At 30.3% G+C, this 85,202-nt stretch carries 79 protein-coding genes and 2 riboswitches (1 of these 81 only partly in view); of the genes, 23 read left to right on the top strand and 56 right to left on the bottom strand.

Going from position 1 to position 85,202, the window contains the following annotated elements; translation table 11 throughout:
• From ABNK64_RS00525 to obgE, 4 genes are all read right to left on the bottom strand, one after another.
• Positions 1–209, bottom strand: partial view of an ATP-binding protein gene (locus tag ABNK64_RS00525; protein WP_291256407.1) — the 5' portion only. Its footprint begins 184 nt before the window's first position; only the first 209 of its 393 coding nucleotides appear in the window; it begins with the start codon at positions 207–209; the stop codon falls past the left edge of the window.
• 2 nt (positions 210–211) lie between these two features.
• The gene (locus ABNK64_RS00530; protein ID WP_349763131.1) at positions 212–598 is read right to left on the bottom strand and encodes a hypothetical protein; all 387 of its coding nucleotides are present in this window, start codon (positions 596–598) and stop codon (positions 212–214) included.
• 63 nt (positions 599–661) lie between these two features.
• Positions 662–1,576 (bottom strand): tRNA (adenosine(37)-N6)-dimethylallyltransferase MiaA, encoded by a 915-nt coding sequence (gene miaA, locus ABNK64_RS00535; protein WP_349763132.1) that lies wholly within the window; start codon positions 1,574–1,576, stop codon positions 662–664.
• 122 nt (positions 1,577–1,698) lie between these two features.
• The gene (gene obgE / locus ABNK64_RS00540) at positions 1,699–2,985 is read right to left on the bottom strand and encodes a GTPase ObgE (RefSeq protein ID WP_349763133.1); all 1,287 of its coding nucleotides are present in this window, start codon (positions 2,983–2,985) and stop codon (positions 1,699–1,701) included.
• 188 nt (positions 2,986–3,173) lie between these two features.
• Between obgE and ABNK64_RS00545 the strand changes: the two genes are divergently transcribed.
• Positions 3,174–3,626 (top strand): TSCPD domain-containing protein, encoded by a 453-nt coding sequence (locus ABNK64_RS00545; protein ID WP_291256411.1) that lies wholly within the window; start codon positions 3,174–3,176, stop codon positions 3,624–3,626.
• A 23-nt stretch (positions 3,627–3,649) separates the two neighbouring features.
• Positions 3,650–3,952 (top strand): FMN-binding protein, encoded by a 303-nt coding sequence (locus ABNK64_RS00550; protein WP_300340637.1) that lies wholly within the window; start codon positions 3,650–3,652, stop codon positions 3,950–3,952.
• A gap of 76 nt (positions 3,953–4,028) precedes the next feature.
• Here the strand turns inward: ABNK64_RS00550 and adhE are convergent, their stop codons facing one another.
• Positions 4,029–6,683, bottom strand: a complete 2,655-nt coding sequence (gene adhE / locus ABNK64_RS00555; protein WP_300340640.1) for a bifunctional acetaldehyde-CoA/alcohol dehydrogenase — start codon at positions 6,681–6,683, stop codon at positions 4,029–4,031.
• Between the two features lie 343 nt (positions 6,684–7,026).
• Here adhE and thyA point away from each other — a divergent pair, with 343 nt between their 5' ends.
• Positions 7,027–7,851, top strand: coding sequence for a thymidylate synthase (gene thyA / locus ABNK64_RS00560; protein ID WP_349763135.1), 825 nt, complete (start codon positions 7,027–7,029; stop codon positions 7,849–7,851).
• Entirely contained in the window at positions 7,851–8,330 is a 480-nt protein-coding gene (locus ABNK64_RS00565) for a dihydrofolate reductase (protein ID WP_349763136.1), read from the top strand. Before thyA ends, ABNK64_RS00565 begins: the two co-directional genes overlap by 1 nt.
• Positions 8,331–8,399: 69 nt before the next feature.
• On the opposite strand, the gene ABNK64_RS00570 is transcribed toward ABNK64_RS00565, so the two are convergent.
• Both ABNK64_RS00570 and ABNK64_RS00575 read right to left on the bottom strand, forming a co-directional pair.
• Positions 8,400–8,939 carry a helix-turn-helix domain-containing protein gene (locus ABNK64_RS00570; RefSeq protein WP_291256416.1) on the bottom strand — a complete coding sequence of 180 codons (540 nt, stop codon included), beginning with the start codon at positions 8,937–8,939 and terminating at the stop codon, positions 8,400–8,402.
• Positions 8,940–9,025: 86 nt separating this feature from the next.
• Positions 9,026–11,140, bottom strand: coding sequence for a glutamine synthetase III family protein (locus tag ABNK64_RS00575; protein WP_300389243.1), 2,115 nt, complete (start codon positions 11,138–11,140; stop codon positions 9,026–9,028).
• Between the two features lie 244 nt (positions 11,141–11,384).
• On the opposite strand from ABNK64_RS00575, the gene ptsP reads away from it, so the two are divergent.
• From ptsP to ABNK64_RS00595, 4 genes are read left to right on the top strand one after another with little or no spacing between them, the layout of a single operon-like run.
• On the top strand, positions 11,385–13,118 hold the full coding sequence (gene ptsP / locus ABNK64_RS00580) for a phosphoenolpyruvate--protein phosphotransferase (protein WP_349763137.1): 1,734 nt from the start codon (positions 11,385–11,387) through the stop codon (positions 13,116–13,118).
• Between the two features lie 20 nt (positions 13,119–13,138).
• Positions 13,139–13,408, top strand: coding sequence for an HPr family phosphocarrier protein (locus ABNK64_RS00585; RefSeq protein WP_300340649.1), 270 nt, complete (start codon positions 13,139–13,141; stop codon positions 13,406–13,408).
• Between the two features lie 4 nt (positions 13,409–13,412).
• Entirely contained in the window at positions 13,413–14,282 is an 870-nt protein-coding gene (gene ispH / locus ABNK64_RS00590) for a 4-hydroxy-3-methylbut-2-enyl diphosphate reductase (protein WP_349763138.1), read from the top strand.
• Positions 14,282–15,907, top strand: coding sequence for a 30S ribosomal protein S1 (locus ABNK64_RS00595; protein WP_300389239.1), 1,626 nt, complete (start codon positions 14,282–14,284; stop codon positions 15,905–15,907). The genes ispH and ABNK64_RS00595 overlap by 1 nt, the downstream gene beginning before the upstream one ends.
• A 223-nt stretch (positions 15,908–16,130) precedes the next feature.
• Here ABNK64_RS00595 and yqeC read toward each other — a convergent pair whose 3' ends face one another.
• Positions 16,131–17,399, bottom strand: a complete 1,269-nt coding sequence (gene yqeC, locus ABNK64_RS00600) for a selenium cofactor biosynthesis protein YqeC (RefSeq protein WP_349763139.1) — start codon at positions 17,397–17,399, stop codon at positions 16,131–16,133.
• A 115-nt stretch (positions 17,400–17,514) separates the two neighbouring features.
• A riboswitch (SAM riboswitch) is annotated at positions 17,515–17,601 on the top strand.
• Between the two features lie 75 nt (positions 17,602–17,676).
• Between yqeC and ABNK64_RS00605 the strand changes: the two genes are divergently transcribed.
• Genes ABNK64_RS00605 through ABNK64_RS00615 form a run of 3 tightly spaced genes read left to right on the top strand, consistent with a single transcriptional unit; the run spans position 17,677 to position 20,132 of the window.
• Positions 17,677–18,687, top strand: a complete 1,011-nt coding sequence (locus tag ABNK64_RS00605) for a methionine ABC transporter ATP-binding protein (protein WP_300340660.1) — start codon at positions 17,677–17,679, stop codon at positions 18,685–18,687.
• Positions 18,677–19,324: a methionine ABC transporter permease gene (locus ABNK64_RS00610; protein ID WP_349763140.1), complete on the top strand. Its 648-nt coding sequence runs from the start codon at positions 18,677–18,679 to the stop codon at positions 19,322–19,324. The genes ABNK64_RS00605 and ABNK64_RS00610 overlap by 11 nt, the downstream gene beginning before the upstream one ends.
• Positions 19,325–19,349: 25 nt before the next feature.
• The gene (locus tag ABNK64_RS00615; RefSeq protein ID WP_349763141.1) at positions 19,350–20,132 is read left to right on the top strand and encodes a MetQ/NlpA family ABC transporter substrate-binding protein; all 783 of its coding nucleotides are present in this window, start codon (positions 19,350–19,352) and stop codon (positions 20,130–20,132) included.
• A 107-nt stretch (positions 20,133–20,239) separates the two neighbouring features.
• Here ABNK64_RS00615 and ABNK64_RS00620 read toward each other — a convergent pair whose 3' ends face one another.
• The 6 genes from ABNK64_RS00620 to ABNK64_RS00645 form a co-directional block, all read right to left on the bottom strand.
• Positions 20,240–20,551 carry a hypothetical protein gene (locus tag ABNK64_RS00620; protein WP_349763142.1) on the bottom strand — a complete coding sequence of 104 codons (312 nt, stop codon included), beginning with the start codon at positions 20,549–20,551 and terminating at the stop codon, positions 20,240–20,242.
• A gap of 92 nt (positions 20,552–20,643) precedes the next feature.
• Positions 20,644–21,687, bottom strand: a complete 1,044-nt coding sequence (locus ABNK64_RS00625; RefSeq protein WP_300340672.1) for a YeiH family protein — start codon at positions 21,685–21,687, stop codon at positions 20,644–20,646.
• A gap of 112 nt (positions 21,688–21,799) precedes the next feature.
• A complete protein-coding gene (locus tag ABNK64_RS00630; protein WP_291256300.1) occupies positions 21,800–22,744 on the bottom strand; it encodes a ferredoxin-like domain-containing protein in 945 nt (314 codons plus the stop codon).
• 68 nt (positions 22,745–22,812) lie between these two features.
• Positions 22,813–24,441, bottom strand: a complete 1,629-nt coding sequence (locus ABNK64_RS00635) for an FAD-dependent oxidoreductase (protein ID WP_349763143.1) — start codon at positions 24,439–24,441, stop codon at positions 22,813–22,815.
• Between the two features lie 438 nt (positions 24,442–24,879).
• Positions 24,880–25,764: a LysR family transcriptional regulator gene (locus ABNK64_RS00640; protein WP_300340677.1), complete on the bottom strand. Its 885-nt coding sequence runs from the start codon at positions 25,762–25,764 to the stop codon at positions 24,880–24,882.
• 32 nt (positions 25,765–25,796) lie between these two features.
• Positions 25,797–28,907 (bottom strand): DUF4132 domain-containing protein, encoded by a 3,111-nt coding sequence (locus tag ABNK64_RS00645; protein WP_349763144.1) that lies wholly within the window; start codon positions 28,905–28,907, stop codon positions 25,797–25,799.
• Positions 28,908–29,029: 122 nt separating this feature from the next.
• Here ABNK64_RS00645 and ABNK64_RS00650 point away from each other — a divergent pair, with 122 nt between their 5' ends.
• Both ABNK64_RS00650 and hydG read left to right on the top strand, forming a co-directional pair.
• Positions 29,030–30,541, top strand: coding sequence for a YifB family Mg chelatase-like AAA ATPase (locus ABNK64_RS00650; protein WP_349763145.1), 1,512 nt, complete (start codon positions 29,030–29,032; stop codon positions 30,539–30,541).
• Between the two features lie 63 nt (positions 30,542–30,604).
• Positions 30,605–32,008 (top strand): [FeFe] hydrogenase H-cluster radical SAM maturase HydG, encoded by a 1,404-nt coding sequence (hydG, locus tag ABNK64_RS00655; RefSeq protein ID WP_291259951.1) that lies wholly within the window; start codon positions 30,605–30,607, stop codon positions 32,006–32,008.
• A 78-nt stretch (positions 32,009–32,086) separates the two neighbouring features.
• Here hydG and ABNK64_RS00660 read toward each other — a convergent pair whose 3' ends face one another.
• Positions 32,087–32,827 (bottom strand): toxin-antitoxin system YwqK family antitoxin, encoded by a 741-nt coding sequence (locus ABNK64_RS00660; protein WP_349763146.1) that lies wholly within the window; start codon positions 32,825–32,827, stop codon positions 32,087–32,089.
• Positions 32,828–32,942: 115 nt separating this feature from the next.
• Positions 32,943–33,120, bottom strand: a riboswitch (cobalamin riboswitch).
• Between the two features lie 126 nt (positions 33,121–33,246).
• Here ABNK64_RS00660 and ABNK64_RS00665 point away from each other — a divergent pair.
• On the top strand, positions 33,247–34,677 hold the full coding sequence (locus ABNK64_RS00665; protein ID WP_349763147.1) for an amino acid permease: 1,431 nt from the start codon (positions 33,247–33,249) through the stop codon (positions 34,675–34,677).
• A gap of 46 nt (positions 34,678–34,723) precedes the next feature.
• Here the strand turns inward: ABNK64_RS00665 and ABNK64_RS00670 are convergent, their stop codons facing one another.
• The 8 genes from ABNK64_RS00670 to ABNK64_RS00705 all read right to left on the bottom strand — a co-directional run bounded on the left by ABNK64_RS00670 (position 34,724) and on the right by ABNK64_RS00705 (position 41,522).
• Positions 34,724–35,443, bottom strand: coding sequence for a DNA alkylation repair protein (locus ABNK64_RS00670; protein WP_349763148.1), 720 nt, complete (start codon positions 35,441–35,443; stop codon positions 34,724–34,726).
• A gap of 96 nt (positions 35,444–35,539) precedes the next feature.
• Complete coding sequence (locus tag ABNK64_RS00675; RefSeq protein ID WP_300342434.1) at positions 35,540–36,412, bottom strand: DMT family transporter; 873 nt, start codon at positions 36,410–36,412, stop codon at positions 35,540–35,542.
• Positions 36,413–36,501: 89 nt separating this feature from the next.
• Positions 36,502–37,110 (bottom strand): copper homeostasis protein CutC, encoded by a 609-nt coding sequence (locus ABNK64_RS00680; RefSeq protein WP_349763149.1) that lies wholly within the window; start codon positions 37,108–37,110, stop codon positions 36,502–36,504.
• Between the two features lie 8 nt (positions 37,111–37,118).
• Entirely contained in the window at positions 37,119–38,513 is a 1,395-nt protein-coding gene (gene pepV / locus ABNK64_RS00685; protein WP_349763150.1) for a dipeptidase PepV, read from the bottom strand.
• 55 nt (positions 38,514–38,568) lie between these two features.
• Positions 38,569–38,874 (bottom strand): PTS sugar transporter subunit IIB, encoded by a 306-nt coding sequence (locus tag ABNK64_RS00690; protein ID WP_291256285.1) that lies wholly within the window; start codon positions 38,872–38,874, stop codon positions 38,569–38,571.
• A gap of 30 nt (positions 38,875–38,904) precedes the next feature.
• Positions 38,905–40,188 carry a PTS sugar transporter subunit IIC gene (locus ABNK64_RS00695; protein WP_291256284.1) on the bottom strand — a complete coding sequence of 428 codons (1,284 nt, stop codon included), beginning with the start codon at positions 40,186–40,188 and terminating at the stop codon, positions 38,905–38,907.
• A gap of 24 nt (positions 40,189–40,212) precedes the next feature.
• Positions 40,213–41,175 carry a glycosylasparaginase gene (locus ABNK64_RS00700; RefSeq protein ID WP_300342438.1) on the bottom strand — a complete coding sequence of 321 codons (963 nt, stop codon included), beginning with the start codon at positions 41,173–41,175 and terminating at the stop codon, positions 40,213–40,215.
• A 32-nt stretch (positions 41,176–41,207) separates the two neighbouring features.
• On the bottom strand, positions 41,208–41,522 hold the full coding sequence (locus tag ABNK64_RS00705) for a PTS lactose/cellobiose transporter subunit IIA (protein WP_291256282.1): 315 nt from the start codon (positions 41,520–41,522) through the stop codon (positions 41,208–41,210).
• A 247-nt stretch (positions 41,523–41,769) separates the two neighbouring features.
• Between ABNK64_RS00705 and ABNK64_RS00710 the strand changes: the two genes are divergently transcribed.
• Both ABNK64_RS00710 and ABNK64_RS00715 read left to right on the top strand, forming a co-directional pair.
• Positions 41,770–42,888: a replication initiation protein gene (locus tag ABNK64_RS00710; protein ID WP_291256281.1), complete on the top strand. Its 1,119-nt coding sequence runs from the start codon at positions 41,770–41,772 to the stop codon at positions 42,886–42,888.
• A 17-nt stretch (positions 42,889–42,905) separates the two neighbouring features.
• On the top strand, positions 42,906–44,210 hold the full coding sequence (locus ABNK64_RS00715) for a Na+/H+ antiporter NhaC family protein (RefSeq protein ID WP_349763151.1): 1,305 nt from the start codon (positions 42,906–42,908) through the stop codon (positions 44,208–44,210).
• A 78-nt stretch (positions 44,211–44,288) separates the two neighbouring features.
• Here the strand turns inward: ABNK64_RS00715 and disA are convergent, their stop codons facing one another.
• From disA to ABNK64_RS00835, 24 genes are all read right to left on the bottom strand, one after another.
• The gene (disA, locus tag ABNK64_RS00720) at positions 44,289–45,341 is read right to left on the bottom strand and encodes a DNA integrity scanning diadenylate cyclase DisA (RefSeq protein WP_291256279.1); all 1,053 of its coding nucleotides are present in this window, start codon (positions 45,339–45,341) and stop codon (positions 44,289–44,291) included.
• Entirely contained in the window at positions 45,331–46,719 is a 1,389-nt protein-coding gene (gene radA / locus ABNK64_RS00725; RefSeq protein WP_300342442.1) for a DNA repair protein RadA, read from the bottom strand. The genes disA and radA overlap by 11 nt, the downstream gene beginning before the upstream one ends.
• Positions 46,720–46,726: 7 nt before the next feature.
• A complete protein-coding gene (gene coaD, locus ABNK64_RS00730; RefSeq protein WP_291256277.1) occupies positions 46,727–47,221 on the bottom strand; it encodes a pantetheine-phosphate adenylyltransferase in 495 nt (164 codons plus the stop codon).
• A 10-nt stretch (positions 47,222–47,231) separates the two neighbouring features.
• Positions 47,232–48,701 (bottom strand): Rne/Rng family ribonuclease, encoded by a 1,470-nt coding sequence (locus ABNK64_RS00735; RefSeq protein ID WP_349763152.1) that lies wholly within the window; start codon positions 48,699–48,701, stop codon positions 47,232–47,234.
• Positions 48,673–49,728 (bottom strand): elongator complex protein 3, encoded by a 1,056-nt coding sequence (locus ABNK64_RS00740; RefSeq protein WP_349763153.1) that lies wholly within the window; start codon positions 49,726–49,728, stop codon positions 48,673–48,675. The genes ABNK64_RS00735 and ABNK64_RS00740 overlap by 29 nt, the downstream gene beginning before the upstream one ends.
• Positions 49,715–50,437 carry a ribonuclease III gene (rnc, locus tag ABNK64_RS00745; protein ID WP_300342448.1) on the bottom strand — a complete coding sequence of 241 codons (723 nt, stop codon included), beginning with the start codon at positions 50,435–50,437 and terminating at the stop codon, positions 49,715–49,717. Before rnc ends, ABNK64_RS00740 begins: the two co-directional genes overlap by 14 nt.
• A gap of 23 nt (positions 50,438–50,460) precedes the next feature.
• Entirely contained in the window at positions 50,461–51,699 is a 1,239-nt protein-coding gene (fabF, locus tag ABNK64_RS00750; RefSeq protein ID WP_349763154.1) for a beta-ketoacyl-ACP synthase II, read from the bottom strand.
• 80 nt (positions 51,700–51,779) lie between these two features.
• Positions 51,780–52,001 carry an acyl carrier protein gene (gene acpP, locus ABNK64_RS00755; protein WP_005883395.1) on the bottom strand — a complete coding sequence of 74 codons (222 nt, stop codon included), beginning with the start codon at positions 51,999–52,001 and terminating at the stop codon, positions 51,780–51,782.
• A gap of 62 nt (positions 52,002–52,063) precedes the next feature.
• The gene (fabD, locus tag ABNK64_RS00760; RefSeq protein WP_300389406.1) at positions 52,064–52,975 is read right to left on the bottom strand and encodes an ACP S-malonyltransferase; all 912 of its coding nucleotides are present in this window, start codon (positions 52,973–52,975) and stop codon (positions 52,064–52,066) included.
• A gap of 68 nt (positions 52,976–53,043) precedes the next feature.
• The gene (locus ABNK64_RS00765) at positions 53,044–54,036 is read right to left on the bottom strand and encodes a beta-ketoacyl-ACP synthase III (RefSeq protein WP_349763155.1); all 993 of its coding nucleotides are present in this window, start codon (positions 54,034–54,036) and stop codon (positions 53,044–53,046) included.
• Positions 54,037–54,054: 18 nt separating this feature from the next.
• Entirely contained in the window at positions 54,055–55,062 is a 1,008-nt protein-coding gene (plsX, locus tag ABNK64_RS00770; protein WP_291256270.1) for a phosphate acyltransferase PlsX, read from the bottom strand.
• 133 nt (positions 55,063–55,195) lie between these two features.
• A complete protein-coding gene (gene rpmF, locus ABNK64_RS00775; RefSeq protein ID WP_291256269.1) occupies positions 55,196–55,378 on the bottom strand; it encodes a 50S ribosomal protein L32 in 183 nt (60 codons plus the stop codon).
• Positions 55,379–55,414: 36 nt separating this feature from the next.
• Positions 55,415–55,897, bottom strand: coding sequence for a YceD family protein (locus ABNK64_RS00780; protein WP_349763156.1), 483 nt, complete (start codon positions 55,895–55,897; stop codon positions 55,415–55,417).
• An 89-nt stretch (positions 55,898–55,986) separates the two neighbouring features.
• Entirely contained in the window at positions 55,987–57,084 is a 1,098-nt protein-coding gene (ychF, locus tag ABNK64_RS00785; protein WP_291258913.1) for a redox-regulated ATPase YchF, read from the bottom strand.
• A gap of 108 nt (positions 57,085–57,192) precedes the next feature.
• Positions 57,193–57,762 (bottom strand): hypothetical protein, encoded by a 570-nt coding sequence (locus ABNK64_RS00790; RefSeq protein ID WP_349763157.1) that lies wholly within the window; start codon positions 57,760–57,762, stop codon positions 57,193–57,195.
• 89 nt (positions 57,763–57,851) lie between these two features.
• Entirely contained in the window at positions 57,852–59,699 is a 1,848-nt protein-coding gene (locus tag ABNK64_RS00795; RefSeq protein WP_349763158.1) for a YeeR family protein, read from the bottom strand.
• A 330-nt stretch (positions 59,700–60,029) separates the two neighbouring features.
• Entirely contained in the window at positions 60,030–60,311 is a 282-nt protein-coding gene (locus ABNK64_RS00800) for a hypothetical protein (protein ID WP_349763159.1), read from the bottom strand.
• 62 nt (positions 60,312–60,373) lie between these two features.
• Positions 60,374–62,005 (bottom strand): AAA family ATPase, encoded by a 1,632-nt coding sequence (locus tag ABNK64_RS00805; RefSeq protein ID WP_349763161.1) that lies wholly within the window; start codon positions 62,003–62,005, stop codon positions 60,374–60,376.
• Between the two features lie 291 nt (positions 62,006–62,296).
• The gene (gene rpsI / locus ABNK64_RS00810; protein ID WP_300342942.1) at positions 62,297–62,695 is read right to left on the bottom strand and encodes a 30S ribosomal protein S9; all 399 of its coding nucleotides are present in this window, start codon (positions 62,693–62,695) and stop codon (positions 62,297–62,299) included.
• Between the two features lie 16 nt (positions 62,696–62,711).
• The gene (gene rplM, locus ABNK64_RS00815; protein WP_291255686.1) at positions 62,712–63,146 is read right to left on the bottom strand and encodes a 50S ribosomal protein L13; all 435 of its coding nucleotides are present in this window, start codon (positions 63,144–63,146) and stop codon (positions 62,712–62,714) included.
• A gap of 118 nt (positions 63,147–63,264) precedes the next feature.
• A complete protein-coding gene (locus ABNK64_RS00820) occupies positions 63,265–63,975 on the bottom strand; it encodes a hypothetical protein (protein ID WP_291255685.1) in 711 nt (236 codons plus the stop codon).
• A 68-nt stretch (positions 63,976–64,043) separates the two neighbouring features.
• Complete coding sequence (locus tag ABNK64_RS00825) at positions 64,044–65,708, bottom strand: sensor histidine kinase (protein ID WP_349763162.1); 1,665 nt, start codon at positions 65,706–65,708, stop codon at positions 64,044–64,046.
• Between the two features lie 11 nt (positions 65,709–65,719).
• A complete protein-coding gene (locus ABNK64_RS00830) occupies positions 65,720–66,403 on the bottom strand; it encodes a response regulator transcription factor (protein ID WP_349763164.1) in 684 nt (227 codons plus the stop codon).
• 107 nt (positions 66,404–66,510) lie between these two features.
• Positions 66,511–67,356 (bottom strand): phosphate ABC transporter substrate-binding protein, encoded by an 846-nt coding sequence (locus ABNK64_RS00835; RefSeq protein ID WP_502878724.1) that lies wholly within the window; start codon positions 67,354–67,356, stop codon positions 66,511–66,513.
• A 192-nt stretch (positions 67,357–67,548) separates the two neighbouring features.
• Between ABNK64_RS00835 and pstC the strand changes: the two genes are divergently transcribed.
• The 6 genes from pstC (at position 67,549) to ABNK64_RS00865 (ending at position 72,999) form a co-directional block, all read left to right on the top strand.
• Positions 67,549–68,421: a phosphate ABC transporter permease subunit PstC gene (gene pstC, locus ABNK64_RS00840; protein WP_349763165.1), complete on the top strand. Its 873-nt coding sequence runs from the start codon at positions 67,549–67,551 to the stop codon at positions 68,419–68,421.
• Positions 68,422–68,432: 11 nt separating this feature from the next.
• A complete protein-coding gene (gene pstA, locus ABNK64_RS00845; protein ID WP_300342952.1) occupies positions 68,433–69,278 on the top strand; it encodes a phosphate ABC transporter permease PstA in 846 nt (281 codons plus the stop codon).
• Positions 69,279–69,311: 33 nt separating this feature from the next.
• Entirely contained in the window at positions 69,312–70,076 is a 765-nt protein-coding gene (gene pstB / locus ABNK64_RS00850) for a phosphate ABC transporter ATP-binding protein PstB (protein WP_291255679.1), read from the top strand.
• 12 nt (positions 70,077–70,088) lie between these two features.
• Positions 70,089–70,775: a phosphate signaling complex PhoU family protein gene (locus ABNK64_RS00855; RefSeq protein ID WP_349763166.1), complete on the top strand. Its 687-nt coding sequence runs from the start codon at positions 70,089–70,091 to the stop codon at positions 70,773–70,775.
• 265 nt (positions 70,776–71,040) lie between these two features.
• Entirely contained in the window at positions 71,041–72,216 is a 1,176-nt protein-coding gene (locus ABNK64_RS00860; RefSeq protein WP_349763167.1) for a M20 family metallopeptidase, read from the top strand.
• Positions 72,217–72,243: 27 nt separating this feature from the next.
• Positions 72,244–72,999 (top strand): transporter substrate-binding domain-containing protein, encoded by a 756-nt coding sequence (locus tag ABNK64_RS00865; protein ID WP_300389426.1) that lies wholly within the window; start codon positions 72,244–72,246, stop codon positions 72,997–72,999.
• A gap of 78 nt (positions 73,000–73,077) precedes the next feature.
• Here the strand turns inward: ABNK64_RS00865 and ABNK64_RS00870 are convergent, their stop codons facing one another.
• Complete coding sequence (locus tag ABNK64_RS00870) at positions 73,078–73,569, bottom strand: deoxycytidylate deaminase (RefSeq protein WP_291256190.1); 492 nt, start codon at positions 73,567–73,569, stop codon at positions 73,078–73,080.
• Positions 73,570–73,682: 113 nt separating this feature from the next.
• Here ABNK64_RS00870 and ABNK64_RS00875 point away from each other — a divergent pair, with 113 nt between their 5' ends.
• The gene (locus ABNK64_RS00875) at positions 73,683–74,186 is read left to right on the top strand and encodes a hypothetical protein (RefSeq protein WP_349763168.1); all 504 of its coding nucleotides are present in this window, start codon (positions 73,683–73,685) and stop codon (positions 74,184–74,186) included.
• 72 nt (positions 74,187–74,258) lie between these two features.
• Here ABNK64_RS00875 and ABNK64_RS00880 read toward each other — a convergent pair whose 3' ends face one another.
• The 8 genes from ABNK64_RS00880 to ABNK64_RS00915 form a co-directional block, all read right to left on the bottom strand.
• Positions 74,259–77,357 carry a type I restriction endonuclease subunit R gene (locus ABNK64_RS00880; RefSeq protein ID WP_349763169.1) on the bottom strand — a complete coding sequence of 1,033 codons (3,099 nt, stop codon included), beginning with the start codon at positions 77,355–77,357 and terminating at the stop codon, positions 74,259–74,261.
• A 19-nt stretch (positions 77,358–77,376) separates the two neighbouring features.
• Positions 77,377–79,140 (bottom strand): DUF262 domain-containing protein, encoded by a 1,764-nt coding sequence (locus tag ABNK64_RS00885; protein ID WP_349763170.1) that lies wholly within the window; start codon positions 79,138–79,140, stop codon positions 77,377–77,379.
• Positions 79,141–79,150: 10 nt separating this feature from the next.
• Positions 79,151–80,338, bottom strand: a complete 1,188-nt coding sequence (locus ABNK64_RS00890) for a restriction endonuclease subunit S (protein ID WP_349763171.1) — start codon at positions 80,336–80,338, stop codon at positions 79,151–79,153.
• Between the two features lie 49 nt (positions 80,339–80,387).
• Positions 80,388–81,209 (bottom strand): DNA damage-inducible protein D, encoded by an 822-nt coding sequence (gene dinD, locus ABNK64_RS00895; RefSeq protein ID WP_349763173.1) that lies wholly within the window; start codon positions 81,207–81,209, stop codon positions 80,388–80,390.
• Between the two features lie 142 nt (positions 81,210–81,351).
• Complete coding sequence (locus ABNK64_RS00900; protein WP_349763175.1) at positions 81,352–82,905, bottom strand: type I restriction-modification system subunit M; 1,554 nt, start codon at positions 82,903–82,905, stop codon at positions 81,352–81,354.
• 126 nt (positions 82,906–83,031) lie between these two features.
• A complete protein-coding gene (locus ABNK64_RS00905) occupies positions 83,032–83,589 on the bottom strand; it encodes a ferritin family protein (protein ID WP_291256192.1) in 558 nt (185 codons plus the stop codon).
• 130 nt (positions 83,590–83,719) lie between these two features.
• Positions 83,720–84,412: an SDR family NAD(P)-dependent oxidoreductase gene (locus ABNK64_RS00910; RefSeq protein WP_349763177.1), complete on the bottom strand. Its 693-nt coding sequence runs from the start codon at positions 84,410–84,412 to the stop codon at positions 83,720–83,722.
• Between the two features lie 14 nt (positions 84,413–84,426).
• A partial coding sequence (locus ABNK64_RS00915) for an SPL family radical SAM protein (RefSeq protein WP_349763179.1) occupies positions 84,427–85,202 on the bottom strand: 776 nt, incomplete at its 5' end.

The following is an 85,202-nucleotide window of genomic DNA, read 5'->3' on the forward strand; positions in this document are numbered from 1 at the left end:
TTTTGAATTTCTAAAATGATATCTCCAGGCTTATACTCATATCCGTGTTCAACTACATTTGTTGAAAGTTCATCTACCACTGATAAAAGTTGAAACACATCTTTTTGGCTCACTTGATGTAGTTCTAGATATGTTTTTACCATAGCTCTTATTAAAGATAAATTTTCTAAAGAAGAAGGAACTGTGATCTTCACTTCATTTGGTTTCATTCCTATTCCCTTCTTTCTTTAATTTTACTTATTTTCCACCCATCACTTTTTAAAGAGTAATCCACACTATAGTATAGAGTATTATTCTGAAAAATAATCCCTATTATATTTTGTGCCTTATCTCCTAAAAAAACAGGCTTTGAACTCAATATATTAATCTTTGAAAAGTCAATACTCTCTATCTCATCTTTTACAAAATTATTTCTAATACTAGGGACAAGCGTCTCTTCTAGAAGTTTTGTTTCGCCCATTTTTAGTTCATCTCTTATCTGTTCAACTAAGACTACAAGCTCTCTTTTTTCTTCCATTGTAAATTCTTTTTTGCTTACTATATTAGAACATCCTGTAAAAAAAACAACAGAAATAATAAAAATAAAAATTCTTCTCATTATAATATACACCATTCCTTATCACTATAAATAATACCATATCCATATATTTTTATCAAGAATTTAATTGTCCATTTTACTATTTAATTTTTTTAGTACATCCTCTATAATCTCATCTTCTGATAACTCTTCTAAATTATACCAAATATATGTGTGATCATTTTTAAACCAAGTAAACTGTCTTTTTGCATATCTTCTAGAGTTTTGCTTTATCATATTTACAGCTTCTTCATAGGTTAACCTTCCATTGAAGTAATCTATAAACTCTGAGTAACCTATTATATTGATCTTTCTCAAAACATCTCCATAGATGTCATATAGTCTCTTAACTTCCTGCTCCAATCCAGCCTCTACCATCATATCTACTCTCAAGTTTATTCTTTCATAGAGGTTCTCTCTCCCTCTTTCTAAAGCAATTTTTAAAAAACTATAATTATTATTTTTTATATTTTTTTTAGATAGTTTAGAAAATTTTTCTCCAGTTAATCTATATACTTCTAAAGCTCTTTCAACTCTTTTCTTATTATTCGGGTGTATCTCCTCTGCTCCCTCTGGATCTACAAGTTTCAACTCTTCATATAGCTCTTCAGAAGAAATCTTCATAAACTCCTCTCTCATCTTCATATCCGAAGCCGGTAGTTCTGATAACCCTTCAGTTATAGAGTTGATATATAAGCCAGTACCTCCTGTTAATATTACAACTTTATCCTCTATCTCTTTCTGTTTTAGTATCTTATCCACATCTTTTTGAAAGTCTCCAACACTATATTTTTTTACAGGCTCCAGTATATCCAACAAATAGTGCTTTACACCTTCCATCTCTTCAGTTGTTATTTTAGCTGTTCCAATATCCATTCCTTTATATACTTGAGCTGAATCAGCTGAAATAATATCTGCATTTAAAATTTTAGCCAACTTTATAGATAGTGCAGTTTTACCTACTCCTGTAGGACCTGCTATCACTACTCCCTTTTTCATTTTTCCTCCCAGTAATCTTAGTAAAAAAGAGGAAAAATTATCAAATATGAACATATACAGTTCAATCTCTAAGATAATATCTTCCTCTTAAAAACTTTCTCTCTTATTTATTATTAAGAATATTACTCTACGTACTCAAACTCTACATCTGCTATTCTTACAGTATCTCCATCTTGAATTCCAGCTTCTCTCATTGCTTCTTCCATTCCTAAAGATCTCATCATATGTAAGAAGTTTACTATTGACTCATCATCCATAGTGATAACATATTTAGCTAGAACTCCATCTAATACTCTTCCTTCTACTACATATGTTCCCTCTTCATCTTGAGTGATAATGAAAGCTTCCTTATCTCCCTTGATCTCTCTTAAAACTTCATCTATATCAGCTTCATCTTCCAATGGCTCTCTGTCTATCTCTTCTAACATATTCCAGCTCTTATACAATACCTCTTTTATCCCTTCATTTAAAATTACAGATACAGGATAAACTTCATTCCCTTGAGCTTCAACATATGCTTTAAATTTATCATATTTTTCCATATCCCATAAAAGATCCATCTTATTAGCTAAAACTATCTGCTTTTTGTTAGCTAATTTTTCACTGAACTTTCTAAGCTCAGTATTGATCTTTTCATAGTCTTCTATGGCATCTCTTCCCTCTATCTCAGCCACATCTACTAAATGATAGATCATTTTACATCTCTCAATATGTCTTAAGAATTTATCTCCTAGACCTACCCCTTCATGTGCTCCTTCAATAAGTCCTGGTATATCAGCTATTACGAAAGATTTTCCCTCTTCCAATCTTACAACTCCCAATTTTGGCTCTAATGTTGTAAAGTGGTAACTTCCTACCTTTGAGTTTGCTGCAGAAACTTTATTTATAAAACTTGATTTTCCAACTGATGGATAACCTACCAGTGCTACATCAGCTATAAGTTTTAACTCTAATTTTACTTTTATCTCTGCTCCTTCTCTACCTTTTCCTGCTATTTTAGGAGTTTTTCTAACTGAAGATTTAAAGTGAACATTTCCTAATCCACCCTTTCCACCTCTAAGTAGTATTCTCTTCTCTCCCACTACATTTAAATCAAGTAAAAGTTTTCCAGTTTCAACATCTCTTACCTGTGTTCCAACAGGGACTTTAATTACTAAATCCGCTCCTGTTTTTCCATACATCTGTTTTTTCTGCCCATTTTCTCCATTTTGAGCTTTAAATAATTTTTTAAATTTAAAATCTATAAGTGTATTTATATTAGGATCAGCTACAAAGATTACACTTCCTCCATTTCCTCCATCTCCACCATCTGGACCACCGAACTGAACAAATTTCTCTCTTCTAAACGCAGCTGAACCATCTCCACCATTTCCTGCCTTGACAGTTATCACAACTTCATCTATAAACATTCAATACTCTCCTATACTATTTAATATTATCAATATATTTTACCTTATAATCTAATTTTTTTCAACATTTATTAAAATATTATTATTCATTTTAATAAAAATATTGAATTTCTATTAAAAAATGTATATAATATGTTATATATTGTTGTTATAAATACATAAAATACTGTTTTAGGAAGGTGAATTTTATGAAAAAAACTGTTGTTATCCTTGCTTCTATTTTATTAGCACAAAATGCTATGGCTTCTAAGGTAATTAACAAAGATGTTACTTTTACCGAAAAAACTTATGGTGTCTGCTCTACTGAGATGACCGTATCTGTAAAAGATGGTAAGATCGAGTCTTTCTCTGCAGTAAAAGGGTGTCCAGGTAACCTTGCTGCCATTGGAAAACTTTTACCAGGAATGGAAGTTACAAAAGTTATAGAATTACTAGATGACAACTATTGTTCAGGAGCTCCACTTGCAGGTTATACTTCTTGTATGGATAACCTTGTTGAAATGCTAAAAAAACATGTTACTGGAGAGGGAGAGGGACCTATGATTGAGATTAGAAAAGCTCAAAGGGCAGCTAAACTCAAAGTTGCATTCTCTGGACATGTTTGTAGTGGTTGTGGACTTTGTCAAGCTTCATTTTCTTAATACACTTTAATCTAGGAGGATTCATGAAAAAACTATTACTAAGCCTTATGGCTATATTTACAATAACTGCTGTTGCAGCTACTAAAGAGGGAACTGGTTTAGGATACAAAGATGATATCACTGTTTCTGTTGAAACAGAAGGAGATAAAATCGTTGCTATAAAAGTTATTAAAATGGAGGAAACTAAGAGAATTGCTGAACCTGCTATTGAAAAACTTACTGCAGAGATCATAGCTAAACAATCTGTAGAAGTTGATAATGTAGCTGGTGCTACTTATACTTCTGAAGGGTTCAAAGAAGCTGTAGCTGATGCTCTAAAAAAATAGTAATCACTTGAAACCCATATAATTTAAGAGAGGCTGTCAGAAAATACAGCCTCTCTTCTTATTTTATAAAATTCTATTATTTATCAAATTTGCTCTCATAATCCCAAATAGTTCTCAATATCTCTTCCATATCGTGTACCATTGGCATTCTAGGGTTAGCAGGTGTACATTGATCCTCATAAGCATTCATAGCCATTCTGTGGATTGCCTCATCCCAAGCCTCTTTTGATATTCCTTGAGATTTGATATTACTTACTACTCCTACTTTTTTACATAACTCTTCACAAGCATCAGCAAACATCTGTACCCCTTCAGCTGGAGTTCTAGGATTTAATCCTATTAATTGAGCTAATTCCATATATTTTACATCTGCTTTATAGTTCTCAATTTTAGGCCAGATATTTAATTTTGTAGGTATAGTACCATTGTATCTGATTACATGTGGTAATAAGATTCCATTTGTACGTCCATGAGGTATATGGAACTCTCCACCTATTTTATGAGCAAGTGAGTGGTTCATTCCTAAGAACGCATTAGCAAAAGCCATTCCTGCTATTGTAGAAGCATTATGCATCTTCTCTCTAGCACATGGATGTTTTGCTCCCTCTTTTACTGATGCCTCTAAGTAATCAAATACCAATTTAACTGCTTGTTTTGCCCATCCATCTGTAAAATCAGATGCTAATATAGAAACATATGCTTCAACTGCGTGAGTTAATACGTCTATTCCTGTATCTGCTGCTATACTAGCTGGTAAACTCATTACTAACTCTGGATCTACTATAGCAACTGTTGGTGTTAATGAATAATCTGTTAATGGATATTTTTTATTCTCTTTAGTATCTGTTATTACAGCAAATGGAGTTACTTCTGATCCAGTTCCTGAAGTTGTAGGAATACAAACTAACTTAGCTTTTTTTCCTAATTCTGGGAATCTGAATGCACGTTTTCTTATATCCATAAATTTTTGTTTTATATCATCAAAGTTTACTTCTGGATTTTCATATAGTAACCACATTACTTTAGCAGCATCCATTGGTGATCCTCCACCTAAAGCAATAATTGTATCTGGTTTAAAGTTATTCATTAATTCCAATCCTTTTTCTACTATATCAAAGCTTGGATCTGACTCAACATCAAAGAATAGCTCTATATCTACATTATCTCTTCTTCCTACTAATACATCTTCAATCTTTTTAACGTATCCTAAATTATACATTCCTCTATCAGTTATTATCATAACTTTTTTCATATCCTTCATATCTTGAAGATATTTTATTGAGTTTTTCTCAAAGTAAATTTTTGGTGGAAGTTTAACCCATTGCATATTATTATTACGTCTCCCTATTCTTTTGATATTTAATAAGTTTAATGCACTTACGTTATTAGAAACTGAGTTACGTCCATAAGATCCGCAACCTAATGTTAATGATGGAATAAATGCGTTGTATACAGATCCTACTCCTCCAAATGTTGATGGTGCATTCTCTATTATTCTTATAGCTTTACATTTAAATCCAAATCTTTTAGAGATCTCTGAATCTTGTGTGTGAATAGCTGCTGAGTGTCCTAAACCATTAAACTCTACCATTGCTGCTGCTTTATCAATTCCATCTTCAGTACTACTTGCTTTTAATACTGCTAATACTGGAGATAGTTTCTCTCTAGTTAAAGGCTCATTAACTCCTACCTCTTTACACTCTGCACAAATTATTTGAGTATCTTTTGGCACTTTAAATCCTGCTTGTTCTGCTATCCATGTAGCTGGTTTTCCTACTACCTCTGAGTTTAATTTTGCTCCACTTGCCTCTTCTGAATAAGCAGCTGCTCCAAACATAAACTTCTCTAATTTTATCTTTTCTTCAGCATTTACAAAGTATACTTTAAAACGCTTCATCTCATCTATAAACTCTTTATATATTTCATGATCAACAATAGCTGCTTGTTCTGAAGCACAAATCATACCATTGTCAAAAGATTTTGAAAGTATAATATCATTTACAGCTCTCTTTAAAACACATGATTTTTCAACATATGCTGGTACGTTTCCTGCTCCAACTCCCAATGCTGGTTTTCCACAAGAGTAAGCTGCTTTTACCATTGCATTTCCACCTGTTGCTAGTATTGTTGCAACTCCATCATGTTTCATCAAAGCTTCTGTTGCATACATAGATTTCATCTCTAGCCATTGTATACAGTTTTCTGGTGCTCCAGCTTTTACAGCTGCATCTCTTATTATTTTTGCTGCCATTGCTGAACACTCGTGTGCTGATGGGTGAAATGAAAATATTATTGGATTTCTTGTTTTTAATGATATTAATGATTTAAAAATTACAGTTGATGTTGGGTTTGTTGTTGGAACTATTCCACAAACTACTCCTACAGGCTCAGCTATCTCTGTTATTCCTGTAAGTTTATCTTCATTTATTACTCCAACTGTCTTTAAATGACGTAAGTTACTTGTTACATATTCACAAGCAAAAAGGTTTTTTACAGCCTTATCCTCAAAAACTCCTCTTCCTGTTTCTTTTACAGCTGCTTCTGCTAATATTCCATGTGCATCTAACCCAGCTACTGAACATTTTGCTACTATGTGATCTACTTGCTCTTGAGTAAATCCTTCAAACTCACTTAAAGCTTTTAATGCTTTTGTTACAAGCTCATCTACATGAATGTCTACTTGCTCATTTGTTAACTCAACTTGTGTATCAATAACTTTTTTCTCTGCCATTTATTTCCTCCATACCTATATCTTCTTGTTGTCTTCTACTTTACAATATTTAAATATAAATTACAAGAAACTTTTTTCAAAAAAATGAAATTGCACTTTTTTTATTCAAAATCAAGTTTATTTTTTAATCGTATTATTGAGTTTTTTGTTTTTTTATACCTTTAAAACCATTATTTTGATGTAGTTTTATATTTATAAAAAAAATTAAAATTTTGTCGAACAAATTTTAATCTGATAGTTTTCAAGAGAATTTTATCCCCCATTTTTTAAAAAAATTCTAGTAACTATTTGCTTATTAAGTTATAATAAATACAATATAAAAAATATCTTAAGGAGGAAGACAGTGTCAAAATTTGATAAAGTATATAGAGATATAGTTGAAACTATAGATAGAGATGGAATTTGGAGTTCTGGTAATGTGAGAACAAAATATGCTGATGGAACTCCAGCTCACTATAAAAGTTATATTGGTTATCAATTTAGATTGGATAATTCCACTGATGAAGCCCATCTTATTACAACTAGATTCGCACCTAACAAGGCTCCAATCAGAGAGTTATATTGGATTTGGATTATGCAATCAAATAGTGTTGAAGAGTTAAACAAGCTAAAATGTAAATTTTGGGATGAATGGAAAATGGAAGATGGTACAATTGGAAAAGCCTATGGTTATCAGGTTGCCAAGAAAACTTTTGGCTATAAAAGTCAGTTGGATTATATCATCAATGAGATCAAAAAAAATCCTAACAGTAGAAGAATTATGACAGAGATTTGGATCCCAGAGGAACTGGATCAAATGGCATTAACTCCTTGTGTACACCTTACTCAATGGAGTGTTATCGGAAATAAACTCTACTTAGAAGTTAGACAGAGAAGTTGTGATGTTGCTCTTGGATTAGTTGCCAATGTATTCCAATACTCTGTTTTACATAAATTAGTAGCAATGGAATGCGGACTCGAACCTGCAGATATCATCTGGAATATTCATAATGTACATATTTATGATAGACATATGCCAATGCTTTTAGATCAGATTAAGAAAGAGGAGTTTCAAGGGGCAACTCTAAAGATTGAAAACTTTACATCTATCTATGATTTTAAACCTGATGATGTTGTTATTGAAAACTATAACCATGGTGATAAAATTTCTTATGAGGTGGCTATCTAATGAAAAAAACTGAAGTTAATATGATTGTTTGTGTTGCTGAAAATAATCTAATTGGTGATAAGACTCCTGAAGGAAATGGATTACTTTGGCACTCTAAAGAGGAGCTAACTTACTACAAAGAAAAAACTATTGGAAATGTAGTAGTTTTTGGAAAAAATACAGCTAAATGTGTTCCACTTGAACTTATGAAAAAAAATAGAGAGGTTATCGTTATCTCTTCAAAGGATAATTTTGATGAAATAGTTAAAAAATACGAAGGCACAGGTAAGAGTATTTTTATCTGTGGTGGAGCTATGGTATATGAATCATATATAAAGAACTACCCATTAGATAATATCTATATTTCAAAATTAAAACCTCATATTGAGGTTAAAAAAGCTAAAACTCCACTATTTTTTCCAGATGTTGAAAAGTATGGATATAAACTTGTAAACTCTGTTGAATATAGTGATTTTACAGCTTGTACATATAAAAAATAATATTATTATTAACAATATAAAAAGGTGCGAGACAATAATTGTTTCACACCTTTTTTATTTCTATTATTTTTAAAATGATGGTGGAGTAGATACCCACAGAATTTGTGCTACTCCCTTTGCACAATTTGAAATATAATGGTTCTTTCCAGAGTTATAGTAAAAAGATTCACCTTTTTTAGCTTTAAATATTTTATCTCCAAGATGAATATTTACTTCACCTTCTAATACATAGCCAAACTCCTGTCCATCATGAGCAATCTCCTCTTTATATCTTCCACCCTCTTCCAGTGTCAATAAAATTGGTTCCATCTGATTTTTTTGAGCATTCGGAATTATCCATTCCACCTTATACTTTAATTTGGGATCACTCACTTCAAAAGCATCATCTAAATTAAAGACAATTTTTTCATCTGTATCATCACTAAAAAACTCTCTCAAATTAGTTCCCAATCCCTCTAAAATATCTGCAAGATTAGTTATAGATGGTGACGTCAAATCTCTTTCCACCTGTGATATAAAACCTTTTGATAGCTCACAACGACTTGCTAGTTCATCTTGAGTTAAATATTTTTCCTGTCTTAATCTTTTTATTTTTTTTCCTATCTCCATTTTTTATCTCCCTCAATCCTCAGTATATATAGTATATTCTATTTATCGCTAAAAATCAATTGGAACCATAAAAATGGAAAATTCTACTATAATCTAAACAATAGATCATAATATGTAGGAATAGGCCATACAGTTTTGTCTACCAATAGCTCTAATGCATCTACAACTACTCTCATCTCATTCAGTACAGGAACAAGTGTTGAATGATAATAACAAGCTCTCTCATACTCATCAGCTATGCTCATAGCTTTTTTCAATCCTTCATTTAGCTCTGTTATTGTATTTTTTAACTGATTCTTAAATCCAATTACTTTTATCAAGTGTTCCTTATCAAACTGAATAAAATCCTCCTCTTGAAGAGCCTCTCTAACACTATTAATCATCTGAGAAATATTAGTTATATACTTTATGATACAAGGGTATATCTCATTTCTTGCCATTCTTATAGCTGTTGAAATCTCTATATTTGTCTGTTTATTATATCTGTCACTGTATACTTTAAATCTTGAATACAATTCATTTCTTGAAAGTACTCCATTTCTTTCAAAAAGTTCCACAGTCTCTTCTCTAATGTATACTGGAATACCCTCTACTGTATTCTTTAAATTTGATAGTCCCAATTCTTGAGCCTTCACTATCCAAGAGTTTTCATACCCATTTCCATTGAATATTATTCTCTTATGAAGATTATATCTCTCTTTTATCAATTTTATTACATATTTATTTATATTCTTAGTTGGATCTGTCTTTTCTAAAACATCTGCATACTCTTTTAAAATATCTGCTACAATTGTATTTATCATAAATACAGGTGTTGAAGCAGAGGCACTAGATCCAGGCATTCTAAATTCAAATTTATTTCCTGTAAAAGCAAAAGGAGATGTTCTATTTCTATCTGATAAGTCTTTAGCTATTTTAGGTATTCTAACTCCCATATCAATTGTCTCTGTAGTATCTGCAGATTCCATAAAATCAGCTTTTCCTATATTTTCAAACAACTCTTGTAACTGTTCTCCTAAGAATATAGAGATTACAGCTGGAGGAGCTTCGTGTCCACCTAATCTATGATCATTTCCCGGTGTTGCTGTACATGCTCTTAAAACATCTGCATATCTATCAATACCCTCTACTACAGCCATAGTATATAAAAGGAATTGTAGATTGTCAGGAGTCAAATTATCTGGATCAAATAAGTTTATTCCTGTATCTGTTGCTAGAGACCAGTTACAGTGTTTTCCAGATCCATTTACACCTTGGAATGGTTTTTCATGTAACAATGCTGCTAATCCATGTCTATTTGCCACTTTTTTTATTGTATCCATAGCTAAATGGTTCTGATCTACAGAAACATTTGCTGTTGTAAACATAAGTGCTATCTCAAACTGGTTTGGTGCTACTTCATTGTGTTTTGTCTTTGCCATTACTCCCAATTTCCAAAGTTCAGAGTCAAGCTCTGACATAAATACTTCAACTCTCTCTTTTATTGTTCCATAGTAATGGTCATTCATCTCCTGCCCTTTTGGTGGAAGATTTCCAAATAGTGTTCTTCCTGCTAAGGCTAAATCCTGTCTTCTATCCCAAAACTCTTTCTCTACTAAAAAATACTCTTGTTCTACCCCTAAAGTTACATTTATATGTTTTGTATCATAATCTCCTAATAACTTTTGAATTCTTAAAGCTTGTGATTCAACTGATTTTATCGATCTTAAAAGAGGAACTTTTTTATCAAGGGCTTCTCCATTATATCCTACAAATGCAGTTGGAATATATAGAGATTTTGTTACCCCTTCCCCTTTTATAAACATAGGAGAACTTGTATCCCAAGCTGTATATCCACGTGCTTCAAATGTTGATCTTAATCCACCATTTGGAAACGAAGATGTATCAGCTTCACCTTTTATTAGATCTTTTCCAGAAAATTGAGACATAATTGTCCCTTCAGAAGTGACAGAAATGAAAGATTCGTGCTTTTCAGCAGTTAATTCAGTAAGTGGTTGGAACCAGTGAGTAAAATGTGTTGCTCCTTTTTCAGTTGCCCAGCTTTTCACAGCATTAGCTATGACATCTGCAACCTCCAAAGACATCTCAGCATCTCCTAATTGGACAGCTTTAAACTTCTTGAATATAGAGCTCGGCACCCTGCTCTTTAACTCAAGTTCTGAGAAATAATTAACACCAAATATTTCTAGCATTGTGTTCATTAAAAAAATCCTCCTTATTTTTATAAAATTAAATAACAATTCTTTTGCTTTTTAACTTTTTGAATAACTTTTATAACTACACTGTTTAATTTTATTAATAGAAATTTTAGCATATGTTCATAATATAATCAACATCTTTTTTCTCATAAATTTATATTTTTTATTTATCAAAAAAATTGAAAAAAAATTCAAAATAAGTTATAATTTTAATTAGTTATATAGGATTAAAAGGGGTGCTTTTTTAATGGAATTTTTATCGGGCAAATGTGCTTACGAAGGTATAGTTATTGGGGAGATTTACGTAGAGAAAGATACTTATTTAGAACCTGAAAAAGAAATTGTTTCTTTTGATGAAATTTCAACTGAATTGCAAAGATTTCAAGAATCCTTAAAAAAAGCTGAGCTATCTCTAGTAGTTCTAAAAAATGATTTAGATGGAAAAATCGATAAAAAAGAACTTTCAATGATAGATGCTCATATTCTACTGTTAAGAGATCCTTTATACATTTCTGATATAAAAAAATGTATTCAAAACAAGCAAAAAAAATCAGAATATGCTATAATTGAAACTACAGAAAAATTTATTAAACTTTTTGAGAATATAGACAGTCCTATATATAGACAGAGAGGATTGGATATTAAAGATGTTTGTAACAGACTCCTAGATACTCTTAAAAGTGAAAACGAAGGATATAAAAACTTTCATAATAAAATTTTAATAACTAAGGAGATCTACCCTACAAAGTTACTAAAATTACATAGAGATGGCATACATATCAAGGGGATTATAATGGAGTATGGTGGTGAAACTTCACACGTTGCTATTTTAGCAAAAGCTCTTAAAATTCCTACTCTTATGGGTGTTGCTGATATCTTTAGCCACAATTGGAGTGAAACAGTTATCTTAGATACTACTGAAGAAGCTGGATATGTTATTACCAACCCTAATAATGAAGATATTCTTAATTACGAGTTTAAACAAAGAGAATTCAAAGAGAGATTGAAGACAATTAAAGATAATAGTTATCTTCCTTCTGTTACAAAAGATGGTGTTCCTATAAATTTATATCTAAATCTAGGGGATAGTAACCACCATAAATTAAAAGAAGTTGATAGAAGTAAGGTGTCTGGTGTTGGACTTTTAAGAACTGAATTACTCTATATGAACAGATCTAAATTTCCTTCTGAAGATACACAATTTAAGATTTATAAAGATGTTTTAAAAGACTTTTCAAAAGAACAACCTATTATTATCAGAACTCTTGATATTGGTGCTGATAAACAACTTTCCTATTTTCAAATGCAAAATGAAACCAATCCATTTTTAGGTTTACGTGGAATTAGATTTTCATTGGAGAACAAGGAGATCTTTAAAACTCAACTTAGAGCTATTCTAAGACTATCTGCTGAAAAAAATATAAAAATAATGTACCCTATGATCACTTCTATTTTGGAAGTTAGGGAGGCTAATAGTATTTTAAATGTAGCTAAGTCTGAATTGAAAAATGAAAATATCCCATTTAATGAGAATATTGAAGTTGGTATTATGGTTGAAGTTCCATCTGTTGTCATGATGGCTGAGGCTTTTGCTAAAGAAGTAGATTTTTTTAGTGTTGGAACAAATGATCTGACACAATATATATTAGCTACTGACAGGCTATCTGAAACAGTTAACAACCTTTATAGTGGTTATAATCCTGCAGTTTTACGTGCTATTTACCATTTGAAAAAAGCAGCAGATAAATACAACAAAAAAATCTCTGTCTGTGGTGAACTAGCTAGTGAATCTAAGGCTATTGTAGCTCTTTTGAGTATGGGAATTAAAGATTTAAGTATGGTTGAAACATCTATTCTACACGCTAAATTTTTAATAAGAAATCTTAATTATAAAGAGATTCAAGATATTCGAGATTCTATTTTAGAGTGTGATTCAGCTGAAGAAGTTGAAAATATTCTAAAAAAACATATTAATTTTTAAGTACAGGAGATTTTTTTATTATGAAAAGTAAAATAGTTGAAATAAAAAACAAAGCTGGATTACATGCAAGACCCTCTTCTCTTTTTGTACAATTGGTTACAGAGTACGATTCAGATATTACAGTAAAATGTGATGATGAAGAGATTAACGGAAAGAGTATAATGGGGCTTATGCTACTAGCTGCTGAACAGGGTAGAAAACTTGAGCTTATTGCTGATGGCCCTGACGAAGATGAGATGCTAGAAGCACTAGTTGATCTTATTGAAGTAAAAAAATTTAACGAGGATTAAAATAATGGAGATAATTAGAGCTAAACACATGGGATTTTGCTTCGGTGTAAGTGGAGCTATCAATATCTGTAATAAGATTTCTGAAGATGAGAGTAATTTTGGAAAGAGAACATATATTTTAGGTATGTTAGTTCATAATGAGCATGTAGTTAAAAACTTGGAGGAGCAAGGTTTTAAAATAGTTGAAGAGAGTGCAATTTTAGAAGGAAGAGATGAACTGCAAGAGGGAGATATTGTAATTATTAGAGCTCATGGAACCTCTGAAAAAATCTTCCAGATTCTAAAAGATAAAAAGGTAGAGATACATGATGCAACTTGTGTTTTTGTAACACAAATTAGAAAAACACTTGTAGAAATGGAAAAAAAAGGGTATGATATATTATTTATAGGAGATAAAAATCATCCTGAAGTAAAGGGAATTGTCTCTTTTGGTAAAAGGGTAACTATTTGTAATGATTTAGAAGAATTACTAAGTATAACTCTTGATCCTAATAAAAAATATTGTCTTCTTACTCAAACAACATTAAATAAGAAAAAGCTTGAAAAAATTAAAAGTTACATAAAAGAAAATTATTCAAATGTAGAGATATTAGATAAAGTCTGTGGAGCTACACAGGTGAGACAAGAGGCAGTGGAAGAATTGGCTCAAATAGTTGACTTGCTAATTGTCATAGGTGGTAAAACTAGTTCTAATACTAAAAAATTGTATGATATCGCTACTAGCTACAATCCTAATACATATCTTATTCAAGATGAAACTGACTTGAAAAAAGAGTGGTTTCAAGGAAAGGAAAAGATCGGTATTACAGCTGGAGCCTCAACACCGGAAGAAATAGTAATTAAAATAGAAAACCAAATAAGGGGGATTCATTAATGTACAATAATAACGAAAATTATGATGAATTTGAAGCTCTGCTAAACGAATACTTACCAGCAGAGGAAAAAACAAGGGTAAGAGCTACTGGTATCATAGCACAAAGAGATAGAAACTTTGCTTATCTTGATGTTCAAGGACAACCTACTAGTGTTAGAGTAAAAAACGAAGAACTTTCAGCTTATAATATAGGTGACGAGGTCGAAATTCTTTTAGTTGGAGAAACAGAAGATGGTGAGTTCATCATTGGTTCTAGAAAAAGAATTGATATGGAAAATAGTCTAAAACAATTAGAAGATGCTTTTGAGAAAAAAGAGATAGTAACTGGTAAAATTGTTAGAAGAATTAAAGGTGGATATATGGTAGAAGCTTTATTCCATCAAGGATTCTTACCTAACTCTCTATCTGAAATAAATATGAAAGATGGAGATAGTTTTATAGGTAAAGAGGTACAACTTCTAATAAAAGATATACAATTAGATAAAGATAAAAAATCTAAGAAAATAACTTTCTCAAGAAAGGATATAACTCTTCAAAAAGAAGAGCAAGAGTTTTCTCAATTAAAAGTGGGAGATGTTGTTGAGGCAGTTGTAACTGATATTTTAGATTTTGGTTTATCTGTTAAGATAGGTCATTTGAGAGGTTTTGTTCATATTTCTGAAATCTCTTGGAAAAAACTAGAAAAACTTACTGATGAGTTCAAAAAAGGAGATATAATCAAAGGACAGATAATATCTCTTGAAGCTGAAAAGAAAAATATAAAACTTTCAATAAAAGCTTTAACTAGAAATCCTTGGGAAGTTACTGCTGAAACTGTTGGTATAGATTCAGTTGTAGAAGGTAAAGTTACTAAATTACTTCCTTATGGAGTTTTTGTTGAAATAGCTGATGGAGTAGAGGGACTTATCCACATGTCTGACTTTACTTGGAATAAAAAGAGAGTAAATCTTGGAGAGTTTGTACAAGTTGGAGATACTGTTAAAGTTAGAGTTCTTGAGTTTGTTCCTGAAGAGAGAAAATTAAAATTAGGAATCAAACAACTTCATGAAAATCCTTGGGATTCTGCTGAAGAGAGATTCGCTATAGGTAAAGAGTTATCTGCAAAAGTTTTAGATGTTAAACCTTTTGGATTATTTGCAGAAGTTGAGCCTGGTGTTGATGTGTTTATACACCAATCAGATTATAATTGGCAAGGAGAAGCTGCTAAAAAATTCTCAGTTGGAGATACTGTTACTTTTAAAGTAATTGAACTAAATTTAGATGATAACAAAATCAAAGGAAGTATTAAAGCTTTAACTAAGAGTCCTTGGGAATTAGCTCTTGAAAACTACAAAGTTGGACAAACTATTGAAAAAGAGATTAAAAATATAATGGACTTTGGATTATTTGTAAACTTAAGCAAGGGTGTTGATGGATTTATTCCAGCACAAATGGCTTCTAAAGATTTTATAAAAAATCTAAAAGATAGATTTAAAGTTGGAGATAAAATTAAAGCTCAAATAGTTGAAATAGATAAAGATAAACAAAGAATAAAACTTTCAGCTAAAAAAATAGAGTTAGAAGAAGAGAAGAGAGAAAATCAAGAACTTCTTTCTAAATATGGAACTTCATCTACTGAAGAATAATATTTTTAGTTAAAAATAGATAGTGTATCAGGATTTCTTATATGAACCCTGATACACTATTTTTTCATAAAACTCTTTTTCCAATACTTTTTTTTGTAACCTTTTAGACATAATTAAGTTGTATAATCAAAACATAATAAATCTTTCCCCAAGATATTTTAATATAGATTAGTAAAAATAACAGATCCAAAAGGTCTGTTATTTTTATTTTCTTCACTTTTTATCAAAAACTATTTATTTCATCATACTCCTCTGGCGTATCTATATCCATAAACTCTATCTTTCTAGAAAATTCAACATATACTACCATTGCAGATCTTTTTATAACCTCTCTTCCTCCTACATCTCCAGAAAGAGATAACAACTCGCTTTTTTTACTCTCTGGAAAAAATACTGGTGAAAAATTTTCTCCTTGAGCCTTTGGAATAGTTATATATCCATATCTTTGAAAATTATAATAAAGTTTAAGTATGCTCTCTTTTGATAGTAATGGCTGATCTCCAGTAAAAAAAACTACTCCCTCTCCTTGAGAGTTTTTTATTCCCAATTTTATACTTTCACTCTGTCCAAAACTAGCTTTTAAATTCTCTAAATACGTAAAATTATATAGTTCTGTTATCCTCTTTATCCACTCCTCTCTTCCACAGACATAGACATTATAAAATGGTAAGTTACTCAATTTATCCAATGTGTAACCTAAAATTGTAGTATCTCTATAAGGAAGTTTTAACTTATCTTGACCCATTCGTTTAGAAAAACCTGAAGCCATAACAATAGCATCTGTGGGTTTAAATTTAAATATATTTTTCTCCTTAACAGAACCTAGAATAAATTCATATGTAGCATTTAATTGATTACAAATTTTCAAAGCTAATGAAAATTTCTCAAGATATTTCTTCCCGTCAATTCCATTGAGAAATATATATTTTTTTCCTGATGAGTAATTTTTAAAAAACTCTCCCTTTTGTATATAGTCAATAATGAATTTTTCCGTTGCTCTCTCTCCTATAAAATTATAAAAATTATCTTTAAATATCTCAAATCTATGTATATTCTCCTCTTTTAACTCCAGCTCTCCTATATCTAAATTAACAACTCCTATTACTTTGGTTGTTATTGTAGGGATACAAGGTTCATAACTGTTCCAAGATTTCAATATCTTTCTCTTTGCTCCATCACCCTCAATTAGAACAAAGTCAAAATTATTTTTGATATTCATTATCTCCTCTTCAGATAACCCCTCTATCTTTCCATCTATAATTTTTTTACCATAAACATAGATATTTTTAAACTCTCCTTTTATTCTTTTTCCTTCAACGACTAACTCCTCAAAATTTTCTCTCTCTGGAACAAATATCTTGGTAGTTGTAGTCACTAGTACTCTCCCAATTTTAGCTAACTCTCTTGCTAAAAAAAACATCAAAGAACTCTTTCCTCCAGCTCCTGTAATTGTAATTATATCGTCTTTTTTTATATCTAATCCTTCTAACATCTCACATTTCCTTTGTTTTTCTTATATTGTAAAACATTAAAAAAAAATAGTCCATATTTTTTAAAAATATATTGACAATTCTGTAAAAAAGTTATATTATAACTCTAATAAGAAATAACCATCAAGAGAAACTGAGGGACTGGCCCAGAGATGTTTCAGCAACCTGCCCAATGGTGTGGTGCTAATTCCAGACAGATGGATAGAACTAGTCGTGTACAAAGTCTATTAAATCTCTAATTCCTTGATGGCATTAGAGATTTTTTTTATAGGAGGAAAAATGATAGAGATACAGAATATTAACAAAATATATCCCAATGGATATCATGCTGTAAAAAATGTTTCTTTAGAGATTAAAACAGGAGATATTTTTGGAATAATAGGTCTTAGTGGAGCTGGAAAATCATCTCTTATCAGACTTATAAATAGGTTAGAGGAGCCTACAAATGGAAAAATAATAATAGATGGTGTGGATATTACTGCTCTTTCTAAAGACAAATTGCTAGAGAGAAGAAAAAAAATAGGAATGATCTTCCAACACTTTAATCTCCTTGCCTCTAGAACAGTGGGAGAAAATATAGCTTTCTCTTTAGAGATAGCCAATTGGAAAAAATCTGACATAGATAAAAGAGTTACTGAGCTTTTAGAACTGGTAGAATTGAGTGACAAGAGAGATTACTACCCCTCTCAGCTCTCTGGTGGACAGAAACAGAGAGTTGCTATTGCTAGAGCACTAGCTAATAATCCTGATGTTCTATTATCTGACGAGGCTACTTCAGCCTTAGATCCAAAAACAACTAAATCAATACTTGAATTGATTAAAAATATTCAGAAAAAATTTAATTTAACTGTTATTATGATAACTCATCAAATGGAGGTAATTAGAGATATTTGTAATAAAGTGGCTGTAATGACTGCTGGAGAAATTGTTGAATCTGGAAGTGTCCACCACATCTTTGCTAACCCTCAAACTGAGATTACCAAAGAGTTGATCTCTTATCTTCCAGGTACAGAAGAGAAGGGAATTGACATTATGAAAACTCGTGGAAAATCTATTCTTAGACTTGAATTTTTAGGAACAATTGCTGATGAACCTATTATTTCTAAGGCAGTGAGAACATTTAATATTGATTTTAGTATCATAGGTGGTTCTATAGATCATCTTTCAACTATGAAGGTTGGTCACCTCTTTATAGAATTATCTGGAAATATGGAGCAACAAAAAGAAGCTATTCAATGGTTTAAAAATGAAGCTGGAGTATTAACTGAGGTGATATACAATGGTATTTAATATGATTTTAACTTCTACATTAGAAACTTTATATATGGTTATTCTCTCTACTTTTTTCTCTCTTTTAATTGGATTTCCAATTGGAATTCTCCTAACTATTACAAAAGAGGGAAATATACTAGAATATCCACGTTTTAATAAGATTTTAGATTTTACTATCAATACTTTTAGATCTTTTCCCTTTATTATTCTTATGATACTGCTATTTCCTTTATCTAGAGTAATTGTGGGAACTACAATAGGAAGTACTGCAGCAGTTGTTCCTCTCTCTATATCTGCAGCCCCTTTTGTTGCTAGAATGGTAGAAGGTGCATTAAATGAAGTAGATAAAGGACTTATTGAAGCTAGTTCAAGTATGGGAGCTAATAACTGGACTATAATATTCAAAGTCATGATTCCTGAAACTCTCCCTCATATTGTTCATGGTATTACTATAACAATAATAAGTCTTGTTGGTTTTTCTGCAATGGCAGGAACAATTGGAGCAGGTGGTTTAGGAGACCTAGCTATTAGATTTGGTTATCAAAGATTTAAAATGGATATTATGATATATTCAGTAATTGTTATAATCATTCTGGTTCAAATTTTACAATCTTTAGGAAATTATATTGTTAACAAGCTTAAAAAAAATAGATAATAATATAAAAAAAGGAGTGAGAAATATGAAAAAATCGTTTAAAACACTTTTATTCACAGGACTTTTAATCTTAGGTACAAACTTATCTGCTGGTGAGTTAAAAATAGGAGCTACTCCTGTTCCCCACGCTGAACTTTTAAATCTTGTTAAAGAGGATTTGAAAAATCAAGGTGTGGACTTAAAATTAATAGATTTTACTGATTATATCACACCTAATTTGGCACTTGCAGACGGAGAGATTGATGCTAATTTCTTCCAACACTACCCTTATTTAGAAAAATTCGCTACTGAAAGAGGATTAAATTTAGTTAATGCTGGTAAGATACATGTAGAGCCTATTGGAGTATTCTCTAAAAAATATTCAAAAATTGAGGAGCTTCCTTCAAAAGCTATAATTGCTATACCTAATGATCCTTCTAACGGTGGAAGAGCTTTAATCCTTCTACACAACAAAGGGATTATAAAATTAGCTGATCCTAATAATCTATATGCTACTGAATTTGATATTGTAGACAACCCTAAAAAAATAAGATTCAAACCTATTGAAGCTCCACAACTACCTAGAGTTTTACCTGATGTAGATGCTGCTATCATAAATGGTAACTATGCTCTTGAAGCTGGTTTTTCTCCAGTAAAAGACGCTTTAATTCTAGAGGGAGAGGAATCACCTTATGCTAATATCATTGCTGTAAGAGGTGGAGATGAACAGAAAGAGGACATTGTTAAATTAGTCAAAGCTCTACAAAGTGAAAAGATTAAAGAGTATATTTTAAATAATTATAATGGTGGAGTAGTTCCTGCATTTTAATTTTTTATAAATTTTTAAACTTTTTTCTAACTTATCACGTCAAAAATATATAAATTAATTCATAAAATTCTTTCCCCTAAAAAATCCTCCATTATGGAGGATTTTTTCTATATCTCATCAGTTATATCTTTAGCATAATAGTTAGGGAATCTCTCATTTAAAAATTTTTCTCCCAGTTGCTTAGTCTCTTTTATATATCTTTTTACATTTAAATAGTTTTCTGGTGCTTGTAATCCTGTCTCAACTATCTGAAGAAACTCTATATCCTCTTTCGATACTATCTCATTTTCTAGTTCAAGCTTACCACTATTTTTGTAAGGGTTATAAATTTTTTCTACAATCTCCTCTTTAGATGAAAAATTTAAAATTCCTCTTACATTCTCTTCTGTTTTTAATTTAAAAAATACACTGTAATACATAATACCCCTCCCAAATCTATGATTAATCCTATTATAACATATGTATACAAAAAAAAGCAGCTCATTTTTTAATGAACTGCTCTCTATATTAATTACCCCACATATCCAGCAAATACATGTATAAAAATAAATGTTGAAGCTGCTACTGCTGCCCAAGTACATCCACCAAGAATGATTGGTTTTAATCCTTTTGTAAATAGATCTACAAATTTAATTTTAAATCCTACTCCTGCTAGTGCAACAGTTACAAAGAATTTATATCCTGTACTCAATAATTTTCCAACTTTAAGTGACTCTGTACTGATCATGTTAAATACTCCTAAAGTATTTAATAGTGCCATTATTAAGAACCAAAGTATGAACATAGGAAATACTTTTACAATAGTTTTTACTAATGATACTTCTGAACCAGCACCATTGTTTAATGCAGATTCCTCTTTTACTCTTAAAACAGTAAATATTACTGCAAGAGCTATTAGCATAGTTGTTCTTGTTAATTTAACTGTTATAGCTAAGTTTAAATTTAATCCATGTAGTGCGTTGTAAGTTGCTTCTGCTGCTGCAACACTTGATGTATCGTTGATTGCACAACCTGCTAAGAATCCAAATTGATTAACAGTTAAGTTTAAAGCAGTTGCTAAGTAAGGATAAGATACAGCTGCTAAAATATCGAATAAAAATATTGCTGTCATAGCATATGCTATCTCTTCTTCTTTTGCTTTGATTATTCCAGCAAGAGTTGCTATAGCTGTACCCCCACAGATACAACTTCCTCCTCCTACTAGTGTACTTGTATTTTTAGTTACTCCTAATTTTTTTCCAACTAAGTAAGCTACTCCAAAAGAGAAACAGATATTTGCTATAATTAAAGGAAGTGCCTTTGCTCCATAACCGATTACTTGAGCAAAGTTAAGAGTTCCTCCAGCTAGTATGATACCAATATTTAAGAATTTTTTTCCTGCAAATGTAGTTCCAGCTTTAAAGTCCTTATCTATATTAGGTAAGAAGTTTACTAATAGAATACCAAATAGTAATCCTATCATTGGAGCTCCTACCCAGTGCTGCATTTTTGATATTTTTGTTGCTATTACTGCCAATACTATACAAGTCATAATTGCCATATTTTTCTTATTCATAATGTTTTCTCCTATACCATATATTAGTTTTTCCAATTGTAATTTTTTTATAAAAAAACTGCTGAGTGATAAATTCAGCAGTTTAGTTAGCTTAAAAAGCGTATTTATAAAACTAGCAAGTAGCCCCACCAACTAAATGTAATTTAGCATCTATTATTTCTTGTTTTCTATCTAATAAATCATTAGCTAATAATTGAGCTTCTACATTATCAAATCCTATTCTCTCTATTGTAGCTGCAAATCTTTCTCCAGTTTTTCCTTGCTCTCTGAATAAAAGTATAGCTTTTTCAATTACTGATAATGCTTCCTCTTTTGAAGTAAATACCTTTCTTAATGCAATACCGTGAGCGATCTTTTTACCCCATCTTCCTCCGATATAGATTTTGAATCCATAATCTCCATCTTCTATTGCATCAAAGTGACATTTTCCTACACAAAGACCACAGTTGTTACAAAGATCTTTGTCAATCTCTAATATTCCATCTACAACTTTTGCTGCTTTCATTGGACATACGTTTTCTACAGCACATTTTTTACATCCACTACATAGATCTTCATCAAACTTAGGCACTCTTTGACCTATAATTCCGATATCATTTAAATCAGGTTTTACACAGTTATTTGGACATCCTCCAACTGCAATTTTGAATTTATGAGGTAATTTTACATCTGCATACCCCTCAAAGAATCTTTTGTGAATCTCAGTTGCTATAGCTTGAGTATCACATAATCCATAGTTACAAGTTGTTCCTTTACAAGCTACTACTGGTCTTACTTTTGATCCAGTTCCTCCAGTTACTAAATCGTATTTTGCAAAGTACTCTCTTACTGCCTCTATATCATTGTAGTTTATTCCTGGAATCTCAACAGTTAATCTTGATGTAAAACTAACTCTTCCTGCTCCAAATTTTTCTGCTACTTCTGATATTGCTGTGTTTTGAGCTGCTGTTATAACTCCATTCTCAGTTATAACTCTTACAGAGAATTCCTCCGTCCCTTTGTTATGTAAAAACCCTAGAGCTTTTACTCTTTTGATATCTTCTGGTTTTAATGCCATCGATCTTCCTCCTCAATTCTAATATTTTAATTTACTTTTATTCTTTATCCTTCTTAATAACAACTCTATTAGTCTTCATTAATTGGAGTAAATTTCTCTCCACCTTCTAATACCTTTGTATTAGTGTATCCATAGTATTTTAAACGGTTTTGAACCATATAAGCACGTTTACCTTTATTACAAATTAATAGTAACTTCTCATCTAATTCATGGTTAGCTAATTTTCCTGTTATTGTAGGTAAATCTAAGTACTCTTTACCCTCTAATGTTGGTACTAAACAAGCATCTAATATTGTATATCCTTCTGTTTCACCATTTGTATACTCTTCTGGAGTTACTGTTTCATAAGCTCCTTTTAATTTGTTAAACATAACATTTACTGTATGAACTAATGGGTGTATTGCTGTTGAGAATGGTGGTGCATATGCTAAATCTAAATCTTCTAAATCGTGAAGAGTAGCTCCCATAGACATTGCAGTTACAACTACATCAACTACTTTATCTACTGCTCCAACTCCCATTACTTGTAATCCTAATACTTTTAATGTATCTCTATCAGCTATTAATTTTATAAAGAAGTTTGATGCTCCTGCATAGTAGTGAGCCTTATCATCAGCTACTGTAATAACTGAAACAACATTGTATCCAGCTTCTTTTGCAGCTTTTTCAGTAAGCCCTGTTCTTCCTACATTTAATTCAGGAAGTTTTGCAACTGCAGTTCCTACTACTCCTTTATAAGCTATTTTTTCACCATTTATGTTTCTAGCAACTATACGTCCTTCCATATTAGCTGTAGATCCCATAGGTGCCCATACATCTTTTCCTGTAATTATATTTTTTACAAATACACAATCTCCTGCTGCATATATATTTTCATCATTTGTTTGCATATATTCGTTAACTTTTACAGTTCCATTTGCATTTAATTCTATTCCACTATCTTTTAAGAACTCTGTATTTGGTCTTATTCCTGCAGACATAATAACTGCATCCACTTTCATAGCTCTTCTAGAAGTTTGGATTTTCTCAACTTTTCCCTCTCCTAAAATTGCTTCTAATTTAGTATTTGCAAATACCATTATTCCGTGATCTGCTAGATGATTTTCTGCAAATTCTGCAAACTCTTTATCAAAACCAGCTAAGATATTTGGTGCCATCTCAATTACAGTAGTTTTAACATCTTGTAATGCTAAGTTTTCTGCTACTTCTAATCCGATATATCCTCCACCAATTACAGCTGCTCTCTTTATTTTTCCAGCTTCAATATTAGCTCTTAAGCTTATTGCATCTTCTGGAGTTCTCATAAAGTAAACACCAGGTAGATCTATTCCCTCTAAGTTTGGAACGAATGGTCTAGCTCCTGTAGCTATAACTAATTTATCATATGTATAAACTTTCTCTTCGTTTGTTTTTAAATCAATTGCTTTAACTGTTTTCTCTGCTCTATTTACTTCGATAGCTTCTGTTTCAGTATGAACTTCTGCTCCTGTAAGTTTTGCAAATTTCTCAGGTGTATTTACTATTAACTGTGATTGATCCTTTATTATATTTCCTACATAATAAGGTAATCCACAACCTGCATAAGAGATATCTTTACTCTTAGTAATTATTGTAACTTCATGATCACGATTTTCTCTTTTTAATTTTGCTGCTACTTTAGTTCCAGCAGCTACTCCACCGATAATTAATACTCTCATGATATTCACTCCTTTAAATCTTTTTTCAAAATTGTAAAGTTATACTTAAATATTATTTTTTCAGGATGATTATAACATTTTAGATAAAAAAAATAAAATAGTTTTATCAAATATAATATATAAAAAAAACTAATATAGTCGTGATTAAAATCACTGTAAAATTAACCATTTTTTGATTATTTCTTTAACTTACCACTATTTTTTCTAAGTTTTTAGTATTTTACACATTTTTATTCTTAGTATTGTATTTTTTTATATTATTATAATATGCGTTAATTTTAATCAAACAATTTCAAAAAATATCCATATTTTTCCTCAAAAAAAATAAGAATTGTGCAAAATTCTGAAAATTTGATCAATAAAAAATTAATACATTCTCTTTTAATTACACAATTCTCTTATTTTTCTTAATTAATACAATTAAAATTATTTTAAAATCTACATATTCTCACAAAATTTTTTACTCTCTTCTAAAAAATCTTTTACTGCTGGTGATAATACCTTATTTTTATGATAAACTAAATTAAATGTTCTTTTCCATTTAAATCCTTTTAGCTCTAATTTTTTTAACTTTCCATCCTTTATCTCATTCTCTACCAAGCACTCTGATATTACAGTTATTCCATGATTATTTAAAACACCTTGAATTATCGCCCCTGGTTCACTAGCTTCCCAATCAATATTTATACTATAACCTTGTGCCTGTACAAAGTTAGTAAAGATATCTCTAGTTCCACTTCCCTCTTCTCTCATTATAAAATTTTCCTTTACTATATCTTTCATTGATACAATCTCTTTACTAGCTAATGGATGCTCAGAGCTACAAACTAAAACTAATTTATCCTCTTTTATAGGGGTTACTAATAGATGTGGGCTCTTTATTATTCCCTCTACTATACCTACATCTAACTCATTTGATAGCAATCTTTTCTCAATCTCTCTTGTGTTATTTACATATACTCTTATTTTTTCATCTTCATGTTTCTCTTTAAATTTACTTAAGATCAAGCTTATCAATCTATTACCTATTGTTACTGTAGCTCCAATTTGTAATGGTAAGTTATGATTCGGGTTTTTCATTGTTTCTTCTAGTACATTGTAATAGTTTATAACCTTTTTAGCATGATTTAATAAGATCTTTCCATCCTCTGTTATACATAGAGTTTTCGGAAATCTCTCAAACAACTTAACTTCATAATGTGCCTCTAATTCTGAAATTACTTGACTCACTGTAGGCTGAGATATAAAAAGTTTATTCGCAGCCTGACTCATTTTCCCACAATTAGCTACTTCTATAAAAATTAGAAGATGTCTTAATGTCATAATACCACTCCCTTTATAATTAAATTTTATTACTACTTTATCAAATTAAAAATATATGAAACAAAACTTCTGAATCTAAAATCTATACTTTCTAATTTTACTCTATCTCTTTTCTCTGTATAGAAATCAAATTCATTTAGGTGATACTCTGTCTTCCCTATTCTTATGATATCCATCTCTAAAAACACTCTGTTTACCTTATCTAATATGATTAATTTTTCAGATATATCCTCTTTTCCTTCAGTAACTATATAGTTAACTAACTCATTCTCCAATACATTTGCAATCTTATTTTCAGATAGCTTTATATTTTTAAACTTATTCAGATCCTCAACATTACTATCTTTTACCTTAAATTGTTTATCGAATACCATTCCATTTAATTTCTCTGCTTTTTTCTCTACTTCCTTTGCCTTTTCAATCTCTACTTCACCAGAATAGAAAACTTTTATAATCTCTGCCTCTCTGATCTCCTCTTCTGTAACTACATCTATAAATATACCTTTCTCTAAATCAAAAGTACAGAAGTGTTGTTTTCCTTTAACTTTCACACACCAAATTACAAAGTTTGAATAATATCTTAAAAGAAAATCATTCAATAGCTCCTCTTTCCACTCCTCTTCTTTCCATTCCCTATTTCCAATCATCTGATATACAAAGAAGTTTTCTGCCTCTGCTACTAGATACTCTTTTCTCTTTTTAAATCTCTTTAACTCTTTCTGGTAAAATTCCACTCTCTTCTCTTCATCTTCAAATTTGTTTGAAAATTTAGGTAAGCTCTTTAACTCTTTTTCCTCTTGATTATATATCGAAACATTTAGATCTCTATTTAATATCAACTTGATCTCTCTTTTTCCGTAATCTAATACTTTTACTCCAATTTTATCAAATCCTAAAGAAAAATCCAACCTATTTTCAAATATTGGATTAAATACCTCATCTGTTTCAATTGAAGCATTCTCTATTAAAAATCTCTCCATTTGAGGATTTTGTAATCCATTTTGTATATGTTGAAGCAGTGTGAATATATCTCTTCTACCACTATATACCATTATCAATAATATATTCAATACCTCTTTAGATTTTCCTTTTTTTATTAAATTTTCACACTGTGTTAAAAACTCATCTACCATAAAATCATCAGCAACAAAAGAAAAAACCTTTACTATACCTATATATTTTTCTGGCATCTTATTATCTATCCAAGTTTCCAATAGAGTTTTTATACATTTTCTCAAATCCCTCTCATTTAAAAACTCTCTTATCTTTTTACCAAATTTTGTCTCTCTCTCCTCATTAGATAGTGTATGTAATGAGACATACAACTTTATCACAGCTTCATCTACTAATCTATCACTATCTTTTTCTCTTACTATTTTATAGACTTCACTCTTTAGATATGGGATATCTCTCTTTTCCTGTTGTAATATCTCTTTGCAATACTCCTCTAATTCAACTATACTATTGAAATTACTTGTCCTATTCCCTTCCCAAACTCTTTTCAATTTTTCAATATTTTTCAAAATCACTTTATTTTTTGACTCTGCTAGCTCTACTATCTTTAAAGAACACTCTTTCTCTTTGGTTTTCAATATTTCAAATAATAACTCTAAAATCTCCTCATTAGTTGTTGAAAGATAAGACATTAAGCTCTCAACATTAAAGATAGTCTCTGTCCTGTATGTGTACTGCATCATCTCGCTAAAAGAGTGATAATCCTTAAATACATTTTTCTCTAAAAGTTCATAAAAAATCTCTTCATTCTTCTTTACAAACTCTGTAAATTCCTTTTCAGATTTTATCACAACATACTCTAGTGTTCCTACAATTAGAAATTTTTTATCTAAATTTGTTATTTTAGCTACAATCTCCCAAGGATTAACTCTACTCTCTTCTCCTACTACCATCTCATAATTAGATATTATATTTATAAACTCATTTAGATCTCTCTTTTTTTCTAAGTAAAATTCATACATACTCTTTATCTCAACTTCTACATCCATAAAAGTCAACATATAACCTAAAGTATTTAAGATTCTAATCTCTTTTTCCATCTCTTTTTTCCCGTCTAATTGAGATATTAAAAGATTTATCCTCTCTCTATAACTATTCAAATATCTGCTTTTATCCTCTTCAGCTAAAATATCCTCTCTCAGTAGTACAGAAAGTATTATTGACCCTAGCTCAATATTTTGTTCACACATTCTCTCCAATAGATCAATACTTTTCTCAATATCACTCTCTACAAGAGTTTTTAGCTCTCCAAAAATACTGAATTTTTCACTACTTTGATATAAATATACAAGTTTATAAATAAATGGTAAATTTGACTCATTTATATATTTAGAGTAGGCTTTTTCATTTGAGAAGTTTTTTTCTTTTAACATATCTGGAAAAGTAAGTATCTCTATAAGTTTTAATATATACTCCCTATTCTCACTCTCAACATCAGAATAGATACTCTTTATAACTTCAACTAATTCTCCAGCTTTTTCTCCATCACTATCTAAATCAAATTTTAGCTCTTTTATCCCTAGATCATAGTTTAATATATTCTCTACTCTCTCTTTTGAGTAGTTTCTACATAGAACATTTATAATCTCCTGCTCTAACTCTACAATCTTATCTTTTTTTCCATCTTGAATTTTTTGTTTAAGTGCCATCAAAACAAGAGTTGTAACTTTATCCACTCTATCTGAAGCTAGATAATTTTCCAATAGATCTGGAAATCTCTTCTCTACTTCATTAACTAGAATTTCAAAAGTTAGCATAGCCATCCCTTTATTTTTAAAGCTGTATTCTAAATCCTTTATTATAAAATCCTGTGAAAATTTTAACTCCTTGTAAAAAAGATACCTCTGATTAAAGTTAGACAACTCCTCTATCATCTTATCTTGATAACAATCATATCCCAATGTAAATAATCTTTTTAAAATATTGGTATCCTCACCTTTTTTTAATGTTTTATTTCTATTAAAGATATCTAATTCAGAAAATAGAAGATGATTATAAAATTTTATCTTAACTAGTTCATTTCTATTGAATTTTTCATCTGAACCCTCATATAAAAACTCCTCTATTTTTTTTCTATTCATCTTATTACAACTACTTAATAGATATTTCGATATTTTCTCTCTACTCATTCAGCCCTCCATAACTTATAATTCAATATATTTTAACATATAATTTAAATAACTCCTAATCTCTCTTTAAGAAAATGTGGTATAATATAATAATAGATCATATCATTCTGGAGGTTTTAGCTATGAATAAAAGGGTACTAAGTTCTAGTTATTTAGGTGTAGAATCTTTCTTAATTGAAGTTGAAGTTGATATAAGTAATGGCCTTCCAAATTTTTCTATTATTGGTTTGGGTGATACTGCTATCTCTGAGAGTAAAGATAGAATTAAAACAGCTTTAAAAAATAGTGGCTTTAAATTAGAACCTAAAAAAATCATAGTCAATCTATCTCCAGCTGGAATTAGAAAAGAGGGATCACATTTTGATCTCCCCATTGCTATAGGTATAATGTTGGTTATGGGCTTTATAAAAGATAGATACAATGCAATTGACAACTACCTCTTTTTAGGTGAGTTATCTTTAAATGGTGATGTAAAGAGAATTCGTGGGGCTCTTAACTCCGTAATTTTTGCTAAAGAAAATGGCTACAAAGGAGTGGTACTTCCTCTTGAAAATTTCCAAGAAGCTACTTTGATCAAAGGAATTAACATAGTTCCTGTAGAAAATTTAAATGATGTTGTAAATTTTATTTCAAAAAATATAGTTAAAAGTGTTCAAACTAAGATTATAGAGAAAAATGATGAGAACTTAATGGACTTTTTAGATGTAAAAGGACAGAGTATGGCAAAACGAGCCTTAGAGATTGCAGCAGCTGGAAAACATAATATCATTTTAATTGGTAGCCCAGGTTCTGGAAAATCTATGCTTTGTAAAAGAATTACCACTATACTTCCTCCACTAAATGAGAAAGAGATAATCGAAAGCACCAAAATATATAGTATTGCTGGAGAGTTGACAGAATCAAAGCCTATAATAAGCTCTCCTCCTTTCAGATCCCCTCATCACACTAGCACACCTGTATCTATAGTAGGTGGTGGAAAAAAAGTTATTCCTGGAGAGATCAGTCTCGCCTCAGGTGGAGTACTTTTTCTTGATGAGCTAGCTGAATTTCCTAGAAGCGTCCTTGAAAGTTTGAGACAACCTTTAGAAGACGGTATTGTTTCCATATCTAGAGCTCAATATAGAGTTGAATTTAAATCTAACTTTATCTTTGTAGCGGCAACCAATCCTTGTCCTTGTGGCTATGCTCTAGAACCTACAGGTAAATGTATCTGTACTCAAACTGAGATAAATAAATATATAAAAAAAATATCTGGTCCAATAATGGATAGAATTGATCTCCATGTTGAAATGAGAAGACTCAATGAAAATGAGTTACTTACATATCAAAGTGGGGACTCTTCAAAAATTATTAGAGAGAGAGTTATTAAAGCTCGAGCCATTCAAAAGGAGAGATTTGGAGATGACATATACAACGGAATGATGTCTCAAAAAGATATCCAAAAATATTGTACTCTATCTGATGAAAATAGAGAATACTTTAAAAAGGTTATACAAGCACTACAAATCTCTGCTAGAGGCTACGATAAGATTCTAAAAGTAGCTCGTACTATAGCAGATCTTGCTGGAAGTAGTAACATTGAAAAAGAACATCTTATGGAGGCAGTTTCTTTTAGAGAAAACTCAATAAATTAATTAGCAAATTGTATATCAATATGGTATAATAAAAAGAGTAAATTTTAAGAAAAGGTGAACGATATGAAAAAAGAAACATATGACATTAATTTCTTAAATGAAGATAAGATAAACGAGATCTTAATGTCTGCAAAAAAATATTCAAATGACAGAGAGACTATCAACAAGATAATAGAGAAAGCATCTCTTGCTGAAGGAATTACTCCTGAAGAGGCTGCAATTCTATTAAATGTGGAAGATAAGGATCTTTTAGAAAAAATATACAAAGTTGCAAAACAGATTAAAGAAAAAATTTATGGGAAAAGAATTGTTATGTTTGCTCCACTTTATGTGAGCAACTACTGTGTAAATAACTGTGTATACTGTGGTTACCAACATTGCAATGATAAACTTAATAGAAAAAAATTGACTAGAGAGGAGCTTGTAAGCGAGGTAAAAGCTTTAGAAAAACTTGGACATAAAAGAATTGTTCTTGAAGCTGGAGAAGATCCTATTAACTGCTCTTTAGACTATATTTTAGAGTGCATTAAAGATATCTATTCTATCAAATTTGAAAATGGAAACATCAGAAGAATAAATATCAATATTGCTGCTACAACTGTTGAAAACTATAGAAAATTAAAGGAAGCTGAAATAGGTACTTATACTCTTTTCCAAGAGACTTTCCATAAACCTACATATGAGTCTCTACACCTATCTGGTCCTAAGAAAGATTACTATTACCATACTACAGCTATGTTTAGAGCTAGAGAAGCTGAGATAGATGATATTGGAATCGGTGTACTATATGGACTTTATGACCATAAATATGAAACTGTAGCTATGATACTTTATGCTAATGAGCTTGAAAGAGTCACTGGAGTTGGACCTCATACTATATCTGTTCCAAGACTTAGAGAAGCTAGCAATGTTACATTAAAAGAGTACCCACATCTTGTTAATGACGATGATTTTAGAAAAATTGTAGCTGTATTAAGATTAGCTGTTCCTTATACAGGTATGATACTTTCTACTAGAGAAGAGAGTGGATTTAGAGATGAGATTATTGAATTAGGAATCTCACAAGTAAGTACTGGTTCTTGTACTGGTGTAGGTGGATACTCTGAAGCTAATGAAAATACTGCTCAATTTGAAGTAGGGGATCACCGTTCTCCTATGGAGATGCTAGAAAGTCTAATAAAGAGTGGTTACATTCCTAGTTATTGTACTGCTTGTTATCGTTCTGGACGTACAGGAGATAGATTTATGGAGATAGCAAAGAGTGGAAACATCAATGTTATGTGTGAAGCTAACGCTCTTATGACTTTAAAAGAGTTCTTACTTGATTATGCTGATGATTCTTTAAGAGAATTGGGAAGTAAAGCTATTCTTGAAGCTTTAGAAAAAATGCCAAATGAAGAGTTTAAAAATAAGATTAAAGGATTCTTAAAAGATATTGAAAATGGAGCTAGAGATATTTCGGTATAGCTAGTATAAATGAAAAATAAAGAAAAAGGAAAAAATTGCTATCAAAAAGTAATTCTTTCCTTTTTTTATTAGTTTATTTTATAGATTTACTGCCTTTCCTTTTTCAAAATCAATCTGACCAAATAATTTTCCATTTTCATAGAATAGACTCCAATGTCCATCTAACATATTATCTTTAAAATTTCCCAATACATTTATTATTCCATTTTTATAGTATCTTATATATCTTCCATTTTTCTTAGCTTCGTGATATTCCTCTTTTATCTCTATATCTCCATTCTCAAAATAATAAGTTACATTTCCATCCAATTCTCCCATTTTATAGTTTTTGATCTCTTGAATATTACCATTTTTATAGTACTTTATACTCTCTCCATTCAGGATATTATTCTTAAAAGTTATACTTTCATATACATCTCCATTAGGAGTATAAGTTATTCTTTTTCCATTTAGACTTCCCTTAATAAAAAAAGCTCTTACCCTTATACTTCCATCTATATAGTATTGTACCCACTCTCCATTCATTAAATTATCTTTAAATTGTACATACTCTTTTAAATTTCCATTTGGATAAAATTGCAAAAACTCTCCGTCCAACTTATTATCCTTATACTCTATACTCTCTTTTAAATACCCATTTGGGTAGTATTTTTTGTCTATACCATTTTTTATTCCATCTATATAATCAGCTTCCTCTTTCAGAATATCATTGGAGTACTTGCATATTAACTTGCCTGTATAGGGCATATCTTCTCCCTTTATAAACACTCTTCCATTGAATGTTATTTGATCAAAAAAATTTTCCACTCTTTTTTTCATAGTCTCACCTCACAATAAAAAATCCTAGACTTACAGTCGAGTAAATCTAGGATTAATATTTACAATTACAAAAAATACGAAAATATTCCCATTCCCCTATACTCGTCCTCGCAAGTTAGTTATTAAATCAATGGCAGGTCTCCTGACTTAGAATCTCTTTACTCACAACCTTCCCGAATATCTTCAGTGGTATTCTGCTTTCATCATCTTTACAGTGGCGGGACCGTGTAGGATTTTCACCTACTTCCCTTTTAATTCAGTTTAAATTGAAACCAATTGATCCATTATTTTGTTTATAATATAATTATATCCGTTCCATTTTTCTTTGTCAATATCACTTTTTATCTTTTTTATTTTCTTTATATATTTTATATGATATAATTTATCTAAATTAATTCTATAAAAAGGAGAAAAGACTGATGAATACGAAAAAACTTAATTGGCGTACTCTTGCAATGATGGGATTCACAGTTGTATGGGGCTTTGGAAATGTGGTTAATAACTATGCTAACCAAGGTCTTACTGTTGTTATATCCTGGCTATTAATACTATCTTTATATTTCTTACCCTATGCTTTAATGGTAGGAGAGATGGGATCGGCCTTTGAACAAAAAGCTGGAGGTGTATCTAGCTGGATTGGATCTACTTATGGACCTATGATAGCTTACTTAGCTGGTTGGACATACTGGGTAGTACATATACCATACCTTGCACAAAAACCTCAAGGAGCATTGATCGCTTTGAGCTGGGTATTTTTTCAAAATGGTGATATGATTAAAAGTTTTAATCCGTTGATGTTACAATCACTTGTTCTTTGTTTATTTTTACTTTTTTTATGGTTATCTTCAAAAGGTATAAATTCATTAAAAAAGATTGGAGCTTTAGCTGGAACTTCTATGTTCTTTATGGGAATACTATATATTCTTCTAACTGTTGCAGCTCCATCATTAATGAGTGTAAACTCTGCCACTGTTGATTGGAGTTTGAAAACTTTTATGCCTAAATTTGATTTCACTTATTTCACAACTATATCTATGCTTGTTTTTGCAGTTGGTGGTTGTGAAAAGATATCTCCATATGTTAAAGATGTAGATAATCCTAATAAAAATTTTCCTAAGGGAATGATAGTCCTAGCTGCTTCTGTTGGATTATCTGCTCTATTAGGATCTCTTGCTATGGGAATAATGTTTAATAGTAATAATATTCCTTCAGATCTAAAAATGAACGGTCAATACTATGCTTTTAAGCTACTTGGTGAGTACTATGGAGTAGGAAACTCTCTTATGATCCTATATGCTGTTGCTAATACATTAGGACAGATTTCTGCTCTGATGTTTTCAATAGATGCTCCTCTAAAAATATTAATTGGAGAGGGAGATCGTAGATTTATTCCAGTATCATTTACTAGAACAAATAAATACGGTGCTCCCATTGCTGGTTATAAATTAACTGCTATACTAGTTGGTATTCTTATTATTATCCCTGCTTTAGGTATTGGTGATATGAATAATCTATATAACTGGCTACTAGATCTTAACTCTATTGTTATGCCTTTGAGATACCTTTGGGTTTTCCTTGCTTATATAGGACTTAGAGGTCTTGCTAAAAATAGAAATCTAACTTCAAATATAGCATTCAAATTTATAAACAATGATAAAGTAGCTACTTTAGTTGGTGTTTGGTGTTTTGGTTTTACAGCCTTTGCTTGTCTTATGGGAATCTTCCCTAAAAACTTAGCTCCATTTAGTTCTGAATGGATATTCCAAATCACTTTGAATATCTTAACTCCAATAGTACTTGTAGGTCTTGGATTTATCTTCCCTAAAATAGCTAAGAAACAAAATAACTGATAATTTATTTTAAAGTAGAGGTCAGATATAAATTATATCTGATCTCTTATTCATTAACTTTTAATTTTAAAACTAGATCTTTATCCTCAATACTAACCCTTTTAGATTCTCTGATTTTCTGTATAGCCTTATTCTGTATCCAACTATCTAACCTCTGACTCTTTAGATATTCTAATGTTTTTTCTCTAAATTTTATAAACATAATTGAAATCAACCAGGCTTGTGACATTTTTACATAATAATCTTCATTTTTTATTCTTAAGCAGATCTCAAATATATTATCTATATAATCACCAATCAAATAAAAATCCAATAATGCTACCACTCCAAACCTTATCCTCCAAGAATTGTCTGCTTCTATGCAATTTTTTATAAAATCGTAATATCTTTCTCGCTCTTTTTTTAAAAATTTTAAATTTCCGACTGCTATATCACAAACAGCCCAGTTATCTATGTTTTCTATAAATTGATTCAAATATTCTATCCTTTCTTCATACATTGAAGAACAATAGCCCAATATCAAACCTTCTATTACAGATTCCTCATAGTACTCATCTCCGCTATATTTCAAATACCCCTTCCAATCTCCTTTAGATATTATTTTAGCATACTCCTTTAATACTGGTGTTCTAATTCCAATAACCTCTTTTTTTACTCCTAACAATTTAGAATGAAACTCTCTATACTTTTCATCTCCTTCTAACAAAAGAAATTTTTTAAACTCTTCATACTTTTCTAAATCCCAAACAATATTTTTTAATTCCACTATTTTCGCTCCTTTGACTCAAATATTTTAAAATAAAAAAGTTGATTGCTAGGGACACTTTCCTTAACAAATCAACTTTTTATTTTATACTCTTAGTTATTTTTTCAACTTGAAATCTCCTTCAGCTAAAACTACAGATGCAAATATCAAAATCCCACCAAATAACATCTTTATAGTTAAAATATCTCCCATAAATATCACTGAAGCTAACGCTCCAAATAATATCTCTGTTGAAAGTATCAAAGATGTTGTAGAAGCAGCTACATATCTTTGAGCAGCTGTTTGAACTAAGTATGCTATCATTGTATTACAAATTACTAAAAATCCAATAGCCAATACTTGAACTGTATTTAGTTTTGTGCTAATTAAAGAGAAATTTTCAAATAAAATATTCAATACAAATGTCAAAATTCCAGCACTTAACATTTGAAAAGTATTGACTATAACAGGGTTCTTTCCCTTTATAGTAGCTCCAATTATCGACATTTGCAAAGCAAAAAATATAGCACATACAAAAGTTAGAAAATCTCCATAGTTCACACTAAAATCCCCATCTAAAGAGAGAAATCCTATTCCAAACAAGCATAAAAAAGAAGCAAAATATATTATACTTTTTGGTTTTTCTTTAGTAATCAACCAAGAGATAAAAGGTACCATTACAACATATGCACCTGTTATAAAAGCATTCTTTGAAGAGGTAGTATAAAATAATCCAACTGTTTGCAATGAAAATGCTAATCCTAAAACTAGTCCAGCTCCCAAGCCCAACTTTATCTCTGATCTCGTTGGTTTTTCTCCAGCAAATTTCAAATAGATAAACAGTATTAATGCTGTTACTAAAAATCTTATTGACATTAAAGCATTAGGTGCTATCCCACTCTCCAATGCAATCTTTGTAATTGGAAATCCACTTCCCCAAGAGGTTGCTACTAAAATTAGTGCCCCCTTATAAATACTCTTTTTCTCCATATTTGTATCCCCCCTACCAAATATTCTCATATTATAGGATACCCCATTATTCTCTTTTTTTCAATAAGGAGGATACAAAACTAAAAATTTTAAACTATTTTCTTTCCATGATACTCTTTGCTTGGTATAGTTTCAGATATCTCTTTTAGGCTATCCTTTGTAACCTTTCCTGCTACTATTATTATGATATCATCTCCAGCTTCTTTTATCATTGCATTTAAGATATCTTTTCCTTCTAAAGCAGTTTCTTTTGTTCCTGAAGTCAATATTCTATCAACTCCTAAATCTGCTAATTTTTTTACTTCAGCTACTGGATCTGCCAACTCATCTATTGCTTTATGAAAAGTTATTGACATAGGTTTAGCCAGTTCTATCATCTCTTTTATAGCTTCATAATTAATTGTATTATCTCTATTTAAAGCTCCTATAACAACACCTTTAACACCTAATTTTTTACAAACTCTTATATCCTCTTTCATTATCTCTAACTCTTCTTCTGTATAAAAGAAGTCTCCCCCTCTTGGTCTGATAATTACAAAAGCTGGAATATCTAGTTTCTCAACAACCATTTTTATAGTTCCATATGAAGGTGTTGTCCCTCCCTCTTCTAAGTTATCACAAAGTTCTACTCTCTCTGCTCCTAATTTTTCTGCTTCTATTGCTTCTAAAAAGCTCCCAATACATTTTTCTCTTAACATTTTTCCTCCTAAATATACTCACTTAATTTTAATATAGCTTTAGCATATACTTCTATTCCAATCTTTAACATATCCAAGTCCATACACTCATCAAAACTGTGGGGATTTCCTTTAAACTCCTTGAAATTTGGTCCAAAAGCCACTGTATTTGGCATAAGTTTAGCATAAGTTCCTCCACCTAAAGCTGCAGGCTCTTCATCTCTTCCAGTAATATCTCTATAAGTATCTTGCAAAGTTTTTACTAAGATAGAATCCTTTGCAAAATATAGTGGTGGATTGTGGTTCTCCTTAAAGAATACAACTCCATTTTCTTGGGCTCTACATTGTAACTCTCTATCTAAAATCTCCTCTGTTGTTGATATTGGATATCTAATATTGAATTTTATATTTATATACTCATCTATTTTTTTAGTAATTCCAGCACTGATAGTTAAATCCCCAGTTTCTATATTTAAACTATCTATTCCCAATAGTTTTCCGTCAGTTGTCTCTTGAATATGTTCAGCTATAAATCTTGCAAAATTTTTAAGTGAATCTTTTTCTTCTAATACTTCATTTAAAAATAGATACATTCCATAAATTGAGTTAATTCCTCTTTCAGGTGAACTTGCATGAGCAGCTTTTCCATTTACTGTCACTACCAATCTATCTTCCTCTTCCAATAATTCAAAACTACATTTTGAAAGTTCAACCATTTTTTTCAGACTCTCTTTAACTTTTGTAGCTGAACTATTTCTTAAAGTTATTTTTCCCTGTTCAGGAACTACATTTGATCTTGTCCCAGCTTGTATCTCTAAAACCTCTGTTCTATCCCAATCTATTCTCTCTCTAAAAGAAAATGTATATATACCCTTCTCTGAAAATATAACTGGAAATCTTCCATCAGGTGTAAAAGCATATTTTGGTGGTTTTTCTAAGCTTAGATAGTGTTTTATATCCTCATCTCCACTCTCTTCATTTGTTCCGAAGATCACTCTCACTCTTTTATTAAAGTGTGGATTCTCCTCTAATATAGCCTTTAATGAGTACAATGAAGATATGATTGGTCCTTTATTGTCTATAGCTCCTCTTGCTACCAGACAATTATTCTTTATCTCCCCTCCATATGGATCTACACTCCATTTAGAACAATCTCCTTCAGGTACAACATCTATATGTCCTAAGATAGCAATATACTCCTCCCCCTCTCCAATCTCAGCATAACCAACATAGTTATCTAGATTTTTAGTTCTAAATCCTAAATTTTGAGCCAACTCCAAAGTTTTTTCAAGTCCATATTTTAAATTCTCTCCAAATGGAGCATCTCCTACTGGTTCAGCTTTTACTGTTTTTATCTTTATAATATCTATAACATCTGACATTATCTTATCAAAATTATTATCTATATAGTTTTTAATTTTCATAGTTACCTCCAAATAAACAAAGGAGCAACTAAAGAAGTTGCTCCTCATTTTTTAACTATCCTATTAAACCTAGAGCAAAGTCTAAAACTTTATCCCCTTTCATCATTCCATAATCAATAGTATTGATTACTTCTACTTTTTTTCCAACTTCAGCTGCCATCTTCTCAAATTCAGCTTTTCTATATTTAATTTGTGGTCCTAATAAGAAAACATCATATTTATCTAAGTTTTCTTTAAACATCTCTAGACCTACAGCTTTTATTTCAACCTCTATTCCCTTTTTCTCTGCTGCTTCTAACATTTTCTTTACCATCAAGCTTGTTGACATTCCGTTAGAGCAAAGTAATAATATTTTTTTCATATTGACACTCTCCTTATAACTCTGCTATTTTTATTCTCCTAATTCTGTTTCCTCTTTTAATGATGCTTTATCTAGTATTCTTAAGAATGGTAAGTAGATCATAGCTCCTAAAACTAAGTTAAATAACTGTATTAAAGCTCCTGATAATCCTCCTACTACAAAGAATCCACTTATAACTGCTGGTGTTGTCCAAGGTAAAGCAATTCCAATTGGTCTAGCTACAAGTCCTATATTCATAGCTATATACTGTGTTGTAACTACTACTAATGGAACTATATTAAATGGAATTAACATAATTGGATTTAATATTACTGGTAATCCAAATAATAATGGTTCATTTATATTAAATAGACCTGGTACTGCTGCTATCTCTCCAACTGATTTTATATGTTTACTTTTTGCAAATATTATAATTGCTAATAATAGAGATAGTGTTGCTCCAGATCCTCCCATCCATACCATATCAAAGAATTGCTCTGTGATAACGTGTGGAATAGGTAATCCCTCTTTTATTGCTGCTATATTTTCTAATTGGTTCTCTAACCAGAATGGTCTAACAATACCATTTACCATTGATCCAGCATTAATTCCTACTGACCATAAAACAGATATTGAGAATACTGTTAACATAGATCCTATATATGAAGTTCCCAATGATTTTAATGGTATAGCTATCACTTTATATACAAAGTCATGAATAGTTCCAAATGATGTATGAGCCATTCCAACTCTTACTAATAGTGCTACTATTAATATTGCTGCTCCAGGAATAAGAGCTTCAAATGATCTAATTACTTCAGGTGGTACTCCATCTGGCATTTTTACTAAGATGTTTCTTTTTACGAAAAATCTAAATATTACCATAGTAAAGAATCCTACCATCATAGCTATAAACATTCCTTTACTTCCTAACCAGTCAAAAGTGATTACACTTCCATACTCTTGTGTATTTCCTAAAGGTGTTAAGATAAAGAATGCCACTGTTGATAACAATCCTACTGCAACGCTATCCAATTCAAATTGCTTTGCTAATTGTTGAGCAACTAAAAATGATACATATACAGCTAACATTGAGAAAGTTGCATTTACAGGTATATCGAAAACTGATCCCCAGTTATCTCCAAAAACACTTTTCATAAAATTTTGATATGCTGGCAATGGGAATGATTGAATCATTAAAAATAATGAACCTATCATCAATGCTGGCATCAACATAACAAACGCTCTTCTTATTCCATTAACATATTTATTAGCTTCTAGCCAAGCAGCTATAGGAACAAGTTTTTCTTCTAATATATAAATTAATTTGTTCATTCTTATCCTCCTATTTTATATTCACTACTCTATTGGTTTTTGAATGCTTTTTTTATACTCTTCCATATACTCTTTACTAACTGCTTCTATCTTTACATCTTTGCTTCCCTCTATTGGATTAGCAATATAGACTTGAGGTATCTCCTCTGATGTAGTCGCTGCAAAAGTAAATTCCACATTTGTTCCTATTCCCCATTCACCTTTATTATTAAGAGCTATTACCGAAATAGCTCCAGCGTGTCCTCTTCTTCTTTTTAACTCGTCAGTAAAGTCCATTACAGCACCTTGAGCTGCTTCTTGAGGAGTCTCTCCCTTTTTCATTCTTTGAACTACTTCATAAGATAGACAACCTTTCATTATATCTTCTCCAAGTCCTGTAGCTGCTGCTCCTCCAACTTCATTATCAACATAGAATCCCGATCCAGAAACAGGCGAATCTCCTACTCTACCTCTTTTTTTCATAAATAGTCCACTTGTTGATGTAGCCACAGCCATATCTTTTTCCTTATCAAGAGCTATCATACAAACTGTATCATGTCCATCATATGGAGAAAGATTTTTCTCATATATCTCTTTTTTTCTCTTTTCCCAAGTTTTCTTTGCTCTCTCAGTTAGCATATTCTGTCTAACAAAACCATTTTTATGAGCATATGCCTCTGCTCCAGCTCCAACTAAGAAAATATTAAATCTATCTTCACTTAATTTTCTTGCTATTGAAACAGGATTTTTATAGTCTTTTATTCCTGCTACTGCTCCTATTGATAAAGTTTTTCCATCCATAAATGCCGCATCTAATTCTACTTCACACTCTTCATTAGGAAGTCCACCATAACCTACAGATTTATAAAATGGATAATCTTCTACTTGCATAATCGCTTTTTCTACAGCATCTTGGCATTTTCCACCATTCTCTAATATATCAGCTCCTAGTGCAACAGCATCTCCTGCCATTCTCCAAGTTGCTATCATACCCCATTCTCTTTTCATTAACTCTTTTCCTCCTAAGGTTATTTCAATGATTATTTATCTAATCTCTTATATAGAGCGATCATCTCTTCAATTAACTCTCTAGCAAGTATTGAAGTCATTAAGTGGTCTTGAGCATGTACCATTAATAGATTCATCTCTATTCCATTTCCATCTGCTTCATTACATATTAACTCTGTTTGCATCTCATGTGCTGCTAAACTTCTCTCTTTAGCTTGATCTAAACACTCTTTTGCTTTATCATAATTTCCCTCTTTTGCTTCTCTTAAAGCTTCAAATGCTAAGCTTCTTGCTTCTCCTGCATTTCCTACTATTGTCATTGCTATCTCTTCAATTGTTAAACTCATCTGTATTACCTCCACATATTTTTTATTTATTCACATCTTTATCATATATTATATATTATAAAAAGTCAAATCTGTCATTTTTTGAACTTTTTTCGTTATTATCATTATAGTTTTTTTGTTAGTTGTTGATTTTTTATAGAATAAATGGTAGACTAATTAGGTATAACGAAATATTATTTGTTATTTTTCGTTTTATTTTTGTGAAAATTATATTCAAAATTTTTTTAATTTTTTTAAGGTGGTATGTATGAATGAAAAAAATGACAAAATAAGTCTTTTAGATTTTGAATTAATTGGAAAAGATATTAAACTTGATTTTACAAAACACTTAACAAAAAAAGATAAGGAGTTATTTCGTAATATAAGATTACAGAAATATAATCATATATCATTAAATAAATTTTTAAAAATTTTTAATTTTACTGAAAAAGAGGAGATTTTAAAATATCTAAATAGTTTGATGAGTAAAACTATCACAATTTTTTCCAAAGAGAATAACTATTTTACCTGTATTAGCATATTACAATCTTATTATATTAATAACGAAACTATATATCTTGTATTTTCAGATGAAATTACTAATTCATTTAAAAAGGGGTCTTTTTTTGATAGAGTTGGTCTGAGAAACATACTGTTTCTTGAGGAGAAATTCTCCTATCGTCTCTATCAATATATTTACAATAATAAAGATAACAATATCTATATTCCAGTTGATACTCTTCGTGAAATTCTTGAAATAGGCGACTCTTATAAAAGATTTTATGACATTGAAAAAAATCTTCTCATTCCAATACTAGAAGATATTAAAACCAATGGCAAATTAAATCTTGAATATGAAAAAGTTAAAAATGGCGAACATAAAAGTGCCAAAATTTTAGGAATAACCATTAGTAAGAAAGTTGATTCTAATTCAATTGCTGAGGAAAATACAACTCAATTTATTGATTCGTTAATGGCTAAACTAGGGAAAAATATTAAAAATTTCTCTGAAATATACTCCCTACTTTTAAAATCTGTAGCAGAGTATGGAGAGGAGTTTGTAAAAAATAAAGTTGAATATGTTTTGCTCAATTTTGATATTGATATTGAAAAACATCTCCAACTATCTCTTGCACAAAATGAGGAACTTGATAAACCTGATTATATTTTGAAAAAGAAATTTAAATCTCTATTTCAAATGCACACAGATATCCTTGTCTTTATTCAAAAGAATAATCTTCCTCAACTATCTAAATATATGTTTACTATTACTCTTTACTCACTAAAAGATAAAGAGACAGTAGTTTTAAAAGATAAAACTCTCTCTATAAAGATAAGTTACAATAAAAATGATACATCAATTATTGAGTTTTATGTTCATAAATAATTTTAATGGAGGTTTTAATGAAAAATAATAACAATGGAAGTTTTATTGGCTTAGTTCCACTCATTGTATTTGTACTTTTCTATTTGGGAGCTGGTATTATACTTCAATTGCAAAAAATTCCAATGGCTTTCTATCAATTACCATCACCTATAGCAGCTTTTATTGGAATTGTTTTTGCTTTTATCCTTTTCAAAGGGAGTATTAAAGAGAAATTCAATACATTTTTAGAAGGGTGTGGACATCAAGATATTATCACTATGTGTATAATCTATCTTTTAGCTGGAGCTTTTGCTGGAGTAGCTAAAACTATGGGGGGAGTAGATTCTACTGTCAACTTAGCTCTATCTTTTATTCCAGTAAGATTTTTAGCTCCCAGCTTATTTGTTATAGCTGCTTTTATCTCAACAGCTACTGGTACATCTGTTGGAGCTATTGTTTCTATTGCACCTATTGCAGTTGGTCTTGCTGATAAAAGTGGAGTTTCTCTAGCCCTCATATTGGCAGCTGTTATGGGTGGAGCTATGTTTGGAGATAATCTCTCTGTTATCTCAGATACAACAATCGCTTCTACCCGAACTCAAGGAGTAGAGATGAAGGATAAATTTAGAGTAAATTTAAATATTGCTCTTCCTGCTGCTATTTTGACAGTTATTTTATTCTTTCTCTTTGGTGCTCCAAAAACAATAGTAAATTTAGAGATATTAGATTATAGTTTCCTTAAAATAGTTCCATATTTATCTGTTTTAATCTTAGCTTTAAGTGGAATAAATGTCTTTGTAGTACTTACTCTTGGAATAGTAATAGCTGGAATAATTGGAATATTTCATGGAAATTTTACTTTTTTAACACTATCTAAAGAGATATATAATGGATTTACTGGAATGAATGAGATCTTTCTTCTATCACTATTTTCAGGTGGTTTAGCTAATATGACATCAAAAGCAGGTGGAATACAGTGGCTAATTGGTCATATCCAAAAATTAATAATTGGTAAAAAGAGTGCTAAATTAGGTATAGGTATATTAGTATCACTAATTGATATGGCTGTTGCCAATAATACTGTTGCTATAATAATCAGTGGTCCCATTGCAAAAAATATATCTAAAAAATATGATATTGATCCCAAAGAGAGTGCTGCCATTTTAGATATATTCTCTTGTATATTTCAAGGAATTATCCCATACGGTGCTCAAATGCTAATTCTATTGAGTTTTGCTTCTGAAAAAGTTTCACCTATAGAGTTAATATCTCTACTTTGGTATCAGATGCTTCTACTTATCTTCACTTTAATTTTTATAAAATTAAAAGATAAAAAAGTTTAAAGCAAAAAAGGAAAAAAACTACTACAATAGGCATTATCCTATAAGTAACTTTTTTCCTTTTTCTATTTTCTACTTCTATTACACTTTTTCCAATTCAACAGTCAACTTCAATCTTTTCAAACCACTTTTTAAGGCTTTTATCTTAACCTTACTTATCTTCATATCTGATAACTCTTCATCTGGTACATCTTGAAGTTTTGAAATACTATTGTATCTATTTATTAATTTTTCTATATCTTTTTTTGTTAATTTACTTATTCTACCTAATAATCTGTAACCTTTAGGACTTACTTCATTATCTAATAGACTATAACTCTTTCCATATCCAAGAGAGTGTGAAAAATTCTCTACCTCTAACAACTCTTCATCATCAAGGCTCTTCATCTTCTCTTTTACTTCTTTATAGTCAATTCCATCCTCTATATAGTCTCTGATTAAGTCATACTCATCTTCCTCTATATCTTGATTTAGGTCTTGAAATTGAAGATTTAACAATCTTCCCTCTACACCTAGCTCAACAACACAGTTATTTACCTCTGCTCCTATTCTTCTCAACATTTCAAATCTCTGTAGTGCAGTAGCCACATCATATAGAGTTGCTGTATTATCCAACTCCAATATTGTCAAGTTTGCTAAGGCTCTATCTAAAACTGCCTTGTATCTCTCCATTGTCTTTATAGCTTGAGCTGCTTCATTTTCTATTGAAGAAGCATCTTTCAATCTATATCTTATATCATCTTTATATAGAGTTATTACATTTCTTCTCTCTGAAACTGCTATTACCAATTTCCCTATCTGCTGTCCAGCTCTTTGAGCTGTTCTATGTCTTGTTCCACTCTCTGTAGATTTATATTTTCTATCTGGTTGCAAATGAACATTAGCATACATTATCTTTTTACACTCTGCATCTAAGATTATTGCTCCATCCATTTTTGCCAATTCATATACTCTTTCTGGAGTAAAATCACACTCTAAATAAAATCCACCATCTGCCATTTTTTTTACATTTTCATCAAAGCCTATAACTATTAAAGCTCCTAATCCTGCTTCTAATATATTATTTAGTCCCTCTCTAAGAGCTGTTCCTGGCGTTACAAATGACAGCATCTCTTCCAATTTTTTACTGTCCATCTTTATTCATCCTTTCTAAAAGTTCTTCTAAATTTTTTAAATATATCAGTTTTAAGTTATAATTTTTCTTATCAATCTCTTTTCTATTAGCTTCTGGTATATAAACCCCTTTAAATCCTAGTTTTTCTAATTCTCTAAGTCTTTTATCTATAAAAAATACCTTTCTAATCTCTCCTCTTAATCCCAATTCCCCAATAGCTGCTATTTTCTGACTTATCTCTACACCCTTGTATATTGATAGTATTGATATTAAAACAGCTAAATCTGCTGCTGGATCCTCGATACTAAGTCCTCCAGGAATATTTACAAATAGATCTTTCATAGCTAGATTCATATACATCTTTTTTTCAGCAATTGCTGTTAGAATCTGTATTCTATTTTTATCAAACCCTTGTACTATCCTCTTAGGAATTCCAATTGTTACCTCTGTAAGAAGAGTCTGCACCTCTAATAAAAATACTTTTGTTCCCTCTAGTACAGGAACTACCATACTTCCTATATTTCTTTCCTCTCTCTCGCTGAGAAAATATTCAGACGAATTTTTTATCTCCTTCATTCCGTCTTCTTCCATACTAAAAACTGCTAACTCATTTGTTGAGCCAAATCTATTTTTGGTACTTCTCAGTATACGATAGAAAAGCCCCTCTTCTCCCTCAAAATTAAATACTGCATCTACCATATGTTCCAATAATTTAGGTCCTGCCACTTTTCCATCTTTTGTAATATGTCCAACTATGAAAAATGAGATCCCATATTTTTTAGCTAACTCTATTATCTTCAGTGTACACTCTCTTATCTGTGTAGGTGTTCCTGGTATTGAATCTACAACTGAGTTATATAGAGTCTGTATAGAATCCACTATCACAACTTTAGGTTTTTTTGCTATTAAAAATTCATATATTTTTGAAATATCTGTCTCTGACATCAAATAAAGATTTTTACTCTTTATTTTCAATCTCTCTCCTCTGCTCTTTACTTGAGCTGGAGACTCCTCACCTGATATATAAATTACATCTCCATATGTAGTATACTCATTTGCAACCTGTAATAATAAAGTTGATTTTCCTATTCCTGGATTTCCAGTGATAAGAACAACTTCACCACATAATAAACCTCCACCTAACACTCTATCAAACTCACCTATTTGAGTTTTGTATCTATCGCTCTCCTCTATTATGACATCATTAAAAGAGAAAACCTTCTCTGAAGTTTCCTTTATAGATACTGCAGAAGAGACTACTGGTGCACCTACAGCTGATGAAACTTCCAACTCCTCTTCAAAAGTTCCCCAACTATTGCATTGTGGACACTTTCCTGTCCATTTTGCAGTTTTATATCCACATTCACTACATACATAAAAACTCTTAGTTTTTGCCATTTATAACCTATCCCTTTATATTTTTAGCTTTATTTTTAACTATATCCACTATTTTTGTATCTACAAAAATATCTAGCCTTGCTCCTACAGTTGCTGCCTCTCTTACTGCACTTGAACTTAAATACATGTACTCTCTTGCTGCTGGTATAAATATTGTATCAACTTCTCCAGCAGAAAGATCGTGATTTACAAAAGCATAACCTAACTCATACTCATAATCAGATACTGCTCTCAATCCTCTTATTATGATCTCTGCATTATGCTCCTTCATAAAATCTATTAACAACCCATCAAAACTCTTTACTTCTACCTTTTCTCCAAATTCATTTGTTAGCATTTTTATCAGTTCTTTTCTCTCTTCTAATGAAAACCAGCACTTTTTATTGGCATTATTCATAACTGCCACTATCAATTTGTCTGTTATTTTTAAAGATTTTTTTATAACATCAAAATGCCCTTTAGTTATTGGATCAAAACTTCCTGCATACACTCCTATTTTCATATATTCACCTTTACTTTATTAAAACAATCTCATACTCGTAATTATTCTCTTTATTCTCTTCCAATATAAGCTCTTTCTTTCTATTTTTTACAAAATCTTCTACAAACTCAAAATACAACTCTTTAAAAGCTATCTTTAATTTTTTAGATAATACTACCTTTATCTTTGATATATCCTCATCTTTTGCACAGATTCTAATCTCTGACATCATCTCATGAATAACTGCATCTTTAGATTTTATCTTTCCTGTTCCATTACATATTGGACAAGTTTCTTGAAAATAACTATACAATGGTTTACCCGTTCTTTTTCTAGTCATCTCTATCAAACCTAAATCTGTAAAATGAACGATATTATTTTTTATTCTATCTTTGGCCAGATTCTCTTCCAATGTCTTTAATACCTGTTCCTTATCCTCATCCAATCTCATATCAATAAAATCTATTATTATAATTCCACCATAATTTCTCAATCTTAACTGTCTTGGAATCTCTCTTGCAGCCTCTAAATTTGTATTTAAAACTGTTTTTTCAAGATTGTAGCTTCCTGTATTCTTTCCAGTATTTACATCAATACTTATCAATGCTTCTGTTTTCTGAATTACCAGTGAGCCACCACATTCTAATCTCACCTCTTCCTTTAAAGCGTTTTGTATCTCTTTATCAATTTCAAATACTTCAAATATATTTCTTTCATCTTCTCCTTTAAAAAGTTTTATCTTTGTTTTTAAAGTCTTTTCACTAAAAGCGTTTATATAATCTATAATTTCCCAATAAGCTTCCTCATTATCAACTATAAGTTCATCTATATCATTGGAGAAAATATCTCTTAAAACAGTTGTTATAACTCCATTATCCTTGTATAACACCTCTCCTATTTTAGCATTTTTCGTTTTTTTCTCTATATCTTCCCATTTTTTTACTAGGTACTCTATCTCTCTTTCAAAATGAAAAATACTCTTTCCAAAGGCTGCTGTTCTAATTATAATTCCCATATTTTCAGGCTTTATATCCTTAAATATCTCCTCTAATCTAGATCTCTCTGCCTCATCTTTTATCTTTTTAGATATTGCAAGATGATCATTATTTGGCATCAATACCAAGTATTTTCCAGGCAATGTATAGTGTGTAGTCACTCTTGCACCCTTGCTTCCTCTTGGTTCATTCAAAACCTGTACTACAACCTCATCTCCAACATTTAATATATCCTCTATTGGTCTTTCACTATTACATATCCCATCTAAATACTTTTCTTCAAACTCTCTCAGATCATTTACATAGAGAAAGGCATTTTTTTCCAACCCTATATTCAAAAAAGCTGACTCCATTCCAGGAAGAACATTAGCTACTTTTCCTTTATAAATACTCCCATTTATTCTTCCCTCTTCTTCTCTTTCGATCAGAATCTCGATCACTTTTTTATCTTCAATTATAGCTGCTCTTGACTGAAACTCATCTATGTTGATCACTATCTGATTCATTTCTTTTTAACTCTCCTCTTAGTATATCTAACCTAGAATATTTTTTTCCATTTACAACTACATCATCTTTTTCGATTGAATTATCTATCTTTATATTAAAATACTCTTTTAATCTCAATCTATTAGCTTTATTTATTCCAACAAATTTTGAAACAGACTTCTCATTGGCTAAAATATCCAACTTCTTATCTTTCAGTGCTATATCTTTAAAGAAGTCATAGTGTATCTCTGTTTCAACTAGCTCCCTAAATGCTGAGTGGAATGGTCCTGCAATAACTACTCCATCTTCTCTCAAATCATCACTTGGCTGTAATCCTACTCTGATTACATTCACACCTCTACTCTCTACAAGAGAGTAAATTTTCCTAGTTATCTCAACAGCCTCTTCCAATGTTAATGGAGTATATTCTCTATTGTAAAACATTCTCTCCATCTTAGTATTTTTTATCACTAATGTTGGATATATTCTTACCATGTCTGGTTCCATAGCTAAGGCTTTTTTAGCTGTTTCATACTCTTTTTCTTGAGTAGATTTTGGTAATCCGATCATCAATTGGATTCCAACTTTTATCCCATATTTTTTTAGTAATCTACAAGCATTTTCTACTACCTCTAGAGGATAGTATCTCTCAGTTGCCAACAATACATCTTTATCAAGAGATTGAACTCCTAATTCAACAACTGTTACTCCATATTTTTTTAACTGTTCTACTATCTCCTCTGTTATACAATCTGGACGAGTAGACAATCTTATCCCATCAATACTTCCAGCTTTTATATATTCATAAGTTGTCTCTAAGTATTCTTTTTGTAAATTCATAGAAATTCCTGTAAAAGTTCCACCAAAGAAAGCCACTTCTTTCTTGGAATTCTTTGGAAGAGTTTCTAAATATGTCTCTATTGTATCTTTTAAATCTTGAATTGTAACATCTGTTTCTCTACCATTTATCTTTTTTTGGTTACAAAAAACACATGAATTTGGGCAACCAAAATGACTTATAAATATTGGAATATTATAGTGCTTCATGAATCTTTACTCCTAATTTTTTACACAATGACTTAGCAGCTGCTTGTTCTGCTGTCTTTTTATTCTTACCTTTACCTATTTCAGACTGTTTTTCCTCAATTCCATTATCTATCTTAACCTCTATCTCAAACACTTTTTGATGATCTGGTCCTATCTCTTTTATCACTGAATACTCAGGTATAATTTTATATACTTTCTGACTATACTCTTGCAATATTGTTTTAAAGTCTAAAATATCCTCATTGTTGTCCACATTATCAATAGCATCTTTTATATGTGAAAGTGCAAATTTCTTGGCTGTTTCAAAATCTGAATCTATATATATTGCCCCTAATATAGCTTCAAATGCATCTCCTAATATAGAGCTTCTCTCTCTTCCACCAGTTAGCTCCTCACCTCTACTCAATAGTAGATATTTTCCAACTTCTAATTTTTTAGATATCCCTGCTAAAACTGGTTCACTTACCACCATAGATTTTACTTTTGCCAAATCTCCCTCTGTAGAGTTTGCATAGCTTTTATATAGATACTCTGTAACAACGAGGTCTAGAACTGCATCTCCTAGCAGTTCTAGTCTCTCATTACTTATCTTTTTATATCTTCTATGCTCATTTCCAAATGAACGGTGAATAAGTGAATTTTTTAGAAGTTCTTTATTTTTAAAATTATACCCAAGATTTTTTTCAAAATCTAAGTAATTTTTTTTCATTTCTCCTCCTAAATTCTACAATTCTACTTATATTTTCTCATAGCTATTACAGCATTATGTCCACCAAATCCTAGTGAACTTGACATTGCTACATTTATTTCCTTCTCAACTGCCTTATTTGGCACATAGTTTAAATCACACTCTGGATCTGGATTATCATAGTTTATTGTTGGTGGAACAACACCTTCAAAAATACTCTTCGCTATAATTACAGCCTCAATTCCTCCAGCAGCTCCCAATCCGTGTCCTGTAGCTCCTTTTGTTGAAGATACCATCAATTCCTTAGCATGATCTCCAAATACAGCTTTTATTGCTGCAGTTTCATTTTTATCATTTGCTGGTGTTGAAGTTCCATGAGCATTTATATAATCAACATCTTCTAATGCTATTTTTCCCTCTTTAAGAGCCATTTTAAATGCTCTTGCTGCTCCTTCTCCACCATCTACTGGAGCTGTTATATGGTAAGCGTCACAAGTCTCTCCATATCCAACTATTTCAGCATATATCTTTGCTCCTCTTGCTTTTGCAGACTCTAACTCCTCAAGAATTAACACTCCTGCTCCCTCTCCCATTACAAATCCATCTCTGTCAGCAGTAAATGGTCTTGAAGCTTTTTCAGGCTCATCATTTCTTGTTGAAAGAGCTTTCATATTAGCAAAGGCATTCATAGCAAAAGGTGTTACAGCTGCTTCTGTTCCTCCTGCTATCATCACTTTTGCTCTTCCATTTTTTATCATTTCAAAAGCTTCTCCAACTGAGTGAGTTCCAGCAGCACAAGCTGTTACAATTGATTTATTAGGTCCTTTTGCTCCAAAATAAATCCCTATATTTCCTGCAGCCATATTAGCTATCATAGCAGGAATTGTAAATGGAGATATTCTTCTTACTCCCTTTTCTAACATAGCTTGGTGTTGAGCTTCAAATACCTCTATTCCACCAATTCCCGAAGAAACAACTACTCCTACCTCTTCAGCATTATTCTCATCTATTACTAATTTAGAATCATCTAAAGCCATTTTTGTAGCTGCTATTGCAAATTGAGTATTTCTAGCTAATTTTTTTATCTCTTTCTTCTCAATTCCAAACTCTGTAGGATCAAAGTCTTTTACCTCTCCAGCTATCTGTACTGGCATCTCAGATACATCATAAGATTCTATCTTAGCTATTCCTGTCTCTCCAGCCACTATTCTCTTCCAACTCTTCTCTATTCCTGTCCCTAAAGCAGTTATTAGTCCTAGACCTGTAACGACTACTCTATTCATAACATCACCTCTAATTTTGCTCTAATATATATAAGTAACGGGGTACCTACTCAATACCCCGTTCATTTTTATCCAATTAATTATTTTGATTCAATATAATCAATAACATCTTGAACTGTTTTTATTTTCTCTGCATCTGTATCAGGAATCTCAACGTCAAACTCTTCTTCGAATGCCATTATTAACTCAACAGTATCTAAAGAATCTGCTCCTAAATCCTCAACAAAGTTTGCCTCAGGTACTACTTGCTCAGCGTCTACACCTAATTGCTCTACTACTATTTCTCTTATTTTATCTAACATTTTTTCTTCCTCCTTAATTTTTTCTTTATATATTTTAAAAACGTTATATATTATAGATTTTACTATATATTTGACAAATCTTCAAGTTTTTCTATATTTTTTACTATAATTTCTTTATCAATTTTCTTTATAAGTCCTGCTAATACTTTTCCAGGTCCTATTTCATAAATTGTATCTACCCCTTCAGCTTTCAATCTATTTATTGTTTCAACCCATTTTACTGGACCAAAACTCTGTCTATAGATCTCTTCCTTTACCTCATCAACTGAATTTAAAATTTCAGCTGTTGTATTTGCTACTAACTTAACATCTGTCATAGTAAAGTTATACTTTTCAGCCTCTAATTTTAATTTTTCTCCTGCTTCCTTCATCAATGATGAATGGAAAGGACCTGATACTGCTAATGGCATTGCTCTTCTAGCTCCAGCTTCTTTAAGAGCCACACAAGCTCTCTCAATAGCATCTTTATCTCCAGCTATTACAGTTTGCTTAGGTTCATTAAAGTTTACTGCTTCAACTACTCCCTCTACTCCTTCAAGTACTTCAACTATCTTTGAAGAATCCAACCCAATAATTGCTGCCATTCCACCATTAACTTTGTGTGCTACTTCATTCATATAGCTTCCTCTAGCAGCAGTTAATTTAACTGTATCCTCCAATGACAAATACCCAGCTGCTCCAAAAGCTGCATACTCTCCTACAGAGTGTCCTGCTACATAATCAGCCTTTACTCCTTTAGCTTCTAATAATTTTGTCAATATTAAACTCATTGATACTATAGCTGGTTGAGTATTTTTAGTCTCTTTTAACTCCTCTTCTGGACCTTCAAACATAACTTTTTTTAAATCAAAATCCAGTTTTGAAAATAGATTATCAAACTCTTGCTTTGCTAGCTCATTGTTCTCATATAATTCTTTTCCCATTCCAACATATTGTGTTCCCTGTCCTGGAAATACAAAAGCTATTTTAGACATCTTTTCCTCCTTAATAAAAACACGTGTAATTTAATATATCATAGCATCTAAATTCTGTCAATTCTTTATTAATATGTCCATCTCATTATTATAGAACCATATGTTAATCCTGCTCCAAAACCTGTTAAAGCTATTAGATCTCCTTTTTTTACAAGTCCTTTCTCTAAAGCTTCTCCCAATGCAAGACCTACAGAAGCTGATGAAGTATTTCCAAATTTTTGAAGATTCATATAGAACTTCTCAATTGGTACATGGATTCTTTTTGCTGCTGACTCTATTATTCTTACATTAGCTTGATGTGGGAATATCATAGATAGATCATTAGCACTTACATTAGCTGTATTTAAAGCATTTTTTGTAGCATTTGGTAGTGCATGTACAGCAAATTTGAATACATCTTGTCCCTTCATCTTTACAAAGTTCTCTCTATTCTCTATTGTTTGTGCATCATTTGGTTTTTTTGTTCCACCAGCAGGAGTTCTTAATATATCATCGTCTTCTCCTTCAGCACCTAGATAAGTTGATAGTATACCGTATCCCTCTTCAACCTCTCCAACTACTGCAGCTGCAGCACCATCACCAAATAATATACAAGTATTCCTATCCTGCATATCTATAATTCTTGAAAGTGTCTCTGCTCCTATTACAAGTATATTTTTGTATACTCCACCCTTTATCATTCCGTTAGCAACTGTAAGTCCATATATAAATCCACTACAAGCTGCATTTAAGTCAAAACATGGAATATTCTTTCCACCTAATTTATGTTGTACCAAACATGCAGTTGCTTGAACTAAATAATCTGGAGTACAAGTAGCCACTAATATCAAATCTAAGTCTTCCACTGTCATATTGGCTCTATCTAAAGCTTTTTTAGCAGCCTCTACACATAGATCTGAAGTTGCCTGATCAGCAGCAGCAAATCTTCTCTCCTCTATTCCTGTTCTTGTTCTAATCCATTCATCAGATGTATCTATTATCTTTTCAAAATCAAAGTTAGTCATTACTTTTTCTGGAACATAGTATCCTAATCCTTTGATTCCTACGCTTTTAAATTCCATTATCTCCTCCTATAAGGTCTATTCTTTAATATTATCTATATCTATAACATTTTTTAACTCTTCGATAAAATTCATCTCAGCAAATTTATTAGCCACCTTTATAGCATTTTTTATTCCTGTTGAATCTGAATTTCCGTGAGCTTTTATAGAGATTCCATTCAAGCCTAAAAATATAGCTCCACCATACTCTGATGAATCCATCTTTTTAGCTATATGTTTTATTGCTGGTTTGATTAGTAAAGCCCCCAGCTTATATATAAATGATTTACCTATCTCCTCTTTCAATGATGAGACAATAAACTTTGCAACCCCTTCAGAAGTCTTTAAAACCATATTTCCTGTAAATCCATCAGTTACTACTACATCTATATTTCCATTCATAACCTCTGTACTCTCTACATTTCCCATAAAATTTATAGTTTTATTCTCTTTTAAAAGAAGGTAGGCTTCTCTAGTTACCTCATTTCCTTTACCCTCTTCAGTTCCAATATTTAATAATCCTACAGTCGGATTTTTCTTTCCTAACAATACTTCCAAATATTTAGAACCCATCATAGCATATTGATTTAAAAACTCTGGCTTACAATCTGCAGTTGCACCAACATCTAACATCAACATCTTTCCAGTCTTATTAGGAAACATTGTAGCAATAGCTGGTCTCAATACACCCTTTATTCTTTTTAGTTTTAATTGACTAGCAGTTATTAAGGCACCTGTATTTCCAGCTGAAACAGAAGCATCTGCTATTCCCTCTTTAACAAGCTCTAAAGTTCTATTCATAGATGAATCCTTCTTTCCTTTAACTGCTGTTACAGGATCATCAGTCATCTCTATTTTCTCTCTAGCATCTACTATCTCTATTCTATCTCTATCAACTTTGTATTTTGATAGCTCCTCTTCTACTATCTCTTTCTTCCCAACAAGTATGAGGTGTAAACTTTCACTCTCTTCTAAGGCTTTCACTGCTCCTTTTACCGTTTCAAAGGGAGCTTTATCTCCACCCATAGCATCTAAAGCTATTCTCATTGTTGCCTCCTATATAATTATCTTTACAACATTATACATCATATTTGTGAATTTTAAAAATATTTTTCTTACTTTTATAATAAAAAAAGGCAAGAGCTTATCTTGCCTTTTTTTATCTAATTAAACAATCTAATTACTCAGCTTGTCCTGCTAGAACTTGTTTTCCATTGTAATCTCCACATGAAAGACATACTCTGTGTGGTCTTCTTGGAGCTCCACATTTTTCACAAGTTGCTAATCCAGTTCCAGTTAAAGCATGATGAGATCTTCTCATGTTTTTCTTAGCTTTAGATGTTTTCTTCTTAGGTACTGCCATCTTAGTTTCCCTCCTACTTACATTCTTATTTAAAAATTAATTTTTTATTTGTAATAATTGCTGCCATCTTGGATCAATTCCATTATCACTGTGCTTCTCTATCTCTGAATCATCTTCACAAACAGGTTCACACTGTGGATATGGTGGCATATCAAGTATTATATACTCTCTTATTAATCCTTCTAAGTCTATAACTCCATCTTTTATCTCGTCATAAATCTCATTTTGATTAATTTCACATTCTGCATTTAAACTTTTTGAATACTGAACATACTCACTTTCATCTAAGAAAGTTCCCATAAAATCATTACTTAATTCTATTTCAATCTCTTTTAGACATCTTACACATTGTGTTTTTACTTTAGTTGAATATTTTCCACTTATTTCAACTTTACCATTGTTATTTACAGCTGTTCCTATAACATGCACTCTATCTTTTAGATCTATGTCCTCCATACTATCAATATAGAAGTCAAATTCTAAAATTTGGTTTGGAAAATTTTTAATCTCTAATCTCAAAACAATTTCCTCCAATCGTACACCTAGATATTTTACTAAGTTTTTTAAATATTGTCAAGTAATTTTTCTTAACAAAGGATTTTTTTATTCTACACATTGAATAAAAATTCCATTAAATCTCCATCTTGAACTATATACTCTTTTCCTTCTAATCTTAATACTCCAGCTTCCTGAGCACCCTTCCATCCTGAATACTTTATAAAATCAGCAAATGAAACCACTTTTGCTCTGATAAATCCTTTTTCAAAATCTGTATGGATCTCTCCAGCAGCTTTTGGAGCAGTATCTCCGATTCTTATTGTCCAAGCTCTAACCTCTTTTACTCCTGCTGTAAAATAAGTTTGAAGACCTAATAACTTGTATCCAGCTCTTATTAATCTATTCAATCCTGCCTCTTCAACACCAAGTGCCTCTAAGTACTCTTTCTTGCTCTCTTCATCATCCATCTCTTGTAATTCAGCTTCAACTTTTGCAGAAACTATTACAACTTCTGAACCTAATTTTTCAGCATACTCTCTTACTTTTTCTACATACTCATTTCCTGTTGCTAAATCATCTTCAGCCACATTTGCTGCAAATATCATAGGTTTTAAAGTCAATAATTGATATGTTCTTATTAACTCTAACTCCTCTTCTGTCATAGATAGAGTTTTTAATAGTTGAAACTCTTCTAAATGTGCCTTACATTTTTCTAATACAGGCATTAATGCCATAGATTCTTTATTCTTATTCATAGCTAATTTTTTATGTTTTTCAATTGCTTTATCTACAGTTTCCATATCAGCAAATATTAGCTCTGTGTTTATTACCTCAATATCTCTTATTGGATCTACTGAACCACTTACGTGAATTACATTATCATCTTCAAAACATCTTACTACTTGGCAAATTGCTGCTGTAGATCTAATATTTGATAAGAATTTATTTCCTAATCCCTCTCCTTTTGCTGCTCCTTTTACTAATCCAGCTATATCAACAAACTCTACAGTAGCTTGAACTACTCTTTGAGGATTAATTATTTTTGATAACTCATCTAATCTTGAATCTGGTACAGTTACCATTCCCACATTTGGTTCTATTGTACAGAATGGGTAGTTTGCTGCCTCTGCTGCACCAGCTTTTGTTATTGCATTAAAAAGTGTTGATTTCCCGACATTTGGAAGACCTACTATTCCTATTCCAATCATTGAAAAGCCCCTCCTAAAAAATTTATATTACTACAAATTTTACCATAATTTAAAGAATTTGTAAATACCTTCGCTTTATCAATTTTGTAGAATATTAATATAATCCTCTTATAATTTCAATATATTTTTAAGTTCCTTCCAAGGATTAACTATTTTTATTGGTTTTATTATCTTATTCATAGTTATCTTAAGTTCAAAGTTTTTATAATTGTATGTATAAATATTATCTTTTTGCTCTAAAACTCCCTTTAAAAGTTCCTCTCTCTCAAAAGTTGTTATAAATCTATCAATTGATAGCATAATAGGATTAGAATCTTCTTTAATAATTATATTTGAACTATTAGTACAAGGGAAATAAAAGTTATCTCCAATAATCTCTATCTTTTGAATATCTGACTTCCTATATCTTAATAAATCTATTAATTTTACTATTTTTTTCATTGTAAATTTAATAGCAAAATCATTATATAGGTAGATATATATTTTTTGTTCATTATTGATTTCTTCTTTTATCTGAAGAAAACCTTCTAATTCTATAGTTAAATTATCTATTTTTATTCTACCTTCATCTAATATTACCTTATTAAGATTTTTACAAATATAATAATAGTTTTCTCCTATTACCTCTATAACTTCTATATTTTCTTCATATTCTTTAAAAAAACTTATTAATTCCATAATTTCACCTAAAATTTATTTATTTTTTATGTTCTAATACTTAAGCAGTTGATATCTTTTGATTTTTCATATTTAAATTTTCTACTTTATCAATTATTAAAAGCTCTTTTTATTCCCTCAATCATAAGTTCATTACTTGGAAGATAAATTTTTCTTCTAGTTCTTACAACTTTTTCTACTAATGGTTCAATTAAGTTTTGAGCAAATCTATTTCTATTATTTGATGAATACATATCCTTTAAAGTATCAGCAGTCAACTTATCTTTTAATAAATCTACAATTTTTTCTCCCTCTTGTTTATTCAATAAATAATTATTAGCAAAAGTTGTAAAATTATTTTCAATAATTCTTATCATTTCTTTTACATCATCTTCTATAATACTACTAACAATACTGTCTGTCACACTTTCACCAAAAGTTCCCCCTCCTATAGCACCAACAAGTCCTCCAATAATTCCACCAGCAACATTTCCTATAATTGGAACAATTCCTCCTATAGCTGCTCCAGCAGCAACTCCTCCCATATAACCAGCAGCTCCTCCAGCTATTCCTCCAGCTATTTTAGTCATATTTTTAAATAATTGAGCTGCAGAAATTCTTCCTCTAAAAAGCTCTATTACATCAAAACTAGATAACACTGTAAATGTTGCTATTCCTACAATTGCGTTATTTCTTAACATTTTAGCTACATTGTTTGTTGCAGCACCTCCCCAGATTGCTGTTTTTGATGTTCTAAATGCATTTGCTATCTTAGCGGTAACATTTGTTCCTAATTGCTTTGTTATTTCTTTAGAAGGAGCTAAAAGCCATGAATTCAAAACTTTTCCTCCTATATTTAATCTAGAAAGCTGACTAGACAAAATAGAGCTTATAAATGTAACTCCTCCAACTTTTAATCCTGTTAAAACAGCTTTATCTATAGCACTCTCCGTACTGTCACCATCCCATAAACTTTTAGCAAAACTTATACAAGCACTTAACCCAAAAACTGAAACACAGTTAACCATTCCATTAATCGCATCAAATTTTATTGAATCTATTGTTCCAAATTTAGTTATATTTTTAGCCTGTTCATATGTAACACTACCTTTACGAACTATTTCAGTAGCTTTATTAGGATCTGATACATTTGGAATCTTGCCACTTGAAATCTTTTCTTTCATAACTCTAACTGCTTCATCATATTTATCTGAAGGTACTTCAATTTGCATAATCTCTCCTGAAGAATTTATATATCTAAAATTACCTGTTACTTTATCAAAGCATTCGTTAATACATTTAGCTCCAGTACTACAGTATTTAGATTGTATTTCTATCCCATTTACTCTTCTATCAGCACCATTTTTAACATTATTATCACCTAATAGCTCAACTTTTTTCATTCTTATAAAATCTGCTTGATGATTCGCTCTTTCTGCAGCTATCCCATGATTTGTTTTTGAATTATTTATAAATCTATCTATACTAGAAAGATTAGAAGTATTAATTATCTCTCCCTTTATAATTCCAGCATATTCAAGATTTAAATTATTTTTATAATTTATTTTATATTTTTCTTTCATTAAAAGATTTAAAATTTTTTCAATTATTTTTTTTAAAGAAAAAGCATCAATCTCCTGTATAGTAATTCTAATAAAATTGGTTGAAATTATATTAATGACCTTGTAATTTAAACCTATTTCTAAATCTTCAATATCAATATACTCTATAAATAATATTCCATTTATTTTTTTATAGACTATACCTAAGTTAGTAAAAAAAATATGTGCATCTTTATTAATTATTTTTATTAGTGGTTCTCCATAGTTTTTAACAAAGCTTACTTCATTAATACCATTTCTATCATAATAATAAACATTCCTATAATCTACAACTTTTCTTATTTCATTTTGTAATATTTTTTTTATTTCTACTAAAACCATTTTTTCATTCATCATTAACTTACCCCTTTTTCTTTTTTTATTATTTTATAATATTGTCTTTGTCAAAAACTGTCATCTTCAAAATTTTTGTGAAAGTTTGAGATTTTTCCTATAAATTTCGACTTTCTATAATAAAAATTTTAAGTAATATAATATTAATAATAAAATATCTTATATACTTTTATGTAGGTCAAAGGCATTTCCTAATTCAAGGAAGTGTTCTTTCTTTATACGAAATATCTCCAGTGGAAAATCCACTGGAGATATATAAAAATTTATTTGTTTTTACCAACACCATTTGACAAAGAGCCATTTTAGAATTATAAATTTTATTGAAAATATACTCTATTCCTCTATTAAGTCTTTATTATCTGTTGTTCCTACCCAAATAATCATATTTTTATGAAAGGCTGGTAAGCAATGAACTGTTTTTATTTGATACTCTTCTTCTAAATCTAATAAAAATGAAACATACTTCATCATTTGTCCCATTGGTATAGATACAAAGAAATCTAATACTACTAAAAAGTTTTTTCTATCTTTTGTTTCTAAAAGTCTACCAATATTTCTTCCAAAATCTTTTTCAATTTCTTCAACTTTATTATCTACTACTTCTCTAGCCGTCATATTGCACTCCTCCTTTTCATAATTTATCAAATTTGGATATAAAACTCATTAATACATTATCACTAATAATAAGCTATAGCTTTTTTCCCATCAAAAACTAAGCCAATTTTTACTATATCTTTTACTCCATTTTTCTTTAATAGAGTTTCATATTTTTTATCTTCTATTTGATCAAAAGCTTTTTCTGCTTCTTTTTCTATATCATTGGTATTAGATCTTTTTAGTTCCAAAATATATCCAGCCCAAGCTTTATTTCTTGGTTCTAAAATTATATCAGCTCTACCATAACCACTTTCCATATTAGGATGCATTATATAATAATCATCTAAGGCATATAAAAATCCTCCTAATAATGTTTGATAAGGATTCTCATACTTTTTACTTGTATCATAGAAACTAATAGCATTAATAACTACATCCTCTAAGCTTTTTATTATTTGAGATATATTCTTAGTAACCAAAGCTTGAATCAAACTTCCAACATTATTACTCTCTCTAAAAATAGCATCTACAAACAATCCTTTAAATAACTTCTGTATCTCTTTATTGGGTATTCTTAAGGTAAACATTGTTTCACTAAGTTTTTCCTTAATTGTTAAATATCCAGAGAATAACATGATCTCCCAAATATTATTAGGAGAAAGATTATCTCCCATTCTTATACTTTCATTGATATATACCATTATATCCTTGCCATTTATCAAATCATTTAAGTTGTCAAATACAGTTGAATTTGAAGCTAATAACATATTTAAAATCAGAGCATTTCCAGAAGTATTTACCCAATGAGATTTTAACTCCTTACTTTGTACAAATTTTAAAATACTCCAAGGATTGTATATTTCATCTTTTCCAAAACTATAACCATCATACCACTCTTTTACTTCTGGCATCTCATAACCTATATCATAATAATCTAACATAGCTTTCACTTCATTTTCAACTAATCCAAAACTATCACTATACTCATTATTCAATATTGTGTAGTTTGTAAAGTTATTTAAATCAGAAAATATTCCTGCTTGAGCTACCCTTATTATCCCAGTAAGAACTCCCATTTGTAAGTATTCATTTGTCTTTAATACCTCTCCATAGAAAGCCTTTAAAAAATCTTTCATCTCTGTATAGTAACCTTTTTCATAAGCTGACATTATTGGAGAATCATACTCGTCTATTAATACTACTACCTTTTGATTATAGTATTTATATAGAAGTGATGTTAGAAAAGATAATGCTGTCTGCATTTCAACTTGTCCGCTCTCTTGACTAAGTAATCTTTGAAATTTTTTACTTTCAATTTCACTAAAAACAGAATTAATAATTCCATCAAATTGGTTATATAACTTAAAAATCTTTTCACTAATACTTTTAATGACTTCATCCCAAGTAGAAGCAGTTATACCTTTCATACTGATAAATATTACAGGATATTTTCCTTGTTCCTTTATTATAGGAGAGTTTTCTATATATAAGCTATTGAATAACTTTCTATTCTCATCTTTATTTTCTATATCAAAGAAATATTTAAGTGTAGACATATTAAGAGTCTTTCCAAATCTTCTAGGACGACAAAATAATTTTACCTTTGCTCCATCATTTAATATATCTTCTATAAACTTTGTTTTATCAACATAATAATAATCTTGTTCTATTATTTCTTTAAAATCTTCCACTGCAATAGGTATTTTTTTCATAACTATATTTCTCTCCTCTCCTTAAGATATATAATATTTATTATACCATACTACAAAGAAAACCCCTATTTTATTTTATAACTGATACAATTCAAAGAATAATATATGTAAAATGCAAAATTAATAAAACAATGAATTGTGTGAGTATTTACACATTATTCTTTAAAAAAATTAAATAAATAGTTTTGTATTCTGGAAATTTATATATCTATTTTTAGGTATATAAATTTCCATTTTTAAAAGAAAAACCCCACAAACATTGAGTTTGTGAGGTATATAAATCCCATGTAATTATCTTTTTGAGAATTGAGGAGATCTTCTTGCTTTTTTCTTTCCGTATTTCTTTCTTTCAACCATTCTTGAGTCTCTAGTTAAGAATCCAGCTTCTCTTAAAGCAGCTTTTAAAGTCTCATCAGCTAATATTAAAGCTCTTGCTACTCCGTGTCTTATAGCTCCAGCTTGTCCAGAGTTTCCTCCTCCGATTACATTAACTTTAACTTCAAATTTATCTAAAGTTTCTGTTAAAGCTAAAGGTTGCTCAACTATTTTAGAAAGGATTTCTCTTCCTCCAAAATAATCTGCCATAGTTTTTCCGTTTATTTCAATTCCTTTTCCTCCAGGAATTAATCTTACTCTTGCTATAGAAGTTTTTCTTCTTCCAGTTCCTCTATATTGAATCATTTCAGCCACTGTCATTTACCCCCTATTAAAATTCTACCTTTACTGGTTTTTGTGCAGAATGTGTATGCTCTGCTCCAACAAATACTCTTAATCTAGTTAATTGTTGTCTTCCTAATTTGTTTTTTGGAAGCATTCTCTTAACAGCTAGCATTAATAGTTCTTCTGGCTTCTTCTCTAAGATTTCTCCTAGTCTTCTCTCTCTTATTCCTCCTGGGAATCCTGAGTGATTGTAATATTTTTTGTCAGTTAATTTTTTTCCAGTTACAACTAATTTCTCAACGTTAGTAACTACTACGAAGTCTCCTCCGTCAATGTGTGGAGTAAAAGTTAATTTCTCTTTACCCATTAATTTTTTAGCAACTTCAACTGCTAATCTTCCTAATATTTGCCCTTCAGCGTCATAGTGATGCCATTCTCTAACAACATCTTCTTTTCTTTGCATAAAAGTATACTTTTTCACTTTAAAATTTCCTCCTAATTATGTTATATCGTTCTAATATAACGCAACGGTCCTTTGTGGGAAAGGTTTAATATACCTTACTATTATATTAGTTTTCCTTAATTATGTCAAGGTTTTTTTATTGTTTTTCTTCTGTTTTTTCTTGAGTTTCTTCCTTTTCTTCCTCTTTTTTCTCCGGTGCTTTTGGTAATGGGTTTCCAAATAGCCACTCTATCTGTCTTCTAATTCCTGTTAAGTTAAACTCTTTATCTCCAACAACCAATCTATCATCTTCTGGTATTGCTGTATATCCTTCATCAAGAGGCATACTCTTATCAAGGTTTACTTGAAGTTTAATTAACTCTCCCTCTACTGGTTTAAACTCAGTTCTAACAGTTTTAATTACACCTTCAGTTGCTAGTATCTTAGCTTTATCCTCATCAGATAATCTTCTTTGAGGTGGATAATCAGCTATAAATAGATCTTCAGTAGCTATAAATTTAACCTTATCTTCAGCTACTTTTTCAAATAGATCTATTGTATACTTTCCTCTTTCTCCAACTATAAATTTCTCTAAATCTAAAATTTTCTTTCCAACACCGAATGGATCAGGTAAAATTCCAAACTCTCCCTTAGTTATTAATGTATCATCTGGAGCATTTATTCTCACTTCAAACATAGTTGGTCTTTGTAACTCATTAACTGTTACAACTATTGATAAATTTGCCATTGGAAATGGAAACATTGGTTGAATAAGATTATCAAACTCTCCAAATATATCTATAACTCCATTTACTTGTGGATTCATTTGAGCTTTATAAGCTGTTATTACATGTTTTAATTTTGCCATTCTTCTACCCCTTTTCTTTTTGTTATCTACTCCTAATATACCATATTTTCTCCATATTAGTCCACTTTTTATTTTAAAATATAGAATGAGAAGGTAGTTCCAATATGCTCCTGTGAGTCAATTGTCAAATCTCCTCCACACTTATCTACTAGAGTTTTTACTATTGACAGTCCAAGTCCTGTTCCACCCAAATTACTAGTTCTAGCTTGATCTATTCGATAGAATCTCTCAAATATCTTATCCTGTTCGTAGATAGGTATTCCCATTCCATTATCTTTGACTTGAATTAAATATCTATCCCCTTTTTCCAATACATCTACCATTACCCTTGGATTTTTATTCATATTGTAGATAATTCCATTCTCTATTAAATTTTTTAAGATCATAGATATTTTTTCAAAATCTATTTTCAAATAGTCTCTATTATCTGTGAGTACAAAATTAAACTCTACCTCTGCTCCTTTTTCCTCTATCTTTTTGTCTAAAATATCCAGTAACTCTTTTTTTAATTTTTCAACTCCAATTTGTGAGATATTTACAAGATTAGAATTTTCTATTTTAGATATATTAAAAAAATCTAAAACAATATTTTCAAGCCTTTCTACATTAGATTTTATAGTTTTTAAGAACTTTGTTTTCATACTATCTGGACAATCTTCTAAAGCTATCAAATACCCTTTTATATTTGTAAGTGGGGTTTTCAATTCGTGACTTACATTGTTTATAAAACTTCTTTGAACCTCAACCATCTCTCTAGTGCTCGTTATATCCTTAATTGTTATTATATATCTATTACTAAATTCTAAATACTTCATTGTCAATAAAAAGTATTTTTTTAAATTTTGAATATATAGCTCTTCTCTAATATCTTTTTTAGAACTCATTCCATCTTTAATATGTTTTATTATCTCAATATGTTTTACTGCCCCTAAATAATCATCTTCATAGGGATCTATTATATATTTTAAAGATGTATTCTTTACTATAAAGCTTCCATTTACATTTAATAACCCAATAAAAAGATCTACTGAATGTAAGACTTCAGATAAAACTCTTCTCTCTTTCTCCAATCTAGATATATTATTTAGATTCTTCTCCTGCCACTCTTTCAAAATATCCCAAAATTGAAATAACCAATACTCATCTTTAGAGTAATTTACCTTCTCCATCTCTCCACTTTTAAGAAAACATCTCATTTTTTCAATTTTATTATAGAAATCTCTTTTTATATAGTTTTTATAGAAAAAATGTATCACATAATTTAAGATTATAAAAAATAGTATCTGAATTAAAAGAAACTCTCTTATCTGTAATACTTCTTTACTATAGTCATTAGAAGTTCTCAGTACATACTCTTCACCATTTATATCTCTCACTAAGATAGCATAATAAGCCATCATCTTATGTAGTGTGTCACTACTTCTCACCGTAAAACTCTCACTATTTTTAATAGCTTCTTGAATCTCTAATCTCTGAAGATGATTATCCATTCTTTTCTCCTCTTCCTCAGTTTTTTTAGAGTCAAAAATTATTTTTCCTTCCAAATCCACTATTGTAAATCTAAGTTCATTATTTGAAAAAAGTTCTTGGTACTTTACTCTTGGATTTCTCTCAGCTATTAATTTTACAAGTAGGGTATCCTCTTTCAATATCTGTTTCACTCTTTGCTTATATAGGTTTGATAAGATTTTAGAGTTTATTCCTACAAAAATTCCCTCTAAGATCAGTATCAATATTAAGATAATTATCTCTTTTCTTCTAATTTGTATCCAACTCCTTTTATAGTTCTAATATGCTCACTAAGCTCTGGCAATTTATCTCTTAACTTAGAAATATATACATCAACAGTCCTATCTCCAGCATAGTAATTACTATTCCATACTTTATCCAAAATCTTCTCCCTTGTTATTACCAAGTTCTTATTTTGAACTAATAATAACAAGAGGTCATACTCTTTTTTAGAGAGTTCTATCTCATTCTCATCATAGAGAACCCTGTGTCTATCATCTTCTATTTTCAATTTATAGAACTCAAATTTGCTCTCCTTCTCTCTCTTAATCTCACTATCTTTAAAAAATCTCTTTACTCTCAACACCAACTCTCTCGGATCAAATGGCTTTTTCATATAGTCATCTGCACCTATTTCCAAACCTTCTAACACATCTTCTATCTCTGTCTTTGCTGTCAACATAATTATTGTTGGCTTTCCATATTCTGAAGATATTCCTTTTACAATTTTTGTAAAATTTTTTCCATCTAAATTTGGTAGCATCAGATCTAGAACTACTAAATTGTGTTGTTTCTCTTTTAATAATTTCAACCCTTCTAAACCATCATCAGCACTATCAACTTCATATCCCTCTTTAGTTAAAAAATATGAAATTAACTCCTGTATCTCCTTATCATCTTCTATAACTAGGATCTTCATTTCTCCTCCAAATTTAAAAATATTCTTTATCTAAATTATAGAAGAGAGGGCACAAAAAGTAAACATTTTTATACCCTCTCTTCATAAATATATTATATTTTTAAGCTTTATTTTACAGGAACAAATCCCTCTTCTTTAACAATTCCCTGTCCTTTTGGAGAAAGTGCATAATCTACAAGTTTATTAATATCTTCTTCTGCATTCTTATCCACATACCAGTACACTTCTCTAGCTATTGGATATGTTTTATTTGATACATTTTCTGGTGTTGCTTCTACTCCATCTACTTTTATAGATTCTACTGTGCTATCCATATAACCCATTCCTATATAACCAATAGCATTTTTATTAACCTTTATCTCCTGTTTTATTGCCTCATTAGATGGCATATACAAAGTTTTTTCTCCATATTCTAACTCTTTTTTAGTATTGTTTTCTCTGATAATATGCTCCTTAAAAAATTCATGTGTCCCAGATGATGAATCTCTAGATAGTACTACTATTGGTGCATCCTCTCCACCTATCTCCTTCCAGTTACTGATTTCACCTCTAAATATTTTTCCCAATGTTATATCATCAATATCTTTTACAGGGTTTGCAAGGTTTGCTACTATTGTTATTCCATCAAATCCTAAAACTACCTCTCTTACATCTATTCCCTTGCTTTTTGCCATAGAGATCTCTTTCTCTTTTATATTTCTTGAAGCCATAGCAATATCAGTTGTTCCATTCAAAAGTGCTGATATTCCAACACCAGAACCTCCACCTGTAACTGCTATTCTTGCCCCTCTATTCTCCTTCATATAGTTTTCAGCTATCGATTGAGATACATTTAATATAGTATCTGATCCTTTAGCTTGTATCACTTTTGATCTTGCCTCTGCAACAGCAGAAGCTGATAACATTCCTCCAACTATTAAGATACTAAACAACCCTTTTTTTAAGATATTCATTCTTATCCCTCCAAATTTTTATTTCTTGTTTATGCTATTAATATACAGTGTCTATGTAAATTGATTATTAATCTAGTGTAAATTTTATGTAAATATTTTTTTACACAGAATTTACATTGAATTAATACTGTTTTTACACTGTTAAGATAATATAGTTATGTATTTAATATATAGATTTTTTAGGAGGTTTTTATGCAATGCATAAGAAAATTTAAAGATGGTGTAATGAAGCATCTTCTTTTTGGGATAGGAGTATCTAATATTATAATTATATTTTTAATTTTCCTGTTCATATTATCAAATGGAATAAAATTTTTTAACTCATACTCTGTAACTGATTTTATTTTTGGAAAAAAATGGATATCACTCTCTGAACTATATGGACTTTTACCACTTCTAGTTGGTTCATTTTGGGTAGTGATTGTAGCTCTTTTAATAGCTGTTCCCATTGGAATTCTTACAGCTATTTATATAGCTGAATATGCTTCTCCAAAAGTAAAAACTTTTATGAAAATAATTATTGAAACTATGTCCGCTATTCCCTCTGTTGTACTTGGATTTATTGGACTATATGTATTATCTGGACCTATAAAGGAGATGTTTAACTTAACAAGTGGTCTCACAGCTTTAACTGGTGGAATCATGTTAGCATTTATGGCTATTCCGACTATTGTAAGTATAGCTGACGATTCTTTAGAAGCTCTTGATAAGTCTTATAAAGAAGCTTCTCTAGCTTTGGGAGCTAACTCTGTTGAAACAATTTTTAACGTACTTTTACCAGCAGCTTTTCCAGGAATATTTGCTGGGGTTATGTTAGGATTTGGAAGAATTATTGGAGAGACTTTAACAGTTCTTATGATCACAGGTAACTCTCCTATCTTAGCTACTTCCCCTCTCTCTCCAGTGAGAACTCTTACAGCTACAATAGCAGCTGAAATGGGAGAGGTAGTTCAAGGAAGTACTCACTACTATGCACTTTTTACAATTGGTATAGTCCTTTTTATTATAAGTTTCATTACCAACTGTATCGCTGAAAAGTTTATACAAAAAGCTAGAGAACTTTAATGGAGGAAAAAATGTTTATTTTAAAAAAATCAAAAGCTAAATTTTTAGAGAATCTGATAAAAATTATTACTCTAATCTCAGTAATCCCAATATTTCTAATTATTGGATATATACTTTATACAGGTATTCCTGCAATATCTTGGAGCTTCTTAACTGAGATGCCTAGTGATGGAATGAGGGCTGGAGGAATATTCCCTGCTATAGTTGGAACTCTTTGGCTTACACTGGGAACTATCATAATATCTGTTCCTTTTGGAGTACTGACTGGAGTCTATCTTGTAGAATATGCTAAGGATAATCTTCTTACAAGAATTATCAATCTTACCATAATTAATTTAGCTGGTATACCAAGTATAATTTACGGACTTTTTGGTATGGCACTTTTCGTTATATTTTTAAACTTTGATGTTTCGATTTTATCTGGATCATTAACACTTGGAATTATGTGTTTACCTGTTATTATCACTGCTACTCGAGAATCTCTTTTAGCTATTCCGAAACATCTAAGAGAGGCTTCTTTAGCTCTTGGAGCTACAAAATGGGAGACAATTACAAAAGTTATTCTTCCTGCTGCTATGCCTGGAATTTTAACTGGAGTTATTTTGAGTATATCTAGAGCTGCTGGAGAGACAGCACCTATAATGTTTACAGCTGTTGCCTTCTACCTTCCATTTTTACCATTAACTTATTGGGATCAGGTTATGGCTCTACCATACCATCTCTATGTAATTTCAACACAAGTTCCAAATATGCCAGCTGCTTATATGAGTGGTACTCTATTTGTCCTTGTTGTAATTACAATAAGCTTCAATCTACTTGGTGCTTTTATCAGGTATAGATTTAATTCACAAAAATAATAATATTCAATTGATATAAATTAGGAGGAAAAAATGAATTCTAACGACACTAGAATTTTAGTAAAAGATTTTAACTTTTATTATGGAGATTTTAAAGCTTTAAAAGATATTAATATGGAGATTAAAAAAAATAAGGTCACTGCACTAATCGGACCTTCTGGGTGTGGTAAATCTACATTTTTAAGATCTATCAACAGAATGAATGATCTAATTCCAAATGTAAAATATGAGGGAAACATTCTTTTTGATGGAAAGAATATTTTTGATAAAGATTATGATATTGTTGAACTTAGAAAAAAAGTGGGAATGGTATTTCAAAAACCAAATCCATTTCCAAAAAGCATCTATGAAAACTTAGTTTATGCTCCAAAACTACATGGTGAAAAAAATAAAGATAAACTTGATGAGATTGTTGAAAACTCTTTGAGATCAGTTGCTCTTTGGGACGAGGTAAAAGATAAACTCCACAAATCATCTCTTGGATTATCTGGTGGACAACAACAGAGACTATGTATAGCAAGAGCTATCTCCATAAATCCAGAGATCCTATTGATGGATGAGCCTACTTCAGCTCTAGATCCAATCTCAACAGCTAAAATAGAGGAACTTATCAGACAACTTGAAGAGAAATATAGTATAATTATCGTTACTCACAATATGCAACAAGCCTCAAGAATATCTGAATATACTGGTTTCTTCTATCAAGGTGTGCTAGAGGAGTTTGATAAAACAGAACTTATCTTTACTACACCACATAAGAAAAAAACAGAAGACTATATTACAGGAAAATTTGGATAGGAGGATTTATTTATGAGAAATTTAGAGGAAAGTATAAAAGGTTTGAACGAACATTATCTTGAACTTTTGAAAAATTTAAATAGAGTTCTAGATATAAATCTTGAGATGTTAGAAAGATCTAATTTTGATAAGACTCTATATGGAGAGTGTCTAGTTACAGAGAATACTATTAACAATTTTGAAGTGAAGATAAAAGAGGATTCTATCTTTACAATAGCTAGATTTCAGCCAGCAGCTAGTAATCTAAGACTTCTTATTATGCTTATCAACAGTGCTAGAGTAATTGAAAGAATGGGAGATATTTTAAAATCTAACTTAAAAATAATCAAAAATATTGAAACTATCTCTCCTGAAATGAAACCATATCTAAAGGATATAATCCTTCCAATTGCTAAAAAAACAAAAAATATCTACGAAGGATATATCAACGCTTTTATAAAAAGTGATGAAAAAACTCTATTCACTCTTCTGACTATGGATGAGGAGATTGATGAATTAACTAGGGCAGATATTTGTGATATTGTTGAAATTATGAAGAAAAATTCTAAAAATATTGAAGGTGGAACTGATCTTATTGTACTTTGTAAGAAATTTGAAAGATTTGCTGACCATATTTTACACTTAGTTTTTGATCTGATCTATATACTGAAAGGTAAGGATATGAGAAAGGTTGAACTATTAGAAGATAAAAAAATTTAAAAATATATTTGACTTTTTCATTTTAATATGTTATATATATCTCAAGTAAAACATTTTAAGGAGGAGAGTTATGTTACTAAGGACATTAAAGTTAAGGACAATTTATAGACAAATAAATACCTTATCTTTTAGTATGCCTAAGTATCATTGTACTCTAAGCTTGTAGATTTTCTACTAGCATTGTTTTTGTATATCAAATTTTATGAGTCAATACACTTTTAAGGTGTATTGGCTTTTTTTTATCTTAAAATATCTGGAGGGAATTATGAAACAATTAAAAGAACAACTTTCTACACTTTTTGACAAATATCTTGATGAGTTTAAAGAGATTAATGAGTATATCTACAACAATCCTGAAATTGGAAGACAGGAGTTTAAAGCTTGTGAAATCTTAAGCAACACACTTAAGAAATATGGTTTTGAAACAACTGTTAATTATGCTAATATTCCAACTGCATTTCTTGGTAAATTCTCAAGTGGAAAGAATGGACCTAAAATAGCTATACTTGCTGAATATGATGCTCTTCCTGAGATTGGACATGGATGTGGACACAATATTTTTGGAGTTACTAGTATTGCTACTGGAATTTTATTAAAAGAGGTTATGCAAGATACAATTGGAGATATACTTGTAATTGGAACTCCTGCTGAAGAGACTTTTGGAGCTAAAGTAGAAATGGCTGAACTTGGAATTTTTGATGATATAGATATAGCTATGGCAGTACATCCCACTGGTGAATCTCACAAAAGAAGTGGTTCTTCTCAAGCTATGGAAGCTATACAATTTACTTTTAAAGGAAAGACAGCCCATGCTGCTGCATCTCCTCACGAAGGAATAAACGCCTTAGATGGAGTAATAACATTATTTAACTCTATCAATGCACTTAGACAGCAGACTCTTGAGACTTCTAGAATACACGGAATAATAAGTAATGGTGGTGAAGCTGCTAACATCATTCCAGATCTTGCTGTTGCTAACTTCTATGTGAGAGCTAAAACACTTTCATATTTAAAAGAGTTGGTTGAAAAGGTTAAAAATTGTGCCAAAGGAGCTGCTCTAGCCACTGGTACTACTCTTGAGATTGAAAATTATGAAACTAGTTTCGCCAACCTTGTAACTAATAAAAAATTATCAGAAATATATGAGAAAAATTTAAAACTTCAAGGAGTGACTGAAATAGGTGATGGTGGCTCTTCTGGTTCTACAGATATGGGAGATGTGAGCCATTGTTGTCCAACAATTCACCCTCATTTCCCATTGACTAAAGCTCACCTCATAGGTCACAGTGTTGAATTTGCTAATGCCACTATACAGCCTGAAGCTTATATTGGAATGAAAGAAGCTACTCTAGCAATGGCTCTTACAGCTATGGATATCTTCAATAATAAAGATCTTCTTGCAGAGATCAAAACAGAATTTATCAACAATAAAAATTTATAATTATATTTAAAACATGGAGGGATTTTTATGAAAAAACTTATTTTATCTTTAATGGTGCTTTTATCTTCACTTTCATTTTCTGCTAAGAAATTTTATGTTGGTACTAATGCAGAATTTATGCCTTATGAATATCTTGAGAATGGAAAGATAGTTGGTTTTGATGTGGAACTTATGGAAGCGATTGGTAAGGAATTAGACTATGAGATCGTTTGGAGTAATTTAGGATTTGATGGATTACTTCCAGCTTTACAAATGAAAAAAATTGATGCTGTTATTGCTGGTATGGGACAAACACCTGAAAGACAAAAAGCTGTTACATTTTCAATGCCATATATGTTAGTATCTTCAGATGAACACTATGTTATAGTCAATGAGAATAGCTCACTTACTCACAAAGAGGAGTTAAAAGGTAAAAAGGTAGGTGTACAAATTGGTACTGTACAGGAAGAGTTTACTAAGAAAATTGGTGGTATACCTCAACTTTATAACTCTTGGACAGGTGCTTTAATGGATCTACAAAATAACAAAATTGATGCTGTTATCATTGCTGATGTATCTGGAGATGAGTATCTTAAAGTTATGAAAAAAATTAAAAAAATCGATGTTGTTATAGATGATCATCCAGGTGCTTCTATAGCTCTTAGAAAAGGAGAAACTGAACTAGCTGAAAAAATTAACCAAGCTATTCTTACTCTTGATGCAAACGGAACTTATTTAAAACTTTTAGAAAAATATTTCCCAGAAAAAGTTGAAAAATATCATCAATTAAAAAATAACCAATAATATATTAAAAAAGGAAAAAATTACTTTTAATTTGAGAGTGAACACTTCTCATTTTAGTAATTTTTTCCTTTTATTTTTCTAATAGTCACTTATATCAAATGACAACTCCAATCTCTTTAATTGAGAGTTTAACTGTCTATATTTTACACCAGCAGAATTTAGCATCTTTTTTGAAGCTACATTAGACTCTGTTCCAGCATATTTATCTGAAAGATAGACTAACTCTTTTATTCCACTTTGTATAATAGCCTTACTACACTCATGACAAGGGAATAGAGCTACATATATAGTGCAACCTTTTAAACTCTTAGTACTATTCAAAATTGCATTTAATTCAGCATGACATACGAAAGGATATTTAGTATCTAAAAACTCTCCCTCTCTCTCCCAAGGGTATTCGTCATCACTACAACCAATTGGTAATCCATTATAGCCTACTCCTATGATTCTTTTTTCATCATTTACAATACAAGCTCCAACCTGTGTATTTGGATCCTTACTTCTTTTAGCTGAAAGTAGAGCTACTCCCATAAAATATTCGTCCCAATCTATGTATTTTTCTCTTTTCATATTTTACCCTCCAATCTTGCTTATATAAGATAATATAGCATATTTTTAAACTTTTTTAAATTTTTCTTTATCTAATATATTAAATTTGATAGAATTACACTAGGAGGTAGCTTATGAAAAAAATTTTTATACTATTTTTTACCCTTTGTACTCTTTCCTTTGCAATCGTTGATTTTGAGGGAATAAATTGGGGAGATTCTAAATCTGATCTAAATATTATTTTTAATTCTCTTGAAAAAGAACCAGCTTTAGAGGAGAATGTTGAGATATTCTCTGTCAATGCTCCTAAAGATTTTGTAGCAAAATACCAATTTTTTCTAAAAAATAACTCTCTCTATAAAATAAGAGTAGTTTTTGATAAAGAAAATGTAGGTAAATCACAAATTCAAGATATATATTCTAGGTTATTAAAAGATATTGGTTCCCCTATCTCAAAAGTTCCTATTAATAAAAAAATTGATGATCTAACTATACAGGGAAACTCTTTAAAATTTATTCCAAATTTATCTACCAATCTCTATTTAAATGGTATTGATACTATTGATGAGTATGGAAAAATGATAGATTCAAATCTATATTTAGAGTATGTTGATTCAAATATTGATAACAATATGTAAAAAGAGCCGTTACATCTGTAACGACTCTTTTTTATTTAAAGTTTAATTAGAATTTTTTCCCGAAATATCTCTCTAGTCCTCTTTTCCAATCCCTTTAAACTTTTCTACAAAAGCTGATATTTTTTCAAATATACTTTTCTTTTTAGGTAGGTAATTGGGGTTTAGTGGGCTCATTTTAGGCATAACTTCATTTAATTCTGTCCCATTTTCACTAGCATACTCCCTTTTTAATGAACGAGAAATATATCTTTTTGCCATATCCTTATTTAATTTTTCTTCGTCTATAAGTTTAGCTTCTTCTATAGCTCTTTCTTCTTTAGCAAAGTTAAAAAATCCCTCTATTACACTAGCTTTATCTTCAAATTTATTCAAATCTGTTTTATTTATAAAATCCACAATTAAACTCTCTTTAGCACGATTACCTATACTTGCTCTAATTAAACGTCTAATATCTTCAACTAATAATTCTTTACTTGTTAATTTTTTATTTTTTTCAAAAATCAAGCCAAGAATGTAGCTTAAGTTTATCTCTTGAGATTTTAAAAGATCAATTTCAAATATAACATCATTCCAATCTATTGTCAAATTCTCTCCATCTTTCTCTGCTCTTTCACGACGAAGCCATTCACGAATATCATTATACGTAGAACAATAATCTTGTATCTCTCTTTCAGTTGGAAGTTTTATTTCCTTCATAGCTCTAATTTCATCATCACTTACATAATATCTAGTTTTAAACTCTTCTAGAGCTTTTGAGTCATCTATATCTAGTGTTTGGATAGCTTTTAACTTTGTAAATTCATCATAATTTTGTAATACATTTTCAACTTTTAAGTATTCTCCAAAAAGTTTAACAAACTCTTTTTTATCCTTTTCATCAACGATATCTTCTATACTAGGAAAACGATTTTTCAATTCTTCAATCACACTTAGATATCCTTTTTTATTTTCTCCACTAATAATATCTTTAAAACCATTCATATACTCTTCATAACTTTTTTCTAAAATTACATTTTTAGTATTTGCATTTCCAAATAAAGTTATAGCATCAATAGTTGCTTGTTCTAAATCTCTAAATGTCACTATATTCCCAAAACTTTTTGTAGAATTATATATTCTATTGGTTCTTGAAAAAGCCTGTATCAATCCATGATAACGTAAATTTTTATCAACAAATAGTGTATTTAAAGTAGGAGCATCAAATCCTGTTAAAAACATTCCAACAACAATTAACAAATCTATCTCTTGTTTTTTCACTCTATTAGCAAGATCTCTATAATAATTTTGAAAGTCTCTACTTTCAATACCATAATTTGTTTTAAACATTTCATTATAATCATTAATAGCTAAAGTTAAAAACTCTTTTGCACTTGTGTTCATTGCTGTTGGCTCAAAATTTTCATCCAATATCTCTCCAATAGAATTTTGCTCTTCATTAGGAGCAAATGAAAATATTGTTGCTATTTTTAGAGGATTCTTAGAATCTTTTTGTAAATTTTTTAGTGTTTCATAATATTGTTTTGCTGCATCTACAGAACTTACAGCAAACATTGCATTAAATCCCTTTTCTCCTATATAAGTTCTGTGAGTTTTAACATTAAAATTATTAAGAATATATCTAGAGATTTCCTTAATTCTTTCAGGATGTAAAAAAGCCTTTTTCTCTTCTAAAGCACTCAGTTTTTTTTCATCTAGCTCTTTCTCTATATTTTCAAAATTTGGACGAACATCATTGTAATCAACTTTAAATTTAAGTACTTTCTCGTCTCTAATAGCATCTGTTATAACATATGAGTGTAACTGATTTCCAAATACACTTCCTGTTGTCTCTGCTCCTAAAGCATTTTCTGGAAATATTGGTGTGCCAGTAAATCCAAATTGACAATATTTTTTAAATTTCTTTTTTATATTTTTCTGTGCTTCTCCAAATTGAGAACGATGAGCTTCATCAAATATGAAAACAACATTTCTATTGTATATATCTAAATCTGCTTCATTTTTTATTAAGTTATTTAATTTTTGTATTGTAGTTACAATAATTCTGTTATCATCTTTTTCAATATTTCTTTTAAGTCCTACAGTATTTTCAGAACCATTAACACTATCTGGAGAAAAACGTTGATACTCTTTTATAGTTTGGTAGTCTAAATCTTTTCTATCCACTACAAAAAATACTTTATCTATAAAATCCAATTCTGTTGCTAAACGAGCTACTTTAAAACTTGTTAAAGTTTTTCCTGAACCTGTTGTATGCCATATATATCCACCAGCATCAATAGACTTCCACTTTTTATTCAAATATGTACTCTTTATTTTCCATAAAATTCTTTCAGTTGCAGCTATTTGATATGGTCTCATTATCAATAAATTCTCATTTGAATCAAAAACTGAATAATTTAATAATACACTTAGAATTGTATTTTTTTGAAAAAATGTAGCTGTAAAATCTTTTAAATCTTTAATTGGTGTATTGTCTGCCTTAGCCCAGTTCATTGTAAAATCAAAGCTATTCTTATCTCTTTTTATAGTATTAGCAAAATATCTTGTATCAGTTCCATTTGAAATTACATATAATTGTAAATATTTATACAGTGAATTTTCTGTATTAAAACTCTCCTTGCTATATCTATTAATTTGATTAAATGCTTCTCTAATAGCAATTCCTCTTTTTTTAAGTTCTATTTGAACCATAGGTAAGCCATTTACTAAAATGGTTACATCATAACGATTTAAAACAGTTCCTCTTTGATTAAATTGAGAAATTACCTGAAGTCTGTTTCTAGAGATACTCTTTTTATCCACAAGATAAATATTTTTAATATGTCCATCATCAAAAATAAAATCATATATATAATCATTATGAATTTTTCTAGTCTTATCTATTTGAGTATCATTAGGCTTATTTAAATACTCCTCACAAAATCTATCCCATTCAGAATTTGAAAATTTAACATCATTTAATTCTTCAAGTTGAATTTTTATATTTTCTAAGATTTTTTCATTGGTAGTTAGATCTTTTCTATACTCATAACCTTGATTTTTTAAGTCGGTTATAAATTCGTTTTCTAAATCTCTCTCTGTTTGATAAGATTCTCCAACCTGAAATATTTTACTATAACTATCTAAAATTATAAAGTTTTTTGTCTCTGTAATTGGACTGTAGCTACTCATCTATTCTCCTTCAAAAGTTTTATACTTTGCTAAATCTGTTAAAAAGTAAATGAAGTTGAGGAACAGGAATTTGTTCAGTATTATTTCCTTCTCTGATGTAATAATTATTATCATATAATTCTGGCATATCGTGTGCTTTAGTTTTAAAAACTAAAATACTTTTATCATTTTTATATTTCATCATTTTTATATTTGAAACTAAATATGATTTAAAATTATCACTTATTGGTTCTTTCTTTATTAATTGAATAATTTTTCCAAAATAATCATCAATATTTTTAAATTCTATCTCAGCTTCTTTATCTATTCCATTTATATAAAAATTTGAAAATTTAATATTTTTTACTTGATATTCTTTTTCATAGTTTTTAGAAGAATTTTCATTATCAGAAATACCAATAATTACATATCCTTCAATATTTCCACCAATATTTGAAATTGCAGTTAATGTTTTTATTACTTTTGAAAAACAATTGGTATCAAATTGTTTAGTTTTTATATTATAAAATCCTTGTTTGAAATCATATAAAGTATTCTCGATTTTAGAAAGGGTTAAAATATTCTCTAATTCTGTAATCCAAGATTCATAAGCAACATTTATAGATACTGTATTTTTTTCAAAAAATTTTTCTATAACCCCTTTAGTAGAATTTACAGCATTATATTTTTCTTTAGCACTCCAATTTCCTCCTCCTTTTGATAATGTAATACTATCATATATTTTATCTATTGCTTCAACTAAACCTTTATAATTTTTAATCTTCTTATTTTCTATAATCATTAATTTATATATACATAAAAATAAAACAATATAATATCTAGAAGCTTTATCTTTTTCATCTGAAAAGAATAAGCTTACAAAAGTTTTATTAGATATATCAAGAATTTTATTTATTTCGTCATAAACTTTAATAAAATTTCCTATTTCAAATCCTTTGATTTGTAATCCATTCTCTATTTCTCCTTTTCTTGAAGAAGTTTCATCATAAAATTCATCAAGAATTTTACTACTTGAACCTACTGTAAAATCTGTTAAAATAGATGCAACTATATCTGCTACTATTTCTTCATCTTTTGATTCTCTTATTTGAGCCTTTCTTATAATACTTTGTTTTATCCAGTAAATATCATCAACATTAATTCCTTCTCCAATATCATTACCACTTTTTAAACTTATCTTTTTCATATCATTTAATGGTAAAATATCTTCTACAGAAACATCTCCTCTTATTTTTGAGGAGATATTTCTTACTAAATCAGAAAATCTTCCCGTTGTTCCTGCTTGTCTAAGTTCTTGTTTAGATAATTTTTTACCATTAGAGTTAATCCTTCTAAAGATTTCATCTACTACTTTTTCTGTTGTATCTCTATAACTTGATATAGGAAATACATACTGGACTATTTTTACACAAATATCTCTTTCTAATTTTGGGAAATTTTGCTTTAAACTACTATTATCTAATAATAATTTTGTTCCTGCCATTGTTTCTAAATCAAAATATTTTCCTTCTATATCAAAGGCTCCATTAATAAAAGAAGTTATAGTATCTAAACGTTGCATTCCATCAATTATTTCATATTTTTCTTCTTTTTCAGCTAATAAAATCAATGGAATTGGAAATCCTTTAATAATTGAATCAATAAAACTTCTTTTCTCATCTATTGTCCAAACTAATTTTCTTTGATATCTTCTATTAACTATTAGTTTTTTATTAGTATATAAAGAATAAATTCTTTCTACACTTTCTCCACGAATTATTAATTTACTACTTATATTTTCCATAATATTCTCCTTAATTTAATTTTTTAAAATTTAAAAGTTTATCTCTATAGTATTCATACTGTTTTTGTCTCATCTCTATTTCAGCAGGTAATCCCTCTTTTATATCATTAACTAAAATATCAAATCTATCAAGAATATCGACTATTCTTTGTTGTTCTTCTAATGGTGGAAGTGGAATTTTAAATTTTGACATATCTGAAGCTGATACATCAATTACTTTAGTCCCTTTTGCATACCTAGATTTTTGGTTTATAAAAATTTGAGATTGTGAAATATACACAAAAAATTTCCCCAAAATAAAATTTGAAGGTTTAAATATTGTTGCATGTCCACCTGTAACAGCTTGTTTCTCTCCTAAATACAAAAGAGCTTTTCCAACATCTTTTAAATTTTCACTTGTATTTGTTATTACAACGTCTCCATAATTAACTTTCTTTAACTTTTTAGCTGTTTCTTCTGAAACAAAAGATTTTGTATCAACTGTTGAAGTTCCATAATATGTATAAATTTGTCCATAATGTATCGCAGGTACTCCAGCTTCTGTAAAATCTGTTTTAGGGAGTCCATTCCCTCTAACAAGCTCTCCTATCTCCCTTAAACTTTTCCACTCAACCTCATCTCCAAAAGTCAATAACTCATCTCTATAATGTTCATATTGTTGTTTTCTTAGTGTCAGCTCTGTTGTCAGCTCTGTTGTCAGCTCTGTTGTCAGCTCTGTAAATTTATCTAGTATTCTTACTATTTCCTCTTGAACTTCTATTGGTGGAATTGGGATTAATAGTGATTTAAAATCTTTACCTGTTAACTTAGGAATATTTCCTTTTATTAATGAAGAAATATTGATTGTTTGTAAAAAATGAAATAAATATCTTAATGATACTTGAGCTATCTCTGAAATAACATGAGCATGGTTATTTACCCAAATTTTTCCTTCTCCCCAAGTTACAACAGGATTTCCATTTTTAGTTAATACACTCCCATCTTCTCCTACTAAAACAAATTTTCCATCAAATATATAATCTATCACATAATCTTGTATCCCATTAGCTCCATAATATGGATATTTTCCTGCTTGTCGATTTGCTTTTGATATTGGTTTACGTTTATTATCTAGTATATTACAACATTTCTCTAATTCTTTCCACTCTACCCCATTGGGACAAAGTTTCTCTATTAATTCCTCTAGTTTACTTTTCATTTTGTATCTCCTCTATGCATAAACACTACTTTTTTCCCTTTTCTATTCACTATTTTTTCTTCAATCCTTTCTGTTCCCTCTCTATCTGCTTTATACTCTTTTCAGGTGTTGGTAGTTCTTCAGGTAAAATCCCACTTATCTCTTCCATAGTTTCTCTTACTTTCTTTCCTATATTATAGTGGACATCATTCGCTTTTCTCTGCTCTTTTATATCCCCTTTTTTAAGTCTCTCCTCTGTTTGAGTAATTCTAAAAAAATTAGCTGCTAATTCTGTTGAACCCATATGGTCTAAAATCTCTTCTTTTTTGTCTAGTTGCTTTCTTTTTCTAATATCTTCTGCTGTTTCTCCACCATATAGTCCTCTATATCCACTATTTTGAAAAGAGCCATAATTTTTAACACCGCTATCTTGAGCCGCCTTTGCCAATTTTTTATTAAATCCTTTTACATCATTTCTAAGTTTTAATCTTCTTTGCTCCTCAGTTAATTCACCAAATTCTTTCTCTTCTAACTCTTGTTTTCTTGTCTGAACAGCAAAATATTGTTGTCCTAATGCTATCATCTTCTTTCTAGGATTTCCATTTTGTACAATCAAATAGCAAGCATATCTTGTTAGCATGATGTCATATATCACTTTTTCAGCATTTTTAGGCATCTCTATCGTTTTGTTGACGTCAACAAAATGATCAAAAGTATTAATTTCAGATGTTTTTACAGACTCTCTTGCTTTTTCAATAACTTTTATAAAGTTTCTCCATTCTTTATATTCCAAAATATCTTGTAGTTCCCTCGCAAGCCAATATTCATTCCCATTTTCATCAATATGTTTAATCTCTTCAAAAGTTTTTTCGTTATAAAGCTGTATATCCATATTCCTCTCCTTCTAATCTATATTTCCTCTATAATATAATCACTATACCCCTCATAATAATAACTTATATCTATTCCCTTCATATAAATAGTACGATTATCTATCTCATTTATAAGAGCTTATTTAATAAATATTTTATTTTCTAACCCTCTATCTCCTCAATAATTTTATCTATCTCTATACGAAGTTTATCAATATTAGATACAGTTTTCTTAAGTTTCTCATTTAATTCTTTTATATCTATAATTTCCCTTGTGTCCTTAGCTTCAACATAGGCACTTATAGAAAGATTGTAGTTTTCTTCCTCGATTTTTCTGTTATCTACCATTTTTGAAATATATTGAATGTCCTCTTTTTTCTCAAAAATCTCTAGTATCTTTTTAATATGTTCAGCTTCTAAAACATTGTTATTTGTTTCTTTCTTAAAAAACTCCTCTCCACTTGCATCTATAAATTGAGTTTTTGTATTATTTCCTTTAGCCTTAGACAAAATCAATATATTTACAGCTATTGATGTTCCATAGAAAAGATTAGGTGCTAATGAAATAACTGTTTCAATATAGTTATTATCTACTAAATATTTTCTAATCTTTTGCTCTGCTCCTCCACGATAAAAAATTCCTGGGAAACAAACTATTGCAGCTCTACCACTACCAGAGAGATAATTTAAACAATGAAGTACAAAGGCAAAATCTGCTTTAGATTTAGGTGCTAATACTCCTGCTGGAGCAAATCTTTCATCATTTATTAGAGTTGGGTCATCACTTCCTACCCAATTAACTGAATATGGTGGATTAGATACAATAGCATCAAAAGGTTTATCACTTGTATGTTGAGGATTTATTAAAGTATTTCCTAAAGCAATATCAAATTTATCATAGTTTACATTGTGTAAAAACATATTCATACGAGCAAGGTTATATGTAGTATGATTTATCTCCTGCCCAAAGAATCCATCCTCTATATTTTTATCTCCAAACTGTTTTTTTACTTGTAATAGTAATGAACCTGATCCTGCTGCTGGATCATAAACTTTGTTTATTTTATTTTTTCCATATGTTGCTAATTTAGCTATTAACTTTGAAACACATTGAGGTGTAAAAAACTCTCCTCCTGATTTTCCAGCATTAGCAGCATAATTAGATATCAAAAATTCATAAGCATCTCCAAATAAATCTATATGATTTTTTTCAAACTCTTCTCCAAAATTAAGTCCAGCAACACCTTTTATTACAGCTGCTAAACGTTGATTTTTTTCTTTTACTGTTGTTCCTAACCTATTACTTGTTGTGCCAAAATCAGCAAACAATCCTTTTATATCTTTTTCAGAAGGGAATCCAACTGCTGATTTTTCTATCTCTGAAAAGATATTCTTTAAATCTGTATTTAAATTTTCATTCTCTCCAGCACTTTTTGTAATATTAATAAATAGTTGACTAGGATAGATAAAATATCCTTTTGTTTTGATTGCATCTTTTTTAATTTCTTCAGTTATAATTTCATCATTAAGCTCTGAATATTTAAAACTATCATCTCCAGCTTCTATAAAACTAGAGAAATTCTCACTAATAAATCTATAAAAAAGAGTTCCTAAAACATATTGTTTAAAATCCCAACCATCTACAGCTCCACGAACTTCATTTGCTATTTTCCAAATTTGAGATTGTAACTCGGCTCTTTGTATTCCACTTGACATATATTTTCCTCCACATCTATTCATCTTTACTTCTATTATACCATAATAATACTTTATTATTTTTTATTTTTAATTAAAAAAAAGAGGATTTTTTTAAAATCCTCTTTTAATTTATTTAAAGTTTAATTAGAATTTTTTCCCGAAATATCTCTCTAATAATCCTGCGAAAGCTCTTCCGTGTCTAGCTTCGTCTTTAGCCATTTCGTGAACTGTATCGTGGATAGCGTCGAATCCTAATTGTTTAGCTCTCTTAGCGATATCAAATTTTCCTGAAGTTGCTCCGTACTCAGCTTCAACTCTTCTTGATAAGTTCTCTTCAGTAGAAGCAGTTACACACTCTCCTAATAACTCAGCAAATTTAGCTGCGTGCTCAGCCTCTTCAAAAGCGATTCTCTTGTAAGCTTCTGCTACTTCTGGATATCCTTCTCTATCTGCTACTCTTGACATTGCTAGGTACATTCCAACTTCTGTACACTCTCCTTCAAAGTTAGCTCTTAATCCAGCGATTATCTCTTCATCTCCACAAGCTAATCCTTCTCCTACTTTGTGCTCAGTTGCCCAAACTCTTTCTCCTGACTCAACAACTTCTTCCCATTTGTCTTTTCCAGCTTTACATACAGGACATTGAGTTAATGTCTCATCAGTTATAATTTCTCCACATACTTTACATCTCCATTTTGCCATTTTAATTCCTCCTTAAATTTTCCTTATTTTAATTTCTATTTCCTTTTTTTCTTTTTTGTAATCGTTTCATTTTTATTACAATACTAATATACTATATATTACTATTATTGTCAAGTATTTTTTAAAAAATTTATTTTCTTTTTATTATATGCTTTTGAGGTTGAATTATTATCTCGGTTATAACTGTTCCTTCCCTCTGTAAAAATAGGCTTTCTACAGCATTTGCAACACACTCTGGGAGTATGTAACTCTCCTCCTCATCTCCCTCTCTAAAATTTAATTCATCATAAAAAGATGTCTTAGTTATATCTGGAAGGATAGAGATTACTTTTACTCCAGTCTTTCTCACTTCATCAAATAATCCCTTTGAAAAGTGTAGCAATCCAGCCTTTGTTGCTGAGTAAGCACAGCCATAAGTACTTGACTTTGTAGCTGTAATAGATGAGATATTTATTACTGTTCCCTTTCTTTTCTTCAAATCTCTCAATAGTAATTGTGTTAAAACTAAGGGAGCTTCTAAATTTAAAGCTATCATCTTGTGAAGTTTTGTGGGACTAATCTCTTCGTGTGGTCCAAAATATCCTACTCCTGCACAATTTACAAGTATATCTATTTCCACCTCTTTTTTTAATTTTCTCACTAACTCCTCTATATTTTGATATTTCACAAGATCACAAACTATTGGAAAAAATCTCTCACTCTCAATACTCACTTTAGAAAAATCTCTTCCAACACCATACACTGAATATCCCATATCTAGAAATTTTTTTGAGATAGCTAATCCTATTCCAGAAGTAGCCCCTGTTATCAAAACATTTTTCATCTCTTCTCCTTTTTCTATATAAATATTTTTTCTAAATCTACATAATTCAGTATTTTCTCTTTTACAAAATCCAACATCTCTTGATTTTCAGCTTCTGAATATGTATACACACCCTCTTGACAATGGAAAGGATAGTTTAAAATTAGAGAGTTTACTCTATTCTTTTTCATTCTCTTCATATACTCTTTAGATATTCTAAACGTACCAATACTAACATCCAAAATCTTTGTTCCATCTATCTCTTTAAAAGTTTCGTCTATCATCTCACCATAAACAGTATAAAAATCTTCTACCTTTATCATTGGATCAAAACAAATTCTCACCGTCCAACCTGCTTCAATCAATATTTTAGCAGACTCTACCCTCTTCTCAAAGGGTACAGCTCTTTTTTCAAACTGTTTTGCAAACTCTTTAGGAGATATTGTCCAAGCAACTATAAAGTTAGGATTAGGCTCCAGCTCACCAAAAACCTTTATGCTAGAACTTTTTGTTCTCAATTCTATCTTCAAATTCCTATGTTTTTTTACAAAATCATACCATCTTTTCACAAAGCCTGTTATCTCTTCCAAAGCCATTAAATCTGTATCATACGATATGCAAATATACATAGATCTCTCTTTTAAAATCCTCTCTATCTCTTGAAACATATCCTCTAAATTTACAAAAATAACTATATTTCCTGAAGAGTATACCCCTTGTAGATAGCAGTACTCACAATCATACACACAGTTTAAAACTGAAGATGAGTAGTAAAAATTCTCATTCCCAAAACTTTCACAAACTTTAGGTA

The organism is Fusobacterium sp. SYSU M8D902 (assembly GCF_040199715.1).
Classification (GTDB): domain Bacteria; phylum Fusobacteriota; class Fusobacteriia; order Fusobacteriales; family Fusobacteriaceae; genus Fusobacterium_A.

What these genes read in the sequence shown, in the direction of transcription:
- ABNK64_RS00565 (WP_349763136.1), top strand. Translation starts at nt 7,851, where the DNA reads ATGAAAAAAACTGAAGTTAATATGATTGTTTGTGTTGCTGAAAATAAT.
- ABNK64_RS00905 (WP_291256192.1), bottom strand. Translation starts at nt 83,589, where the DNA reads ATGGCAAAATGGAGATGTAAAGTATGTGGAGAAATTATAACTGATGAG.
- ABNK64_RS00585 (WP_300340649.1), top strand. Translation starts at nt 13,139, where the DNA reads ATGAAAAGTAAAATAGTTGAAATAAAAAACAAAGCTGGATTACATGCA.
- obgE (WP_349763133.1), bottom strand. Translation starts at nt 2,985, where the DNA reads ATGTTTATAGATGAAGTTGTGATAACTGTCAAGGCAGGAAATGGTGGA.
- ABNK64_RS00625 (WP_300340672.1), bottom strand. Translation starts at nt 21,687, where the DNA reads ATGAATAAGAAAAATATGGCAATTATGACTTGTATAGTATTGGCAGTA.
- ABNK64_RS00615 (WP_349763141.1), top strand. Translation starts at nt 19,350, where the DNA reads ATGAAAAAATCGTTTAAAACACTTTTATTCACAGGACTTTTAATCTTA.
- pepV (WP_349763150.1), bottom strand. Translation starts at nt 38,513, where the DNA reads ATGAAAATTAAAAACTATATAGATAATAATTTTGATAAGATAATGTCA.
- ABNK64_RS00645 (WP_349763144.1), bottom strand. Translation starts at nt 28,907, where the DNA reads ATGAGTAGAGAGAAAATATCGAAATATCTATTAAGTAGTTGTAATAAG.
- ABNK64_RS00550 (WP_300340637.1), top strand. Translation starts at nt 3,650, where the DNA reads ATGAAAAAACTATTACTAAGCCTTATGGCTATATTTACAATAACTGCT.
- ABNK64_RS00570 (WP_291256416.1), bottom strand. Translation starts at nt 8,939, where the DNA reads ATGGAGATAGGAAAAAAAATAAAAAGATTAAGACAGGAAAAATATTTA.
- ABNK64_RS00705 (WP_291256282.1), bottom strand. Translation starts at nt 41,522, where the DNA reads ATGAGTTTAACAATTGAAGAGATAGCAATGACAATAGTAGGAAATGCA.
- ABNK64_RS00675 (WP_300342434.1), bottom strand. Translation starts at nt 36,412, where the DNA reads ATGGAGAAAAAGAGTATTTATAAGGGGGCACTAATTTTAGTAGCAACC.
- ABNK64_RS00860 (WP_349763167.1), top strand. Translation starts at nt 71,041, where the DNA reads ATGAAACAATTAAAAGAACAACTTTCTACACTTTTTGACAAATATCTT.
- ABNK64_RS00640 (WP_300340677.1), bottom strand. Translation starts at nt 25,764, where the DNA reads ATGACATTAAGACATCTTCTAATTTTTATAGAAGTAGCTAATTGTGGG.
- ABNK64_RS00635 (WP_349763143.1), bottom strand. Translation starts at nt 24,441, where the DNA reads ATGAGAGTATTAATTATCGGTGGAGTAGCTGCTGGAACTAAAGTAGCA.
- ABNK64_RS00630 (WP_291256300.1), bottom strand. Translation starts at nt 22,744, where the DNA reads ATGGCATTAAAACCAGAAGATATCAAAAGAGTAAAAGCTCTAGGGTTT.
- dinD (WP_349763173.1), bottom strand. Translation starts at nt 81,209, where the DNA reads ATGGATATACAGCTTTATAACGAAAAAACTTTTGAAGAGATTAAACAT.
- ABNK64_RS00690 (WP_291256285.1), bottom strand. Translation starts at nt 38,874, where the DNA reads ATGAAAAAAATATTATTACTTTGCTCTAACGGAATGTCAACAAGCTTG.
- ABNK64_RS00765 (WP_349763155.1), bottom strand. Translation starts at nt 54,036, where the DNA reads ATGGAATTTAAAAGCGTAGGAATCAAAGGATTAGGATACTATGTTCCA.
- ABNK64_RS00620 (WP_349763142.1), bottom strand. Translation starts at nt 20,551, where the DNA reads ATGTATTACAGTGTATTTTTTAAATTAAAAACAGAAGAGAATGTAAGA.
- adhE (WP_300340640.1), bottom strand. Translation starts at nt 6,683, where the DNA reads ATGGCAGAGAAAAAAGTTATTGATACACAAGTTGAGTTAACAAATGAG.
- ABNK64_RS00605 (WP_300340660.1), top strand. Translation starts at nt 17,677, where the DNA reads ATGATAGAGATACAGAATATTAACAAAATATATCCCAATGGATATCAT.
- acpP (WP_005883395.1), bottom strand. Translation starts at nt 52,001, where the DNA reads ATGTTAGATAAAATAAGAGAAATAGTAGTAGAGCAATTAGGTGTAGAC.
- ABNK64_RS00910 (WP_349763177.1), bottom strand. Translation starts at nt 84,412, where the DNA reads ATGAAAAATGTTTTGATAACAGGGGCTACTTCTGGAATAGGATTAGCT.
- ABNK64_RS00740 (WP_349763153.1), bottom strand. Translation starts at nt 49,728, where the DNA reads ATGAAGCACTATAATATTCCAATATTTATAAGTCATTTTGGTTGCCCA.
- radA (WP_300342442.1), bottom strand. Translation starts at nt 46,719, where the DNA reads ATGGCAAAAACTAAGAGTTTTTATGTATGTAGTGAATGTGGATATAAA.
- fabD (WP_300389406.1), bottom strand. Translation starts at nt 52,975, where the DNA reads ATGTCTAAAATAGCTTTTGTATTTCCAGGACAGGGAACACAATATGTT.
- ABNK64_RS00880 (WP_349763169.1), bottom strand. Translation starts at nt 77,357, where the DNA reads ATGAGTAGCTACAGTCCAATTACAGAGACAAAAAACTTTATAATTTTA.
- fabF (WP_349763154.1), bottom strand. Translation starts at nt 51,699, where the DNA reads ATGAATAGAGTAGTCGTTACAGGTCTAGGACTAATAACTGCTTTAGGG.
- ychF (WP_291258913.1), bottom strand. Translation starts at nt 57,084, where the DNA reads ATGATTGGAATAGGAATAGTAGGTCTTCCAAATGTCGGGAAATCAACA.
- ABNK64_RS00900 (WP_349763175.1), bottom strand. Translation starts at nt 82,905, where the DNA reads ATGTCAAGTGGAATACAAAGAGCCGAGTTACAATCTCAAATTTGGAAA.
- ABNK64_RS00575 (WP_300389243.1), bottom strand. Translation starts at nt 11,140, where the DNA reads ATGAACACAATGCTAGAAATATTTGGTGTTAATTATTTCTCAGAACTT.
- ABNK64_RS00610 (WP_349763140.1), top strand. Translation starts at nt 18,677, where the DNA reads ATGGTATTTAATATGATTTTAACTTCTACATTAGAAACTTTATATATG.
- ABNK64_RS00680 (WP_349763149.1), bottom strand. Translation starts at nt 37,110, where the DNA reads ATGTTAAGAGAAAAATGTATTGGGAGCTTTTTAGAAGCAATAGAAGCA.
- rnc (WP_300342448.1), bottom strand. Translation starts at nt 50,437, where the DNA reads ATGAAAAAAAATTACTTAGATTTTGAAAAAAATCTTGGGTATAATTTT.
- ptsP (WP_349763137.1), top strand. Translation starts at nt 11,385, where the DNA reads ATGGAATTTTTATCGGGCAAATGTGCTTACGAAGGTATAGTTATTGGG.
- ABNK64_RS00820 (WP_291255685.1), bottom strand. Translation starts at nt 63,975, where the DNA reads ATGGCAAAATTAAAACATGTAATAACAGCTTATAAAGCTCAAATGAAT.
- ispH (WP_349763138.1), top strand. Translation starts at nt 13,413, where the DNA reads ATGGAGATAATTAGAGCTAAACACATGGGATTTTGCTTCGGTGTAAGT.
- ABNK64_RS00695 (WP_291256284.1), bottom strand. Translation starts at nt 40,188, where the DNA reads ATGAACAAATTAATTTATATATTAGAAGAAAAACTTGTTCCTATAGCT.
- rpmF (WP_291256269.1), bottom strand. Translation starts at nt 55,378, where the DNA reads ATGGCAGTACCTAAGAAGAAAACATCTAAAGCTAAGAAAAACATGAGA.
- ABNK64_RS00710 (WP_291256281.1), top strand. Translation starts at nt 41,770, where the DNA reads ATGAATGAAAAAAATGACAAAATAAGTCTTTTAGATTTTGAATTAATT.
- ABNK64_RS00885 (WP_349763170.1), bottom strand. Translation starts at nt 79,140, where the DNA reads ATGGAAAATATAAGTAGTAAATTAATAATTCGTGGAGAAAGTGTAGAA.
- ABNK64_RS00665 (WP_349763147.1), top strand. Translation starts at nt 33,247, where the DNA reads ATGAATACGAAAAAACTTAATTGGCGTACTCTTGCAATGATGGGATTC.
- ABNK64_RS00795 (WP_349763158.1), bottom strand. Translation starts at nt 59,699, where the DNA reads ATGATGAATGAAAAAATGGTTTTAGTAGAAATAAAAAAAATATTACAA.
- ABNK64_RS00715 (WP_349763151.1), top strand. Translation starts at nt 42,906, where the DNA reads ATGAAAAATAATAACAATGGAAGTTTTATTGGCTTAGTTCCACTCATT.
- ABNK64_RS00865 (WP_300389426.1), top strand. Translation starts at nt 72,244, where the DNA reads ATGAAAAAACTTATTTTATCTTTAATGGTGCTTTTATCTTCACTTTCA.
- ABNK64_RS00805 (WP_349763161.1), bottom strand. Translation starts at nt 62,005, where the DNA reads ATGAAAAAAATACCTATTGCAGTGGAAGATTTTAAAGAAATAATAGAA.
- ABNK64_RS00660 (WP_349763146.1), bottom strand. Translation starts at nt 32,827, where the DNA reads ATGAAAAAAAGAGTGGAAAATTTTTTTGATCAAATAACATTCAATGGA.
- hydG (WP_291259951.1), top strand. Translation starts at nt 30,605, where the DNA reads ATGAAAAAAGAAACATATGACATTAATTTCTTAAATGAAGATAAGATA.
- ABNK64_RS00800 (WP_349763159.1), bottom strand. Translation starts at nt 60,311, where the DNA reads ATGACGGCTAGAGAAGTAGTAGATAATAAAGTTGAAGAAATTGAAAAA.
- plsX (WP_291256270.1), bottom strand. Translation starts at nt 55,062, where the DNA reads ATGAGAATAGCTTTAGATGCTATGGGTGGAGATAAAGCTCCCTTTGAA.
- ABNK64_RS00835 (WP_502878724.1), bottom strand. Translation starts at nt 67,356, where the DNA reads ATGAATATCTTAAAAAAAGGGTTGTTTAGTATCTTAATAGTTGGAGGA.
- ABNK64_RS00700 (WP_300342438.1), bottom strand. Translation starts at nt 41,175, where the DNA reads ATGAAAAGAGAATGGGGTATGATAGCAACTTGGAGAATGGCAGGAGAT.
- ABNK64_RS00595 (WP_300389239.1), top strand. Translation starts at nt 14,282, where the DNA reads ATGTACAATAATAACGAAAATTATGATGAATTTGAAGCTCTGCTAAAC.
- ABNK64_RS00790 (WP_349763157.1), bottom strand. Translation starts at nt 57,762, where the DNA reads ATGGAATTAATAAGTTTTTTTAAAGAATATGAAGAAAATATAGAAGTT.
- ABNK64_RS00830 (WP_349763164.1), bottom strand. Translation starts at nt 66,403, where the DNA reads ATGAAGATCCTAGTTATAGAAGATGATAAGGAGATACAGGAGTTAATT.
- ABNK64_RS00890 (WP_349763171.1), bottom strand. Translation starts at nt 80,338, where the DNA reads ATGAAAAGTAAACTAGAGGAATTAATAGAGAAACTTTGTCCCAATGGG.
- ABNK64_RS00545 (WP_291256411.1), top strand. Translation starts at nt 3,174, where the DNA reads ATGAAAAAAACTGTTGTTATCCTTGCTTCTATTTTATTAGCACAAAAT.
- ABNK64_RS00530 (WP_349763131.1), bottom strand. Translation starts at nt 598, where the DNA reads ATGAGAAGAATTTTTATTTTTATTATTTCTGTTGTTTTTTTTACAGGA.
- ABNK64_RS00735 (WP_349763152.1), bottom strand. Translation starts at nt 48,701, where the DNA reads ATGAATCAGATAGTGATCAACATAGATGAGTTTCAGTCAAGAGCAGCT.
- pstA (WP_300342952.1), top strand. Translation starts at nt 68,433, where the DNA reads ATGTTTATTTTAAAAAAATCAAAAGCTAAATTTTTAGAGAATCTGATA.
- miaA (WP_349763132.1), bottom strand. Translation starts at nt 1,576, where the DNA reads ATGAAAAAGGGAGTAGTGATAGCAGGTCCTACAGGAGTAGGTAAAACT.
- pstC (WP_349763165.1), top strand. Translation starts at nt 67,549, where the DNA reads ATGCAATGCATAAGAAAATTTAAAGATGGTGTAATGAAGCATCTTCTT.
- ABNK64_RS00870 (WP_291256190.1), bottom strand. Translation starts at nt 73,569, where the DNA reads ATGAAAAGAGAAAAATACATAGATTGGGACGAATATTTTATGGGAGTA.
- disA (WP_291256279.1), bottom strand. Translation starts at nt 45,341, where the DNA reads ATGGACAGTAAAAAATTGGAAGAGATGCTGTCATTTGTAACGCCAGGA.
- yqeC (WP_349763139.1), bottom strand. Translation starts at nt 17,399, where the DNA reads ATGTTAGAAGGATTAGATATAAAAAAAGACGATATAATTACAATTACA.
- pstB (WP_291255679.1), top strand. Translation starts at nt 69,312, where the DNA reads ATGAATTCTAACGACACTAGAATTTTAGTAAAAGATTTTAACTTTTAT.
- ABNK64_RS00650 (WP_349763145.1), top strand. Translation starts at nt 29,030, where the DNA reads ATGAATAAAAGGGTACTAAGTTCTAGTTATTTAGGTGTAGAATCTTTC.
- coaD (WP_291256277.1), bottom strand. Translation starts at nt 47,221, where the DNA reads ATGAAAATAGGAGTGTATGCAGGAAGTTTTGATCCAATAACTAAAGGG.
- ABNK64_RS00855 (WP_349763166.1), top strand. Translation starts at nt 70,089, where the DNA reads ATGAGAAATTTAGAGGAAAGTATAAAAGGTTTGAACGAACATTATCTT.
- ABNK64_RS00875 (WP_349763168.1), top strand. Translation starts at nt 73,683, where the DNA reads ATGAAAAAAATTTTTATACTATTTTTTACCCTTTGTACTCTTTCCTTT.